The sequence below is a fragment of the Microbacterium sp. Leaf161 genome (assembly GCF_001423645.1).
Taxonomy (GTDB): Bacteria; Actinomycetota; Actinomycetes; order Actinomycetales; family Microbacteriaceae; genus Microbacterium; species Microbacterium forte.
Window position 1 is genome coordinate 1,680,690 of the sequence record NZ_LMOW01000001.1, and the last position, 115,343, is coordinate 1,796,032.

97 protein-coding genes and 2 pseudogenes (2 of these 99 cut by a window edge) are annotated in these 115,343 nt (G+C 68.8%); 68 read left to right on the plus strand and 31 right to left on the minus strand.

From position 1 onward, the window contains the following. Window positions 1-135 carry the 5' portion of a DUF1266 domain-containing protein gene (locus ASF87_RS08250; protein ID WP_056375450.1) on the minus strand. 681 nt of this gene lie to the left of the window's left edge, so only the first 135 of its 816 coding nucleotides appear in the window; the start codon lies at window positions 133-135; the stop codon falls past the left edge of the window. A 117-nt stretch (window positions 136-252) separates the two neighbouring features. Between ASF87_RS08250 and ASF87_RS08255 the strand changes: the two genes are divergently transcribed. Beyond that, on the plus strand, window positions 253-918 hold the full coding sequence (locus ASF87_RS08255) for a TetR/AcrR family transcriptional regulator (RefSeq protein WP_082508803.1): 666 nt from the start codon (window positions 253-255) through the stop codon (window positions 916-918). A gap of 34 nt (window positions 919-952) precedes the next feature. Here ASF87_RS08255 and ASF87_RS08260 read toward each other — a convergent pair whose 3' ends face one another. Next, window positions 953-1,609 carry a GntR family transcriptional regulator gene (locus ASF87_RS08260; RefSeq protein WP_056375451.1) on the minus strand — a complete coding sequence of 219 codons (657 nt, stop codon included), beginning with the start codon at window positions 1,607-1,609 and terminating at the stop codon, window positions 953-955. 174 nt (window positions 1,610-1,783) lie between these two features. On the opposite strand from ASF87_RS08260, the gene ASF87_RS08265 reads away from it, so the two are divergent. The 5 genes from ASF87_RS08265 to ASF87_RS08285 are packed head-to-tail and all read left to right on the plus strand — an operon-like array spanning window position 1,784 to window position 7,930. Beyond that, a complete protein-coding gene (locus ASF87_RS08265) occupies window positions 1,784-3,061 on the plus strand; it encodes an NRAMP family divalent metal transporter (RefSeq protein WP_056375452.1) in 1,278 nt (425 codons plus the stop codon). A gap of 4 nt (window positions 3,062-3,065) precedes the next feature. Beyond that, a complete protein-coding gene (locus tag ASF87_RS08270; protein WP_056375453.1) occupies window positions 3,066-3,830 on the plus strand; it encodes a LamB/YcsF family protein in 765 nt (254 codons plus the stop codon). A gap of 1 nt (window position 3,831) precedes the next feature. Further along, a complete protein-coding gene (locus ASF87_RS08275; protein WP_056375454.1) occupies window positions 3,832-4,632 on the plus strand; it encodes a putative hydro-lyase in 801 nt (266 codons plus the stop codon). Then, entirely contained in the window at window positions 4,632-6,221 is a 1,590-nt protein-coding gene (locus ASF87_RS08280; protein ID WP_056375455.1) for a 5-oxoprolinase/urea amidolyase family protein, read from the plus strand. Before ASF87_RS08275 ends, ASF87_RS08280 begins: the two co-directional genes overlap by 1 nt. Continuing rightward, window positions 6,218-7,930 (plus strand): acetyl/propionyl/methylcrotonyl-CoA carboxylase subunit alpha, encoded by a 1,713-nt coding sequence (locus ASF87_RS08285; protein ID WP_056375456.1) that lies wholly within the window; start codon window positions 6,218-6,220, stop codon window positions 7,928-7,930. The genes ASF87_RS08280 and ASF87_RS08285 overlap by 4 nt, the downstream gene beginning before the upstream one ends. Window positions 7,931-8,028: 98 nt before the next feature. On the opposite strand, the gene ASF87_RS08290 is transcribed toward ASF87_RS08285, so the two are convergent. Continuing rightward, entirely contained in the window at window positions 8,029-9,384 is a 1,356-nt protein-coding gene (locus ASF87_RS08290; protein ID WP_056375457.1) for a uracil-xanthine permease family protein, read from the minus strand. A 78-nt stretch (window positions 9,385-9,462) separates the two neighbouring features. Beyond that, the gene (locus tag ASF87_RS08295) at window positions 9,463-10,341 is read right to left on the minus strand and encodes a phosphoribosylaminoimidazolesuccinocarboxamide synthase (RefSeq protein WP_056375458.1); all 879 of its coding nucleotides are present in this window, start codon (window positions 10,339-10,341) and stop codon (window positions 9,463-9,465) included. Window positions 10,342-10,438: 97 nt separating this feature from the next. Between ASF87_RS08295 and ASF87_RS08300 the strand changes: the two genes are divergently transcribed. From ASF87_RS08300 to ASF87_RS08330, 7 genes are all read left to right on the plus strand, one after another. After that, window positions 10,439-10,654 carry a DUF2945 domain-containing protein gene (locus ASF87_RS08300; protein ID WP_056375459.1) on the plus strand — a complete coding sequence of 72 codons (216 nt, stop codon included), beginning with the start codon at window positions 10,439-10,441 and terminating at the stop codon, window positions 10,652-10,654. A 52-nt stretch (window positions 10,655-10,706) separates the two neighbouring features. Then, window positions 10,707-11,255 carry a GNAT family N-acetyltransferase gene (locus ASF87_RS08305; protein WP_056375460.1) on the plus strand — a complete coding sequence of 183 codons (549 nt, stop codon included), beginning with the start codon at window positions 10,707-10,709 and terminating at the stop codon, window positions 11,253-11,255. A gap of 79 nt (window positions 11,256-11,334) precedes the next feature. Continuing rightward, a complete protein-coding gene (locus tag ASF87_RS08310; protein ID WP_200933716.1) occupies window positions 11,335-11,961 on the plus strand; it encodes a PadR family transcriptional regulator in 627 nt (208 codons plus the stop codon). After that, complete coding sequence (locus ASF87_RS08315) at window positions 11,958-13,535, plus strand: DHA2 family efflux MFS transporter permease subunit (protein WP_042538021.1); 1,578 nt, start codon at window positions 11,958-11,960, stop codon at window positions 13,533-13,535. The genes ASF87_RS08310 and ASF87_RS08315 overlap by 4 nt, the downstream gene beginning before the upstream one ends. A gap of 89 nt (window positions 13,536-13,624) precedes the next feature. Then, window positions 13,625-14,155 (plus strand): GNAT family N-acetyltransferase, encoded by a 531-nt coding sequence (locus ASF87_RS08320; protein WP_056375461.1) that lies wholly within the window; start codon window positions 13,625-13,627, stop codon window positions 14,153-14,155. Between the two features lie 120 nt (window positions 14,156-14,275). Then, window positions 14,276-15,754: an amino acid ABC transporter substrate-binding protein/permease gene (locus ASF87_RS08325; RefSeq protein WP_056375462.1), complete on the plus strand. Its 1,479-nt coding sequence runs from the start codon at window positions 14,276-14,278 to the stop codon at window positions 15,752-15,754. Next, the gene (locus ASF87_RS08330) at window positions 15,751-16,479 is read left to right on the plus strand and encodes an amino acid ABC transporter ATP-binding protein (RefSeq protein WP_042538015.1); all 729 of its coding nucleotides are present in this window, start codon (window positions 15,751-15,753) and stop codon (window positions 16,477-16,479) included. Before ASF87_RS08325 ends, ASF87_RS08330 begins: the two co-directional genes overlap by 4 nt. 60 nt (window positions 16,480-16,539) lie before the next feature. Here the strand turns inward: ASF87_RS08330 and ASF87_RS08335 are convergent, their stop codons facing one another. From ASF87_RS08335 to ASF87_RS08350, 4 genes are all read right to left on the minus strand, one after another. Further along, a complete protein-coding gene (locus ASF87_RS08335; protein ID WP_056375463.1) occupies window positions 16,540-17,862 on the minus strand; it encodes an MFS transporter in 1,323 nt (440 codons plus the stop codon). Further along, a complete protein-coding gene (locus tag ASF87_RS08340; RefSeq protein ID WP_056375464.1) occupies window positions 17,859-18,326 on the minus strand; it encodes a winged helix-turn-helix transcriptional regulator in 468 nt (155 codons plus the stop codon). The genes ASF87_RS08335 and ASF87_RS08340 overlap by 4 nt, the downstream gene beginning before the upstream one ends. Window positions 18,327-18,424: 98 nt before the next feature. Beyond that, a complete protein-coding gene (gene purD, locus ASF87_RS08345) occupies window positions 18,425-19,702 on the minus strand; it encodes a phosphoribosylamine--glycine ligase (protein WP_056375465.1) in 1,278 nt (425 codons plus the stop codon). Between the two features lie 47 nt (window positions 19,703-19,749). Beyond that, window positions 19,750-20,430: an NUDIX hydrolase gene (locus tag ASF87_RS08350; RefSeq protein WP_056375466.1), complete on the minus strand. Its 681-nt coding sequence runs from the start codon at window positions 20,428-20,430 to the stop codon at window positions 19,750-19,752. A 64-nt stretch (window positions 20,431-20,494) separates the two neighbouring features. Here ASF87_RS08350 and ASF87_RS08355 point away from each other — a divergent pair, with 64 nt between their 5' ends. Further along, complete coding sequence (locus ASF87_RS08355; RefSeq protein WP_042538320.1) at window positions 20,495-20,866, plus strand: sterol carrier family protein; 372 nt, start codon at window positions 20,495-20,497, stop codon at window positions 20,864-20,866. 124 nt (window positions 20,867-20,990) lie between these two features. Then, window positions 20,991-21,305: a hypothetical protein gene (locus ASF87_RS08360; protein ID WP_056375467.1), complete on the plus strand. Its 315-nt coding sequence runs from the start codon at window positions 20,991-20,993 to the stop codon at window positions 21,303-21,305. Between the two features lie 25 nt (window positions 21,306-21,330). Here ASF87_RS08360 and ASF87_RS08365 read toward each other — a convergent pair whose 3' ends face one another. Next, window positions 21,331-21,963 (minus strand): hypothetical protein, encoded by a 633-nt coding sequence (locus ASF87_RS08365; protein WP_056375468.1) that lies wholly within the window; start codon window positions 21,961-21,963, stop codon window positions 21,331-21,333. A gap of 62 nt (window positions 21,964-22,025) precedes the next feature. On the opposite strand from ASF87_RS08365, the gene purM reads away from it, so the two are divergent. Genes purM through ASF87_RS08380 form a run of 3 tightly spaced genes read left to right on the plus strand, consistent with a single transcriptional unit; the run spans window position 22,026 to window position 25,939 of the window. Continuing rightward, on the plus strand, window positions 22,026-23,156 hold the full coding sequence (gene purM, locus ASF87_RS08370) for a phosphoribosylformylglycinamidine cyclo-ligase (protein ID WP_042538000.1): 1,131 nt from the start codon (window positions 22,026-22,028) through the stop codon (window positions 23,154-23,156). A 6-nt stretch (window positions 23,157-23,162) separates the two neighbouring features. Beyond that, window positions 23,163-24,635 (plus strand): amidophosphoribosyltransferase, encoded by a 1,473-nt coding sequence (purF, locus tag ASF87_RS08375; RefSeq protein WP_056375469.1) that lies wholly within the window; start codon window positions 23,163-23,165, stop codon window positions 24,633-24,635. Then, window positions 24,608-25,939: an MFS transporter gene (locus tag ASF87_RS08380; protein ID WP_228385640.1), complete on the plus strand. Its 1,332-nt coding sequence runs from the start codon at window positions 24,608-24,610 to the stop codon at window positions 25,937-25,939. The genes purF and ASF87_RS08380 overlap by 28 nt, the downstream gene beginning before the upstream one ends. 42 nt (window positions 25,940-25,981) lie before the next feature. On the opposite strand, the gene ASF87_RS08385 is transcribed toward ASF87_RS08380, so the two are convergent. Together ASF87_RS08385 and ASF87_RS08390 are read right to left on the minus strand one after the other, a co-directional pair. Next, window positions 25,982-26,803 carry an MOSC domain-containing protein gene (locus tag ASF87_RS08385; RefSeq protein WP_056375470.1) on the minus strand — a complete coding sequence of 274 codons (822 nt, stop codon included), beginning with the start codon at window positions 26,801-26,803 and terminating at the stop codon, window positions 25,982-25,984. Window positions 26,804-26,936: 133 nt separating this feature from the next. Next, window positions 26,937-27,125, minus strand: a complete 189-nt coding sequence (locus ASF87_RS08390) for a DUF3073 domain-containing protein (protein ID WP_042537993.1) — start codon at window positions 27,123-27,125, stop codon at window positions 26,937-26,939. Between the two features lie 149 nt (window positions 27,126-27,274). Here ASF87_RS08390 and ASF87_RS08395 point away from each other — a divergent pair, with 149 nt between their 5' ends. Then, window positions 27,275-27,817 carry a universal stress protein gene (locus ASF87_RS08395; protein WP_056375471.1) on the plus strand — a complete coding sequence of 181 codons (543 nt, stop codon included), beginning with the start codon at window positions 27,275-27,277 and terminating at the stop codon, window positions 27,815-27,817. 158 nt (window positions 27,818-27,975) lie between these two features. On the opposite strand, the gene ASF87_RS08400 is transcribed toward ASF87_RS08395, so the two are convergent. The 3 genes from ASF87_RS08400 to ASF87_RS08410 form a co-directional block, all read right to left on the minus strand. Continuing rightward, complete coding sequence (locus ASF87_RS08400) at window positions 27,976-28,602, minus strand: PadR family transcriptional regulator (RefSeq protein ID WP_056375472.1); 627 nt, start codon at window positions 28,600-28,602, stop codon at window positions 27,976-27,978. Next, window positions 28,599-29,441: a DUF4097 family beta strand repeat-containing protein gene (locus ASF87_RS08405; RefSeq protein ID WP_056375473.1), complete on the minus strand. Its 843-nt coding sequence runs from the start codon at window positions 29,439-29,441 to the stop codon at window positions 28,599-28,601. Before ASF87_RS08405 ends, ASF87_RS08400 begins: the two co-directional genes overlap by 4 nt. Before the next feature lie 202 nt (window positions 29,442-29,643). Then, window positions 29,644-32,130, minus strand: coding sequence for a glycogen/starch/alpha-glucan phosphorylase (locus ASF87_RS08410; protein WP_056375474.1), 2,487 nt, complete (start codon window positions 32,128-32,130; stop codon window positions 29,644-29,646). A gap of 140 nt (window positions 32,131-32,270) precedes the next feature. Between ASF87_RS08410 and ASF87_RS08415 the strand changes: the two genes are divergently transcribed. From ASF87_RS08415 to ASF87_RS08425, 3 genes are all read left to right on the plus strand, one after another. Beyond that, on the plus strand, window positions 32,271-33,059 hold the full coding sequence (locus tag ASF87_RS08415) for a MerR family transcriptional regulator (protein WP_056375475.1): 789 nt from the start codon (window positions 32,271-32,273) through the stop codon (window positions 33,057-33,059). 247 nt (window positions 33,060-33,306) lie between these two features. Further along, a complete protein-coding gene (locus tag ASF87_RS08420) occupies window positions 33,307-33,681 on the plus strand; it encodes a hypothetical protein (protein WP_056375476.1) in 375 nt (124 codons plus the stop codon). Window positions 33,682-33,685: 4 nt separating this feature from the next. Next, window positions 33,686-34,510 carry a nitroreductase family protein gene (locus ASF87_RS08425; protein ID WP_056375477.1) on the plus strand — a complete coding sequence of 275 codons (825 nt, stop codon included), beginning with the start codon at window positions 33,686-33,688 and terminating at the stop codon, window positions 34,508-34,510. Between the two features lie 3 nt (window positions 34,511-34,513). Here the strand turns inward: ASF87_RS08425 and ASF87_RS08430 are convergent, their stop codons facing one another. Then, complete coding sequence (locus ASF87_RS08430) at window positions 34,514-36,043, minus strand: FAD-dependent oxidoreductase (RefSeq protein ID WP_056376422.1); 1,530 nt, start codon at window positions 36,041-36,043, stop codon at window positions 34,514-34,516. A gap of 86 nt (window positions 36,044-36,129) precedes the next feature. On the opposite strand from ASF87_RS08430, the gene ASF87_RS08435 reads away from it, so the two are divergent. From ASF87_RS08435 to ASF87_RS08475, 9 genes are all read left to right on the plus strand, one after another. Further along, a complete protein-coding gene (locus ASF87_RS08435; protein ID WP_056375478.1) occupies window positions 36,130-36,522 on the plus strand; it encodes a fluoride efflux transporter FluC in 393 nt (130 codons plus the stop codon). Further along, the gene (locus ASF87_RS08440; protein ID WP_056375479.1) at window positions 36,519-36,878 is read left to right on the plus strand and encodes a fluoride efflux transporter FluC; all 360 of its coding nucleotides are present in this window, start codon (window positions 36,519-36,521) and stop codon (window positions 36,876-36,878) included. Before ASF87_RS08435 ends, ASF87_RS08440 begins: the two co-directional genes overlap by 4 nt. 154 nt (window positions 36,879-37,032) lie before the next feature. Beyond that, window positions 37,033-38,304 (plus strand): ABC transporter substrate-binding protein, encoded by a 1,272-nt coding sequence (locus ASF87_RS08445; protein WP_056375480.1) that lies wholly within the window; start codon window positions 37,033-37,035, stop codon window positions 38,302-38,304. Window positions 38,305-38,310: 6 nt separating this feature from the next. After that, complete coding sequence (locus ASF87_RS08450) at window positions 38,311-39,270, plus strand: carbohydrate ABC transporter permease (protein ID WP_056375481.1); 960 nt, start codon at window positions 38,311-38,313, stop codon at window positions 39,268-39,270. After that, window positions 39,263-40,156, plus strand: coding sequence for a carbohydrate ABC transporter permease (locus ASF87_RS08455; protein ID WP_197065957.1), 894 nt, complete (start codon window positions 39,263-39,265; stop codon window positions 40,154-40,156). The genes ASF87_RS08450 and ASF87_RS08455 overlap by 8 nt, the downstream gene beginning before the upstream one ends. Before the next feature lie 3 nt (window positions 40,157-40,159). After that, window positions 40,160-41,224, plus strand: coding sequence for a LacI family DNA-binding transcriptional regulator (locus tag ASF87_RS08460; RefSeq protein ID WP_056375482.1), 1,065 nt, complete (start codon window positions 40,160-40,162; stop codon window positions 41,222-41,224). A 43-nt stretch (window positions 41,225-41,267) separates the two neighbouring features. Continuing rightward, a complete protein-coding gene (locus tag ASF87_RS08465) occupies window positions 41,268-42,437 on the plus strand; it encodes a Gfo/Idh/MocA family protein (protein WP_042537964.1) in 1,170 nt (389 codons plus the stop codon). Between the two features lie 117 nt (window positions 42,438-42,554). Continuing rightward, window positions 42,555-43,145: a TetR/AcrR family transcriptional regulator gene (locus ASF87_RS08470; RefSeq protein ID WP_056375483.1), complete on the plus strand. Its 591-nt coding sequence runs from the start codon at window positions 42,555-42,557 to the stop codon at window positions 43,143-43,145. A 21-nt stretch (window positions 43,146-43,166) separates the two neighbouring features. Next, window positions 43,167-46,388, plus strand: a complete 3,222-nt coding sequence (locus tag ASF87_RS08475; protein WP_056375484.1) for an efflux RND transporter permease subunit — start codon at window positions 43,167-43,169, stop codon at window positions 46,386-46,388. Between the two features lie 121 nt (window positions 46,389-46,509). Here the strand turns inward: ASF87_RS08475 and ASF87_RS08480 are convergent, their stop codons facing one another. Next, complete coding sequence (locus ASF87_RS08480; RefSeq protein ID WP_056375485.1) at window positions 46,510-47,406, minus strand: aldose 1-epimerase family protein; 897 nt, start codon at window positions 47,404-47,406, stop codon at window positions 46,510-46,512. A gap of 293 nt (window positions 47,407-47,699) precedes the next feature. Here ASF87_RS08480 and ASF87_RS08485 point away from each other — a divergent pair, with 293 nt between their 5' ends. Then, window positions 47,700-49,985 (plus strand): DEAD/DEAH box helicase, encoded by a 2,286-nt coding sequence (locus ASF87_RS08485; RefSeq protein WP_056376423.1) that lies wholly within the window; start codon window positions 47,700-47,702, stop codon window positions 49,983-49,985. 373 nt (window positions 49,986-50,358) lie between these two features. Here the strand turns inward: ASF87_RS08485 and ASF87_RS08490 are convergent, their stop codons facing one another. Both ASF87_RS08490 and ASF87_RS08495 read right to left on the minus strand, forming a co-directional pair. Beyond that, window positions 50,359-50,898, minus strand: a complete 540-nt coding sequence (locus ASF87_RS08490; protein ID WP_056375486.1) for a YaeQ family protein — start codon at window positions 50,896-50,898, stop codon at window positions 50,359-50,361. A gap of 52 nt (window positions 50,899-50,950) precedes the next feature. Then, entirely contained in the window at window positions 50,951-52,012 is a 1,062-nt protein-coding gene (locus ASF87_RS08495) for an Rv2578c family radical SAM protein (RefSeq protein ID WP_056375487.1), read from the minus strand. 83 nt (window positions 52,013-52,095) lie between these two features. Here ASF87_RS08495 and ASF87_RS08500 point away from each other — a divergent pair, with 83 nt between their 5' ends. Both ASF87_RS08500 and ASF87_RS08505 read left to right on the plus strand, forming a co-directional pair. Further along, entirely contained in the window at window positions 52,096-53,031 is a 936-nt protein-coding gene (locus tag ASF87_RS08500; RefSeq protein WP_056375488.1) for a M15 family metallopeptidase, read from the plus strand. A 163-nt stretch (window positions 53,032-53,194) separates the two neighbouring features. Beyond that, complete coding sequence (locus ASF87_RS08505) at window positions 53,195-54,358, plus strand: acyl-CoA dehydrogenase family protein (RefSeq protein WP_056375489.1); 1,164 nt, start codon at window positions 53,195-53,197, stop codon at window positions 54,356-54,358. A gap of 223 nt (window positions 54,359-54,581) precedes the next feature. Here the strand turns inward: ASF87_RS08505 and ASF87_RS08510 are convergent, their stop codons facing one another. The 5 genes from ASF87_RS08510 to ASF87_RS08530 all read right to left on the minus strand — a co-directional run bounded on the left by ASF87_RS08510 (window position 54,582) and on the right by ASF87_RS08530 (window position 59,418). Beyond that, window positions 54,582-55,157, minus strand: a complete 576-nt coding sequence (locus ASF87_RS08510) for an ECF transporter S component (RefSeq protein ID WP_056375490.1) — start codon at window positions 55,155-55,157, stop codon at window positions 54,582-54,584. Window positions 55,158-55,285: 128 nt separating this feature from the next. Beyond that, window positions 55,286-56,161, minus strand: coding sequence for a siderophore-interacting protein (locus ASF87_RS08515; protein WP_056375491.1), 876 nt, complete (start codon window positions 56,159-56,161; stop codon window positions 55,286-55,288). Between the two features lie 11 nt (window positions 56,162-56,172). Further along, a complete protein-coding gene (locus ASF87_RS08520) occupies window positions 56,173-56,991 on the minus strand; it encodes an energy-coupling factor transporter transmembrane component T (RefSeq protein WP_056375492.1) in 819 nt (272 codons plus the stop codon). Continuing rightward, the gene (locus ASF87_RS08525) at window positions 56,988-58,784 is read right to left on the minus strand and encodes an ABC transporter ATP-binding protein (RefSeq protein ID WP_056375493.1); all 1,797 of its coding nucleotides are present in this window, start codon (window positions 58,782-58,784) and stop codon (window positions 56,988-56,990) included. The genes ASF87_RS08520 and ASF87_RS08525 overlap by 4 nt, the downstream gene beginning before the upstream one ends. Before the next feature lie 91 nt (window positions 58,785-58,875). Further along, window positions 58,876-59,418: an ECF transporter S component gene (locus ASF87_RS08530; protein WP_042537937.1), complete on the minus strand. Its 543-nt coding sequence runs from the start codon at window positions 59,416-59,418 to the stop codon at window positions 58,876-58,878. A 166-nt stretch (window positions 59,419-59,584) separates the two neighbouring features. Between ASF87_RS08530 and ASF87_RS08535 the strand changes: the two genes are divergently transcribed. Next, window positions 59,585-62,617, plus strand: a complete 3,033-nt coding sequence (locus ASF87_RS08535) for a S8 family peptidase (RefSeq protein WP_056375494.1) — start codon at window positions 59,585-59,587, stop codon at window positions 62,615-62,617. 59 nt (window positions 62,618-62,676) lie between these two features. Here ASF87_RS08535 and ASF87_RS08540 read toward each other — a convergent pair whose 3' ends face one another. Further along, complete coding sequence (locus tag ASF87_RS08540; RefSeq protein ID WP_056375495.1) at window positions 62,677-63,639, minus strand: pirin family protein; 963 nt, start codon at window positions 63,637-63,639, stop codon at window positions 62,677-62,679. Between the two features lie 64 nt (window positions 63,640-63,703). On the opposite strand from ASF87_RS08540, the gene ASF87_RS08545 reads away from it, so the two are divergent. Continuing rightward, the gene (locus ASF87_RS08545; protein ID WP_042537935.1) at window positions 63,704-64,081 is read left to right on the plus strand and encodes a hypothetical protein; all 378 of its coding nucleotides are present in this window, start codon (window positions 63,704-63,706) and stop codon (window positions 64,079-64,081) included. A gap of 84 nt (window positions 64,082-64,165) precedes the next feature. Here ASF87_RS08545 and ASF87_RS08550 read toward each other — a convergent pair whose 3' ends face one another. Continuing rightward, complete coding sequence (locus tag ASF87_RS08550) at window positions 64,166-64,483, minus strand: GNAT family N-acetyltransferase (protein ID WP_056375496.1); 318 nt, start codon at window positions 64,481-64,483, stop codon at window positions 64,166-64,168. A gap of 91 nt (window positions 64,484-64,574) precedes the next feature. Between ASF87_RS08550 and recQ the strand changes: the two genes are divergently transcribed. Then, the gene (gene recQ / locus ASF87_RS08555) at window positions 64,575-66,650 is read left to right on the plus strand and encodes a DNA helicase RecQ (RefSeq protein ID WP_056375497.1); all 2,076 of its coding nucleotides are present in this window, start codon (window positions 64,575-64,577) and stop codon (window positions 66,648-66,650) included. 35 nt (window positions 66,651-66,685) lie between these two features. On the opposite strand, the gene ASF87_RS08560 is transcribed toward recQ, so the two are convergent. Continuing rightward, window positions 66,686-67,969, minus strand: coding sequence for a TetR/AcrR family transcriptional regulator (locus ASF87_RS08560; protein WP_056375498.1), 1,284 nt, complete (start codon window positions 67,967-67,969; stop codon window positions 66,686-66,688). Between the two features lie 134 nt (window positions 67,970-68,103). Between ASF87_RS08560 and ASF87_RS08565 the strand changes: the two genes are divergently transcribed. The 5 genes from ASF87_RS08565 (at window position 68,104) to ASF87_RS08590 (ending at window position 81,704) form a co-directional block, all read left to right on the plus strand. Continuing rightward, a complete protein-coding gene (locus ASF87_RS08565; protein ID WP_056375499.1) occupies window positions 68,104-69,402 on the plus strand; it encodes an MFS transporter in 1,299 nt (432 codons plus the stop codon). Between the two features lie 2 nt (window positions 69,403-69,404). Further along, complete coding sequence (locus ASF87_RS08570) at window positions 69,405-71,165, plus strand: glycoside hydrolase family 3 protein (RefSeq protein WP_157550026.1); 1,761 nt, start codon at window positions 69,405-69,407, stop codon at window positions 71,163-71,165. A gap of 6,262 nt (window positions 71,166-77,427) precedes the next feature. Continuing rightward, complete coding sequence (locus ASF87_RS08580) at window positions 77,428-78,243, plus strand: DUF5819 family protein (RefSeq protein ID WP_042537925.1); 816 nt, start codon at window positions 77,428-77,430, stop codon at window positions 78,241-78,243. Then, window positions 78,240-79,484, plus strand: a complete 1,245-nt coding sequence (locus tag ASF87_RS08585; RefSeq protein WP_056375502.1) for an HTTM domain-containing protein — start codon at window positions 78,240-78,242, stop codon at window positions 79,482-79,484. The genes ASF87_RS08580 and ASF87_RS08585 overlap by 4 nt, the downstream gene beginning before the upstream one ends. A gap of 150 nt (window positions 79,485-79,634) precedes the next feature. Next, complete coding sequence (locus ASF87_RS08590) at window positions 79,635-81,704, plus strand: acyl-CoA dehydrogenase family protein (RefSeq protein WP_056375503.1); 2,070 nt, start codon at window positions 79,635-79,637, stop codon at window positions 81,702-81,704. Between the two features lie 93 nt (window positions 81,705-81,797). Here the strand turns inward: ASF87_RS08590 and ASF87_RS08595 are convergent, their stop codons facing one another. Continuing rightward, on the minus strand, window positions 81,798-82,859 hold the full coding sequence (locus ASF87_RS08595) for a DUF3824 domain-containing protein (protein WP_056375504.1): 1,062 nt from the start codon (window positions 82,857-82,859) through the stop codon (window positions 81,798-81,800). A 113-nt stretch (window positions 82,860-82,972) separates the two neighbouring features. Here ASF87_RS08595 and ASF87_RS08600 point away from each other — a divergent pair, with 113 nt between their 5' ends. Next, a complete protein-coding gene (locus tag ASF87_RS08600) occupies window positions 82,973-84,019 on the plus strand; it encodes an NAD(P)-dependent alcohol dehydrogenase (RefSeq protein WP_056375505.1) in 1,047 nt (348 codons plus the stop codon). A gap of 134 nt (window positions 84,020-84,153) precedes the next feature. Here ASF87_RS08600 and ASF87_RS17700 read toward each other — a convergent pair whose 3' ends face one another. Further along, window positions 84,154-84,555 (minus strand): hypothetical protein, encoded by a 402-nt coding sequence (locus tag ASF87_RS17700; protein WP_157550027.1) that lies wholly within the window; start codon window positions 84,553-84,555, stop codon window positions 84,154-84,156. A gap of 165 nt (window positions 84,556-84,720) precedes the next feature. On the opposite strand from ASF87_RS17700, the gene ASF87_RS08605 reads away from it, so the two are divergent. From ASF87_RS08605 to ASF87_RS17705, 19 genes and pseudogenes are all read left to right on the plus strand, one after another. Continuing rightward, complete coding sequence (locus ASF87_RS08605; RefSeq protein WP_056375506.1) at window positions 84,721-85,110, plus strand: hypothetical protein; 390 nt, start codon at window positions 84,721-84,723, stop codon at window positions 85,108-85,110. A 38-nt stretch (window positions 85,111-85,148) separates the two neighbouring features. Further along, window positions 85,149-85,616: pseudogene (locus ASF87_RS18150) on the plus strand (DUF222 domain-containing protein); the annotation flags it as partial. A gap of 52 nt (window positions 85,617-85,668) precedes the next feature. Beyond that, window positions 85,669-85,899: a hypothetical protein gene (locus ASF87_RS18035; RefSeq protein ID WP_235558907.1), complete on the plus strand. Its 231-nt coding sequence runs from the start codon at window positions 85,669-85,671 to the stop codon at window positions 85,897-85,899. 8 nt (window positions 85,900-85,907) lie between these two features. Continuing rightward, a pseudogene (locus tag ASF87_RS18040) lies at window positions 85,908-86,564 on the plus strand (HNH endonuclease signature motif containing protein); the annotation flags it as partial. A gap of 285 nt (window positions 86,565-86,849) precedes the next feature. Then, window positions 86,850-87,539 (plus strand): GntR family transcriptional regulator, encoded by a 690-nt coding sequence (locus tag ASF87_RS08615; protein WP_052493029.1) that lies wholly within the window; start codon window positions 86,850-86,852, stop codon window positions 87,537-87,539. A 64-nt stretch (window positions 87,540-87,603) separates the two neighbouring features. After that, on the plus strand, window positions 87,604-88,170 hold the full coding sequence (locus ASF87_RS08620; protein ID WP_042542223.1) for a DNA-3-methyladenine glycosylase I: 567 nt from the start codon (window positions 87,604-87,606) through the stop codon (window positions 88,168-88,170). A 133-nt stretch (window positions 88,171-88,303) separates the two neighbouring features. Continuing rightward, window positions 88,304-89,434: a serine/threonine-protein kinase gene (locus ASF87_RS08625; RefSeq protein ID WP_228385641.1), complete on the plus strand. Its 1,131-nt coding sequence runs from the start codon at window positions 88,304-88,306 to the stop codon at window positions 89,432-89,434. Then, on the plus strand, window positions 89,434-95,415 hold the full coding sequence (locus ASF87_RS08630; RefSeq protein ID WP_056375508.1) for an Ig-like domain-containing protein: 5,982 nt from the start codon (window positions 89,434-89,436) through the stop codon (window positions 95,413-95,415). Before ASF87_RS08625 ends, ASF87_RS08630 begins: the two co-directional genes overlap by 1 nt. 99 nt (window positions 95,416-95,514) lie before the next feature. Beyond that, window positions 95,515-96,480: an AAA family ATPase gene (locus tag ASF87_RS08635; RefSeq protein WP_042542259.1), complete on the plus strand. Its 966-nt coding sequence runs from the start codon at window positions 95,515-95,517 to the stop codon at window positions 96,478-96,480. Continuing rightward, the gene (locus ASF87_RS08640) at window positions 96,477-97,847 is read left to right on the plus strand and encodes a DUF58 domain-containing protein (RefSeq protein ID WP_042542225.1); all 1,371 of its coding nucleotides are present in this window, start codon (window positions 96,477-96,479) and stop codon (window positions 97,845-97,847) included. The genes ASF87_RS08635 and ASF87_RS08640 overlap by 4 nt, the downstream gene beginning before the upstream one ends. Then, complete coding sequence (locus tag ASF87_RS08645; RefSeq protein ID WP_056375509.1) at window positions 97,844-100,396, plus strand: transglutaminase domain-containing protein; 2,553 nt, start codon at window positions 97,844-97,846, stop codon at window positions 100,394-100,396. Before ASF87_RS08640 ends, ASF87_RS08645 begins: the two co-directional genes overlap by 4 nt. Beyond that, window positions 100,393-102,222: a DUF5684 domain-containing protein gene (locus ASF87_RS08650; RefSeq protein ID WP_056375510.1), complete on the plus strand. Its 1,830-nt coding sequence runs from the start codon at window positions 100,393-100,395 to the stop codon at window positions 102,220-102,222. The genes ASF87_RS08645 and ASF87_RS08650 overlap by 4 nt, the downstream gene beginning before the upstream one ends. Continuing rightward, window positions 102,219-103,049, plus strand: a complete 831-nt coding sequence (locus tag ASF87_RS08655) for a PP2C family protein-serine/threonine phosphatase (RefSeq protein WP_056375511.1) — start codon at window positions 102,219-102,221, stop codon at window positions 103,047-103,049. The genes ASF87_RS08650 and ASF87_RS08655 overlap by 4 nt, the downstream gene beginning before the upstream one ends. After that, entirely contained in the window at window positions 103,046-103,819 is a 774-nt protein-coding gene (locus ASF87_RS08660) for a hypothetical protein (RefSeq protein WP_056375512.1), read from the plus strand. Before ASF87_RS08655 ends, ASF87_RS08660 begins: the two co-directional genes overlap by 4 nt. Before the next feature lie 85 nt (window positions 103,820-103,904). Further along, window positions 103,905-104,195 (plus strand): WXG100 family type VII secretion target, encoded by a 291-nt coding sequence (locus ASF87_RS08665; protein WP_056375513.1) that lies wholly within the window; start codon window positions 103,905-103,907, stop codon window positions 104,193-104,195. A gap of 43 nt (window positions 104,196-104,238) precedes the next feature. Then, a complete protein-coding gene (locus tag ASF87_RS08670) occupies window positions 104,239-104,874 on the plus strand; it encodes a hypothetical protein (protein WP_056375514.1) in 636 nt (211 codons plus the stop codon). Between the two features lie 40 nt (window positions 104,875-104,914). Further along, window positions 104,915-105,217, plus strand: coding sequence for a hypothetical protein (locus tag ASF87_RS08675; protein ID WP_056375515.1), 303 nt, complete (start codon window positions 104,915-104,917; stop codon window positions 105,215-105,217). A gap of 66 nt (window positions 105,218-105,283) precedes the next feature. After that, the gene (locus ASF87_RS08680; protein ID WP_056375516.1) at window positions 105,284-106,105 is read left to right on the plus strand and encodes a hypothetical protein; all 822 of its coding nucleotides are present in this window, start codon (window positions 105,284-105,286) and stop codon (window positions 106,103-106,105) included. Between the two features lie 351 nt (window positions 106,106-106,456). Beyond that, complete coding sequence (locus ASF87_RS17705) at window positions 106,457-106,627, plus strand: hypothetical protein (RefSeq protein ID WP_157550029.1); 171 nt, start codon at window positions 106,457-106,459, stop codon at window positions 106,625-106,627. Window positions 106,628-106,696: 69 nt separating this feature from the next. On the opposite strand, the gene ASF87_RS08685 is transcribed toward ASF87_RS17705, so the two are convergent. From ASF87_RS08685 to eccD, 3 genes are read right to left on the minus strand one after another with little or no spacing between them, the layout of a single operon-like run. Beyond that, window positions 106,697-108,037: a S8 family serine peptidase gene (locus tag ASF87_RS08685; protein WP_056375517.1), complete on the minus strand. Its 1,341-nt coding sequence runs from the start codon at window positions 108,035-108,037 to the stop codon at window positions 106,697-106,699. Beyond that, window positions 108,037-109,389: a type VII secretion protein EccB gene (gene eccB / locus ASF87_RS08690; RefSeq protein WP_056375518.1), complete on the minus strand. Its 1,353-nt coding sequence runs from the start codon at window positions 109,387-109,389 to the stop codon at window positions 108,037-108,039. The genes ASF87_RS08685 and eccB overlap by 1 nt, the downstream gene beginning before the upstream one ends. 3 nt (window positions 109,390-109,392) lie before the next feature. Then, window positions 109,393-110,724 (minus strand): type VII secretion integral membrane protein EccD, encoded by a 1,332-nt coding sequence (gene eccD / locus ASF87_RS08695; RefSeq protein ID WP_056375519.1) that lies wholly within the window; start codon window positions 110,722-110,724, stop codon window positions 109,393-109,395. A gap of 288 nt (window positions 110,725-111,012) precedes the next feature. Between eccD and ASF87_RS08700 the strand changes: the two genes are divergently transcribed. The 6 genes from ASF87_RS08700 to ASF87_RS17710 form a co-directional block, all read left to right on the plus strand. Then, window positions 111,013-111,327, plus strand: a complete 315-nt coding sequence (locus ASF87_RS08700) for a WXG100 family type VII secretion target (protein ID WP_042542236.1) — start codon at window positions 111,013-111,015, stop codon at window positions 111,325-111,327. A 41-nt stretch (window positions 111,328-111,368) separates the two neighbouring features. After that, window positions 111,369-111,650, plus strand: a complete 282-nt coding sequence (locus tag ASF87_RS08705; protein WP_079113895.1) for a WXG100 family type VII secretion target — start codon at window positions 111,369-111,371, stop codon at window positions 111,648-111,650. Window positions 111,651-111,776: 126 nt separating this feature from the next. Then, window positions 111,777-112,202: a hypothetical protein gene (locus tag ASF87_RS08710; RefSeq protein WP_056375520.1), complete on the plus strand. Its 426-nt coding sequence runs from the start codon at window positions 111,777-111,779 to the stop codon at window positions 112,200-112,202. Next, the gene (locus tag ASF87_RS08715; protein WP_056375521.1) at window positions 112,202-113,572 is read left to right on the plus strand and encodes a S8 family peptidase; all 1,371 of its coding nucleotides are present in this window, start codon (window positions 112,202-112,204) and stop codon (window positions 113,570-113,572) included. The genes ASF87_RS08710 and ASF87_RS08715 overlap by 1 nt, the downstream gene beginning before the upstream one ends. After that, complete coding sequence (locus tag ASF87_RS08720; protein WP_157550030.1) at window positions 113,565-115,025, plus strand: WXG100 family type VII secretion target; 1,461 nt, start codon at window positions 113,565-113,567, stop codon at window positions 115,023-115,025. Before ASF87_RS08715 ends, ASF87_RS08720 begins: the two co-directional genes overlap by 8 nt. 115 nt (window positions 115,026-115,140) lie before the next feature. Continuing rightward, window positions 115,141-115,343: the 5' portion of a hypothetical protein gene (locus tag ASF87_RS17710; protein WP_056375523.1), read on the plus strand. The gene runs 1,162 nt beyond the window's last position; the window shows 203 of its 1,365 coding nt (coding positions 1-203); it begins with the start codon at window positions 115,141-115,143; the stop codon falls past the right edge of the window.

The following is a 115,343-nucleotide window of genomic DNA, read 5'->3' on the forward strand; positions in this document are numbered from 1 at the left end:
GTTCCACGGACCGGACGGCAGGCTGCTGATCTGCAGCAGTCCCAGGGCGATCTCGTTCGCCTCGGTGTCGTCCGTGGAGAACTGCTCGGATGGCGCGAGCCTCTGGGGTCGCATGAACCATCCTGTCGTGCTCATCACACTCCTGAGGGTGAGGCCTGGCGTCGCTCATAGCTTGAACAGCTATTCAGTCGCTAATATATAGCGTCCGGGGGGAGAAATCGAAGTCGTCCGATGCTGGGGAGCGGGACACGAATGGCACGTTCAGACGAACACAACCGGGCGGCGCGTGAACGATCCCGCGAAGCCATCCTGCGGGCAGCGGTCGATCTGTTCGCCGAGCGTGGCGTCTCGGGCGCGAGCATCGCTGAGATCACGCGGCGAGCCGGAGTGGCTCAGGGCCTCGCGAACTATCACTTCGGGAACAAGGAGCGGCTGATCGCTGCAGTGCTCGACCGCTGGTTCGAGACGCTGTTCGGGATCCCCCAAGCCGAGGGGTCGGCCGACGACCGTCTCGCCGGCATCATCGACGGCGCCCTCACCGCCACGGGCTACGCCCTTCCGGTGCAGCGAGCGGTCTTCGCGATGCAGCAGCAGCCGACCACCCACCGCCTGTATGCGGAGGCCGAAGAGCGGCACGCCGAGCAGGCGAGGGCGTCGGAGGACATCGTTCGCGGGATCTTCCGCGAGCGCGGCGCCGCCGACCCGGCGCTCGAGGAGATCATGCTGCGCAGCACCCTCGAGGGCATCTTCATGAAGTACGCCGTCTACGGCGACACGTATCCTCTCGAAGACGCTCGCCGCTGGATGCACCGGCTCTACGGGCTCCCCGAGCCGCAGGCGCCGCTTCCTCTCCAGCTCGCCCCGCGGGACCCCGACGCGAGGACCAGAGCGTCCGGCGCGCTGCGCGCAGAGGAATGACCCCGGCACCGACATCGATCGGCGAGGGTCGGGATCAGCCCAGCTGCATCCGGGCGAACGCACCGAGCACGACGCGTTCCGACTGCACGAGGTAGCGCTCGAGCTCGGCCGCGCCTTCCTGCGCGCCCTGCGTGAGGAAGGTGTCGAGCACGGCGCGGTTCTTGCGCACGAACGGCTCGTGGAGCGATCGCGGATCGTCGATCTTCAGGAACGCCAGCCGCAGCTCGGCCGCCAGGTCGCGATATGTGCGGGCCAGGCGGGGGCTGTCGGCGAGATCGACCAGGGCGACGTGAAATGCCATGTTGGCGCTGCCCACCTCGCGCCAGGCGCCCGCGTCGTCGTGGACGGCATCCCGGGCGGCCTCCTCAGCGGCGAGCACCGCCTGCTGCATCCGCTGCACCGAGGGGTGCTCGGGCTCGGAGTGCAGGAGCGCCGTGCACTCGATGACGCGGCGTGCTCGGTAGATGTCGATGACGTCGGCTATCGAGGGCGACGCGACGGAGACGCCCCGGTGCGGCACGTGCTCGAGAAGACCCTGCTCGGAGAGCGCGCGGAACGCCTCTCGCAGCGTGTTGCGCGCGACGCCGAAGTGCTCGGCGAGGGAAGATTCCGACAGCCGCGAACCGGGGGCGAAGGCGCCGTCGATGATCTGCTGACGGAGCGCATCGGCGAGCATGCCCTGCTGGTTCATGCCTTCATCGTAGGCGGCGGACGCGGCGGATCGTTCGAGGAGGCGACCGCGGCAACACGCGAACGCAACTCGGTCGTAGCACAGCCGAAACAAAGTTGTTGAACAATATTGCTCGATCCGTTCTACACTGGGTGTCACTCGACACCCACCAACGACGATGGGAAATCCCCCGCAATGTCAGAGAACACCGCAGCCCCGCTGTCCGCAGAAGACGAAGTCCGCCTCGCCGGAGCCAAGAGGCGGGCAGGCCGCAGCGCCGTGATCGGCGCGATCTTCCTGATGGCCACCAGCGCCATCGGCCCCGGATTCATCACCCAGACGGCCACGTTCACCGCGACGATGGGGGCCGCCTTCGCGTTCGCGATCCTCATCTCGATCCTCATCGACATCGCAGTGCAGCTGAACGTCTGGCGCATGATCACCTCATCGGGCAAGCGCGCCGGAGAGCTCGCCAACAGCGCCATCCCGTTCTCCGGACACCTGATCGCCGTGCTCGTCGTGATCGGCGGACTGGCCTTCAACATCGGCAACATCGCGGGTGGCGGACTGGGCCTCAACGCCCTGCTCGGCATCGATCCCAAGCTCGGCGGCGCACTCACCGCGGCCCTCGCGATCATCATCTTCCTCGTCAAGAAGGCGGGCCCGGTGATGGACGTCGTGCTGATCGTGCTCGGCGTGGGCATGATCGTGATGACCGTGATCGTCGCCGTGATCGCCCAGCCGCCGATCGGCGAGGCCCTGCGACAGACGTTCGTGCCCGACGAACTGAACTTCGCCACGATCACCACGATCGTCGGCGGAACGGTCGGCGGATACATCACCTACTCGGGCGCCCACCGCTACCTCGACTCCGGACACACCGGTCCGGAGCAGGCCGGCCCGGTGATGCGCGCCGCGGCGAACGGCATCCTCGTCACGGGCGTCATGCGCTACGTGCTGTTCCTCGCGATCCTCGGTGTGGTCGCCTCGGGCGTCTCGCTCGACCTGTCGAGCCAGGCCGCGAACCCCGCAGGGCAGGCCTTCGGCGCCGTGCTCGGCGATGCGGGGCTGCGCATCTTCGGCGCGATCTTCTGGGCCGCGGCCATCAGCTCGGTGATCGGCGCGGCGTACACGTCGGCGACCTTCCTCTCGACCTTCACGAAGAAGCTCAGGGGCGGCTGGCCGCTGCAGCTGGCCACCGTCGCCTTCATCGTCGTGTCGCTGATCGTCTACGTGTCGATCGGCACGGCTCCGGCCGCGATCCTCGTGTTCGTCGGCGGCTTCAACGGCCTCATCCTCCCGATCGGACTCACGGTCTTCATGTACATCGGCTGGTTCCGCCGTGATCTGCTCGGCTCGAAGAAGTACCCGATGTGGCTGCTCATCGCTGGCACGCTCGTGACGCTGCTCACCTGGTACATGGGCATCGTCTCGGTCGGCCCCATCTTCGCCTTCCTCGGAACCGGAGCGTGACCCCATGGCATCCATCGACCTGAACTCCGACCTCGGCGAGAACGTCCCCGACCGCGTGGTCAGCGACGACGAGAGCATGCTCGACCTCGTGACGAGCGCGAACGTGGCGTGCGGCTTCCACGCGGGCAGCCCCGAGGGCATCCGTGAGACCCTCGCGAGCGCGGTGGCCGGAGGCGTCGTGATCGGCGCGCACCCCGGCTACCGCGACTACGAGAACTTCGGCCGCACGAAGGTCGACATCGATTCGGCCACGCTGCAGGCGCATGTCGAGTATCAGCTCGGGGCGCTGATCGGTCTCGCCGCCGCGGTCGGCGGAAAGGTCGCCTACGTCAAGCCGCACGGAGCGCTGTACAACACGATCGCCCGCGACGAGCGGCAGTCACAGGACGTGGTGGCGGCCATCCGCGCGATCGATCCGAGCCTCGTGCTGCTGGGCCTGGCCGGTGGCGTCGTGCTCGACGTCGCCGAACGCGCGGGGCTGCAGACTGCGGCAGAGGCCTTCGCCGATCGGGCGTATCAGCCCGACGGACAGCTCGTCTCGCGCACCGAGCCCGGGTCTGTGCTGCATGATCCCGCGGCGGTCGCCGAGCGCATGGTGCGCCTGGCCGGCGAGGGAGTGATCCGCGCGATCGACGGCACCGACGTCCCTGTCAGCGCGCAGTCGATCTGCGTGCACGGAGACAGTCCTGGTTCGGTGGCCATGGCGGCAGAGACGAAGCGGATGCTGCAGGACGCGGGCATCACGATCGCACCGTTCGCGGGCGTCTGACATGACCGTCCTCGCCACCTCAGCCCAGCTCGCCGATGCGCGTGCGGCCCGAGCCGCCATCCGGGACGGGCACGCCGAGCCGACCAGTGGGGTCGCGGTCGGGCTGACACAGGCCAATCTCATCTCCGTGCCCGCGGACTGGGCCTTCGAGACCCTGCTCTTCGCACAGCGCAACCCGAAGCCGTGCCCCGTGCTCGAGGTCATCGAGCAGGGAGAGGTGGAGTCACGGCTCGCGCCGGGCAGCGACATCCGCACGGACATCGGCCGGTATCGCATCTGGCGCGACGGCGAACTGGCCGAAGAGGTCACCGACGCGACGGCGGCCTGGGCGGAGCATCCGGACCTCGTCTCGTTCCTCATCGGATGCAGCTTCACGTTCGAGTCCGGACTCGTCGAGGCCGGCATCCCGATCCGTCATCAGGAGCTCGGTCGCAATGTGCCGATGTACCGCACCTCGGTGCCCTGCGCACCGGCGGGTCGCCTGAGTGGCGAGATGGTCGTGTCTATGCGCCCGATCGCGGCGGATCGAGTGGCGGATGCCGTGCAGATCTCCGGCCGAACCCCCGCTGTGCACGGTGCTCCGGTGCACATCGGAGATCCGGCATCCCTCGGAGTGGTCGACCTGGCGCGGCCCGACTTCGGAGATGCCCCCGAGGTGCGCGACGGTGAAGTACCGGTGTTCTGGGCCTGCGGCGTCACCCCGCAGGCCGCGATCATGGCCTCGAAGCCGCCGTTCGCCATCACCCACGCACCGGGGTACATGTTCATCACCGACGTGCCGGATGCCGAGTACCTCGTCTGATGCGCATCCTCACCGCATCCGATCACGCCCTTCTCGTCGAGGCGGCCGACCTCGACGAGGCGATGCGCCTGAACCTCGCCTGGGACGGAGTGCGCGGTGTGGTCGAGCGCATCCCCGGCGCTCGCACCGTGCTCGTGCGCTTCGATCCGCTCGTCGTCTCGGCCGGCGATCTCGCAGAGGCGCTCGCGGCGACGGACATCGACACCGCTCACCTGCCGGTCACCGGCGAGGTCACGGTGCCGGTGCGGTACGACGGCGAAGACCTCGACGAGGCCGCAGCCCTGCTGGGCGTGTCGGCGGCAGAGCTCGTGAACCGTCATCTCGGTGCCGATTGGAAGGTGGCCTTCTCGGGCTTCGCTCCCGGTTTCGGCTATGTGGTGAGCAGCGATCCTCTGTTCGACGTGCCGCGCCGTTCGTCGCCCCGCACGCGTGTGCCCTCAGGGTCCGTGGCGCTCGCCGGGCAGTTCACCGGGGTGTACCCGCGTGAGAGTCCCGGTGGGTGGCAGCTCATCGGTCGCACGGATGCCCTGATGTGGGACATCGACCGCGACCCGCCTGCGCTGCTGTCGCCGGGTACGACCGTGCGGTTCGAACGTGTGCGCGAGCAGGTCGTGACGTCGGGCGCCGCAGATGAACGGGCCGACGAGCGAGGTGTCGCCGATCGACCCGCCGTCGCAGGTGCGCCGGACCCGGGTTCTCCCATGCCGGCCGCCGTCGAGATCGTGCGGCCGTCACTGCAGCTGCTGGTGCAGGATGCCGGTCGCCCGGGTTTCGCGGCGCTCGGCGTCTCGGCGTCAGGCGTCGCCGATCGTCGTGCGATGCGAGACGCGAACCGTGCGGTGGGCAACGAGACCGGTGCCGCCGTGCTCGAGAGCGTTGGGGGCGCGGTGCTGCGCTTCCGGGGCGCCGGGGTCGCCGCCGTCGCGGGTGCCGTCGGCTCCCTCGAACTGATCGATGACGGTGGCGTGGCGCGTCAGATCGCCCATGGCGTGCCCTTCGCCACCGTCGACGGTGACGAGCTCACTCTCGGGCACCCCGCGAGCGGGCTGCGCTACGTCATCGCCGTCCGCGGCGGTGTGGCGGCGGAACCGGCGCTGGACAGCCGCGCGAGCGACACCCTCGCCGGTCTCGGCCCGGCAGCGCTCGCCGCAGGCGACGTGCTCCGTGTCGGCGATCGCGCACCGCATCCCGTCGAGCCCGATGCGATGCCGCGGGCGCTCCCCGCACCCGGCGAGCTGGTCGAGCTCGAGATCACTCTCGGTCCTCGCGACGACTGGTTCACTGCGGCAGCGCTCGCCACGCTCACCGCCCAGGAGTGGACTGCGACCCCGCGCTCGGATCGGGTCGGCATCAGGCTCGAGGGAGCCGTGCCCCTGGAACGGTCGGTCGGCGGTGAGCTGCCCAGCGAGGGCGCCGTCACCGGGGCGATCCAGGTGCCTCCGGACGGCCAGCCCGTGCTGTTCCTGCCCGACCACCCGCTCACCGGCGGCTATCCGATCATCGGCGCCCTCACCGACTGCAGCCTCGACCTCGCCGGCCAGCTGCCGCCCGGTGCACGCGTCCGATTCATCGTCAAGGAGACCTCATGACCAAGGTGCTGATCGCGAATCGCGGAGAGATCGCCGTGCGCGTCATCCGCGCCTGCGCCGAAGCCGGATACACGTCGATCGCGGTCTACGCCGACCAGGACGCCGATGCCCTGCACGTGCGACTCGCTGATGAGGCGCTGGGTCTGGGGGGAGACACCGCTGCGGCCACGTACCTCTCCATCGATGCGCTGCTCGCTGCGGCGCGGAAGAGCGGGGCGGATGCCGTGCACCCCGGATACGGATTCCTCTCGGAGAGCGCGGAGTTCGCGCGAGCCGTGGAAGGCGCAGGGCTCGTCTGGATCGGACCCTCGCCCGACAGCATCGACGCGCTCGGTGACAAGATGACCGCGCGCCGGATCGCGCAGCGCGTCGGAGCACCGTTGGCGGCCGGAACCGACCAGCCCCTCGCCGGCCCTGCGGAGGCCGTGTCCTTCGCCGAGCAGCACGGGCTTCCGATCGCCATCAAGGCGGCATTCGGCGGTGGCGGGCGAGGCCTGAAGGTGGTGCGAGAGCTGTCGGAGGTCGCCGACGCCTTCGACGCCGCGACCCGGGAGGCCATCGCCGCCTTCGGCCGCGGCGAGTGCTTCGTCGAGCGGTTCCTCGAGAGCCCGCGTCACATCGAGGTGCAGGTGCTCGGCGACGGACTCGGCGGCATCGTGGTCGTCGGCGACCGGGACTGTTCCATGCAGCGACGCAATCAGAAGCTCATCGAGGAGGCCCCGGCGCCGGGGCTGTCGAGTGACCAGCGCACGCGATTCCACGACGCGGCCAGGGCGATCTGCGCCGAGGTGCAGTACCGCGGTGCGGGAACCGTCGAGTTCCTGCTCGCCGCAGACGGCACGATCTCCTTCCTCGAGGTGAACACCCGCCTGCAGGTGGAGCACCCGGTCACCGAAGAGGTCACCGGCACGGATCTCGTGCGCGAGCAGTTCCGCATCGCGTTCGGAGAGGGCATCTCGTTCACCGAGACCCCGACGCCGACAGGGCACGCCTTCGAGTTCCGCATCAACGCGGAAGACCCTGGTCGCGGGTTCCTGCCGAGTCCCGGTCGTGTGGAGTCGCTGCGGATCCCCGGCGGACCCGGTGTGCGCTGGGACAGCGGGATCGAGGCGGGCGATGCTGTTCAGCCGGCGTTCGACTCGATGATCGCGAAGCTCATCGTGCACGCCGACAGCCGTGATGCGGCACTGGTGCGGGCACGACGGGCGCTGCGCGAGCTCATGGTCGAGGGGCCGGCCACCGTCATCCCGTTCGATCTGCTCGCGCTCGACGACGCGGCGTTCGCCACCGACACCTTCGCGGTGCACACGCAGTGGATCGAGAGCACGTTGCTGCCGAGGCTCGAGCCTCAGCTGCGCCCGGCTCCCGCCCCGGATGCCGCACTCCAGCGCTTCCCCGTCGAGATCGACGGACGTCGGGTCGTGCTCGGGCTGCCGATCGCCCTGCTCGCGGGACTCGGCGGGCTGGCGGATTCCGGGCCCGCGCCCTCCGCATCCGACCCGGCCGAACTGCGCTCGCCGGCGCCCGGCACACTCGTGCGCTGGCTCGCTGATGACGGCGCGCACGTCGCCGAGGGCGATCCGGTCGCCGTGCTCGACGCGATGAAGATGGAGACCACGGTCGCCGCTCATCGCGCCGGCGTCCTGTCGCACCGCGCCGAGCTCTCAGCGGCGATCGCGCCGGAGGGAATCATCGCCGTGATCGCCTGAGCGCGATCGCCGCCTGATCGCGATCGCCGCCGCACGCGAAGATCCCGGACGCCGCAGCTGCAGCATCCGGGATCTTCGGGTTCGCGGGTCGAGCGTGGTTATGCGGGGTCACCGCCCAGAGGACCCACGGCCTCGAGCGGCCTCGGGTCGTCGGCACCGGTCTTGCGCGCGCGAGCGATGGCGTTGCCCACGTGATAGATCAGGAGAGCTGCGACCGTGCCGAGCACGATGCCGCCGAACGCGAAGTCGCCGAGCTGCATCGAGAACCCGGCGATGCCGATCACGAGTGACACCGCAGCGGTGTACTGGTTCACCGGACGCGAGAAGTCGACCCTGCTGTCGACCCAGATCTTGATGCCGATGATGCCGATCAGGCCGTAGAGCGCGGTGGTCGCACCGCCGAGCACGCCGGCGGGGATCGAGTTGAACACCTCGCCGACCTTGGGCGAGAACGCCAGCAGGATCGCGAAGAGGCCGGCGACCCAGTAGACGGCGGTCGAGTAGACGCGGGTCGCGGCCATGACGCCGATGTTCTCGCCGTACGTCGTCGTGCCCGACCCGCCGAAGCCGCCGGCGATCGTCGTGGCGACGCCGTCTGCGATGAGAGCGCGACCGGTGTGCTTGTTGATCGCGGGGTCTTCGGTCATCGTGGCGACACCGCGCACGTGGCCGACGTTCTCGGCGACGAGCACCAGCACGACCGGAAGGAACATCGCGATGGTCGACCAGGTGCCGGGCGCGACGAAGTCGGGGAGCTGGAACTCGGGCAGGCCCACCCACGGTGCGTCGGCGATGAGCTCTGCGGGCGTCTTGCCACCGCGCAGCGCGTTGGGGACCTCGAACGAGCCGGTGAAGGCGGCGTAGATGAAGCCCACCGCGACGCCGAGGAAGATAGAGATGCGACCGAGGAATCCACGGAAGAGCACCGCGAACAGGATGATCGCGACGAGCGTGATGGTCGCGGTCACGGGGTCGAGCTGGAAGTTGCTCCACGCGGTGGGGGCGAGGTTGAAGCCGATGAGCGCGACGATCGCGCCAGCGACCACCGGAGGCATCAGCGCGTCGACCCAGCGCAGGCCGGCGAACTGCACCACCAGACCCACGACGGTGAGCAGGATGCCGACCGCCACGACTCCCGCCAGGGCGGATCCGGTGCCACCGGCGGCGACCGCGGCGGTGATCGGCGCGATGAACGCGAACGATGAGCCGAGGTAGCTGGGCAGCTGGTTCTTGGTGATCAGCAGGAAGATGAGGGTGCCGAGACCGCTGAACAGCAGCGTGGTCGAGACCGGGAAGCCGGTCAGCGTCGGCACCAGGAAGGTGGCGCCGAACATCGCGACGACGTGCTGGGCGCCGATCGCGATCGTGGCCGGCCAGTTCAGGCGCTCTTCGGGCTTGACGACGGCGCCGGGCTCGACCGTGCGGCCGTTTCCGTGGGTCTTCCACAGGGGCATGCGGGCTCCTCAGGATCGGGGGGAGTGGGAGTGCTGGAGCAACACTACCGATTCCTGAGTGTTCCCTGGGTGCGCGCGTCAGGCCCCGAGGCGCTCGATCAGCTCGCGGTAGCGCGCGGCGGTGCGCTCCACGATGTCCTCGGGAAGCACGGGCGGCTCGCCCTGCTTGTCCCAGTTCGAGGCCAGCCAGTCGCGCACGATCTGCTTGTCGAAGCTCGCCATGCGCTCGCTCGGGGTCGCACCGGTGCGCCAGGCCTCGGCATCCCAGTAGCGCGACGAGTCGCTCGTCAGCACCTCGTCGGCCAGGTGCAGCACGCCGTCGGCATCCGTCCCGAACTCGAACTTGGTGTCGGCGAGGATCAGACCTTTCTCCTCGGCGATCGCAGCGGCCCGCGTGTAGAGGGCGAGTGAGACGTCGCGCAGCTCGGCCGCGCGGTCGGCGCCGACGAGCTCGACGGTCTGCTCGAAGGTGATGTTCTCGTCGTGCTCGCCCATCGGCGCCTTGTAGGCCGGTGTGAACAGCGGCTCGGGCAGGCGGTCGCCGTTCTCCAGACCGGCGGGCAGCGGGATGCCGCACACGGTGCCGCTCTCGGTGTATTCGGCCCAGCCGGAGCCGGTGATGTAGCCGCGCACGACGCACTCGACCGGCAGCATCTCGAGCGACTGCGCGAGCATGGCCCGGTCGGCGACGCTCGCCGGGATGTCGCCCTCGGCGAGGTGGTTCGGAACGTCGCTCAGCTGGCTGAACCACCAGCGGCTCAGGCGCGTCAGCAGCGCACCCTTCTCGGGGATGCCCGGCGAGAGCACGGAGTCGAACGCGCTCACGCGGTCGGAGGCGACCACGAGGATGCGGGTGTCGGCGGCGTCATCCGAGGCGTAGAGGTCGCGGACCTTGCCCGAGTAGATGTGGCGCCAGCCGGGGATGGTCTGCGCATTGCTGTCCGAAGGAGTGCTCACCCGCCCATTATCCCGGTAGACGGCGCCGGTGTCGTGTCAAGGGCTGGTGCGAACGGCGCGGCATCGGCGACGCTCGAATCGACGGAGCGGAGCAGTCATGACGAAGGACCTGTCTACGGGTGACCGGGTGAGCTGGAACACGCCCCAAGGACGAACGCACGGCACGGTCGAGGAGAAGCGGACGAAGGACTTCCGCTTCGCCGGACAGAGCTTCACGGCTTCGGACGATGAGCCGGCGTACATCGTGAAGTCCGAGAAGAGCGGCGAGAAGGCCGCGCACAAGGGCTCGGCGCTGCGGAGGCTGGGCAGCTGAGCGACCCCGGAGGGCGGCGCCCGGTGTCTGCGGGGGTGCCTAGCCTGGACTCGTGACCGACGACACCTTGACCCCACGCCTGCGCCTGTCGCGCCCCGTCGCCGCCGACCTCGACGAGGTCTTCGCGATCCAGAGCGATCCGCGGGTGTGGACGCACTATCCGAGCCTGCGTCACACCGACCCCGAGACGACGATCCGGATGATGGAGCGGTGGGAGCGCAGCTGGTCGGATGCCGGTCTCGGATCGTGGGTCGCCCGTCTGCGCGACACCGGAGAGGTCGTCGGCAACGGCGGGTGCACCCTGCTGGGCGGAGCAGTGTGGAACATCGGCTATCGCATCGCCGGGGACCATCACGGTCAGGGGCTGGCGACCGAGCTGGCGCAGGCCGGAGTCGAGAGAGCGAGGGTGATCGCGCCGGATCGGCCCGTGATCGCCTACCTCGTCGAGCACAACCATGCCTCTGCTCGCGTCGCCGGGAAGCTGGGACTCGACCTCGTGCATCGTGCGCCCGACGCGGGCAACCCCGACCCGGGGGTGGTTCGACTCGTGTACGCGGATCGGCCGCTCACGCCGGAACAGCTCGCGGCCGCCATGGCGTAGATCGGCCGCAGTCGGCATCCGTCTTGTCGACCGGCCTGAAGGAGCGTATAGTCCACATGGACTATTTGAGGTGGAACACGTGTCGAAGGAACCTGTGGAGCGATTGACCCCGATGGGGGTGATGGTGCTCGCGCTGCTGCGCGAGGGCGACATGCACCCCTATGAGATGGTGCGTCTGATGCGCGCTCGCCGCGACGAGCGTCTGCTCGCCGTCACCAACGGGACGCTCTATCACACGGTCGGTCGTCTCCAGCGTGGCGGACTCATCGACGAAGTGGGCACCGATCGAGAGGGCAACCGCCCCGAGCGCACCACCTACACGCTCACGGATGCCGGTCGTGACGCGCTCATCGGCTGGCTCCGCCGCGAGCTGTCGATCATCGACCGCCCCGCCGAGTTCCGGATCGCACTCGCGGAAGCGCACAACCTCGAGCGCCCCGACGTCGTCGACTGCCTCCGCATCCGTCGCGTCGCACTCGCGGAAGGGCATGCTCTGCACCGCGACGGACTGACCGGCGCCCGCCGCAAGGGCGCCCCCGAGCAGGTGCTCGTCGAATTCGAGCGTCAGGAGGTGCTGCTCGACGCCGAGCTGCGCTGGCTCGACTCGCTCCTCGATCGTCTCGAGGCCGAGGCGTTCCCCTGGGGGCCCACGGCTTTCGAGAACACCGACCGCTACCTCGCTCAGCGAAAGGCTGCACAGCAATGACCGACTCTCCCTCGACGGGACGCACGCCCGTGGCATCCTCGTCATCCGGTCCCTCGACCGGCACCTTCGCGGCGGGCCACCGTCCCGCCAGCCCGTGGCCCGCCCTGTGGGCGCTGGTCATCGGCTTCTTCATGATCCTCGTCGACACGACGATCGTCTCGGTGGCGAACCCGGCGATCAAGGCCGCCCTCGACCCCACCACGAACAACCTCGACAACGTGGTGTGGGTCACCAGCGCCTACCTGCTCGCATACGCCGTGCCGCTGCTGATCACCGGACGCCTCGGCGACCGTTTCGGTCCCAAGAACATCTACCTCATCGGCCTCGCGATCTTTACGCTCGCATCGCTCTGGTGCGGACTCTCGGGCTCGCTCGAGATGCTCATCGCGGCGCGCGCCGTGCAGGGGCTCGGCGCCGCCTTCATGACGCCGCAGACCATGGCAGTGATCACCCGCACGTTCCCGCCCGAGCGCCGCGGTGCGGCCATGGGCCTGTGGGGTGCGACCGCCGGTGTCGCCACGCTCGTCGGACCCCTCGTCGGCGGACTGCTCGTCGACGGCTTCGGCTGGGAATGGATCTTCTTCGTGAACATCCCCGTCGGCATCGTCGCCTTCGTGCTCGCCTGGCGGCTCGTGCCCAAGCTGCAGACGAGTCCGCACCGCTTCGACGTCCTCGGTGTCATCCTGAGCGCGGTCGCGCTGTTCCTCATCGTCTTCGGTCTTCAGGAAGGCGAGAAGTTCGACTGGGGTGTGATCTGGGGCCCGATCTCGGTGTGGAGCCTGATCATCACCGGCCTCATCGTGCTCGGGCTGTTCATCGTGCAGCAGGCGCGCACGCGCAGTGAGGCCCTCGTGCCGCTCGCCCTCTTCCGCGACCGCAACTTCTCGGGCGCGAACGTCGCCATAGCCGCGGTCGGGTTCACGGTGACGAGCATGTCGCTGCCGATGATGTTCTTCCTGCAGACCGCTCGCGGGCTCACCCCGACCGAGGCCGCTCTGCTGCTCATCCCGATGGCCGTGCTCTCGGGCGTGCTCGCTCCGTTCGCGGGCAAGCTGCTCGACCGCGTCGACCCGCGCATCATCCTGATCCCGGGTCTCCTCTGCGTCGTCGTCGCCCTCGTCTGGTACTCGACGCTGATCAACATGGGCACCGAGATCTGGATGTTCCTGCTGCCGTCGGCGCTCATGGGCATCGGCAACGCGGGCATGTGGGGGCCGCTCGCGACCACCGCGACCCGCAAGCTGCCGCCGCGCCAGGCGGGCGCAGGCGCGGGCATCTACAACACGACCCGGACCATCGGATCGGTGATCGGCTCGGCATCCATCGCCACGTTCATGCAGTCTCGTCTCGAGGCGAACCTGCCCGGTCTCGCGGATGCCCCGTCGGGCATCAGCGGCGGCGGCTCGCTGCCGCCCGAGGTCGCCGAGGGGTTCGCCGCAGGCATGTCGCAGGCGATCCTGCTTCCCGCGTGCGTGATGGTCGTCGCCCTCGTCGCCTCGCTGTTCCTCGGACGCTACGACAGGGCGGATGCTGCAGCGTCGGCTCCCACGGAGGCGCCCGCGCCTGCGGCGTGACCCACTCCTGCCTGCGAGCCGGGCCTTCCGCACACGCGTGGGGAATGCCCGGTTTGCGGCCGGGAACCCCCCTGTGATGTCATCGGGCGATGACGATCGAGCTCACGAGGCCCACCTCCGACCTGTTCGACTCCTGGGCGGCGGCCGTCGCCGAATTCGGCGACGGTCATGTCGACGGTTCGGGTCTGCAGGCACCCGTCACCCCGGATCTCGCGACGCTCGAGGCCCTGATCGAGAAGTCGACGCTGCTCGCCGACACCACGGCCGAACTGCCCGACGACGCCGTGCACAACGATCTGTACTGGATCGTCGACGACGGCGAGGTCGTCGGTTTCCTCTCCTTCCGGCACGAGTTGAACGAATGGCTCCGTGAGGCGGGCGGCCACATCGGCTACTCGGTGCGCGCCTCTCGCCGCCGACAGGGCTACGCCTCTGCGGCGCTGCGTCTCGGGCTCGAACGTGCTCGCGAGATCGGCCTCGAGCGCGTGCTCGTCACCTGCGACGACGACAACGTCGGCTCGTATCGCACGATCGAGGGTGCCGGAGGCGTGCTGCAGGACGTCAGCGACCAGTCGGCGCGGGGGCACGCGATGCTCCGCCGATACTGGATCACCCTCTAGAGGCGAGCGCGCGGACCGCCCTCGGATCACGGCGACACGCCGTCGCCGGTTAGGGTGGATGGTCGACGACCATCCCGGTGGCAGCATCCTGTCGCCCATCCGATCCGAGGAGCACCCGTCGTGATCCCACATCCCTCTCCTGCTTCCGCGCGCCTGCGCGCGTTCGGACGCACCGTCGGGGCGATGGCGCTCACGGCGTTCATCGCGGCCGGTGCGCTGCTCGGCGGCGCGTCCGCGGCCACCGCGGCCGACGACTCCGAGACCTATGTCATCGGCACCGACACGACGTTCGCGCCGTTCGAGTTCACCTCTCCCGAGGGCGAGCTCGTCGGTATCGACATGGATCTGCTGCGCGCGATCGCAGACGACCAGGGCTTCGAGGTCGAGATCCGTCAGCTCGGATTCGACGCCGCGGTGCAGGCTCTGCAGGCCAACCAGGTCGACGCCGTCATGGCGGGCATGTCGATCACGGAAGAGCGCGAGAAGACGTTCGACTTCAGCGAGCCGTACTTCACCAGCGGCATCCAGCTCGGAGTGCTCGAGTCGAGCGACATCCAGTCGCTCGACGACCTCGACGGAGAAGCGGTGGCGGTCAAGACCGGCACCCAGGGGCAGACGTTCGCCGAGGAGAACCAGGACGAATTCGGCTTCCGCATCACGCCGTACCAGGACACGACCGACATGGTGGATGCCGTCAAGGCCGGCCAGGCCGTCGGCTACTTCGAGGACTTCCCGGTGCTCGCCTACGGCATCCAGCAGGGGTCCGGCTTCCGCCTGATCGGCGAGCCGGAGCTCGGCGGCGAATACGGATTCGCGGTCAACAAGGGCCAGAACCCCGAACTCGTCGAGATGTTCAACGCGGGTCTCGAGAACCTCAAGGCCTCGGGGGAGTACGACGAGATCGTCGACAGCTACCTCGCAGGCGGCGAGGAGAGCACGCAGGCGACCGACATCTTCTCCGTGGCGGTGAAGTACTGGCCCGCTCTGATGGAGGGCCTGTGGCTCACGATCCTCGCGACGCTGGTCGCGATCGTGGCGGCGTTCATCCTCGGGCTCATCTTCGGCTTCGGCCGGGTGTCGGCCTTCGCGCCGTTCCGCTGGGTGGCCACCGCGTACGTCTACGTGTTCCGCGGCACCCCGATCCTGGTGCAGGCGTTCTTCGTGTTCTTCGCCATCCCGCAGCTGTTCCCCGGGCTCACGTTCAACCCGTTCGTCGCGGGCGCCATCACGCTCTCGTTGAACACCGGTGCGTACATGACCGAGATCATCCGCGGCGGCATCCAGGCCGTCGACCCCGGTCAGTCCGAGGCGTCGCGTTCGCTGGGCCTCGGGCACTGGAAGACCATGCAGAAGGTCGTGCTGCCGCAGGCGTTCCGCATCATGATCCCGTCGTTCGTGAACCAGGGCATCATCACCCTCAAGGACACCTCGCTGATCAGCGTGATCGGGCTCGCCGAGCTCACGTTCGTGTCGCGCCAGATCATCGCCTCGACGTACCTGTCGGCCCAGGTGCTGACCATCGTCGCCATCATCTACTTCGTCGTGATCACGCTTCTCACGCTGCTCGCGAACCGCCTGGAGAGGAAGTTCAACGCATGAGCAAGATCGAGGTCAGAGACCTGCACAAGTCGTTCGGCGACAACCACGTGCTCAAGGGCATCGACCTGACGGTCGAAGACGGCGAGGTCATCGCGGTCATCGGTCCGTCCGGGTCGGGAAAGTCCACCCTGCTGCGCTGCCTCAACAAGCTCGAGGAGCCGACGTCGGGTCATGTCATCGTCGACGGCGTCGACCTGACCGACAAGAGCGTGAAGCTCGACGAGGTGCGCCAGCGCATCGGCATGGTGTTCCAGCACTTCAACCTGTTCCCGCACATGACCGTGCTCGAGAACATCACTCTCGCGCCGGTCGAGCTCGGCAAGCTGTCGAAGGCCGAGGCGAAGGAGCGGGCGCTCGCTCTGCTCGATCGCGTGGGCCTGGCCGAGAAGGCGGATGCCAAGCCGGCATCGCTCTCGGGCGGTCAGAAGCAGCGCGTGGCGATCGCCCGCGCGCTGGCGATGGACCCCGAGATCATGCTCTTCGATGAGGCCACCAGCGCGCTCGACCCCGAGATGGTCGGCGAGGTGCTGCAGGTGATCCGCGACCTGGCCTCCGGTGGCATGACGATGGTGCTCGTGACGCACGAGATGGGCTTCGCCCGCGAGGTCTCGGGCCGCACGGTGTTCATGGACGGCGGAGTCGTCGTCGAAGAGGCACCGCCCGCCGAGCTGTTCGGCGCTCCGAAGAACGAGCGCCTGAAGGACTTCCTCTCGAAGGTCCTCTGAGCGTCTTCCGGTGTCGAAGGCCCCACCCGATTCCGGGTGGGGGCCTTCGTCGTCGGGCGATCAGGGCGACGTGACCGCGGCCGGATGCCGGCGGATCGTGGCGCTCACCAGCGCGGCGACGGCGCAGAGGCCGGCGGCGGCGAACCAGGCGACGGTGTACTGGCCCGTGTGGTCGCGCACCATGCCCGCGAGGAACGAGGCGATGCCGGCGCCGATCTGGTGCGAGGCGAACACCCAGCCGAACACGAGCGGACCCCGATCGCCGAAGACCTCACGGCACAGTGCGATGGTCGGCGGAACCGTCGCCACCCAGTCGAGGCCGTAGATCACGATGAACACGACGATGCTCGGCTGCACCTCGGCCGACAGCAGGCTCGGCAGGAACAGCAGGCTCACGCCGCGCAGCGCGTAGTACGCGGCCAACAGGATGCGAGGGTTCACCCGGTCGGTCAGCCAGCCCGAGAACACCGTGCCGGCGATGTCGAAGATCCCGACCACGGCGAGCAGCCCGGCTGCGGTCGTCGTCGGCATCCCGTGGTCGTGGGCGCTGGGGATGAAGTGGGTGCCGATCAGGCCGTTGGTCGTGGCGCCGCAGATCGCGAATCCGATCGCGAGCGCCCAGAACGTCTTGGTGCGCGCGGCGTCGCGGAGCGTGGTGATCGCGAGTCGAGCGGCTCCCCACGCGCTGCCCTTCGGTCGTGCGGTCACGGTGACGGGTCCGCTGTCGCCGTAGCGGTTGACGCCGAGATCGCTCGGACGGTTGCGCACGAAGATCCAGACCAGGGGGACGACCGCGAGCGCACCCCCGGCGATGATCAGCGATGCCCCTCGCCAGCCGATGTCCTCGGCCGCCGCGGCGATCACCGGCAGGAAGATCAGCTGCCCGGTGGCGCTTCCGGCCGTGAGCACGCCCGAGACCAGGCCGCGCCTGGTCGCGAACCAGGTGTCGGTGATCGTGGCCGCGAACACCAGCGCCATCGACCCGGTGCCGAGTCCGATGAGCACGCCCCAGGTCAGAATGAGCTGCGCCGGGGTGGCGACGAAGACGCTCAGCGCAGCACCCGCTCCGATCACGAACAGAGCGGTCACGGTGACGGCGCGGATGCCGAAGCGCTGCATGAGGGCGGCGGCGAACGGTGCTGTGAGGCCGAACAGCAGCAGGTTGACCGTGACGGCGAGCGAGAGCTCGGCCGTGGTCCAGCCGAACTCGTCCTGCAGAGGCAGCATCAGCACCCCTGGTGCAGCACGGAACCCGGCGGCTCCGATCAGTGCGATCAGCGCGACGAGTGCGACGATCCATGCGGGATGGATGCGGCGCTGCGGCATCGCGGGCGGCGTGGGTGTCGGCAGGTCGGTCGGCTCCTCGACCGATTCGGCGGTCATGCGGCGGTGCCTGATGCGAGCGCGAACGGCTCGCCGCCCATGCTGCGACGCGACCACCGGGTGGTGTCTGCGTCGAGCGGGGCGGCGCAGGTCGTGCACCAGTCTGCGGAGGCCGCGAGCTCGCCGCAGCGCCCGCAGCTGACGGTCAGACCCCAGGGGGCGTCGGGATCGGTGATGCGCGTGAATCGCGCGTAGGCATGGAGGATCGGGAGGGTCTCTCGGCCGACCTCCGTCAGGAGATACCCCCGTTCGTCGTCGCGCCGCACGAGGCCCGCCTCGGTCATCGAGGCGAGGCGCCGGGCGAGCACGGAGTCGGCGGCTCCCGTGGCATCGCGCAGCTCATCGAAGCGGGTGCGACCCGAGAACAGCTCGCGCAGGATCAGAAGCACCCACGGGTCGGCGAGCACATCGGCGGAGCGGGCGATCGGACACGTGGCTGTCGACCAGTCGGAGCGGAGCGGCATCCAGTCACTTTCTTGAAGAAAGTTGTCGGTGTCAAGAGTCCGCGTCCGGAATGGCGGAGTACCTGCGCGAGTCGGCAGGAAAACGACGAAGGGGCGAGCTACTCCGCGACGCGGGCCGCGATGTCGGTGCGGAAGTGCGAACCCTCGAGAGTGATGCGGCCGATGGCCTCGTATGCCCGGTCGCGCGCGGTGCGGAAGTCCGATGCCACAGCGACGACGTTCAGCACGCGCCCACCGGTGGCGATCAGCGAGCCGCCGGGTGCATCGGGGCTCGCGGTCGCGGCATGCACGAGACGCACGCCCTCGACGGCCGCGGCGTCGGTCAGGCCTTCGATCGGGCGACCGGTCTGCGGAGCCTCGGGGTATCCCTCGCTGGCCAGGACGACGGTGATCGCGACATCGTCGCTGAAGACCGGCTCGGGCTGGTCTTCGAGAGTGCCGGATGCCGCGGCGAACAGCAGCTCCGACAGCGGCGTCACGAGACGAGGCAGCACGATCTGGGTCTCGGGGTCGCCGAAGCGGGCGTTGAACTCGATCACGCGCACACCGGCGGGAGTCAGGATGAGCCCGGCGTAGAGCAGGCCGATGAACGGGGTGCCCTCCTCGTCGAGCTGACGGATCACGGGCAGGGCGACATCTCGGGTGACCTCTTCGACGAAGGCCTGCTCGCTGCCGAACTGGTCGGCCAGCCACGGCAGCGGCGAGTATGCGCCCATGCCCCCGGTGTTGGGACCTGCGTCGCCGTCGAGCGCGCGCTTGAAGTCCTGCGCGGGGCTGAGCGCCCGCACGGTGTCGCCGTCGCTCAGGAAGAACAGCGAGACCTCGGGGCCCGAGAGGAACTCCTCGATGAGCACGGGGCCCGAGGGCAGATAGTGCTCGGCGTGCGCGAGCGCCTCGGCACGGTCGGACGTCACGATGACGCCCTTGCCTGCCGCCAGTCCATCGGCCTTCACCACATGGGGGGCTCCGAGGTCGTCGAACGCGGCCTCGACCTGGGCGGTCGTGGTGGCTCGCACTGCTCGTCCGGTGGGCACGCCGGCCGCATCCATGATCCGCTTGGCGAACGACTTTGATCCCTCGAGCTGCGCCGCAGCCTTGCCGGGGCCGAACACGGGAATCCCGTGCGCGCGCAGCACATCGGCGACACCGGCGACCAGCGGGGCCTCCGGGCCGACCACCACGAGGTCGACGGCGTGCTCGTTGGCGAAGGAGGTCACCGCGGCGCCGTCGAGCACGTCGAGGGTGACGGGCGTCGCGTCCTGCGCGATTCCGGCGTTGCCGGGGGCGACGAAGATCTCGTGCTCCGCGGTCTCTGCTCGCAGGGCGAGGATGATCGCGTGCTCACGGGCACCGGAACCGAGGACGAGAATCTTCACCCGTCCAGACTACCGAGGCGGACGCGCGCGTTTCGGCGGGTTGCGGCTCAGAGCTCGACCGGGCGCTCCGCCGACGGGTCCCACGGCATGGTCCAGCCTGCGGCGTCGAACAGCGCATCGAGCACCATCGCCGTGAAACCCCACACGATCGTGCCGTCGACGTCGAACGCCGGCCCCTTCCAGGTGCGACCCATGCGGTGAATGGTCGATGTGAACCGCGTCTTCGGGTCGAGCAGCTGTGCCACGGGCACACGGAACACGTCGACCGTCTCGGCGTGATCCACGGCCGCGACGCGCGATGGCGAACGCCACCAGCCGAGCACGGGGGTGACCATGTGGTTGCTCGCGGCGAGCGGGATCTCGGCAAGAGTGGCGAGGATCTCGACGCCGGCCGGGTCGAGACCGGTCTCCTCTTCGGCCTCGCGCAGGGCGGTGGCGACGGCATCCGCATCCGCATCCTCGGCCCGGCCGCCGGGGAACGACACCTGACCGGGGTGCGACGACAGCGTGGCCGCTCGGCGCTGCAGCAGCACGTCGAGGTCGGCGGCCATGGTCGTGGCGTCGGTCTGAGCCGGGGTGCTGTCGAGCTTGCCGAACAGCACGAGCACGGACGCCGGATGCGCGTTGCCGTCGACCGGTGGCACAGGCCTCGTCCAGCCCTCACTGCGCTTCGCCGCGGCGAGCAGCTCGGCTCTCGCGCCGTGCAGGGTGTCGGGATTCTGGCTCATCGCCTCGAGCCTATGCCTGCGAAGAGCCTCCAGGGCAGTGCTGCGCTCGGCGTACCCTGTTCCCATGCCCTCCAGGAAGATCGACATCATCGATGGCCGCGCGGCGCTCGATGAGGTCAGGAGAGCGGATGCCGCGGGCGAGAAGCCGCAGCGCACCCCGCTCGCCACTGCCGTGCGCTATCTGCTGCAGCTGCTCGACGAGAAGGCCCCGGGCAACAGCGTCGAGGTGCGAGTGCCGCCGTTCGGCGCCGTGCAGGTGATCCAGGGCCCTCGGCATACGCGCGGAACCCCGCCGAACGTCGTCGAGATGGACCCGGCGACCTGGATCGCCGTCGCCACGGGCACGGAGCACTGGGCGGATGCCGCGGGCTCGGGCCGGGTGAGCGCATCGGGCACCCGCGCGGACCTCTCGGACGTCCTGCCGCTGCGTCCCTGACCCGCAGCACTCGCAGCACCCCGAGCGCCCGCAGGGCCCTCAGGTCGAGGGCCCCACCAGAGCGACGTCGAGATGCTCGGAAGACGGGGGAGCGGCCCACAGGCAACGGTGGGAGAATGGATGCATGTCCTCCCACGATTCCTCCCAGACGGTCGAGGCGACCGTCCGCCGCGTGCCGCGCTTCGGCGTGTTCATGGGCATCGGCGTCGTGCTCGGCATCATCGCCGCCGGCATCCTGACGATGATGGGCGGTTACGAACCCTCCGACGCGGTCGGCGTCGTCTACCCGCCAGGGCAGGTGTTCGGGTTCCTTCTGCTGTGGACGGTGCCGATCGGCTTCGCCCTCGCGAGCATCGTCGCGCTGATCCTCGAGCGGCTCGCCCGCCGCCACGATCACGTCGTCACGGTCGAGCACGAGACGATCATCGAGAACGACTGACCCGGTCGGTGCGCAGCAGGCCGCGTCAGGCCAGCTCTGCGATGATCGGCCGGATCGCCGCGTCGAACGACACGACGTCGCGGCGCAGCCCGTCGGTCACCGCGACCGTGAGAGCGCCGATCCACCAGATCCCCCGCTGCGAGAACGGCAGCACCTGTACATTGAGTTCGAACGAATGCGCTCGGCGCCCGATCTCGCGCTCGAACTCGGCGATCGCGCTCGCATAGGCACGGTACGCCTCGCCGCCGATGTTGCCGTTGCCCGACCGGCTCGCCATCGAGCTGCGGATCGACGCGACGTAGCGATCGTGCGCGACGCGCGCGAAGTGCATCGCCGACTCCGCGTGCGGCACGATCGCGTCGGCGAGCTGCTCGGCACCGGTCGCAGGCAGGGCCACGAGCGTGTCGAAGCCGTCGACGAGCTCGAGCGGCACGCCGGAGGGGTGCGCCCGAGGTTCGACCGTCATGTCCCAGAAGTCGCGCCACTGCTTCTCGAGCTCGGGCGTCACCTCCACGGCATCCGGCGCTCTGACGGGCAGATCGCGCAGGCTCGGCAGGTCTTCGGGGGCCCGGATGCCGAGGGATTGACGCAGCGCGAGCGCGACGAGCACCGGAACGCTCGCATCCTCGCGGATCAACCACTGCGGCTTGTCGGCCATGGCCCCATCGTAGGAGATCGCGGGCGGGGAGAGGAGGGCCCCGCGGGCGGTAGGCTGGAGGTGTGGCTGCCTCCCCCACCAATCCCTATTCCGAAGCCGGCGTCGATACCGCTGCAGGCGATCTCGCCGTCGAGCTGATGAAGTCTTCCGTGCGCGCTACGCACGGCCCTGAAGTGCTCGGCGGTGTCGGCGGCTTCGCCGGACTGTTCGACGCGAGCGCGCTGCGCGACTTCCGTCGCCCGCTGCTCGCGACCAGCACAGACGGCGTCGGCACGAAGGTCGCCATCGCGCAGGCCATCGACAAGCACGACACGATCGGCCAGGACCTCGTCGGCATGGTGGTCGACGACATCGTCGTGGTGGGCGCGAAGCCGCTCTTCATGACCGACTACATCGCCTGCGGCAAGGTCTTCCCGCAGCGCATCGCCGACATCGTGCGCGGCATCGCCGAGGCGTGCACCGCCACCGGCACCGCGCTCATCGGCGGCGAGACCGCAGAGCACCCCGGGCTCCTCGGCCCGCGCGACTACGACGTGGCAGGCGCCGCGACCGGAGTCGTCGAGGCCGACGGCATCCTGGGGGCCGACCGCGTGCAGGACGGCGACGTCGTGCTCGCCGTCGAGTCCAGCGGACTGCACTCCAACGGCTACTCGCTCGTGCGCCACATCGTCACGAACGCCGGAATCGGCTACGGCGACAACGCCGCCGACTTCGGCAAGACCTGGGGTGAGGCTCTTCTCGAGCCGACGCGCCTCTACACGCTTCCGCTGCTTCGTCTGATCGAGCAGCTCGGCGGCGCGACGGGCGCGGGCGGAGTTCACTCGCTCAGCCACGTCACCGGCGGCGGCATCGCGGCCAACCTCGCCCGTGTGCTCCCGCAGGGCAGCTGGGCCGAGGTCGACCGCAGCACGTGGTCGCCGAGCCCGGTCTTCCGCGTGCTCAGTGACATCGCGGGGTCGACGCTGGAATCCGCCGAGGGCACCTGGAACCTCGGCATCGGATTCCTCGCGATCGTCGCGGCCGACAAGAAGGATGCCGCCATCGCGGCGCTCGCGGCAGACGGCATGCCCGCGTGGCAGGTCGGAACCGTGGGCTTCGGCGCGCGTCCGGCAGGAGAGTTCGAACAGGGCGCCAAGGGCGTCGACGGTGGAGCAGTGCGCCTGGTCGGCGCCTATGCGGACGGAGCGAAGTAAGAGCCCATGTGCGGCATCGTCGGAATGGTGGGCTCTGCCCCGGTCAATCAGGACATCTACGACGCACTCCTGCTGCTGCAGCACCGCGGCCAGGATGCGACGGGAATCGCGACAGCTGAGGCGAACGGCGTCATGCACAACGCCAAGGCGCAGGGCATGGTCCGCGAGGCGTTCCGCACCCGCGACATGCGCGGGCTCCTCGGGAACGTCGGGCTCGGTCACGTGCGCTATGCGACCAAGGGCACGGCGTCGAACGAAGAGGAGATGCAGCCGTTCTACGTGAACGCGCCGTACGGCATCATCCTCATCCACAACGGCAACCTGACGAACACGCGCGAGCTCACGGCCGACATGGCCCAGCGCGACCGCCGTCACCTCAACTCCTCGAGCGACACCGAGCTGCTGCTCAACGTGCTCGCCGGCGAACTGCAGAACACGACGTCGACGGTCGACCTCGACGCCGAGCGGGTGTTCGAGGCCGTCGAGCGCACGCATGAGCGCATCGAGGGGGCCTATGCCGTCATCGCCGTGATCGCGGGCTACGGTCTGCTCGCGTTCCGCGACCCGTTCGGCATCCGTCCCCTCATCCTCGGTCGTCGCCCCTCGACCGTCCCTGGCGCGGAAGGCCGCGACGAATGGGTCGTCGCGAGCGAGTCGCTCGTGCTCGAGAACGCCGACTACGAGGTGGTCCGCGAGGTCGAGCCCGGCGAGGCGATCTTCATCACCAACGAGGGCGAACTGCACAGCAGGCAGTGCGCCAAGGATCCCGTGCTCGCGCCGTGCGCGTTCGAGTACGTCTACCTCGCTCGTCCCGACTCGGTCATGAACGGCGTCTCCGTCTACGAGTCGCGTCTGCGCATGGGCGACAAGCTCGCCGACACGATCGCCAAGCACGTGCCGATGAACAAGATCGACGTCGTCATGCCGATCCCCGATTCGTCTCGCCCCGCGGCCATGGAGGTCGCCCGCAAGCTGGGCATCGAGTACCGCGAGGGCTTCTACAAGAACCGCTATGTCGGCCGCACCTTCATCATGCCCGGCCAGGCCGTGCGCAAGAAGAGCGTGCGTCAGAAGCTGAACGCGATGTCGACCGAGTTCCAGGGCAAGAACGTCCTGCTGATCGACGACTCGATCGTGCGGGGCACGACGTCGAAGGAGATCATCCAGATGGCGCGGGATGCCGGTGCCACCTCGGTGACGTTCGCGTCCGCGGCGCCGCCCGTGCGGTACCCGCACGTCTACGGCATCAACATGCCGTCGCGCCATGAGCTGATCGCGCACGGGAGGACGATCCCCGAGATCGCCACCGAGCTGGGCTGCGACCACCTGGTCTACCAGGAGGTCGAAGACCTCAAGGCCGCGATCACCGAGGGCTCCGTGCTGAGCGATCTCGACATGAGCTGCTTCGACGGCCGGTACGTCACCGGCACGGTCTCCGACGAGTACCTCGCGTGGGTGGAGGGGTCGCAGACCTCGTGACCTCGGGTGCGCAGCCGCTCTGGCGTGGTCGCGCCCTCGCGCTGATCGGCATCGTGCTGGTCGCCTTCTCGTTGCGCTCGGCAGTGGCATCCCTGTCACCGGTGCTCGACCACGTCGCCGAGGACTTCGCGGTCTCGTCGGTCGTCGTGGGTCTGATCGGTGCCGCGCCGCCCGTGTGCTTCGCCGTCTTCGGTCTGCTCACTCCGCTGTTCGAGCGCCGGTTCGGGCTCGAGCGCGTGGCCGTGGTCGCGATCGCGCTGATCGCGACCGGGCTGCTGCTGCGCAGCCTCGCCGTCGACTCGACGTCGCTGCTCGCCGCGACGACCGTGGTGTTCGCGGGTGTCGGCTCGGGCAATGTGCTGCTGCCGCCTCTGGTGAAGAAGTACTTCCCCGATCGACTCGGTCTGATGATGACCGTGTACTCGACCACCATGGCCGTGTCGACGTTCGTGCCGCCGCTGGTCGCGGTGCCGCTCGCCGACTCGGCGGGGTGGCGGGTCTCGCTGGGCCTGTGGGGCGTGTTCGCCGCGATCGCTCTGGTGCCGTGGGTGGCGATGCTGGTCACGAGTCGAGCGGATGCCGTCGCCGCCGCGCAGACGCGCGTCGATCCCGCCTCGACCGAGGTCGAGCGCGACGGGTACGACGCGGCATCCGTGGCGACCGGCCCGATCGCGACGACGCCCGCGAACCCCCGGGTCTTCGGTCGGCTGTGGCGGTTGCCGATGGCATGGTCCATCGCGCTGGTGTTCGCGGCGTCGTCGACGCTGGCCTACGTCTCCTTCGCCTGGCTGCCCTCGATCATGATCGACGTGGGTGGGGTGACGCCGGCGAACGCGGGGCTGCTGCTCTCACTGTTCGGTCTGATGGGTCTGCCGTGCTCCCTGCTCGTGCCCATCCTCATCGTCCGGTTCCAGGCCACGCGCCCCGTGTTCGTCATCTCGATCGCCTGCGGCCTCATCGGACTCCTCGGATTCATCTTCCTCCCGACGGTGGCCCTGCCGATCTGGGTCGTGTTCTTCGGTCTCGCACCAGGGCTGTTCCCGCTCGCTCTCGTGCTGCTCAGCATCCGCGCGCGCACGCCGGAGAGCGCCGTGGCGCTCAGCGGGTTCGTGCAGAGCATCGGATACGCCGTCGCCGCGGTGTTCCCGCTGCTGATCGGTCTGCTGCACGACATGACCGACAGCTGGCAGATCCCGCTCTGGCTTCTCGTCGGCGTTCTGATCGCGGTGATCCCCGCCGGGTGGATCGCGGGTCGTCGTCGCACGATCGAAGAGGACTGGGAGCGCCGGCACGGTCGCTGGTGACTCGCGGCGAGGTCAGGGCACCGGTGCGACCTCAGCGTGCCCTCAGTGGGCCCGCACCTCGTCGCCGACGCTGATGGTGCCGCCGGCCCACTCGGCCGATCCGTCGGCCGCGGCACGCGGCGGAAGCAGCAGCCTGCCGAGCGTCGGCTCATCCTGTCCGAGGTCGTTCGTGAGGGTCTTGAGCACCTTCGCGTCACGGGCTCCGGTGTCGGGATTGGCGTGTGTCGCCAGGCACCGAACGATCGGGCCCGCTGTGCGGAACAACACCCGACCGATGCTCAGCTCACCCGTCCAGTCGAGCTCGGACCACGGGGCGACGTCATCGACGACGACGTTCGAGCGGAATCGCCGGTCATCGATGCCGAAGCCGAGGGCGTCGCTGAGCGCGTCGACGCTGCCGCGACTGTGCACCGAGACGTATCCGCGAGCGCGGTCCTGGAACCTCGACGTCACACCGTCGCCCACCAGCACGAGCGGCAGTCGTCCTGGGCGTCGGATGCGCCGGCCCTCCGCGCTCGCGAGCACGAACTCGGTCACGGCATCCGCGAGCTCCACACGGCCGGCGTCATCGAGTCCCGCCTCGACGAGCACTGCTCCGGCGTGCTCGATCCGCACGCGCTGCCGAGCATCGTCGTAGTCGGTGCGCAGTGCCGCGAGCCCGGGGAAGTCCTGCAGCGAGAGGCCCTTCGCCTTCGGCCAGTGGTCGAGGCCGTCGTGGTGCTCCGGGGCCGTCGCGTCGGCGAAGCGGAACGCCAGCACGCGATCGCCCGCGATCCGGCCGTCGGCTTGCACGGTCAGCGAATCGACGGATTCGGGAGTGAAGCCCTTGATCGGGTGACGGAAGAGCGAGACGACACGAGCCATGAGGAGATCCTCTCAGGCTGTTAGGGGTCCGTCCGTCACCGACAGGACGTCGGCAGCGACGGGTTCCGGCATTCCGGGCACGACGAAACCCCCGTGCATCGCACGGGGGAGTCGACGACGATCGAATCGGCGGTCAAGCCTTTTCGAGTTCGTCCTCGTCTTCGTCTGCATACTCGTCGGCCCACTTGTCGACATATGCGTCTTCAGCGTCGCTCGGGTGCGCGAGTTCGCGCTCGAGCGCCGAGTAGTTCACCGACGGACTGAACGACTTCAGTTCGCGGGCGATCTTGGTGTGTTTCGCCTTTTGACGGCCACGGCCCATGCCTGAGACCCCCTCACGAGTTAAGCTGCGGGCAACCATCTGCCCGAGTCATTCACGACACCGGCTGAGGGCCGGTAAGAGTAGCATTCAGAATAGCACGCGGCCAGACCGCACTGGCCCGTTGGCAGCTGGTGAAGGGAGCGATCCTCATGACCGACAACACCTCGACGCCCACCGACGAGGCCGCACAGAACGCGACACTGCAGAAGGCCGTGATCGTCGGAATGCAGCCGGGGCAGCCCACGCGGGTGATCGAAGAAGCAGCGCGGTTCGCGCGGCTCCTCCGGGTGCCTCTCGTGGTGGCCCACGTCGACGTCACCCGCTTCGTCACCTACGAAGATCCCGATGGCTACGTGCACTCGGCGCCCATCGACATCAACATCGACGCCGGAGCAGCCGAGTTCGAGGCCGTGCAGGCCGAAGCCACTGCGGCGCTCGACGGCACAGGCCTGACGTGGACGGCCCGCCAGCTCGTCGGCGACCCTGCCCTCGCCATCAAGCAGCTCGCCACCAAGCTCGACGCCCAGCTGATCGTCGTCGGCACGCGCAAGCGTGGCATCGGCGAGTCGATCCGCGAGTTCTTCACGGGATCCGTCGCCGCCCGCCTCGCGCATCGCCAGCACAGGCCCGTGCTCGTCGTGCCCCTGCAGGACCCGGTTCCCGACACTCAGCCCGAGATCTGGACCGAATAGGTCTCGTCCGACCCCTTCCGGTTCGGATGGCTGGTCGATCTCCGCACGGCTGGCGTCTTCCCGGACGGCCCCTGACCGGCAAGACGCCAGCCCACCGCACGACAGAAGCCCCTCTCGTCGAGTGACGGGAGGGGCTTCGGACGTGCGTCGGGGTGAGGTCAGCGCCCGAGCGACGCCAGAGCGGTCGTGATTCCTCGGGCCGCGGCATCCAGCCCGTCCTCCAGCTGCGTGACGACGGATGCCGGCAGGGTGCCGCCCTTCGCCACGTGGGTGCGGAGGTCGGTGCGCACCCGTGCGCGGAAGGCGTTGATGGCGGCATCCGCTCGGTGCAGCTCCTCGCGACTGACGATGCGCTCGTCGTCGCCCGCGGTGCGCGGGCGGGACTTGGATGCGGCGCGGTCGTCCTTCTCAGCCGTCGCCAGGTCTGCGCGAAGGCTCTTCATGGCCTCCTTGACGCTCTGACGCACCTCGTTGGCGATCAGTCGCACCGAGTCGGTGAGACCCGCCTCGATGCCGGCGAGGTCGCCCTCGCGTGACGCGAGCTCGGCGCGTCCGGCATCCGTGATCGCGTAGATCGTGGTGCGGCCGTCGACGGTCTTGCTGACCAGACCCTCCTCCTCGAGCTTCGCGAGCCGCGGATAGATGGTGCCGGCGCTGGGCGTGTAGGTGCCACCCGTGCGATCGGTCAGAGCCTGGATGATGCCGTAGCCATGCTGGGGCGCCTCGGCGAGCAGCGAGAGCAGGTAGAGCCTGAGATCGCCGTGGGAGAACACTGCGGGACTCATGCTTCCTCCCACTCGGGGTCGTTCTCGATCGAGCTGGGCGTGCGGCGAAGCACGGTGACGCCGCCCGAGACGGAGTTCGCGCGCAGGTCGACGAAGCGACCGGCCAGCTCGCCGGTCGAGCCGGTGTAGTTGTTGAGTCCGGAGGAGCCGCGCTCGACGCCGTCGATCAGCAGTCGGCCGCTCAGCGAGCGCACGACGTAGTTCGCGGCGAGCGACTCGTCGAGGCGCACGGTGGTGCCGCCGGAGACAGAGTTGATGTTGATGGCGTTCACGTCGCCGGCGGCGTCGACCAGCGTCGACCCCGAGACGATGTCGACGGTGGCGCGGCGGATGGTGCCGGTGACGGCGACATCTCCTGAGACGCTGTTCGCATTGATCGAGCCGGTGAGGCCGCGCACCTGCACGTCGCCGGACACCGAGTTGACCGTGAGGTCGCCGATGAGTGTGTCGACGATGAGGTCACCCGAGACGGTGTTGAGGCGGGCGTCGTTGCGGATGCCCGAGACGAGTGCTCCGGCGCTGACGACGCCGAGGTTCAGGGCGATCGAGCGGGGCACGGCCACGCTGACCTCGGCCTTGGGGCCGCCGGAGCCGAAGTTGCGGAAAACCTCGAGGAAGTTGTCCCAGCCGAGCTGCGGGTGGTCGATCTCGACCTCGCCGTCGTTCGCCTCGATGCGGAGGTCTTTGGTCGTGACACCGTGCACCTCGATGCGGATGCCGGGTTCGTCGTGCGCGATGACATCGACCTGACCGCCGACCAGACCGATCTTCAGTCGGGTGACGTTCTCGATGTCGATGACGCGTTCTTCGCCGGGGGCGATGAGCCACTTCTCGGTCATGTCTGCTTCTCCTGGTTCGAGGGAACACGATATATCGTGTGTGGCAACAATAACACGATATATCTCGATCTTGTCAAGGGTGTCTTCGGTCGCGGGCCGTCTGCAGGATCCGGGCACGTTGGCAGGACGGTTCGGGGGAGATGGTCCTGCAGACGTGCGTCGGTCCTGCAAACGGTTCTGGTGGGGTGCGGAAACGGCGACCTCAGACGAGAGGCGGAGTGTGCCAGATGCGGTCGATGTAGTCGCGGATCGAGCGGTCGGACGAGAAGAACCCGGTGCGGGCGACGTTGAGGATGGCTGAGCGGGTCCAGGAATCCTGGTCGGCGTACGCGGCGTCCACTCGTTCTTGTGCCGAGATGTACGACGCATAGTCGGCGAGCACCATGAAGCGGTCTTCGTAGAGCAGGTTCGAGACCACGGGTTCGAACACCGAACGGTCGCCGCGTGAGAAGGCGCCGGATGCGATCAGGTCGATCGCTCGGCGCAGCTGCTCGTCGGCCTGGTAGAAGTCCTGGGGGCGGTAACCGCGAGCCGAGAGGTCGGAGACCTCGGGCTCGCTCATGCCGAAGAGATAGAAGTTGTCGTCGCCGACGAGCTCGCGGATCTCGACGTTGGCCCCGTCATCCGTGCCGATGGTGAGCGCGCCGTTCAGCGCGAACTTCATGTTGCCGGTGCCAGACGCCTCCTTGCCGGCGAGCGAGATCTGCTCCGACAGGTCGGCGGCGGGGATCACGCGTTCGGCCAGAGTCACGTTGTAGTTCGGCGGGAAGACGACCTTCAGCCTGCCCTCTAGTCGCGGGTCGGTGTTCACCACCTCGCCCACGGCGTTGATCAGGTGGATGATGCGCTTCGCCATCGCGTATCCGGGCGCGGCCTTCGCGCCGAAGATCGCCGTTCGCGGCACGACGTCAGCCACGGCGATGCGCCCCGAGATCACGCCCTCGTAGGTGGTGACGATGTGCAGCACCTTCAGCAGCTGGCGCTTGTACTCGTGCAGACGCTTGACCATGACGTCGAGCATGTGGCCGTCGCTGATCTCGACGCCGTCCCGTTCGCGCAGCACCTCGCTCAGGCGGCGCTTGTTCGCGGCCTTCACCGCGGCGAAGGCGGTGCGGAACTCGGCATCCTCGGCGAACGGCTCGAGCTCATGCAGCCGTTCGAGGTCGGTGGTCCAGCCGTCGCCGATCGCGGCGGTGACGAGCGAAGAGAGTTCCGGGTTGGCGAGGCGCAGGAAGCGCCGAGGCGTCACCCCGTTCGTGACGTTCGTGAACTTGTCGGGGAAGAACGCGTCGAAGTCGCTGAGCACCTTCTCGCGAAGCAGCTGCGAGTGCAGCTCGGCGACGCCGTTGACCTTCGCTCCGGCGACGGTCGCGAGGTACGCCATGCGCACCGAGCGCACCGGATGCTCGGCGATGATCGACATGTTGCGCACGAGCATCTCGTCGTCGCCGAAGCGCTCGCGCACCGCCACGAGGAACTCGTCGTTGATGCGGTAGATGATCTCGAGATGGCGCGGCAGCAGTCGGCCCAGCAGCTCGACCGGCCAGACTTCGAGGGCCTCGGGAAGCAGAGTGTGGCAGGTGTACGCGAAGCACTGCTGTGTGATCGCCCACGCGGCATCCCATTCGAGGTGCTTCTCGTCGATGAGCACGCGCATGAACTCGGGCACCGCGATCACGGGGTGGGTGTCGTTGAGCTGGAAGATCACCCGCTCGGGCAGGTTCGCCAGGTCGAAGCCGTCGGCGAGCATGTTGTCGAGGAAGTCGTGGATGGATGCCGCGACGAAGAAGTACTGCTGCTGCAGTCGCAGCTCCTTGCCCTGCGGAGTGGAATCTTCGGGGTAGAGCACCTTCGAGATGTTCTCGGCGAAGGTCTGTGCTCGCACGGCCTCTTCGTAGTCGCCCGAGTTGAAGATGCGCAGGTCGAAGGCGCTCGTGGCGACCGCGCTCCACAGGCGGAGGGTGTTGACGCGCCCGTTCTGGAATCCGGGGACCATGTAGTTGTAGGGCACGGCCTGCACGTTCCACGCGGGGATCCATCGGCTGCGGGTGACGCCCTCGTCGTCGTATTTCTCCGTGTGGCCGCCGAACGCGATCGTCTGCGCGTCTTCGGGGCGCGCGAACTCCCACGGTGAGCCGAGTGCGAGCCAGGCGTCGGGCTGCTCGACCTGCTGGCCGTCGACGAACGTCTGACGGAAGATCCCGTACTCGTAGCGGATGCCATAGCCGATGCTCGGCACCGCCATCGTGGCGAGCGAGTCGATGAAGCAGGCGGCGAGGCGCCCGAGTCCGCCGTTGCCGAGACCCGGCTCGACCTCGTGCGCGCGCAGCTCGTCGAGCGAGACGCCGCACGACGCCAGGGCTTCGCCGGCGACCTCGGTGAGGTCGGCCGCGAGCAGGTTGTTGTCGAGCTGACGGCCCAGCAGGTACTCGGCCGAGAGGTAGCAGACGCCCTTCGCCTGCACCTCCTTCTGGTGCCGCACGTCTTCGAGCCAGCGTGCCATCAGGTAATCGCGCACGGTGTGCGCGAGCGCGAGATAGCGGTCATTCGCGCTGGATGCCGACAGCGCGACACCGCGATCGAAGTTGAGGTTGTGCAGGAAGCGCTCGACGAACTCATCCGCAGTGCTCGGCGGAGCGATCACGGGAGCGAGGGCGAGCGGATGCAGAGGGGAGTGTGATTCGGGCACGAGACGACCGTAGCGAGCGACGAGCCGATTCGTGTGACGCGCGGATGAAGAATATCGGTTCGACCTGCTGCTTGACCTTGACGCAGCGTCAACTTCTACCGTGGAGTCATCGAAGAACGGATCCACGGAAGGAGGACGCGATGACAGGTCGTGATTGGTCGATCCAGGAGATCGCCCGACTCGCGGGCACCACCAGCAGAACGCTGCGTCACTATGACGACGTCGGCCTGCTGCCGCCGTCGCGCATCGCGCACAACGGCTATCGCCACTACGACGAGGCCGCGCTCGTGCGCCTGCAGCGCATCCTGCTGCTGCGTGAGCTCGGGCTCGGTCTGCCGCAGATCGCCGAGGTGCTGAACCCGGTGAATGCGCGGCAGAGCGAGGAGTCCGCTCTCGAGACACACCTCGCGCTGCTGCGCGAGGAGCAGAACCGGCTGGCGCGGCAGATCGCGTCGGTCGAGAACACCATCAACGCACTGAAAGGAGGTGAAGAACTCATGGCAGAGAACATGTTCGACGGTTTCGACCACACCCAGTACAAGGAGGAGGTCGAAGAGCGCTGGGGTCGCAAGACCTACGCCGACAGCGACCGGTGGTGGCGCGGGATGACCGACGCCGAGCGCGCCGACTGGCAGCAGCGTGTGTCCGACCTCGGTCGCGACTGGATCGCCGCCGCGGAGAGCGGCATCGACCCGGCATCCGCCGAGGCCCAGGATGTCGCTCGTCGCCACGTCGAGTGGCTCACCGGCATCCCGGGCACCCCCGCGGCCGTGCCGGGCGGTGACGTGAAGGGATACGTCATCGGGCTCGGCGAGATGTACGTCGCAGATCCGCGCTTCGGCGCGAACTACGCGACATCCGCCGGTGGCACGCAGGGAGCGGAGTTCGTCCGCGACGCGCTCCGCATCTACGCGGAGGGCAACCTGTAGCCGGCATCCGCGTCCGTCAGCCGCTGCTGCGGGGTCAATAACGCATCCGAAACGCCCGTTTCAGGTGCGTTTTTGACCCCGCACGGTGCGAGAGGTATAGGGGCGGGGCGTTTCGTCTCGCTCGGCTTCGCCGTGCTCGCTCAACGACCGGGGGCTTCGCTCGCTCGACGAGCAGGCCGCTTTGCACAGATCGAGACACCAGGGCAAGGCCGAGAGCGGATGCCGGTGCGGGGCGTAGGGTCGGGTCATGGGCCACCGCCGCAGACGCACCGACGCCGCGCCGCTCTTCGCCGCGGCGGCCGTCGCCTACACCGCGAACGTCGCCCTCGGGTCGGCGGTCGCCGCCAAGGTCGTCGACACGAGCAACTTCCGCTGGCTGCACCACGCGATATACATCGCCACCTGCGTGGCCGCCGCCACTGCCGTCTCGTCCGCGATCTGGGGCCGGCCGAAGCATGCGAGTCGACGCGCCGCACTGGCTCTCGCGCCCGCCGCCGCTCCGCTCGCCGCCATCCCCTACCTAGGCACGCACAGCCGACGGCATCCGCTCGTCGCGCTCGCCGCAGCGCCCTTCATCGTCGCGGGCCTCGTGTGCTCGCGCCTCGCCACCGACCGGAAGTGAACGCATGGAACTGCTCGACGCCATCCGCCGCCGCAAGACCACGAACGGGCCGTTCCTGCCCGACCCGGTGTCGGAGGAGCATCAGCGCATCCTGCTCGAGGCGGCCGGCCGCGCACCCTCGCAGCTGAACAGTCAGCCGTGGCGGTTCGTGGTCATCGAGAACCGCGAGACGATCGACAGGATCGCGCGCATCTCGGGCGAGAGCATGACCGAGGCGATGTCGAACGGCACGTTCTTCGAGCGCTACAAGCCGTACTTCCGCTTCAGCCAGGCTGAGATGGAGGAGAAGCGCAGCGGGATGCTGTTCGACAAGCTCCCCGCGGCTCTTCGCCCGTTCACGAGCCAGGTGTTCACCAAGCGCGGCCAGAAGCTGATGAACACCTTCGGGGTGCCCAAGACCCTGGGTGAGGAGAACCACAAGCTCGTCGCCGGATCGCCGCTGCTGCTCGGCGTGATGCTCGATCGCAGCGAGTACCGGCCGGGCCAGCTGTCGTCGTTCTACTCGGTGTTCAGCATGGGCGCCGCGATGGAGAACGTCTGGCTCACCACGGTCGAGCTCGGCATGGGCATCCAGTTCATCTCCTTCCCGATGGAGGTCCCTGGTCGCTGGGACGAGATCGTGAAGCTGCTGCGCGTGCCAGATGACCTCGAGCTCATGGCGGTCTACCGCCTCGGCTATCTGCCACCCGAGCAGCATCGCCCGGCGATCGACTGGTCGAGCCACCAGCGCAAGCTCGCCTCGCAGTACGTGTTCCGCGAGAGCTGCGACCAGCCGCAGCAGGGGTGGGACGCGCCGCCGCCGGGTGCGGGCGCCCCGCCGACGAGCTGAGCGTCAGCCCCCGCTCTGGCGGGGGAGGACCTTCAGATCCTGCAGCGCCGGGCCCTCGATGCGGGTGCCGTCGGCGGCGAACCGCGAGGCGTGCAGCGGGCAGTCCCAGGTGCACTCGGCATCGTTCCAGTCGAGCACGCCGCCGAGGTGCGGGCAGACCGCCGAGACCGCGCGGGTGACTCCATCGACCGTCGAGATTCCGACCGGGCGTCCGCTGCGGGTGGCGACCACGCCCTCGCCCTCCGCCGGCTTCGGAACCGGCACGGGGTTGCGCTCGGCCTCGACCCATCCGCTCGTCGCGGCGGCCGCGACCTTCGCTCCTTCTGCGGCTCCTCGGGCGAGATCGGCCGGCACCGTCAGCCTCGTGCCGAGCTTGACCATCCACGACGGCCGATCGTGCCAGTTGGCGCCGAGGATCTCTGCGGTCAGACGCAGAGCAGCGGCCGGCGCGTTCGACAGCCCCCATTTGGCATAGCCGGTCGCGAAGCGAATTCTGCCGAATCCTCGTGGCATCGCACCCACGAACGGGATCTGGTTGTGCGACTCGTAGTCCTGCGCCGACCAGCGGTGTGTCTCCTCGGCATCCGGAAAGTGCTGCTTGGTCCAGTCGATCAGATCGTCGACCGCGGCGGCCTCGCTGTCGGAGCGCCCGACCGGATGCCCGTTGCCGCCGACGATGAGCTGCGCCGTGCCGCCGGGGCCGTCGGCGGGCGATACCGGACGGATCGACCGGCTGGGGGAGTCGAGCGAGATGAACGTCGACTCCGGCACGTCGCCTGCGACGCGGAACGAGACGCAGTACGACCGGAAGGCGCGCATCTTCGCGAAGTACAGCCCGCGGTCGAGGATCGGATAGCCCGTCGCGATCACGATGTGCTCGGCGAACATCGGTCCGACCGAGGTCTCGACACGCGGTTCGGGAAGGACGTGGGTGGCGGTGACCCGGGTTCCCGTGTGCAGGGTGCCGCCGGTCGCGAGCAGCTCTTCGGCGAGCGCCTGCGTCACGAGGGCAGGGTCGATGGTCACCTGGTCGTCGAGTGCGACGGCGCTGACGACGGGGAATGCCGCCTCCGAGAGCTCCTCCCGAGTGAGCATCCTGGTCGCGAGGCCCGCTTCGCGCGCCGCCTCGTGCACCGCGCGCACCGAGTCGACGCCGTTCGGATCCTGCGCGTAGGAGTGGTCGGCTCGCCGCTCGTACGAGACGCCTGCGTGGTCGGCGAAGCCGACCAGCCAGTCCATGCCCTCGCGGTTGCCTTCGACGTACGCCTGCACGAGGGAAGCGGAGTGGTGCCTGCGGATCTCGGCGAGCCGCTTGCCCTGCAGCAGGGTGAGCTTGCCGGTGTTGCCGCCGGTCGCCAGCTCGGCGACCTCCCCCGCCTCGATCACCGCCACGTCGAGCCCCGCGCGCGTGAGCATGACTGCGGTGGTGAGGCCGGTGAGGCCCGCACCGACGATGATCACGTCGTGCCGTGCGCCGGGATCGAACGGTGTGCCGATGGGCGGGGTCCGGTCGAGCTTCCACAGTGGCTTCATGGCGTCAGTCTTCGCCTCGACGCCGCGCAACCACACCCGGTTGACAATCAGCGGATGCGTTGCCATGACGCGGCTAGAGTTGTCGCGTGACTCTCGGCAGCCTCCTCCTCGTCTTCGCGGGAGGCAGCATCGGCACGGCGGCGCGGCTCGGGGTCGCGCTCTGGATTCCGGATGCCGGAGGCTTCCCGGTCGCCACCCTCGCGGTCAACGTGCTCGGGGCGCTGCTGATCGGCATCCTCGCCGCTCGGCTGCCGCAGACCACGGGCCTGCGGGTGTTCCTCGGCACCGGTGTGCTCGGCGGCTTCACGACCTACAGCGCGTTCATGACCGGTGCGGTGGAACTCTGGGCGGATGCTCCGCTGCTCGCCTTCGTCTACGCCGCGGCCAGTCTCGTTCTCGGCCTTGCCGCGGCCGCGGCGGGGCTGCGTCTCGGCCGACCTCGTCCGTCTGCCCGCCTCGACGGAGCAGCAGCCGCATGAGCCCGCTGCTGTTCATCGGAGCCGCACTCGCCGGAGGCGTGGGCGCAGCGCTGCGCCATCTCGTCGACCTCGGTGTCGCGAGGGTCGCGGGTCGGCGCTTCCCGTGGGGGATACTCCTCGTGAACCTCAGCGGGTCTTTCGCATTGGGCGTCATCACCACGGCGCTTCCTGACGGCGCCTTCCTGCTCGGAGCCGGTCTGCTCGGGGGATACACCACGTTCAGCACGGCGATGCTCGACACGGTCGCGCTGTGGCGCGACGGCGAGCGAACGGCATCCGCGTTCAATGCCGTGGGGATGCTGCTGCTCGGTCTGCTCGCGGCAGGGCTGGGGATCGCGCTCGGCTCGATGCTCTGACGACGACGCGGGTCTGCCCGCCTCGCAGTGAGATTCATGCTTGACCCCATCGTCCGCACCGGGCTAGTCTCCTTGCTAATCGTTTAACTGCTAATCGTTTAACACAAGAATTCGATGCAGCGACGATCCCCTGCACCCGTCGAAGGAGACACCGATGCCCCGCACTTCCCCCCGCGCCCTCGGCGCCCTCGCCGCCTCTGCGGCAGCCGTCCTCGCGCTCAGCGCCTGCTCGTCGTCGGCCGGGGGCGAGAGCTCGTCCGGCGGCGATGTCACCCTCAGCTACGCCATCTGGGACGAGAACCAGAAGCCCGCCATGGAGGACATCGCCGCGGCGTTCGAGAAGGAGAACCCGAACGTCACGATCGACATCCAGGTGACGCCCTACAAGGAGTACTTCACCAAGCTCCAGACCGCGGCGACCGGCGGATCCGCGGCCGACGTGTTCTGGATGAACGGCCCGAACTTCCAGCTCTACGCCTCGAACGGCCAGCTCGCGCCGCTGGACGATGCGGGGGTGGATGCCGCCGACTACCCGCAGGGGCTCATCGACCTCTACACCTTCGACGGAAAGCTCTACGGCGCTCCCAAGGACTTCGACACCGTCGCCCTCTGGTACAACAAGGAGCTCTTCGACGCGGCCGGCGTCGAGTACCCGAGTGCAGGCTGGACCTGGGATGACTTCACCGCGGCGGCCGCCGCGCTGACCGACCCCGCCACGGGGCAGTTCGGTGTCGCAGCCAGCCAGTACGGGCAGGAGAACTTCTACAACTCGATCGCCCAGGCAGGTGGCGAGGTCATCTCGGCAGACGGAACCGAGAGCGGCTACGGCTCGCCCGAGGCGCTCGCCGGCATCGAGCTGTGGACCGACCTCATCGAGGCCGGTTCCTCGCCGACAGCGCAGCAGATGACCGACACCAACCCCGAGGACTTCTTCCTCTCGGGCAAGGTCGCCATGTTCCAGAACGGTTCGTGGGCCGCCATCGCCTACGGAGACAACGCCGACATCGCCGACAAGGTCGACGTGGCGCCGCTGCCCGAGGGCCCCGACGGCAACCAGAGCGTGATCCACGGCGTGGGCAACGTCGCCAACGCGAAGAGCCCGCACGTGGCTGAGGCCAAGGCATTCGCGGCCTTCGCCAGCGGCGAGGAGGCCGCCGAGATCCAGGCGAAGACCGGCACGGTGATCCCCGCATTCAACGGCACCCAGCAGGGGTGGGTCGACGCACTGCCGCAGTACGACCTGCAGGTCTACATCGACGCGCTCGATTCCGCGGTGCCCTACCCGGTCTCGAAGAACACGTCCGCGTGGACCAGCATCGAGAGCGAGGTGCTCTCGCAGGTGTGGTCGGGCGCCGTCGCCCCCGCAGAGGGCCTGAAGGACCTGGCCGAGCAGATGCAGACCGCGCTGGATGCCGAGCAGGAGTAACCGGACATGACCGTCGTCGCGTCACCCACGCGCGCCCAGGCAGAGCGGATGCCGGAGGCCTCGAGCCCTGGCATCCGCCGCCGGCGACGCAATCCCGGTGCCTCACCGTGGTGGGCTCTGGTCTTCCTCGGGCCGACCGCACTCGGCATCGCCGTCTTCTACCTGTGGCCGACGGTGCGCACGCTCATCATCTCGTTCACGAAGTCCGGCCCCTTCGGCGGCGCCGAATGGGTGGGGATGGAGAACTACGCCCGCCTGTTCCAGGACCCCGAGCTGATCGGCGCCCTGCGCAACACCGCCCTCTACACGTTCATCGCGCTCATCGGCATCCCGCTCGCCGTGGGTATCGCCGCACTGCTCAACACAGCCGGGCTCAAGGGGCGCAGCGCCTACCGCACGCTCTACTTCATCCCGGTCGTGACGATGCCCGCCGCGATCGCGCTGGTGTGGCGCATGATCTACAACGGCGACTACGGCGTGCTCAACGCAGCTCTCGGCGGGCTCGGCATCGAGGGTCGCAGCTGGCTCACCGACCCGAACACCGCCCTCGTCGCCATCGCGGTCGTCGGCATCTGGGCGGGTCTCGGCACCAACATCGTCATCTTCCTCGCCGGCCTCCAGGGCATTCCCGACACGATCATGGAGGCGGCCGACCTCGACGGTGCGGGACCGGTGCGCAAGTTCTTCTCCATCACCATCCCGCTGCTGTCGCCGTCGATCTTCTTCGTCAGTGTCATCAGCGTGATCGGCGCGCTGCAGGTGTTCGACCTCATCTACATGATGCTCGGCCGCAGCAACCCGGCCATGCCCAACACCCGCACGGTCGTCTACCTGTTCTACGAAGCGGGGTTCCTCGACAACGACCGGGGGTACGCCGCCGCCATCGCCTTCCTGCTGCTCGTGATCATCCTCGTGCTCACGGTCGTCCAGTTCCGTCTGCAGAAGAAGTGGGTGCACTATGAGTGACGTCTCGCTCGACACGCGTGCCATCGTCGGCGCTCCGACCGGTCGCTCGGCCGCCCGTCCCGGAAAGCCTCGCAACAGGGGGCTCTGGATCGTCCACGTCGTGCTCCTCGTCGGCGCGATCCTCATGGTCTTCCCGTTCATCTGGCAGCTGCTGACCTCGTTCAAGACGCTGTCCGACTCGGTGCAGGTGCCGCCGAGCCTGCTGCCGCGCGAGTGGGTGTTCACGAACTTCGGCGAGGTCTTCGAGTCGATGCCCTTCGCGCAGATGTTCGCCAACTCGGTGCTGCTCACTGTGGGGCGCACGGTCGGGCAGGTCGTGCTGTGCACGATGGCCGGCTATGCCTTCGCCCGCATCCCTTTCCCCGGCCGCAACGCCCTGTTCGTGGTCTTCCTGTCGGTGCTGATGGTCCCCTCGCAGCTGTACCTGCTGCCGCAGTACGAGATCATCCAGGCGCTCGGGTGGCTGAACACTCTGCAGGCGCTGATCGTGCCCGGCATCTTCAGTGCATTCGGCACGTTCCTGATGCGCCAGTTCTTCATGTCGATGCCCGCGGAACTCGAGGAGGCGGCCCGCATCGACGGAGCGAATCCGTGGCAGACCTTCTGGCGGATCATGGTTCCGCTCGCGAAGCCTGGCATCATCGCTCTCGTGGTGTTCACTGTGCTGTGGTCCTGGAACGATCTGCTCTGGCCGTTGATCGTGACGACCGACCCCGCCAAGATGCCGCTGTCGGTCGGGCTCTCGCAGCTCGTCGGCATCCACGGCACCGACTACCCGGTGCTGATGGCAGGAGCGCTGCTCGCGACCCTGCCGATGCTGGTCACCTTCATGATCCTGCAGCGGCAGTTCATCCAGGGCATCGCCTTCAGCGGATCGAAGGGCTGACCCATGGCAGAGCGCAGGCAGCAGTCGGCGACCGCACGGCGGCCGACCCTGAAGATGGTCGCAGAGCGCGCAGGCGTCTCGACGGCCACGGTGTCGTACGTGTTCTCGGGGCGCTCTGGCGCGGCATCGGGGGCGGGCGTCGCCGAGGCCACCGCGGCCAGGGTGCTCGCTGCGGCCGACGAGCTCAACTATCGACCGAACATCGCCGCGCGGACGATCCGCACCGGGCGCAGCGGCATGGTGCAGCTCTCGCTGCACATGCTGAGTGACCCGTGGTCGCTCGCGGTGGCCGACGCCGTGAACGCCGAGGCGAACAGGCACGGTCTCACGACGCTCATCCTCGCCGACGGCGACTGGCATGCGGCCCTGGACAGGGTCGAGAGCGACGTCGCCTATCTCGACGGCGTCGGGATCGACGAGGATGCCGAGCGCAAGCTCGCCGACCTCGTGCAGCGCGGGCAGCGGCTCGTCGTGTTCTCGGAGCACCTCGAACCCGCGGGCTTCGACGTCGTGCGGTCGGATGCGATCCCGGGGTGCGAGCTCGCGATGGAGCACCTGCTCGAGCGGCACACGGCGATCGGGTGTCTCGCCGCCGAGGGCGCAGTGCGCCTCGCGCCGACGCAAGTCACCCGATACACGCCGTACCTCGAGAAGATGGCCGGTGCCGGCCTCGAGGTCGATCCGGACTGGACCGTCACATACACCGAGGGGCAGGCCAGCGCGTTCGCGGCGGCCGTGCAGCTGCTGTCGAAGGACGACCGGCCTTCTGCGATCTACGCGACCACCGACTTCGCGGCCATCGCGGCGATCAACGCGGCGCACATGCTCGGGCTCCGCGTGCCGCACGACGTCGCCGTGATCGGCGTCGGCAACACCCCTGACGCGCAGCTCGTCGCCCCCACGCTGACCACGGTCGGCCCGACCGACTTCTACGACAGGCAGGCGCGCATCATCATCGACCGCGCGCTCGCCGCAGACGATTCTCCCGGGCAGCTGCACGAGTTCGCCTGGTCGCTGTTCCCCGGGGCGTCGACCGACCTCGACGCCCCCTCCTCTCACTCGCGCTGACGCCGCCGTCTGCGCGCACATCTCTACTCCCAGAAGGACCACCGTGGATCTCACCATCGGAATCATCGGCTTCGGCGCGCGCGCCACACTGCGCGAGGAGGTGCACCGCCCCGGCCAGGGGTCGCGCATCACCGCGGTCTGCGACCCGTCGGAGCGCGCCCGCGACGACGCTCGACGCCTCCTTCCGGATGCTCTCATCACCGACTCGCTCGACGAGCTGCTCACCTCGGGTGTCGATGCTGTGATGGTGCTGACGCCGGATGACACGCATGCGGCGCTCAGCATCCGGGCCCTCGAAGCGGGCGTCGCGGTGTTCTGCGAGAAGCCGCTCGCGATCGACCTCGCCGACGCCGACGCGATGCTCGAGACCGCTCGCCGAACGGGCAGCCGCCTCTACATCGGCCACAACATGCGGCACATGCCGGTGATCACGCTGATGCGCGGACTCATCCAGGACGGCCGGATCGGTGACGTCAAGGCCGTGTGGGTGCGCCACTTCGTCGGGCACGGAGGCGACTACTACTTCAAGGACTGGCACGCCGACCGCCGCCGGACCACAGGTCTTCTTCTGCAGAAGGGGGCGCACGACATCGACATCATCCACTGGCTGGCGGGTGCCTACACCGAGCAGGTCGCCGCGATGGGCGAGCTCAGCGTCTACGGCGACATCACCGACCGGCGGGATCGCACGGGCGAGCGCATGCCCGACTGGTTCAGCGTCGACAACTGGCCGCCCACGTCGCTCACCGGGCTCAACCCGGTGATCGACGTCGAGGACATCTCGATGGTCAACATGCGGCTGTCCGGTGGCATCCTCGCCTCGTACCAGCAGTGCCACTTCACACCCGACTACTGGCGCAACTACACGGTGATCGGCACCGAGGGGCGCATCGAGAACGTCGGCGACACCGCCGGCAGCGAGGTCAGGTTGTGGAACCGCCGTCACCGCGGTGCGGCCGACGCCGACGAGACGTTCCTCGTCCCCGAGTCGGAGGGTGCAGGGCACGACGGGGCGGACGCGCTGCTCGTCGCCGAGTTCCTGCGCTTCGTGCGCGACGGAGGAGCCACCGAGACCTCGCCGGTGGCCGCGCGCGAAGCGGTGGCGGCCGGAATCCTCGCCACCGAGTCGCTGCGCGGCGACGGCTCGGCGATCACGGTCCCTCAACTGGACGAAGACCTCGTCGCCTACTTCGAGCGCGGCCAGGTCGAGTAGGCGGCGCGAGCGGCAGCTGTCGCACCAGCGGCGCCCTGAGCGAACCCCCAGGTTCGGAATGCAGAATGTACAAAAGTACATGTACGCCCGTACAGGGGTGATCGCTGGGGGTCCGGAATGAGCGATGGCACGCGCCGCCGCCGCGACCCTGAAGCGCGCCGTCGCGAGATCGTCACCGCGGCCGCCGAGCTGATCGTCGAGATCGGCGTCGACGCTCTCACCCACCGCAAGGTCGCCGCGCGCGCCGGGGTTCCACTCGGCTCGACGACCCAGTACTTCGCCACCCTCGACGACCTGCGCGAGGCGGCGATCGGGGCGTTGGCCGTCGAGATCGAGGCGCGCATCGACGCGACCCGGCGAGCCGTGATCATCGAGGGAGTGACGCCCGAGGGGATCGCCCGCCTGGTGCGCCGAGGGCTCGACGACGCGCGTGCGGTGCAGGCCGACCGTGCCGTCGTCACCGCGGCCGTGCACGACCCGCGCGTCCGACAGTTCGCCCGGCTCTGGTCCGACGAGATCGTCGGCTTCATCGCCCCCGTTCACGGAGTGGACAGGGCCAGGGCCGCAGCCGTCTTCATCGACGGCGTACTCTGGCACTCTCAGATCCACGACGAGCCGCTCGACGAAGAGCTCATCCGCGACGCCCTCGCCGGGATCCTCACTCCTCAGGCGTCCACCTCAGCATCCACCGCCGCAGCATCCGCCTGATCAGCAGAGAGAGAACCCGCCTTGTCGAACCTCGCCGTCCTGAGCCTCAAGAACCGCGCACTGATCGCGTTGATCACGATCGTCGCCGCCGTGTTCGGCGGGCTCGCTCTGACGAACCTCAAGCAGGAGCTCATCCCGTCGCTCGAGCTGCCCAACCTGATGGTCATGACGACCTACCCCGGTGCCTCGCCCGAGGTCGTCGAGAACGACGTCTCGACGCCCATCGAGTCGGCGATCCAGGGTGTTCCGGGCCTCGAAGGCACCACTGCCACCAGCACGACGAACGCCTCGATCGTGCAGGCGACGTTCGCCTACGGAACGAACCTCGCGACGGCGGAGCAGAAGATCCAGCAGGCGATCAACCGCATCTCGGGTCAGCTTCCCGAAGACGTGAGCCCGCAGGTGCTGACGGTGTCGATCGACGACTTCCCGGTGATCCAGGTCGCCGTGACCGGCTTCGAGGATGCCGAGAACGCGCAGGCGGAGCTCCAGAACGTCGCGATCCCCGAGCTCGAGGACGTCGACGGCGTCAACGCCGCGGAGATCATCGGCGGCGTCGGCCAGCGCATCACGATCACGCCCGACGTCGCGAAGCTCGCGGCGGTCGGTCAGAGCACGCAGGCCATCACCACGGCGCTGCAGCAGAACGGCACGCTGTTCCCCGGCGGTGACATCACCGAGAACGGTCAGACGCTCACCGTGCAGACCGGTGCGAAGATCACGTCTGTCGATGAACTGGCGGCGCTGCCGCTCGTCGGCACGAGCGAGACGATCGGCGATGTCGCCACCGTCGTGCAGGAGACCGACCCCGTCTCGTCGATCTCGCGCGTCGACGGCAAGGACGCCCTGTCGATCTCGATCACCAAGCTGCCGGCGGCGAACACCGTCGAGGTGTCGCAGGGGGTCATCGCCGCGCTCGACACGCTCGAAGAGGCGTTCCCCGACGCGAAGTTCACGATCATCTTCGACCAGGCGCCCTTCATCCAGCAGTCCATCGAGACCCTCGCCACAGAGGGCCTGCTCGGACTCGTCTTCGCCGTGATCGTCATCCTCGTGTTCCTGATGTCGATCCGCTCGACGCTGGTCACGGCGATCTCCATCCCGACCAGCGTGCTGATCACCTTCATCGGTCTGCAGGCGTTCGGGTACTCGCTGAACATCCTCACCCTCGGCGCGCTCACGATCGCGATCGGCCGCGTGGTCGACGACTCGATCGTCGTGATCGAGAACATCAAGAGGCACTACGTCGGCGACGCCGACAAGGGAGACGCGATCCGGCTGGCCGTGCGCGAGGTGGCGATGGCCGTCACCTCGTCGACCATCACCACGGTCGCCGTGTTCCTGCCGATCGTGTTCGTCGGCGACATGGTCGGCGAGCTGTTCCGACCGTTCGCCATGACGGTGTCGATCGCGATGGTCGCCTCACTGTTGGTGTCGCTGACCATCGTGCCGGTGCTCGCCTACTGGTTCCTCCGCCCGGGAAAGCCGCTGCTCGACGAGAACGGCGTGCAGATCGACCCGGAAGACCCCGATGCGCCGCCGACGCGGCTCCAGAAGGCATACCGCCCGATCCTCGGGTGGACGCTGAAGCACTCCGGGCTGACCGTGATCCTCGCGGTCGTCGTGCTCGGCGCGACGCTCGCCGCCGCACCGCTGATGAAGATCAACTTCCTCAGCGACTCGGGCCAGAACACCATGACCGTCACGCAGGACCTCGGTCCGACCGCGAGCCTCGAGACCAAGTCGGAGGCGGCGATCGCCGTCGAGGACGCGCTGCTCGACATCGACGGCATCACCCACGTGCAGGCCTCGATCGGCTCGAGCGGATCCGCTCTGCGCGACGCGTTCTCCGGCGGAGCCGGCGTGACCTACTCGGTGCTCACCGACGCGGATGCCGACCAGGAGAAGCTCCGCGCCGATGTGCAGGATGCCATCGAGGGACTCACCGACGTCGGAGAGGTGTCGGTCGCCGCGTCTGCCGGACTCGGCTCGAGCGACATCGAGATCACGGTCTCGGCATCCGACTCCGAAGACCTGCAGACCGCGACGACCGCCGTCATCGACGAGCTCGACGGTCGAGACGGCATCGGACAGGTCACCGACAACCTCGCCGCAGCGCTGCCCTACCTCGCCGTGGTCGTCGACCGCGACGCCGCGGCGCAGCGCGGACTGTCCGAAGTGGCCGTCGGATCGATCGTCTCGAACACGATGCGCCCGGAGCAGGTCGGAACCGTCGAGATCGACGACACCGCGCTGACGGTCTACCTCGCGGCGTCCGAGCCGCCGACCACCGCGCAGGCCCTGCGCGAGCTGGCCGTCCCGAGCGCGACCGGTGTGGTGCAGCTGCAGGACATCGCCACCGTCGAGGAGCGCAACGGAGCGACCTCGATCACCACCGAGCAGGGACGCCGCACCGCCACGATCACGGTGCCCCCGGCATCCGACAACCTCGCCGTGGCGACCCAGTCGGTCACCGAGGCGCTCGCCGCGGTCGACCTGCCTGACGGTGCATCGGCCGAGGTCGGCGGCGTCGCCTCGCAGCAGGCCGACTCGTTCTCGCAGCTCGGACTCGCGATGCTCGCCGCGATCCTGATCGTCTACGTCGTCATGGTCGCGACCTTCAAATCGCTGCGGCAGCCGCTGCTGCTGCTCGTGTCGGTGCCGTTCGCGGCGACGGGCGCCATCCTGCTGCAGATCGTGACGGGCGTGCCGCTCGGCGTCGCGTCGCTGATCGGTGTGCTGATGCTCATCGGCATCGTGGTGACGAACGCGATCGTGCTCATCGACCTCGTGAACCAGTACCGGGAGAAGGGGCTGTCGACCATCGATGCCGTGAAGGCCGGTGGCGAGAAGCGTCTGCGACCCATTCTCATGACAGCGCTCGCGACGATCCTCGCGCTGACCCCGATGGCGCTCGGCATCACGGGTCATGGCGGCTTCATCTCGCAGCCGCTCGCGATCGTGGTGATCGGCGGACTCCTCTCGTCGACCGTGCTCACGCTGATCGTGCTGCCGACGCTCTACAACCTCGTGGAGGGTGCGAAAGAGCGACGCCGGGCCCGTAAGGCGGGTTCGGGTGACGACGGGTCTGCGCCGACGAAGGATGCCGAGCCGTCGGACGGGCCCGTGCCTGCCGATGGCCTGGCGCTCGCGGGTGCCTCCAGCGGAGGTGCCGCTCCGTCCTCGGAGTGGCCGCACGCGAACCAGCTGACGCGGCGCGAGCTTCGCGAGCGCGGCGAGTAGCCGCATCCGCCGTCCACGATTCAGCACGACTGAGCTCGATGCCCGCCCGGAAGCGTTTCCGGGCGGGCATCGGCGCGTTTCTTGCTGAGTTGTGAACCGGGGCGGTCGAGGTCAGTCGAGTTCAGTCGAGCGTGATGCCCCATTCGAGGGTCCAGGTCTCACCGGGATTCAGGCGGCGCAGGCCGACTCCGCTGTTCAGTGCATCGGCCGGCGCGGTCATGGGCTCGATCGCGACGGCGAGGGACTGCCCCGGATACTTGTCGGTCGTGTAGACCTGCACGACGTCGAATGCCGCACCCTGCCAGAGGGTGAGTCGACGCCCGTCGGGTGCGGTGAGTGAGTGACGAACGAGTCCGTCGGCGTCGCGCTCGAGGTCGGTGAACCCGGTGTCGAGAGTGATGTCGCCGAGGCGCACGCCGTCGCGAAGCGCCCCCTCGGCCGGGCGCGTGCCCACGGGCAGCATGCGCTCGTCGGTGTCGATGGCAGTCTGCGCCGGAACCCGCAGCACGAGGTCATGGGGATCCACGTCGCCGATCGTGAGGAACGGGTGCGTGCCGAGCGCGACCGGTGCTTCGGTGGCAGAGCGGTTGGTCAGCGCGTGCGTCACGTCGATCCCGTCGGCGCGCAGCACGTAGGTGACACTCGTCTCGATCAGATACGGGTAGCCCGTCTGCGGGAAGATCGTCGCGCTCAGCGTCGTCGCCGACGCGGAATCCGCGATGTCGTAGGCCGCGAAACGCAGCAGGCCGTGACTCGCGTTGCCGAACTTCGGCTCGGTGATCGCCAGCTGCCGCTCGGTGCCCTCGTCGTTCCAGAGTCCGTCCCTGACCCGGTTCGGCCAGGGCGCGAGCACCACGCCGGAGCAGGAGGGGGTGGGCGAGTCGAGCGGATACGGAGCGATCAGATCGACAGCGCCGATGCGGAGGGAGCGGAGCGAGGCGCCGACCTGCGCGATCTGAGCGCTGACGTCGCCGAGCTGGAGGTGCACCTGTGTGCCGGTGGGGGATGCGGAGTTCACTCCGCAATCGTATGGCGACCCGCATCCGCCATGGGGCAGGGGAGTCTTTCAGGTGCGACCGCTACACTTGATGCGTCGGCTTCGGACACCCGCGCAGTGCGCGGACGTTTTTGTGTAAGAAGTGTGAGTCCAGGGGCCGATGGTGAGCGTCGCTCGACGCTAATCAACCATCACATGAATGGCCCCGGCCGCTGACAGTCCGGAAACCCCGCGTGGTCGCATCCCACCGCGCGCAGGGTACCGCGCGTGTGCGCGGCGCCGTTCTCGTGGCGAGAACTCAGAAGGACACCCTCATGCCCAAGAACAAGAAGCCCCGCGGCGGACGCCCCTCGGCCAACTTCGAGCCGCGTTACGGCGCGAACAAGACGTCGTTCCACGACCGCCACAACGGTGGCCGTGACGGCGCGCGCGACACCCGCGATTCGCGTGATGCACGCGGTGGACGTGCGGATGCCGGTGAGCGGCGCACTCCCGCGGCCGGATACGACCGTCGTCCCGGCAGCCGCAGCGTCGGCCACCGCGGCTACCGCCCGGCCGAAGAGGGCGCCGCACCCAAGCAGCGCTGGTCGTCGCAGGAGCGTGCGGGTCGCGACGAGTCGCGCGGCATCCGCAACCGTGCCGAGTCGGGTCGCCGTGAGGCACCGCACAGCCGTGACGACCGTCCGCGCTACAACGACCGCTCCTCCGCGGGCTTCGACCGTCCGCGCCGCGATGACCGCGGCGGACAGCGTCCGACCGGTCCCGGCACGTACCGTGATGAGCGCGGCGGCCATCGTGACGAGCGTCCGCGCCGTGACGACCGCGGTGCCGGCACGCAGCGCCAGGGCTTCCGCGATGGCGATCACCGCGACGGCGGACGTCCGGGTCGCGACGACCGCCGTGACCAGCGTTCCGGTGGCTTCCGCGACGATCGCGGTGGACAGCGCTTCAACCGTGACGACCGCCCTGCCCGCTCGGGCGACCGCACCGAGCGTCCGCGCTTCGACCGCGCAGCATCCGAGCGTCCCCGCTTCGACCGTGACGACCGTCCTCGTCGCGACGACCGTGGCGCAGGCCCGCGTCGTGATGACCGTGGCGGTGCCGAGCGTTCTGAGCGCTCCTACGACGCCGACCGTGCACGTCGTGCCTTCGACCGTGACCGCACTCAGCGTTCGATCGAGGGTGGCCGCGACGAGCGTTCGCGTCCCTCGACCGGTGGCGCGTACCGCACCGATCGTCCCCGCCCGCTGACGTCGGACACCCGCGGACGGCCGTCGCGCAACGAGCGCCCCAGCCGCAACGACTGGAACGCCACATCGAGTGCGGCCCCCGCCAAGAAGTTCGAGCCGACCGACGACGTCGTGCACGAGCGCCTCGAGGCGAAGTCCGCGGCGGCCGTCGAGGTCGACGGTGTGACCTTCGGCGACCTCGGTCTCGGATCCAACATCGTCGAGACCCTCGCCGGCATGGGCGCGGCGACGCCGTTCCCGATCCAGGCGGCCAGCATCCCGGCAGTGCTCAAGGGTCGCGATGTCCTCGCCCGCGGTCGCACCGGCTCGGGAAAGACCATCGCGTTCGGTGCTCCGCTCGTCGAGCGTGTGCTGCAGTCGCAGGCGGGCAAGCGCCGCGAATTCGGCCGCAAGCCCCGCGCGATCATCCTCGCTCCGACGCGCGAGCTCGCGCTGCAGATCGACGGCACGATCCAGCCGATCGCCCGCAGCGTCGGCCTCTTCACCACGCAGATCTACGGTGGTGTGCCCCAGGGCCGCCAGGTGGGCGCGCTGAAGAAGGGCGTCGACATCGTCATCGGCACACCCGGTCGCATCGAGGACCTGATCAACCAGGGCAAGCTCGACCTCTCGGACTGCCGGATCGCCGTTCTCGACGAGGCCGACCACATGTGCGAGCTCGGATTCGTCGAGCCCGTGCAGCGCATCCTGCGTCACACGGCCGACGGCAGCCAGAAGCTCCTCTTCTCGGCCACGCTCGACCGTGAGGTCGCGGCCCTCGTCGACGAGTTCCTCGTCGACCCGGCCGTCTACGAGGTCGCAGGTGAAGATCAGGAATCGAGCACCATCGAGCACCGCGTGCTCGTCATCGAGCACCGCGACAAGGCCGACATCCTCACGTCGCTGGTCGACCGCGCGGGCAAGACCCTCGTCTTCGCCCGCACCCGTGCGTATGCCGACATGCTCGCCGAGCAGTTCGACGACGCCGGCATCCCCGCGGTCTCGCTGCACGGTGACCTCAACCAGGCCAAGCGCACGCGCAACCTCGAGCGTCTGACGTCGGGCCGCGTGAACGTGCTCGTCGCCACCGACGTCGCCGCCCGCGGCATCCACGTCGACGACATCGATCTGGTCGTCCAGGCTGACGCACCCGACGAGTACAAGACGTACCTGCACCGTTCGGGCCGCACCGGTCGCGCCGGTCGCTCGGGCCGCGTCGTCACGCTGATCACGCGTCAGCGTCAGCGTCGCATGACCGAGCTGCTGCAGCGCGCCGAGATCGACGCTCCGTTCGAGAACGCTCGTCTGAACGACGACCTGATCGAGGAGATCGCCGGTCGCATGCCGACCGCGTCAGACCTCACGGCCTGATCCGCCGCCGACGAAGGCCCTGTCCCCGCATCCGCGGGGGGCGGGGCCTTCGTCATGTTCGTCCGGTTCGCCGGGGCTGTGTGCGTCGCCACATCGGCGGCACGGGGCATGGGCCCCACCCTCTTCGGCGCGTGTGATCTGCTTCGGAAGGGGTGGTCTCCTTCGGCGCGTGTGATCTGCTTCGGAAGGGGTGGTCTCCTTCGGCGCGCGTGATCTGCTTCGGCGCGCGTGATCTGCTTGGCGCGCGTGATCTGCTTCGGCGCGTGGGGGCGACGTCTTCGGGAGGAGATCTGCGCCTCGGGAGGACTCATCGGTCGGAATCCTCCGCCCGAAGCGCAGTCCTCCGCCCGAAACGCAGTCCTCCGCCCTGCGCTCAGCCGAGCTCGTGCTCGTGGATCGCTGTCGTCAACGTCGTGCCGTTGAGGTCGAGGTAGAGCACCTGCTCGGTGACGGTGAGCGTCATGGTGTTGCGGCGCTCGATGAGCGGTGCGGCGGAGTCGATGAACCCCGCATCGAAGCTGAAGACCCGGATGTCCTCCGAGCGGTGGATGCGCTTGTCTGCCCAGGGGGCCATGACCTTCGCGGGATCGCGATGCGTGTAGACGACGGTGCGCTCTGCCAGTCGGCTGCCGTAGTGCAGACGCTCGGCATCGGGCGCTCCGATCTCGATCCAGGCCGTGATCTGGCCGGTGAGGTCGCGGACGAGGACGGCCGGCTCGTCGGTCTGCGAGATCCCGCCGCCGAATGCGATGCCTTCTGCGAACTCGAGTCCGTAAGCGAGCACGCGGGTGAGCATGTACGCATCGGTCTCCGACGGATGCCGTGCCGCACGCAGCGAGAAGTCGTCGTACACACCGCGATCCATGTCGGCCAGTTGGACTTCGAACGTGTGCATGGTGGAGCCGATAGCCATAACGTCCGAGCTTACGCGCCCGGGGCGTTGGCCGCCGACGCGTCCTGTTCCCTCAGAACAGCATCGGCTGCGCAGGGGCAGGCGACGGGGTGAACGCCGGCGCCGGGCGCCCGTGCGGCGCGGACCCCCGGATACCGCGCACCGGGTAGTCGTCTTCGTGCTGGCCGTCGAGGCCGTGCAGCCTGATGAGCGGCCGCGCCCGCTTGGCGAGCCATTGGCGATAGCCCTTGGGTGCCTCGGCCGAGACGCCCGGATACAGCCCCCGGTACGACGAGACCAGGTCGGGACGGAACTCGCCGAGCCACTGCATGAACCAGGGCTTCACACCGGCGCGCAGGTGGAGAGCGCCATAGATGACGCGATTCGCTCCCGCCTCCTTGATGCGTCGCAGCGCTGTGTCGATCGCCTCGACGGAGTCCGTCATGTGGGGCATGATCGGCATCAGGAACACGGTCACCCTGAAGCCCGCATCCCGGAGCGCTCGCACCGTGTCGAGCCGAGCCTGCGTCGTCGGGGTGCCCGGTTCGATCGCCTTCTGCAGCTCGTCGTCGTACATCGCGATCGACATCTGGATGTCGACGGGCACCCGCTGGGCCGCGTTCACCAGCAATGGGATGTCTCGCCGGATCAGCGTTCCCTTGGTGAGTATCGACATCGGGGTGCCCGACGCGGCGAGGGCGTCGATGATCCCCGGCATCAGCTTGTACCGGCCCTCGGCGCGCTGATACGGGTCGGTGTTCGTCCCCAGAGCGACGGTCTCGTGCTCCCAGCTGCCTTTGCGCAGCTCTCTCTCCAGCACTTCGACGACGTTCACCTTCACGACGATCTGAGAGTCGAAGTCCGAGCCGCCATCGAGATCGAGGTACTCGTGGGTGCCCCGAGCGAAGCAGTACACACATGCATGACTGCATCCGCGATACGGGTTGATGGTCCAGGCGAACGGCATGCGCGATGCGCCGGGAACATGGTTGAGCGCGGACTTCGACAGCACCTCATGGAACGTCATGCCCGCGAAGTCGGGAGTGGTCACCGTGCGGAGCACCCCTGTGCGCGCCTCGAGGCCGGGCAGGGCGGCGTCATCGACGTCGCCGAGTTTCTGCCCTTGCCACCGCATGCCGATAATTCGAACATACTTACGATGGAACGTCAACCCGGGGTGGGATTTCTGTTCGATCGGACTTAAGGGACAATGGAAGCATGTTCTTCCCGCCGCAGCCTCAGCATGCGGCACAGCGCTCTCCGATCCGCGGACCCGCCTTGCCCATCGGTCTTGCGGTGACGGCGATCGGCGTCCTGCTGTCGGTCGCGGGCGCGCCCATCGCCGCATCCGCGCCCGCGGAGATGGCGATGCCGGAGCCGCTGGTGGTGCAGGAGGTGCCGGCGGTCGAGGTCGGTGCGACCACCGCGGCCGATCCGTGTTCGGAGCCGAGTGTGCTCGAGGCGATAGCGGTCGCCGACGATTCGGCGATCATCGCCGGCTTCGGCGGCGGCGAGAGCTTCCGGGCCGCCGTCGTCGCAGGCAACGCGCCCTGCATCGCGCTCGACGACCCCGCTCATGTCTGGGTGGTCGTGAATAAGGCGCGTCCCCTCGCTCCGCTCTCTTTCGCGCCTTCGTCCCTCGCCGACCTTCCGCTGCAGATGACGACTCGCTCGGGGCAGGCCCGCACAGACGTCGCCGCGGCAGTCGGAGAGATGGCCGATGCCGCCGCCGCCGAGGGAGCGGGCCGCATCGGCGCGAACAACGGCTACCGGTCATACGACCTGCAGGTCGCGACCCACGCATCGCATGTGCGCAACAGCGGCCAGGCGGGGGCGGATGCCTCGTCGGCGCGTGCCGGGCACAGCGAGCATCAGACCGGGCTCGCACTCGATCTCGTGGCCTGCGACTCGTCGTGCGGAGCCATCGAGTCGTTCGGGGCGACCGTGCAGGGCGAGTGGATCGCGGCGAACGCCTGGGAATACGGCTTCATCGTCCGATACGAGCAGATCGGTTCGGGGATCACCGGGTACAAGCCGGAGCCGTGGCATCTGCGCTACCTCGGACGCGAGCTCGCGGCCGCCTACCATCAGGGCGGATATCACACGCTGGAGGAGTTCTTCGGGCTCCCCGCCGCTCCCGATTACACCCACTGACCGCGTCTCGCGCATGTCCGGATCGGCCCGATTGCGGCATCCGACAATCGCGGTACCCAGTCCCACGGATTGTGGGATGCATTCTCACAACGGGCTGTCGTGGTGTCGGTGACCCGGCATAGAATCGCCGGAGCAAAGACGCACGAACGTTCAGGAGGACGCAATGGAACGCGACATCTACGAAGAGGATCACGAGGCATTCCGCGACCTCGTCAAGGACTTCGTCAAGCGCCACGTGAGCCACGAGGCGATCGAGCGGTGGGATGCCGCGGGTGAGATCGACCGGGCGACCATGCTGGCGGCGGGCGAGGCGGGCCTGATCGGACTGTCCGTGCCCGAGGAGTTCGGCGGAGCCGGGATGCTGCAGGACTACCGATTCCGCACGGTCGTGATGGAGGAGGTCATCGCCTCCGGCGCGGGTTCGCTGGCCGGCGCCTTCGGCATCCAGGACGATCTGGCTGTTCCGTACCTCGTGCACATGGGCACGCAGGAGCAGAAGGAGAAGTGGCTGCCCCGCATGGCCACCGGCGAGGTTCTGGGCGCGCTCGCCATGACCGACCCCGGCGCCGGCTCCGACCTGCGCGGCATCAAGACCAACGCCAAGAAGGTCGACGGCGGCTACATCCTCAACGGCGCCAAGACGTTCATCTCCTCCGGCTCGACGGCCGACGTCGTCGTGACCTTCGTCAAGACCGGCGAGGGCAACCGTCCCGACGCGTTCAGCCTGCTGCTCGTCGAGAAGGGCATGGAGGGCTTCGACCAGGGCAAGAAGCTCAGCAAGATGGGCTTCCACGGCTGGGACACGGCTGAGCTCAGCTTCACCGACGTGTTCATCCCCGACGAGAACCTCATCAGCGGCAAGGAGGGGCAGGGCTTCATCCAGCTGATGCTCAACCTGCCGCTCGAGCGCCTCTCGATCGGCGTCGCCGCGGCCGCGGCCGCTCAGGCCGCCCTCGACTGGACCGTCGCCTACACGAAGGACCGCGAGGCGTTCGGCGAGCGCATCGCCGACTTCCAGAACACCCGTTTCCGGCTCGCCGACATGGCGGCGACCACCGACGCGATGTGGGCGTACATCGATCGCGCACTGCTCGCCTACAAGAACAGCACGCTCAGCGCCGAGGACGCCGCGAAGGTCAAGTTCTGGGCGACCGAGCGCGAGTGGGAGGTGCTCGACATGGGCGTGCAGCTGCACGGAGGCTACGGCTACATCATGGAGTACCCGATCGCCCGGGCCTTCACCGATGCCCGCGTGCACCGCATCTACGGCGGCACGAACGAGATCATGCGCGACCTCGTCGGTCGTCAGATCGTCGGCAAGCGCTGACGCATCGAAGATTCGAAGGGCCCCGGATGTCGGCATCCGGGGCCCTTTCTCGTGGTGCCGGGTCCACCCCGAGTCGGCTCGTGGGCGAGTGGATCGGCTTCGCTCCGCACATATTCCGCGGGCAGGAGCGACGCACCGGAACCGGATGCCGGAGCGCGGCTCGCCGCGAGTCGGCATCCGAAGCTGTGTCCGGACGACAGGCACCTGACGGGTCCTGCCCCGGTCAGCGCGGCAGCCGTGCTCCCACGCCGGCCTTCCGCAGCCGGTCGGCGATCAGGATGCCGAGGGCAGTCGCCCCGAGGCAGCTGGCGAGGGTCACGGCGAAGAACGTGACCTGCAGGGGCAGCTCGAAGCTGCCGAGGTTGAACGACGTCCAGGCGAGCACCGGGTAGACGATGCCGACGATCGCGGCGCCGAGGTAGTGCAACCAGGTTCCCCAGTAGCGCCAGAGCACGAAGAGGAACGGCAGCTCGGTGAACGCCGCCCACCACAGGTTGGTGGCGACGCTGCTGAAGCCGTATCCCGAGAACGGGACGATGACGAGTCCGGCCAGCAGGCCCACCAGCAGACCGACGAGAGGGCGGCGCAGCAGACGCAGGGCGATGACCGAGGGGAGCAGCCAGAGTCCGGCGAGCCCGACGCTGACGAAGGGGAGACCGGGGAAGAGGATCGTCGAGATCCAGTTCGCCGGCGCGAGCAGCGCTCCACCGGCGACACCGAGCGCGGCACATGTCAGGAGGATCGCCGTCGGGAACCGGAAGCGCGAGCGTCCGCCACCGGTGGGTGGTCGATTCTGCATCCCAGAAGGCGATTTCGGATGCGTTTCTGACCGCTCACCACCGTGGGAGGCCGAATCCGCGTAGGGGTTCGAGCCCGCGGCATCCGCTCCGGGCATGCCATCCGCTCCGGTCATGCCATCCGCGCCGCTCATGCGAGGGGCTCCGCTGCCGCTTCGCGGGCTGCCTTCGACGTCGGCGACGCAGCGCCGATCTTCCAGTACCCGCAGAAGCTGACGTCGTTCTTGTCTACGCCGCGCTCGCCCACGAGGTGCTTGCGCGCACCGGATGCGAGCGACTGCTCGCCCGCCGCGTAGGCGTGGAACGGCGCGTCGGGGAGCGTCAGCTCGCGCAGTCGAGCCAGAGCGAAAGACCCGGGGTCGAACTCGTGCGGGCGCACGAGCCAGACCAGGTCGACACCGGCCGGATGCGGGAAGTCGAGCGCGTCCTCCTCGGACGGCACCTCGATGATCGCCGTGCCCGTGGCGTGCGCGGGCAGCGACGCGCAGATCGAGGCGATCGCCGGCAGCGCCGTCTCGTCGCCGATCAGCACGACGCGGTCCGTTCCGCGCTGCGGGTTGAACGTCAGTCCCTCGTCGATGATCAGCACGTGCTCGCCGGGCGCACAGGTCTCCGCCCATCGCGAGGCGGGGCCGGCCGTGCCGTCGGCCGCAGACCCGTGCAGCACGAAGTCGACGTCGATCTCGGCGCCCGACTCCGTCGTCGCCGGTCGGTGTGCGCGCACGCTGTAGTTGCGCATGACGGGGCGTTCGCCGTCGGGGATGCGCAGGAACTTGAGATACCCGAACATCTTGTTCGCCTTCGCGGGCACCCGGTCGAGGCCCGCGTCGCCGCCGATCGGCAGGAACAGGCGGAACCACTGGTCGAATCCCATCGGATGGAACTTCTCGATCTCGCCTCCCCCGAGGGTGACTCTCATCCAGTGCTCGGAGAGGCGCTGGGTGCGCAGCACGCTGAGGTGGATGAGCTCGGACGATTCGGGCTTGACCAGTTTGCTGTATGCCATGCGGGCGCCTTTCAGGGCAGCTGCCAGGGGAAGAAGAGCACGAAGATCGCGGCGGATGCGGTGATCGACGCGATGATGAAGACGGTGTCGCGGGTGCGGAACGGCACGAGATGACGCTCGGTGCGTGTCGGGTGGGCGCCGAAGGCGCGGGAGTCCATGGCGAGAGCGACGCGCTCGGCGTGGCGGATCGCTCCGGCGAGCAGCGGCACGATGTAGCCCCAGCCTCGGGCGATGCGTGCGAACGGACCGCTGCCGCCGTGATGACCGCGCACCCGATGCGCGGCACGGATCACCGCGAGCTCGTGGCCGAAGCGCGGCACGAAGCGGAAGGCGGCGAGGGCCGTGTAGCCGATCCGGTAGGGCACGCGCAGCTGCTGCACGCTGGCGCGCACGAGGTCGGGGCCGGTGGTGGTCAGGCCGCCGACGAGGGCCAGGGCGACGATCGCACCGAGTCGGAGGGCGGTGGCGAAACCGATCTCAAGAGCGCCTCGGTACAGCGTCCACTCGCCGATCTGCAGCGCGGCACGGGTGTCGTCGACGAGCGACGCATCGACCCACAGCGAGAACCCGACGCCGATCGCGAGCATGCCGATCGGCAGCGCGACGAACAGCAGCGCGGCCGTGTGCCAGGTCACGCGGGAACCCGCGACGATCAGTGCGAGAGACAGCACCAGGAAGACGGCGGGTGTGGCGAGGTCGCGCACGAAGATCAGCAGCACCATGGCCGGGGCGACTCCGGCGACCTTCGCCAGCGGGTTGAGCGCATAGAGGAACTGGCGCGGAGAGGATGCCGAGACGGCGGCGTACGGGTCGAAGACGTGCGCGCTCATGCGATCGCCTGCCCCGCTTCGGCCAGCACGCGCTGCAGCGCCGGGAGCCGGAGCCCCGCCTCGACGAACGGCGCCTCATCGCGGAAGAGCTCGTCGGTGCGATCGGCGGCGTGCACTCGACCGTCCTTGAGGATGACGGTGTGCGACGTGTGCTCGGCGACGAGCTGGAGGTCGTGGGTCACGATGACGATCGTCGTTCCCTCAGCGCGCAGATCGCGCAGCAGCGCGAGGAGCTCGGAGGCCCGCGCGCGATCCTGACCGAAGGTCGGCTCGTCGAGCGCCAGCACCTGCGGACGGGTGATGAGAGCGGTGCCGACCGAGAGGCGTCGCTTCTCTCCGCCCGACAGCAGGAACGGGTGCACGTCGGCTTTGGCTTCGAGTCCGAAGCGGGCGAGCATGGCATCGACGCGCTCGCGCGTCTCGGCATCCGGGGTGTGCCGCAGCCGAAGCCCGTGTGCCAGCTCGTCGAACACCGTGTGGGCGATGAACTGGTGCTCGGGATTCTGGAACACGAATCCGATGCGGCTCGCGAGCTCACGCGGCGACGCCGAGCCGGGGTCGATGCCGTCGACCGTCACCTGGCGCTTCGGCGGCGGCACGACTCCGGCCAGCGCCTGCAGCAGGGTGGTCTTGCCTGCGCCGTTGGTGCCGATGATCGCGGTGAGGGTTCCCGGCTCGATGTCGAGATCGATGCCGTGCAGGATCTCGGTGCGGTGGCGGCGCACGGTGAGACCGCGGGCGCTGATGATCGGTGCGGTGTCGCCGGTCTCGGTCGTCCAGCCGCGACCTGCGTCCGTCTGCAGGACCGTGGCACGAACGTCGGGCGAAACAGCGTCGTCTGGTCCTGCATCCGTGCCTCGGTCCTGCAGACGGTTCGGGCGGGAGGCGGCGGACGAGGCCGCGCCCGGGCTCTGCAGGTGGTTCACCCGCGTCACCCGCGTCATGGTCAGCGCCGCGGCGAGCTCGGAGGGGGTGAGGGGGAGTTCGTCGAAGTGTGCCCCCGCATCCTGCATCCGCAGTGCAGCCAGAGTCGCACCCGGCAACCAGACCCCCATGGCCATGAGCTCGGGGGCGTGCGTGCGGATGGTCTCGGCCGCCGGGCCGTCGAACGCCACGCGTCCGGCACGGTCGAGCACGATCGTGCGGGTGACGAAGCCCATCGCCGCGTCGAGGTTGTGCTCGACGAGCAGGATGGCCCGATCGCCGGCGGCGACCACATCGGTCAGTGCGGCATAGACATCGTCGATGCCCTGCGGGTCGAGGTTCGCGGTCGGCTCGTCGAGCACGATCAGGGGCGACCCCATGGCCAGTGCGCACGCGATCGCGAGGCGCTGACGCCCGCCGCCCGACAGCCGGTCGGGGTTCTCGTCCCGTCGCTCCCACAGGCCGACGCGACCGAGAGCGTCCGCTGTCCTGGCGTGCACCTCGTCGAGGGGGAGCAGCAGATTCTCGGGTCCGAACGCGACCTCGTCATAGACGGTGCCGGTGACGATCTGCGCATCCGGGTCTTGGAAGACCATCGCGACGTGGGTGCTCAACGACGCGGTGTCGGCTTCGACCGTGCTGACGCCGCCGGCGTCGACCGCGCCCGTCATGGTCGCCGGCACGGCATGCGGGACGAGCCCGTTGAGTGCGAGCGTGAGCGTCGACTTGCCCGAACCGGAGGGGCCGAGGAGCAGCACGACCTCACCGGTGCCGATGTCGAACGTGACGTCGTGGGGCGAGGGGCGCACCGCACCGGCGTGGGTGATCGAGAGGTCACGCACGCTGAGAAGGGGCGCGGATGAGCGCACGGCATAACCCCGGTTTCGGCGGATCGGTACCGTTCTAACTTAGCTGAGCCTTACCTGAATCGCCACGCGCCGGATCAGCCGCGATCGACGCTCAGCGCCGGGCCACGCCTGCCCGGCTCAGGGCGCCGCCGATCGCCAACCCCACGGCCGTCCAGGCGATGGGGCCGAGCACCGAGATCACGAGATAGGCGATCTGCGCCCATGGCGGCAGCACGGCCAGGTGAGCGGCGAAGAACACCACGACCGCCACGATGACCCCGATGACCCCGGCCGAGATGAAGAAGCGCCACGCCCCCCACGAGCGGTACCGCGTGAGTGCGGCGATGCCCTCCTGGATCGCGCCGAACAGCAGCGCGGTGCCGATGAAGCGCAGCGTCCAGGCCGGGTTGAAGGCGCTCGAGATGAGCGCGGCGATGACGTGCGTGACGAGTGCGACCAGGGGGCGGCGCAGCACCTCCTGGGCGATGATGCCCGGAAGGACGTGCGAGCCGAGGACGAGGCCGTAGAGGAATGCCGGGCCCGCGAGAACAGGGAGCGTGATCCAGCCGGCGATCCCTCCGAGGAGGCCCGTGGCGACGCCGATCGCGGCGCAGACCAGCAGCACGCGGGTCGTCAGGACGGGGGAGGATGCCACTCGTCCAGCCTACTGTCGACCATCGGCGACACGGCTGGCCGTTCGTCCAGGAATAATCACCGACTCTGGTGTGTGGACGGAAGCCCGGCGTAGCTTGAACGGCGGTGCGGCAACGCAGTCGCACCGTGATCATCGGGAGAAGCGCATGGGTCGAACACCCCTCCGGATGGCAGCGGCCACAACCCTGGCAACGCTGTTCATCGCATCGACGGCAACCGCAGGCTACGCAAGCACGGAGGAGGTGAACCACCCCACTCCGGTCGAAGGCACGCCCGGTCACTACATCGTCGTGCTGAAGTCCGATCCACTCGCGAGCTACACCGGCGACGTCAACGGCCTCAAGGCGACGAAGCCGGCCGAGGGCGAGCAGCTCGAGAGGCAGTCGCAGGATTCGCAGCGCTATGTCGAGCATCTCGAGTCCGAGCAGCAGACGATAGCGCAAGAGGTCGGGGTCACCCCGGAGAACACCTACCAGGTGGTGCTCAACGGCTTCAGCGCCGAGCTGTCGGGAGAGCAGGTCGACAAGCTCCGTGCGTCGAAGGACGTCTACGGCGTCTACCCCGACTTCATCCGTCACCCCGACGCGCAGACCTCGACGGACTTCCTCGGTCTCGGCGACGACAAGAAGGGCCGCGGCGGCGTCTGGCAGCAGACCGGCGGTGTCGACAAGGCCGGCGAGGGCGTGGTCGTGGGTGTCATCGACACCGGCATCGCCCCCGAGCACCCGTCGTTCGAGGGCAAGAACCTCAAGAAGCAGCCCAAGAAGGACAAGCGCCACAAGGGGAATCAGCCGTACACCGACGGCACCTACGTCTACTTCGACAAGTCCGACGGCGGTCAGTTCCAGGGAACGATGGTCGAGGCCCAGGAATGGGACAAGGGCGACTACTCGTCGAAGCTCATCGGCGCCCAGTACTTCTACACCGGCGCCGAGGCGGCAGGATTCGACTTCCAGTACGACTACCTCTCGCCGCGTGACGGCGACGGTCACGGTTCGCACACCGCGAGCACGGCGGCCGGCAACTTCGGTGTGAAGGCCTCGATCGAGGACGTCGACTTCGGCAGGATCTCGGGGGTCGCACCCGGTGCCAAGGTCGCGGCCTACAAGGCCTGCTACGTCGGACCCGACGAGGCGGTCACGACCGACGACATCTGTGCGGGCAGCGACCTGATCGCCGCGATCGACCAGGCCGTCGCCGACGGGGTCGACGTGATCAACTACTCGATCGGCGGTGGAGCGGCGTCGACCGTGCTCGCGCCGGAGGACATCGCGTTCTTCAACGCCGCCGCCGCGGGCGTCTTCGTGGCGACCAGTGCGGGCAACGACGGCCCCGACCCGGTCACGGCCGATCACGCGTCTCCGTGGTACACCACGGTCGCAGCCTCGACGATCCCCACGTGGGAGGGCACCGTGCAGTTCGACGGCTTCTCCCAGGCCGGTGCGTCGGTGAGCGTGCCCTTCGGCACGACGGTCACCGGCCCGTCGATCTACGCGGGCGATGCGCCGGCTGCAGGTCAGGCCGCCGCCGATGCCGCGCTGTGCCTCCCCGGCACGCTCGACGTCGCGAAGGTCACCGGTCACATCGTGGTCTGCGACCGAGGCGGCAACGCTCGCGCCGAGAAGTCGCAGGTCGTGAAGGATGCCGGTGGCATGGGTGTCGTGCTCGTCAACGTGCCCGGTGCCGCCGACTCGCTCGACAACGACTTCCATGCCGTGCCGACCGTGCACCTCGCCTCGGTGCATCGCGCAGCGGTGCTCGCCTACGTGCAGGGCGGCGTCGACCGTCCGATCACGCTCGTGGGTGAGAACACGACCGGAGTGGTGACGCCCGTGCCGCAGATCGCCGGATTCTCGAGCCGCGGCCCGATGCTGGCAGACGGCAGCGACATCATGAAGCCCGACATCGCCGCCCCGGGCGTCGCGATCCTCGCGGCCACGCAGAACGCTCCCGGAGAGGCGCCGACGTTCGGCATCCTGTCCGGCACGTCGATGGCCTCTCCGCACATCGCCGGTCTCGCGGCGCTCTATCTCGGCGAGCGGCCGAACGCCAAGCCCGCCGAGATCAAGTCCGCGATGATGACCACCGCATACGACACGGTGAACCCCGACGGCTCTGCCAACAAGGACCCGTTCCAGCAGGGCGCGGGTCAGGTCGACCCGAAGCGCTACTTCAACCCGGGTCTGCTCTATCTGAACGACGTGCCCGACTGGGTGGCGTTCCTCGAGGGCAAGGGCCTGGCCGACTTCCCCGGCGAGCCGATCGATGGCAGCGACCTGAACGTCGCGTCGTTCTCGATCGGATCGCTCGCCAGCGCGCAGACGGTCACTCGCACGGTCACCGCCACGGAGAAGGGCACGTTCACGGCATCCGTCGATCTGCCCGGCGTGAACGTGACGGTGGAGCCGTCGACGCTGAAGTTCGACAAGCCGGGCCAGACCGCGACCTATACGGTCACGTTCGACAACCAGAGCGCACCGGTCGAGCAGTGGGCGACCGGATCGCTCACCTGGACGAGCAAGAAGAACACGGTGCGGTCGCCGATCGCGGTGTTCCCCGTCACGGCGGATGCTCCGGCCGAGGTCGAGGGCACGGGAGTCGACGGTTCGACCACGGTCGACATCACTCCCGGCGTCGACGGCGCTCTCGCGCTCGGGGTGTCGGGTCTGACCCCGTTCACGCTGCTGGAGGACCCGGACGGCCGGGTCGTCGGCCACTCGGGTGACGAGGCATCGGGAGACGCGAACAAGGACGTGTCGTGGATCGTCGACGTGCCGGAGGGCACGACGCTCTCGCGCTTCGACCTCGACTCGTCGGATGACACGGGCAGCGACCTCGACCTCACGGTCTATCGGGTCGTGAGCCCCGACGACCTGCGCTACTACGAGCGCTGGCAGTCGGCCACGGGGTCGGCCGACGAGCGGGTGACGCTTCCTGCACCGACGGCCGGCACCTACCTGGTGGTCGCGAACGTCTACTCGACCTCGGCGCCGATGACGTGGGACATGACCTACGCCACCGTGCAGCCCGAGGGTGAGGGGGCGTTCACGGCGACCCCGAACCCGATCGAGGCCGTGCGCGGCCAGGCGACGAGCTACGAGCTCAGCTGGACCGGCCTCACCGCCGGCACCCGCTATCTCGGACTCGTGCAATACGGTGAGTCCGCCGTGCGCACGATCGTGACGGTCGACGCGCAGTAGCAGTCACAGGCGACGCCCCGTGCTCTTCGGAGCGCGGGGCGTCGTCATGCGCTGTGGAGTCAGATCTTCCGACCGCGGGGCATGAGCCGCACGTCGGGCAGGGGAGGTGCGGGGATGCGCACGTCGTGCCCCTCGACGACGCCGAAGCGAGCGGATGCCGCCTCCCACTCGGTACGCGCCTCGACGATCTCGTCGTGATCACGTCCGGCGAAGTTCCACCACATGACGATCTCGTCGGCGAACGGCTCGCCTCCGATGAGGAAGAGCAAGGCACCCTGCACGCTCGTCACCTCGACGGCACCGCGCGAGTCGCCCAGGTAGAGCATCTCGTTCCGGGTCATCCCGTGCGTCGCCACGTCTGCATCTCCCTCGACGAGCATGAGGGCGTGCTCCCATTCGGGGCGCAGCGGTAGCCGGACGCGGGTGCCGGCCGGCACCACGATCTCGGCGCCGACGATGGGTGTGTGCACGGTGGCCGGTGAGGTGACGCCGGCGAACTCACCGAGAACCACGGTGGCCGTGGCCGACGAGCCCTCGTCGGCCCGAAGCGAGACCTGAGGGAGATCGGTGTGGCGCTCGAAGCCGCCCGCTCCCTGGCGTGCGCCGTCGGGCAGGACCACCCAGAACTGCAGGGCGTCGAGGGGGATGGGCTCATCGCCGATCGAGTACTCGGAGTGCGAGATGCCGTTGCCGGCGGTCATCAGGTTGAGCTGCCCGCGTCGCAGGTCGGCGTCGCTGCCGAGCGAGTCGCGGTGACGGATCTCTCCGACCAGCGGCCAGGTGACCGTCTGCAATCCGATGTGGGGGTGCGGCTCGACCCGCATGCGGGTGTCGGCCGGTCCGAACCGGTCGAGGAAGCACCAGGCCCCGATCGTCGGCAGGTTGCGGTGCGGCAGAATACGCAGCACACTCATGCCGCGCACCCCGCCGAGAGGCACCTCGCGCGGTTCGAGGACGATGCGACGTTCGCCGATCCGTGCTTCGCCGTGGACGTCACCGGATGGGGTCGCGATATCGGTCATCCGATTCTCCTTCGCTCAGGGGCGTCTGCGCACCGGCACTCCGGTGGACTCCTAGGCTCGCCCCATGATGTCTCGACGTTCTCCCATTATCCTGCTCGCCCTCGGTGCCTCGGCGGTGGTGCTGTCGGGTTGCGCCTCAGGGGGCGATGCCGGGTTCTGCGGTCCACTCCATGACGAGCATGAGGCGGCGGCGGTCGCGTTCGTCGCGCTGGTCCCGGGGATGAACACGGAGGCGGACGTGCAGACGCGGCTCAGCCTCGTCGAGGAGCTCGAGCCGACCCCGGAGCTCGCCGATGACCTGACGGCCTGGACCGACTACCTCACGGTGGGTGCGGAATCGATCGATGACGACCCCACCGCGGTCATCGAGGCGTACGACGACAACGCCAAAGCATCAGGAGAAGCCCTGTTCGAGTACTACATGGGCACCTGTCTGCAGTAGTCGAGCCCTGGAGTCAGGCCATTCCCGCCAGGCCATTCCCGCCAGGTCATTCCCGCCAGGCCATTCGCCCAGGTCCGAATCCGGTCAGGCCTCGACCGGTGCGGTGCCGGGGCGCTTCGGCCAGCGGATCTCGGCGCCGGCGATCTCGTGCGTCGTCAGGTACTTCGCGATGTACGGGCACAGCGGCACGATCGCATCGCCGGAGGCGGCGGCATCCGTCAGCGCCCTCTCGGCGAGGATGCCGGCGAGACCCTGCCCCTGGAATGCGGGGTCGATCTCGGTGTGGATGAAGCGGATCGCGCCGGGGCGCAGATCGAACTCGGCGTAGCCGGCGAGCGTGCCGTCCGAGCGGATCTCGTAGCGGGATTCTGCGTCGTCGCGGGTGACGGTGATGTCGGTCATCGGGATCTCCTTCAGGCGTCTGCGTCCAACCTACGCCCGTGGAGTTGTGGAGGGGCGGGCCGAGGTCGGCGGGGGTCGTTACGCTGGAGGGATGCCGCAGACTCCCCGTGACCCGTACGAGGATCTGCCGTACGCAGACGAGCCCTGGGACGGCGCAGGGTGGGAGCCCTCCGAGCCGCCGGAGCCCATGGACTGGGAGCCGCAGGGCGCCGGGTTCGAGCCTCCGCTCGACTGGGGCCCCGGTCCCGTGACGCCCGTGACGACGAAGGCCGGGCGGTCGGCGTCCCGCCCGACGGCATCCTCCGCACCGTCCTCTGCGGCATCCGCTCCCGCGGTGCGGCACGCCACCCCCAGTCGGTATCCATCGGCGGCCGAGGCGCTGCACACGGTCTTCGGCTACGACGAGTTCCGCGGCGACCAGGCCGCGATCGTCGATCAGGTCATCGGCGGCGGCGACGCGGTCGTGCTCATGCCGACCGGCGGCGGAAAGAGCGTGACCTATCAGGTTCCCGCTCTCGTGCGCGAGGGCACGGGTCTCGTGATCAGCCCGCTCATCGCCCTCATGCACGATCAGGTCGACGCCCTGCGGGCCAACGGCGTCAACGCTGCGTATCTCAACTCCACGCAGGGGATCGACGAGAGGCGCGAGGTCGAACGGGCGTACGTCGCCGGTGAGCTCGACCTCATCTACGTCGCCCCCGAGCGGCTGTCGTCGCCGCAGACCACGGCGCTGCTGCAGCGAGGCACGCTCAGCGTGATCGCGATCGACGAGGCGCACTGCGTGTCGCAGTGGGGCCACGACTTCCGCCCCGACTACCTCGCGCTCGGCGACCTCGGCGAGCGGTTCCCCGGGGTTCCGCGCATGGCGCTCACCGCGACCGCCACCCGTGCGACGCATAAAGAGCTCACCGAGCGACTCAGGCTCGACACGGCGAAGCACTACGTCGCCAGCTTCGATCGGCCGAACATCCAGTACCGCATCGTGCCCAAGGTCGATCCGCGCAAGCAGCTGGTCTCGTTCATCCGCGCGCAGCCGGAGGGCTCGGTGGGCATCGTCTATGCGCTGAGCCGCAAGTCGGTCGAGCAGACGGCGGCGTATCTCGCGGCGCAGGGTTTCGACGCCCTGCCGTACCACGCGGGCCTTCCCGCCGAGGTGCGGGCGAAGAACCAGTCGCGGTTCCTGCGCGAAGACGGTGTGGTGATGGTCGCGACGATCGCCTTCGGCATGGGCATCGACAAGCCAGACGTGCGCTTCGTCGCCCACATCGACCTGCCGAAGTCCGTCGAAGGGTACTACCAGGAGACCGGGCGTGCGGGCCGCGACGGCGAACCGTCGATCGCGTGGATGGCCTACGGGCTCGGCGACGTGGTGCAGCAGCGGCGCATGATCGATCAGAGCCCGGGCGACCGCACCTTCAAGATGCGCATGGGGCAGCACCTCGACGCGATGCTCGCGCTGTGCGAGACGGTCGAGTGCCGTCGACAGAATCTGCTCGGCTACTTCGGACAGGAGTCCCAGCCCTGCGGCAACTGCGACACCTGCCTCGAGACGACCGAGACCTTCGACGGGCTCGTCCCCGCGCAGAAGCTGCTCTCGACGATCGTTCGCCTCAAGCGCGAGCGCAACCAGTCGTTCGGAGCCGGTCATCTGATCGACATCCTGCGCGGGGCCTCGACCGAGCGCATCCGCCAGCAGGGCCACGAGAAGCTCGCGACCTACGGCATCGGCGCCGACCTCTCGGATCAGGACTGGCGCAGCGTTGTCCGTCAGCTGCTCGCGCGCGGCATCATCGTGGCGCAGGGCGACTACGGCACGCTCGCGCCCGGCGAGCAGTCGGTCGGCGTGCTGAAGGGCGAGACGCCTGTGCCGCTGCGCAAGGACACGATCGGGCGACCGGCGTCTTCACCGCGGGCCCGCAAGGCGAGTGCGGCGGATGCTCTCGACGCCGGCGACCGTCCGCTGTTCGAGGCGCTGCGTGCGTGGCGTGCCGAGACCGCGCGGGAGCAGGGGGTTCCCGCCTACATCGTCTTCGGCGATGCCACGCTGCGCGCTCTGGCCGAGCACCGGCCGGCCTCGCTCGCCGACCTCGACGGCATCACCGGCATCGGCGCCAAGAAGCGCGACGCCTACGGCGAGGGCGTGCTCGCGGTGATCGCCGCGGCCTGACGCCGTCTGAGGCCTCCGGCAGGACGTCGCACGCGTCAGCGCAGCGGAAGAACGTCGTCGAGATGGGCGCGCAGGTGGGCGGTGATGTCGACCGCGTCCCTGTCGTACAGCCATTGATACTGCAGCCCGTCCCACATCGCGACGAGCCAGACGGCCTCGTGCTCGGGGTCGCGATGCTCCGACAGGTCCCCGTCGACCTGCGCGAGCCGGAAGAGCTCGGCGAAGTAGCCGATGACCTCCTCGAAGCGCTCGGCGAAGTAGTCGTGGGCGGGGTGCGTCGCGGGAACGGCCTCGCACGACAGCACCGCATACACCTCGATCAGGCCCGGCTCGTCGAGTGCGCTGACGCGCGCGCCGGTGGGGAGATCACGCAGTGCGGCCCCGGCTCGTTCGGGATGCTCGTCCTCGCTGCGCTCCTGAATGGCGCGGTCGCGCTCGGTGAGCACGGCGCTCAGCAGCAGCTCCTTCGAGGGATAGTGGTGCAGGAGCGTCGACTTCGACACCCCGACAGCCTTGGCGATGTCGCTGAGGCTCGTGTCGCCGTATCCTCCCCGCGAGAACAGACGCATCGCGTCCGCGAGGATCTGCGCCCGACGGCGTCGACCGACTGCGTAACCGGGCTCGTTGTCGCCAGCGCCCTCGACGAGCGCCGCCGACATGACGGGCAACGGACCCGCGGCCGCGTCTGCGGGTGCGGGCTGAGCGGGGTCGCGCCAACCGACGGGCAGCGCCCACAGCGATTCGCGCTCCTCGAGCATCTGCACGACGTCGACGCGGTCTGGAAGGTACTGCGAGATCAGCTGCAGCCCGTCCCAGCCGGCCATGTGACGGGTGGTCTCGTCTGACACATCCCGGCCGGCGTCGATGGTGCCGTGCAGCGCCGCGTCCTCGAGCACCTCCGAGCTCAGCTCACGCAGACGGGCGTATCGCTGTCGCATCCGCTCGTGGGCCGGATGCTCGGGGGCCGACGCCTCGCCCGTGAGTGCCGCGAAGAGCCCCAGGTAACCCGGGGTGCGCGCGTTGCGCCGTGCGACGTCGGCGAAGATCAGCTCTCCCGAGTCCGATGCCGCCCCGACCAGATCGAACGCCCTCTCGTTCTCCTCCTCGAATCCGGCGACGACTTCGGCGAGCAGGTCGTCCTTCGAGGCGAAGTGGCCGAGGAGGCCGGGATGGCTCACGGATGCCGCGGCGGCGATGTCGCGCAGGGACGTCGAGCGGTACCCGTTCGAGATGAACAACTCGCGGGCGGCGTCCACGATCCGCTGGCGCGTGGCCGCGGCGCGCGCCTGACGCGAGCCTGTCGTCGTCGCTGTCGTCATCGCTCCCCCTTCCCCCTCATTCTCTCTCATTACCAGTCGGTAGACATTCACTTACCAAACGGTCGAGATTCGTGTATCGTCTTCCTCACGTCCGGTCGCAGATGACCGACGAACCTTGCCCGAAAGGATCCCCCGTGACAGAGCTGTCATCGGCCGCGACTGCGGCTGCCGTCGGTACCACCGGCTTCAAAGTCCCCGGCACCACGCCGCTGAAGACGCCCCGCGGATATACGCCCGGACTCGCCGCCGTGAACTTCGGCGTCTACCTGGCGCTTCTCACCCCCGTGATGGTGTCTATGGCGTTCAAGATCCAGCGCCTCGACCCCACGAACACCGAGGCGAGCCTCGGCCTCGTGATGGGCGTCGGCGCTGCATTCGCGCTCATCGCGAACCCGCTGGTGGGGCGTCTCTCCGACCGCACGACCTCGAAATGGGGCATGCGCCGCCCCTGGATCCTCGGCGGAGCGATCGTCGGTCTCGGCGGCTTCGCGATCATCGGCGCCGCGACCTCGGTGCTCGTCGTGCTGCTGGCCTGGTGCCTCGTGCAGGCGTCGATGAACGCGGTGCTCGCTGCAGCCAACGCCACGCTGCCCGACCAGGTGCCGGTCTCGAGCCGCGGCAAGGTCTCGGGCATCATCGGCATCACGACACCCATCGGCATCCTCGCCGGCAGCTTCATCGTGAACTTCCTCCCCGGTGACTTCGAGCGATTCTTCGTCCCCGGTGCGATCGCGCTGATCCTGGTCGTCGTCTTCGTGCTCACCCTGAAGGATCGTCGTCTCACCGAGAAGCCGGCCACACGCTTCACTGTCGGCACGTTCTTCGGCTCGTTCGTGTTCAACCCCCGCAAGCACCCGGACTTCGGCTGGACCTGGCTGACCAAGTTCTTCGTGATGTTCGGCTACGCGGGCATCGCCACGTTCCTTCCGCTCTACCTCGTCAACAGGTTCGAGCTCGACGAGCAGGGGGCGGTCGGCACGATCCTCATCGCGAACCTCGCATCGATGGCCGCCATGGCCATCTCCGCTCCGCTCGGAGGGTTCCTGTCCGACAAGATCGGCAAGCGCCGACCGTTCGTCGCGATCGCCGGAGTGATCATGGTCGTCGGTCTCGTGATCCTGGCCCTGGCGCCCTCGATCCCGGTCGTCATCGTCGCGCAGGCCATCATCGGGCTGGGTGCCGGCTCATTCCTCTCGGTCGACCTCGCCCTCGCCACCGAGGTGCTGCCGAACCCCGATGATGTCGCCAAGGACCTCGGCGTGCTGAACATCGCGAACGCGCTTCCGCAGTCGATCGCTCCCGCCATCGCGCCGAGCATCATCGCGCTCGGCGCCGCGACCCCGCTCGGTGGATACACCACCTGGTATCTGTTCGGGGCGCTCGTCGCGCTCGCCGGCGCCGTTCTCGTCTTCCGCATCAAGGGAGTCAAGTGACCATGACGAACATCGATGTCATCACCGCACGACCATGGCTCGACACGAGCCTGACGATCGATGAGCGCGTGCAGCTGCTCCTCGATGAGATGACCGTCGTAGAGAAGGCCGGGCTGTTCTTCCACACGATGATCGCGATCGGCGACCTCGACGAGGCGAATCCGATCTTCGGCACTCCGAGCGCGCGCGAGTTCGTCGAGGTCAAGAACATGACCCACTTCAATCTGCTCGGCGCCGCGCCCACCGGTCGCGAGATCGCGGCGTGGCAGAACGAGCTGCAGCGGCTCGCCGCATCGACGAGGCTCGGCATCCCGGTCACTCTGTCGACCGACCCGCGGCATTCGTTCAGCGAGAACCCCGGGGCATCGATCCTCGCAGGGCCGTTCTCGCAGTGGCCGGAGACGCTCGGTCTCGCAGCTACTCGAGACCCTGAGCTCGTCGAGCGGTTCGCCGATATCGCTCGCCAGGAATATACGGCGGTCGGTCTTCGCGTGGCGCTCCACCCGCAGGTCGATCTCGCCACCGAACCTCGGTGGGCCCGGCAGACCGCCACCTTCGGAGAGGACCCGGAGCTGACGGGCATTCTCGGAGCGGCATATATCCGCGGGTTCCAAGGAGAGTCCTTCGGCCCAGGGTCCGTCTCGACCATGACGAAGCACTTCCCCGGTGGCGGCCCGCAGCTCGACGGCGAGGATCCGCACTTCCCCTACGGCCGCGAGCAGGTCTACCCGGGCGGCGAGTTCGAGCTGCACCTCAAGCCCTTCGAAGACGCCCTCGCCGCGGGCACCCGACAGATGATGCCGTACTACGGCATGCCGGTCGGCACCGAGTACGAGGAGGTCGGCTTCGGCTTCAACAGGTCGGTCATCACGGGGCTGCTGCGCGAGCGGTTCGGGTTCGACGGGCTCGTCTGCACCGACTGGGGGCTGATCAACGATGCCGAGATCTTCGGGCAGCCGTTCCCCGCCCGCGCATGGGGTGTCGAAGACCTGACGCCGCGCGAGCGGATGCTCAAGGTGCTGGATGCCGGTGTCGATCAGTTCGGTGGAGAGGACTGCCCAGAACTGCTGCTGGAGCTCATCGCCGACGGCTCTGTGTCGGAAGACAGGCTCGATGTCTCGGCCTCAAGGATCCTGCGCGAGAAGTTCGAGCTCGGGCTCTTCGAGGCCCCGTTCGTCGACGAGGATGCGGCTGATGAGATCGTCGGACGCGCCGAGTTCCGTGCCGCCGGAGAGGCAGCGCAACGCGCCTCCGTCACGGTGCTGACGAACGACGGCTCGCTGCCGTTCGCCACCGGGCTCAAGCTCTATGTCGAAGGGATCGACGCCGAGGTCGCCGCGGCCTACGGCGAGGTCGTCCCGACTCCGGACGAGGCCGATCTCGCGATCGTCCGCCTGCAGGCGCCCTTCGAGCAGCGCGACACCACCTTCGAGAACTTCTTCCATGCGGGCTCGCTCGAGTTCCCCGACGAGGTGCTCGATCACGTCCGTGCGATTGCGGGTGCCGTGCCGACCGTGGTCGACGTGCTCGCCGATCGTCCGCCGATCCTCCAGCCGATCACGGATGCCGCGGCTGCCGTCACCGTCAACTGGGGCGTCTCCGCGGCAGCGCTGCTCGACGTGCTGAGTGGCGTCGCCAGCGCGCAGGGCAGGCTGCCGTTCGACCTGCCGAGGTCGATGGCGGCGGTCGTCGCCTCGCGTCCGGACGTGCCCTTCGACACCGCAGATCCGCTCTTCCGATTCGGTCACGGGCTCACGCTCTAGCACTCGCCCGCCCCTCTGAGACCGCCCCGCAGGCATCGACCTGCGGGGCGGTCTTCGTCGTTCCGAGGGCTCGCGGCTGCGTGCTGTCGGGATGACCTTTCGTCCGTCGAAACGTGAGGGGCGTGATCAACCTGCCGATCGGTTGCGTTCAGACGTGCACAAACGTCTCGTTATATGACGTTGAGCGAATGAAGTCTGGACGTTCACTGGACTTAACATTCGAAATCCCGCAATACTGTCTGGACATGCGCTCGGTCGGCACCTGTCGACGCCTGGGGAGGGCCTTGTGACGCGGAACATCTGCATCACGGGAGAGGCGAATGAGAATCATCGAGGGGAAGACTCTGCGGCGACGCAGAGCGATCGGGGGAGGCATCGCCGGCGTCACCGTCGGAGCGGTGGTCCTCGCGGGTGCGTTGGTGCCGACAGCGGCGAACGCGCTCGACGACGCGAATCCGAACGATCCGTCGGTAGCGCAGGGGCAGATCGTCCAGTTGCCCGCCGATCTGCTCGGCGGACTCGACATCGCCGCGCTCGGTCACACGATCACCAGCAACCCCGCCGCGGCGGGGCCGGAGCTCGGCGGTCTCGATCTGGCACTGCTCGAGGCGCTCAGCATCGACGTCGGCACGCTCAACGTGCCGCTGCTGACCGACGGCACGACGCCCGGACTGCTGCAGCTCGGCGATCTGGGAGGCGCGCAGAGCTTCAGCTCCTCGCCGACCCAGACGCAGTCGATCGCATCGGCGGGCGCCATCACCTCCGGTGGTGCGATCGACGCCGGGGCCATCGACGGAAGCGTGAACCCGGGAACCCTCGAGCTGACAGACCTCTTCGACCAGCTGAACGTCGCCGGTCTCACCGATGCGGTCCTCGACGAGGCGTCGATCGGCATCGGAGCCCTCGCATCGCGAGCCGAGTCAACCACGGGCGTGGCCGCCTCGGAGTACCGCGTCGCGGGCCTGAACCTCGATCTGCACAGCAACCTGGTCGCGGGTCTCGCGACCACACTGGGCTCGGCCATCCAGGGCACGGTGACCCCCGTGAGCGACCTCACCGGTCCCGGTGGAGCACTCACGGGTCTCGTCACGACGCTCGTGAACACGATCAACGCGATTCCGGACGTGCCCCTCGTCGCCGCCTTCGAGGCGACAGGTGGAACGGTCGAGATCGCCGGTATCGACACGGTCGGCGACACCGTCGTCGCCGAGCTGCTCACCGAGCCGCTCGAGAACACCACCGGCTCGGTGCTCGTCGATCTGACGGACGGGACGATCTCTGTCGATCTCGCCCAGATCCTCGTCGAGACGGGTGCCGGCGCCGATCTCAACTCGCTCCCGGCGAACACCCCGGTGCTGTCCGGAGACACGATCGCAGCGATCCAGCAGGGCGTCACCTCGGCGCTCACCGGAACGCATCCGAACAGCCTCAACGGCAAGGTCTCCACGATCCTCGACTCCACTCTGGACTCGCTCGCAGTGACGGTCACGGTCGGGGTGGATCTCACCAACCCGCTCACCGGTCTCGACCTGCTGTCAGGCGATGTGACGGTCGCCGGCAGCCTGGCCCAGTTCGCGGGCACGGCCACACCGGTGCCCGCCGTCACCACCGACATCTCCCTCGCGGGGCTCAACATCGGGTTGCTGCTGAATCCGGTGGTGAGCGCTGTCACGACGGCGGTCGCCACGACGACCGGACCGCTGGTGAATACGGCCCTGACCAGCGTCATCCCGCTCGTCCAGCCGGCCCTCGCTGCGGTGACCGGCCCTGTGCTCTCGACGCTCGACCCCGTGCTGCAGGGCGTTCTGTCGCAGGTCGCGACCATCACGATCAACGAGCAGTCAGAGCCCGGAGACATCCCGGGTGACAGCTTCACCGTGCGAGCACTCGCGATCGATCTGCTGCCGGCCGTGGGCGGAGGAGTCGAACTCGACTTCGCATCGTCGACGGTGAAGGCGGCGGTCGCCGCGGTCGCCGCGATCGACGCGGCCGACACTGTTCAGGCGGGCACGAGCCTTCCTGTCACGGGTTCCGGCTGGCCGGCGAACACCGATGTCTCGGTGCAGGTCACGAGCGCAGGGGGCACGCCGGTCAATGACCCGGTGACCCTGACGACCGATGGGTCGGGCAATCTCACCGGGGGCGTCTTCATCCCCGCGTCGACACCGCCCGGCACCGGATACATCGTGACGGCCACGGACGGCACCAGCACCGCGACGGACACCACCGAGGTCACGGCCGCTGCCGCGATCGACGCCGCACCTGCAGTGCAGGACGGCACGAACCTCGGCATCTCGGGAACGAACTGGCCGGGAAGCACCCAGATCTCGCTGCAGCTGACCGCGCCCGGTGGCGGCGCGAACGTCGGCGGCCCCGAGCTCGTCACCACCGACCCGTCTGGCGCGTTCACCTTCGATTACCCGGTGCCGGCCGGCACCCCTGCGGGAACCGGCTACACGGTCACCGCGACGGCCGGCACGCAGACGGCGACGGACACGACCGAGGTCACGAATGCTCCGGTCGCGTCGATCGATGCGGCCGCGGTCGTTCAGGCCGGGACCGATCTCGCCGTCTCCGGCGCCAACTGGCCGGCGAACACCGAGATCTCGGTGCAGCTGACCGCCCCTGGCGGAGACGCGGATGTCGGTGGCCCTGAAACAGTCACCACGAACGGCGACGGCGAGTTCACCCTCGCATATCCGGTGCCCGCCTCGGCGGTGCCGGGAACGGCGTACACGGTCACCGCGACCGACGGAACCGACACGGCGATCGACACGACCGAGGTGACGGCCGCTGCTGTGGTCGACGCCCCGGCGACGGTGCAGGCAGGCACGAGCCTTCCCCTCACCGGTGCGAACTGGCCGGCGAACACCGTCATCGAGGTGCAGCTCACCGACCCCGACGGCGGTGACGTGGGCGGTCCCGAGACGGTCACGACCGACGGAGACGGCGGGTTCACGCTGAACTACCCGGTTCCCGCATCGGCCACACCGGGCACGGGCTACACGGTCACCGCGACCGTGGGCGCACAGACGGCGACCGACACGACCGAGGTGACCGCTGCTGCAGCGGTCGATGCCGCGGCGACGGTGCAGGCAGGCTCGAGCCTTCCCGTCACCGGCACCGGCTGGCCTGCGAACACCGAGGTCTCGGTGGTGCTGACGGCACCGGGTGGCGGAACGACCGTCGGCGCTCCTGCGACGGTCACGACCGATGCGTCCGGCGGGTTCACGCTGAACTACCCGGTTCCCGCTTCGGCGGCTCCGGGTGCGGGCTACACGGTCACCGCGACGGTCGGCGCCCAGACGGCGACGGACACGACGGCTGTGACCGCGGCGGCGACCGTCGACGCGGCGGCAACCGTCGAGGCGGGCACCGACCTCGCCGTCTCCGGCGCCGACTGGCCGGCCGATACCGAGGTCACCGTGCAGTTGACCGCACCGGGTGGCGCGCTCATCGGCACACCCCAGACGGTGACGACCGGCGCTCTCGGTGGCTTCGCGATCGACTATCCGGTGCCGGCGGGAACCCCCGCAGGCACGGGCTACACGGTCACTGCGAGCGTGGGCGACCAGACGGCGACCGACACGACCGAGGTGACGGCGGCTCCTGTCGTCGTCGACGCGGCCGCATCGGTCCCGGCCGGCACCAACCTCGCCGTCACCGGCTCCGGCTGGCCCGTGAACTCCACGGTGTCCCTGCAGCTCACCGCCCCCGGTGGTGGAGCGGACGTCGGAGGTCCCGTGACTGCGACCACCGACGAGTTCGGTGCGTTCACGGAGAACTATCCGGTCCCGGCAGATGCCGAACCCGCTGCGGGATACCTGCTCACCGCCACATCCGGTGCGTTCAGCGACACGGACACCACCGAGGTGACCGCTGGCGACCCGGGCGACGTCAACACCAACGCGGCCGCATCGGCGTCGGCTTCGGCTGACGCCACTGCAGGCGGCGACCCGTCGGCTCAGGCGGCGGCGGAGGCCGCAGCTCTCGCCGACGCGACGTCGGCTGCATCGGCGGCGGCGACATCTGACGCCACCTCGGCGGCAGAGGCTGCGGCGACGCCCGACGCATCGTCGACGGCGACCACCGATGTCACCTCGACGGCCAACGCCTCGGCGGCTGTGGCTGCGCAGGCGGCGGCGCAGGCCGACGCGTCGGACGACGTGAACGCGGATGCATCGACAGCGGCGGAGTCGAACTCCGCGGCCTCGTCGGAGTCGGCGGCGACGACGGACGCCTCGACCGACGCCTCTTCCGAGGCCTCGGCGAACACGAACGCGGCGGCTTCGGCATCCGCTTCGGCGAATGCCGACGCCTCGACCGACGCGATCGCAGAAGCATCTGCACAGGCTGCGGCCTTCGCGGATGCCACTGCAGAGGGGTCGGCCGCGGCTGACCCGGCTGCCGAGGCTGCGGCGGAATCGGCGGCGACGGCGACGTCGTCGACGGCCGCAACGGCTGACGCGACCTCGGAGGCGAACGCCGGAGCGGCGATCGCGGCTCAGGCCGCGGCGCTGGCCGACGCGACGACCGACACCGCGGCTGAGGCCTCGGCCACGTCGGACGCGTCGACGAGCGCGGCATCGAACGCGAGTGCGGCGGCGATCGCCAACGCCTCGACCGACGCCTCCTCCGACGCGGTCGCCACGGCTGACGCGTCTGCGGCGGCGGATCCGACGGCTGAAGCCGACACCAACGCCTCGGCATCTGCGGCGGCATCTGCTCAGGCGGATGACGACAGCAACGCTGCNGACGCGTCTGCGGCGGCGGATCCGACGGCTGAAGCCGACACCAACGCCTCGGCATCTGCGGCGGCATCTGCTCAGGCGGATGACGACAGCAACGCTGCTGCTCAGGCGGCGGCGGTCGCTGCGGCGCTGGCCGACGCGACGAGCTCCGCTTCGGCGGCGGCTGACGTGACGGCTGATGCGGCGGCGTCGGCGGCGGCCACGGACGACGCGTCCACGGATGCCTCGGCCACGGCCACGACGGATGCGAACGCATCTGCTGCTGCGGCTGCTCAGGCGGCGGCGCAGAACGACGCGACCTCGACGAGTGCGGCTGACGCCTCGGCCTCGGCGGATGCCGACCCGAACGCGTCGGCGGCCGCGGCTGCCAACGCCACCTCGTCGGCCACGGCCTCGGCGACGGCTGCTGCTGATGCCTCCGCCACGGCTGACGCGTCTGCGGCGGCGGATCCGACGGCTGAAGCCGACACCAACGCCTCGGCATCTGCGGCGGCATCTGCTCAGGCGGATGACGACAGCAACGCTGCTGCCACGGCTGACGCGTCTGCGGCGGCGGATCCGACGGCTGAAGCCGACACCAACGCCTCGGCATCTGCGGCGGCATCTGCTCAGGCGGATGACGACAGCAACGCTGCGGCTCAGGCGGCGGCGGTCGCTGCGGCACTGGCTGACGCGACGAGCTCCGCTTCGGCGGCGGCTGACGTGACGGCTGATGCGGCGGCGTCGGCGGCGGCCACGGACGACGCATCCACGGATGCCTCGACCACGGCCACCACGGACGCCAACGCGTCTGCCGCTGCTGCTGCGGCGGCTCAGGCGACGGCGCAGAACGATGCGACCTCGACGAGTGCGGCTGACGCCTCGGCCTCGGCCGATGCCGACCCGAACGCGTCGGCGGCCGCGGCTGCCAATGCCTCATCGTCGGCCACGGCGTCTGCGACGGCTGCTGCTGATGCCTCCGCCGAGGCCGCTGCCGAGGCATCCGCCTCGGCGACGGCTGAAGCCTCGGCCTCTGCGGATGCGGATGCGGATGCAGACCCGACCGGCAAGATCGCCATCACGATCAAGGACCCGGTTCTGGAGCGCGGCGAGAAGCAGACGGCGGTCGGCACCGGGTTCAAGCCCGGCGAATCCGTCACCGGAGTGATGACCTCCGAGCCGATCGCACTGGGGACCAAGGTCGCCGATGCGCAGGGCACGGTCACCTTCACCTGGACCATCCCGTCGAGCACCGACCTCGGAACCCACGCGGTGACCCTGACCGGAGCGACCTCCGGCAGCGTCTCGGCCTCGTTCCAGGTCGTGGCCACAGGCCTCGCCACCACCGGTGGTGAAGTCCAGGGCGGGTGGATCGCGCTGGCGGCTCTGCTGCTGATGCTCGGGCTCGGGATGACGAGGGTCGCGCGTTCCAGACGGCCGCTCGCCCAGACGGAGTAACGCAGTGCAGGAACGCTGAGAGGTCGGGGCCGTCGCTGCGGCGGCCCCGGCCCTCAGCGGTGAGAAGGATGTGGATGAGCACGATGACTGAGACCTCACCGGAAGTGCAGGATGCGGCGACTGCCGTGGCCGCCCCGCGACCGCGCCCGACCTGGTGGGTGAAGCTCATCGCATTCGCCGCCTGTCTGCTGACCCTGTGGCATGTGGGTGCGTCGTTCCTCTGGATCGCACCGTATTCGGCACTGCGAGAGATCCCCACTCAGGAGGTGCTGGCCGGGTACATGCTGCCCATGTTCGGTCAGTCGTGGAGCGTCTTCGCTCCCGAGCCGATCAACGGCGACTACCACTTCAACGTCCGCGCCGTTATAGAGAAGGACGGCCAGGAGATCGAGACCGGGTGGGTGAGCGCCACCGACGTCGAGCTCTCGATGATCCGCTACAACCTGTTCCCGCCTCGCGCCGGCATCCAGTCGAGTGAGGTCGCGAGCGGTCAGATGAACGCGTTCAACAAGCTGGACGACGATCAGAAGGCCGTCGTGGGACTCGACTTCACCGAGGAGGGCTGGGAGGAGTGGATGGTGCGCTCCTTCGATGAGCTCGAGGGCGAGAAGCCGTCGACCGAGGCGTACATGGCCGAGGAGCACCTGTCGACCGCCTACGCCACTCAGGTGGCCTATGCGATCTGGGGCGCCGATGCAGTCGTCCAGGTCCAGTACCGCGTGAGCCGCCAGAACGTCGTCCCCTACGCCGATCGCAACGATCCGAGCGCGCAGCGTCCCGATCCCACGTTCTCGACCACCGGGTGGCGACTGCCTATAGAAGAGGAAGGGCAGAGTCGCGAGAACTTCGCCGACACCTTCCGCGCCCAGTTCGAGAGGATCCAGCCGTGAGCGCGCCGATCAAGACCGCGCCCAAGGGCGACGCGAAGAAGAAGAAGAAGGATGCCGGGTCTCAAACCGCCAGGTCGACGCTCACCGCGCCTCCGCCGGCATCCGCACCTCCGGCGCCTGCTCCGTCTGTCTCGCCTGCTCCTTCTCCCTCTCCGACATCACAGCCGCAGCTGCAGCCGCCCCGTTCATTCGTGACGCGTCTGCTGAGCTTCGTCTCATCGATGATCGGCGGGCTGTGGTCGATGGTCCTCTCGGCGATCGACCGGATCTCTGCGTTCGTGGGGGACTGGCTCTTCAACGGCAAGAAGGCCCTCTACGGCCTGGCGGTCACCCGCATCCTCTTCGGCATCACGGCGATCGGCCTGCTCGCGTCGAACTTCGGCACTCGTCTCTATACGTTCGGCTCGGGGTCGGCGTGGAACGGCGAGCTCGCCGAACCCGTCAGCGAGTTCCCGAAGATCTGGATCTTCAGCGCGTTCCATGCGGCGATGGGCAATGACGTCCTCTATACCGCTCTCTATCTGCTGCTCGGCGTGCTGGCCGTGCTGTTCGTGCTGGGCTGGCGCTTCCGGATCGTCCTGCCGGTGTTCTTCTGCCTCTGGGTGGGGTTCATCGAAGCCAACGACATGGTGGGCGACCAGGGCGACAACATGTTCCGCATCGCCCTGCTGCTGCTGTTCTTCGCAGACCCCGCCGCTCGGTGGTCGCTCGACGCCAGACGACGTGCGAAGAACGGCGAGTGGTTCGCTCCGGGGAGCCAACCGGCTCTTCTGGGCACCGTCTTCCACAATCTGGCCCTCGTGGCGCTCACCGCCCAGGTGTGCTTCGTCTACGCCTCCGGCGCTCTGTACAAAGCCGGCGGTGCGCCCTGGGAAGAGGGCTACGCGGTGTACAACCCGCTGCAGACCGCCCGGTTCGGCACGTGGCCGGTTCTGAGCGACCTCGTCACGACGTGGGGGCCGATGGTCGTCGCCGCGACCTGGGGATCGATCATCCTGCAGGTGGCGTTCCCACTGATGCTGCTCACGCGGCCGACGCGTCTCATCGGCCTCGTCGGCATCCTCTCGTTCCACATCGGCATCGGCGTGCTGATGGGATTGCCCTGGTTCTCGCTCACGATGATCGCGATCGACTCGATCTTCATCCGTGATCGGACCTGGGCGCGTCTGAGCTCCGGCACGAGACGGCGGTGGGAGCAGGCGCAGACGGCCCCGCCCCGGCCGTCAGGCGTGGAGGCCTGAAGTCGCGGTCTCGCGCGGACTGTGGTCTGACGACAATCCGTCGGGGCGATGTGCCCGCAGGTAGTTGGAGGATGCGTACACAGCAGTTCGCTCCTGGTTGTGGCACACCTACCATGGGCGTATCACTACTTCCCTCTGAGAGGAACGCTCATGGTCGACGCCGCCGTCCGTCCGAAGACGACTCGCCCCCACACCGACAACGCGGACGCGAACCTGCGGATCGACGTCGCTCGGGTCACCGACCTGCTGATGGGCACGTGGGCCGACACCCGCCGTGAAGCGCGCGAGATGATCAAGGACTCGGCGTTCTGGCGCAAGGACGAACTGGGCAAGGACGAGCACCGCGAGCGCGTGCTCAGCCAGTTGCACCTGCTCGTCGACAACAAGGCCGTGCACCGCGCGTTCCCGAAGTCGCTGGGCGGCGAAGAGAACAACGGCGGGAACATCGCCGGCTTCGAGGAGCTCGTCGTCGCCGATCCGAGCCTGCAGATCAAATCGGGTGTGCAATGGGGGCTGTTCGGCTCGGCGATCCTGCAGCTGGGCACGACCGAGCACCACGAGAAGTGGCTGCCGGGAGTCATGGACCTCTCGATCCCCGGCGCCTTCGCGATGACCGAGATCGGGCACGGGTCAGATGTCGCCGCAGTCGGCACGACCGCGACGTACGACCCCGCGACGGAGGAGTTCGTCATCAACACGCCGTTCCGCGGCGCGACGAAGGAGTACCTCGGCAACGCCGCACTGCACGGCGTCGCGGCGACGGTGTTCGCCCAGCTGATCACGAACGGCGTCAACCACGGGGTGCACTGCTTCTACGTGCCGCTGCGCGGCGATGACGGCATCGACCTGCCGGGCATCGGACGAGAGGACGACGGCCTCAAGGGCGGACTGAACGGCATCGACAACGGCCGTCTGAGCTTCGACCACGTGCGCGTCCCCCGCACCAACCTGCTCAACAAGTACGGCGACGTCGCGGTCGACGGCGCGTACTCGAGCGCGATCGACAGCCCCGGCCGTCGCTTCTTCACGATGCTCGGCACACTCGTGCAGGGTCGGGTCTCGCTCGACGGCGCTGCCTGCTGGGCGTCCGCTCTCGGGCTCAAGATCGCGATCACATATGCCACGCAGCGCCGTCAGTTCGACGGGGCAGACGGGCAGGAGGTCGTGCTCCTCGACTACGGCAAGCACCAGCGACGCCTCTTCCCGCGGCTTGCGACGACGTATGCGCAGATCTTCGCGCACGACGAGTTCCTGCAGAAGTTCGACGGGGTGTTCTCGGGTCGCACCGATACCCCCGACGACCGCGAGGATCTCGAGACCCTGGCCGCGGCACTCAAGCCGCTGTCGACCTGGCACGCGCTCGACACACTGCAGGAGGCGCGAGAGGCCTGCGGCGGCGCCGGCTTCATGTTCGAGAACCGCCTCGTGGGTCTTCGGGCCGACCTCGACATCTACGTCACGTTCGAGGGCGACAACAACGTGCTGCTTCAGCTCGTCGGCAAGCGGCTGCTGACCGACTACGCCAAGCAGTTCACCGGCAAGGATGCTGCGGCTCTGGCCAAGTTCGCCGTCGGGATGACCGCGGGCAAGCTCTTCCACGGTGCCGGCCTGCGTCAGTTCGGCCAGTCGGTCGTCGACCTCGGGCAGGTCTCGCGTTCTGTCGAGAACGGCCTGCGCGAAGAGCAGCAGCACCTGCTGCTCGCCGAGCGCGTGCAGCAGATGGTCGCCGACATCGCCGGTCGTCTGCGCCCAGCGGGCAAGGACAAGGTGCTCGGCGCGAAGCTGTTCAACGAGAACCAGGCCGAGCTGATCGAGGCGGCCCGCGCACACGGCGAGCTGCTGCAGTGGGAGGCGTTCACCGATGCCGTCCACCGAGTCGATGACGCTGACACGAAGAAGGTTCTCACCTGGCTGCGCGACCTCTTCGGCCTGCAGCTCATCGAGAAGCACCTCGCGTGGCACCTCATCAACGGTCGACTCTCGACGCAGCGCGCCGCTGCGGTCTCGCGGTACATCGACCGCTTGTGCGCCCGGCTTCGCCCATACGCCCTCGACCTGGTCGATGCGTTCGGATACGAGCCCGAGCACGTCCGAGCGCCCATCGCGTCCGGTGCTGAGCGAGAGCGCCAGGACGAGGCCCGCGAGTACTACGCGACGCTCGCAGCATCCGGCGATGCACCTGTGCTGGAGAAGACGCTGAAGAAGAACGCCAAGCGCTGACGCGGCTTTCGCAGAGCAGGGAACCGGCCGGAATCGTGGGATTCCGGCCGGTTCCCTCCTGTTTGAGCCGCCGTCGTGCGGAGGCTCGGTGAGTTACGGGCCGGGCTGCGGCGGGTACGGCGCAGAGAGCGGCTGCTGACCGGGGACCGGCGGGTACGGATGCTGCATCGGCGCTGGTGGGTGCTGCGCCTGTGGATATTGCGCGTGTGGATACTGCGCGTGTGGGTATTGCGCGTGCACCGTGGTGTCGGGTGTCGTCGCTCCGTTCGCGCCGCTCGCTCCGTTCGCTCCGTTCGCTCCGGCCGATCCGGCCGATCGCGCGTGAGCGACGACGCGCAGCAGCACCGCTGTGAAGGTCAGATAGATGAGTCCGGCCGCGGCTCCTCCGCCGTACAGAAGGAGGCTCGGCGCGACGGTGTTCATCCCTCGCGGCAGCTCGAAGAGAGCAGGCATAACGGCATCGCGGGCCACGACGAGCAGGATGCTGCCGACGAGGAGCACGAGAGCGGGAACGACGAGGGCGAACCGCGACCAGCGGGTCACGGTGATGCCGGCGATCACGAGCAGAGCCCCGACGACGACCGCGAAGCCGGGGCCGGGGCGCACGTCGAACTGGAACCGCTGCAGGGCGAACAGCGTGCCCTCGGCGATTCCCCAGGTGATCGACCAGGCGCCCGCAGCGAGCAGCAGCGGGGCGACGAACAGGCCGACCACGCCGAGCGCCGCACCCTTCGGTCGAGGATCGCGGCGGACGAGGGCGAGCACCAGACCCATCGCCCCGAGCGCGGCGAGCACCACGAGAGGAAGGCCGTACACGAAGCCGTCGACCCACTCCCTGGGTGCGATGCCATAGAGCCAGGACAGGGTCACGGGAAAGACAGCGACGATCAGCGGCACGATGCTGAAGATGCCGATGACGATCAGGCCGGCCGAACTCCACACACCGGTGAGGACGACGAGGATGAGCAGCGCGAGACCGAGGATCTGCAGCAGCAGAGGTCCGGTCAGCGACGCGAGGTCGCCATCGCTGGCGTACGCGAAGAACGTGAGGATCATGGTCTGTCCGCCGACAGACAGCAGAATCAGGGCGATGGGCGTGAGCACGAGAGCGATCACGCTGGTGATCAGTCGGGCGGTCAAGGTCGAGCGGTGCATGGGACTTCCCCTCCGGAGTCGTAGCCCCAACGTATCGATCACACAGGGGTGGCGCACAGGGCGCCGCGGGTAGTGTCGATCTGGCCCACCCGAACCGACCCGAGGAGTCCGAGATGACCCGTGTCAACGCCTACGCCGCACCCAGCGAAGCCGCACCGCTCGAGAAGACCGCCATCGAGCGCCGCGAACTCGGCCCGAACGACATCCTGATCGACATTGCATTCGCCGGAATCTGCCACTCCGACATCCACACCGTGCGCGGTGACTGGGGTCCGCAGAGCTACCCGCTCGCACCGGGCCACGAGATCGCCGGCACTGTCGCCGCCGTCGGGGCCGACGTCACGAAGCACTCCGTGGGTGACCGCGTCGGGGTCGGATGTCTCGTGAACTCGTGCGGAGAGTGCCGCAACTGCCAGCGCGGCGACGAGCAGTTCTGCTCCAACGGCGCTGTCTTCACGTACGGCAGCGTCGATCGCGACGGCACCGTCACGCAGGGCGGATACTCCGAGCAGGTCGTCGTGACCGAGTCGTTCGCCGTGCGCATCCCCGATGCCCTCGGACTCGACGTCGCAGCACCCCTTCTCTGCGCGGGGATCACCACGTACTCCCCGCTGCGGCACTGGAACGTCGGGCCCGGCACGCGGGTGGCGGTCGTCGGGCTCGGCGGACTCGGCCACATGGGCGTGCAGATCGCCCACGCGCTCGGCGCCGAGGTGACGGTGCTCTCGCAGACCCTCAGCAAGAAGGACGACGGGCTTCGCCTCGGGGCAGACCACTATTACGCGACGAGCGATCCCGAGACGTTCCGCTCGCTGCGCGGATCATTCGACGTCATCCTCAACACCGTCAGCGCTGTCGTCGACCTCCGTGCCTACCTCGGTCTGCTGGATGTGGGTGGGTCGATGGTCTGCGTAGGAGCCCCCGCAGAACCGCTCTCGGTCAACGTCTCGTCGTTGATCGGCGGACGGCGGTCGCTCGCAGGATCGAACATCGGCGGCATCGCCGAGACCCAGGAGATGCTCAACTTCTGCGCCGAGCACGGCATCGCCTCCGAGATCGAGGTCATCTCGGCCGCGCAGATCAACGAGGCTTACGAGCGCGTGCTCGCCTCGGATGTTCGCTACCGCTTCGTGATCGACGCCGCGACCTTCGCGGACTGACGGTCGGAGAGAAGCCCCGGGGTGTTGTACCCCGGGGCTTCTTGCTGTCTCTGGGCGTTCTTCCCCGGGGCGTTCATCTCCGGGGTCTCCTTCCCGCGGGCGCGTGCTCCGAGGGTGTTGTTCCCGGTTCTCGTCTACCGCGTTCTCTCGTTCTCTCGTTCTCTCGTTCTCTCTTCTCCTTCTCTCTTCTCCTTCTCTCTTGTCCTTCTCCTGCGCTTCCCTTTCCTCTTCTCTTCTCTTCTCTCTTCTCTTCTCTCTTCTCTTCTCTCTTCTCTTCTCTCTTCTCTTCTCTCTTCTCCTTCTCTCTCTCCTCCGTCTTCTCTTCTCTCTTCTCCTTCTCTCTCTCCTCCGTCTTCTCTTCTCCTTCTGTCCTCTCTGCTCCTCTGCTCTTCTCTCCCCGTCGTCAGGGCGTTTCCCCCTCCGGGGATCCGTTCTCGCCGGGTGTTCGCTTCCTGCCCGGCGCTCTCCTCGTCGTCGGAGTGCTCTCTTCCTCTGGGCGCTCTCTCTTCGAGTCGTCTCTCCATGTCCATTTCCACGCGTCTCTCCGTCGCCGTTCTTTTTCGCTCTCGCGCCGCTCCCGTGGCTGTGGTGTGCCCGACGTCGGTGCACTGTATTGGGAGATCGGAATATGGCGTTGATCTGGGGTAAATGCGGGCGGATTCAGGTCTCGAATGTCGGCGGTCCCCGGTTGACTAGGGGGTATGAACAGCGCTGCGGAGCTTCTGGATCGGGTCATCGCCGACCTGGATGCGGTGCTGTCCGATGACGGGCTGGCGGGGTTGTCGGATGCGGAGCGGGTCGCGGTGTTGCAGGGGACGGGGGCGGTGTTCCGACGTGCCGAGGCGGTGATCGTGGAGACGATCGCGACGGCCGACATGGGCGACTTTCCGCATTCGGCGGGTTGTCGGGGGCTGAATGAGCTGCTACAGCGGACGGTGGGTGTGGATGTGCGGGGTGCGACCCGGGTCGACAGGGTGGTCGATCTGGTGCGGCGGCCGCTGAGTCTGGCGGGGGAGAGGATGCCGGCGCGGTGGGCGGAGATGCGACTACCCGGGTCGACAGGGTGGTCGATCTGGTGCGGCGGCCGCTGAGTCTGGCGGGGGAGAGGATGCCGGCGCGGTGGGCGGAGATGCGACTGGCGCTGTTGGACGGGGTGGTCGGGGTCGCGGGGTTTCTGGCGGCGACGGCGCCGATCGAGAAGGTGTGGGATCGGCTCACGGTCGATCAGCGGTTGGCGGCGGACGTCGCGTTGGCGGGGTGCGCCCGCGGTCACGGCCTCGACACGGGCCCCGGCGAGGACCCGGATGCTGATGAGGTCGCAGATGCTGATGAGGGTGCGGCCGGTCCGTCACCGACGGCGCAGGATCTGAAGGCTCTCGCGGAGGATCTCGCGTCGATGTTCGATCCGGATGGTGAGGAACCGAAAGACGAGGACGCTCGGCGTCGGCGGGGGATCACGATCGGCCGGTTGAAGGACGGCATGCACGCGATCCGCGGCTACCTGACCCCGGATGCCGCCGCCCAGCTGCAGCTCATCCTGGACGCGATCCTCAACCCCAGGGGTGACGGGCCGCCGATGCCCGGGGTGTTCTTCGCCCCGAGTGACGCCTCCGATGCCGACGAAGATTCTCCCGATACCGACTCTTCACATGCTGATGCTGGTGCTGGTGCTGGTGCTGGTGCTGGTGCTGGTGCTGGTGCTGGTGCTGGTGCTGGTGCTGGTGCTGGTGCTGGTGCTGGTGCTGGTGCTGGTTCTGGTTCTGGCGTCGACGCTGACGCCGATAGGGGGCGCGATCCGGAGGAGACCGATCCGTTCAACTCCGATCCGCGGTGTGTGCTCGATGACCGCACCGCGGCGCAAAAGCGCCACGATGCTCTGACCGCAGCGCTCGGGATCGCTGCCCGGCACAAGGACATGCCCACCCTCGGCGGTGCCTCACCGGTTCTCGTCGTGACCGTCGACGCGACAGATCTCGCCACCCACGCCGCTCAGACCACCGGCGCTGCCTTCGGGCGTGCTGCTGTCGGGGGTGCTGCTTTCGGGAGTGCCGGCGCCGGAGGCGCCGCGTTCGGAGCGAGCGGCAATGGCGGGTGGGCGACGATCCCCGGATCCGGTGCCCACGTCCCCGTCCCTGTCGCGGCGCAGGTCGCCTGCAGCGGGGCGATACAGCGCGTGCTCATGGACGAGGGGCGGATCATCGGGATCACGACCACGGACCGGGTGTTCACTGTGCATCAACGTCGGGCGATCATCGCCCGGGACAAGGAGTGCCTGATCCCCGGATGCCATGTGCCCGCCTCATGGTGTGAGATCCACCACGTCACCGAGCATGCCAGGGGCGGCCCGACGCATACCGATAACGGTGTGCCGTTGTGCTGGTGGCACCACCGCTCCCTCGGCACCTCGGGGTGGGAGATCCGGATGGACGAGGGTCTTCCGCAGGTGCGCGGACCGGCATGGTGGGACCCCGCACAGCACTGGCGCACCCCACGACTCAGCCTGCCGTCACCCGCTCGAGTGCGCCGCACCTCACTTCGCGTCTGAGCACGCCCGGAACCCATCGGTTGACGCGCGCCGCCACGTGGAAATCCTCCCTCGCGTGACACTCATCATCACGTGACTGGCACCACTGCGTGGCACCCACTACTGAGCGTCGAGCACCAGGCACTGATCGCCGCACAGCGACCACTGGTTATCGGCTCTCCACATTCGTATCTGACGTCACACGGCGTCCTAGGGGCGAGCCCGGCGGGTTGGCTGGTGGCTGTCACAGCGCATCCGTCACCTTCCCCCTCCACCGGTGTTCGGCACCATGAGAAAGGCAAGACCATGCCCACGGGCTCCCTCGAGGAACAGCTGAGGCCGCAGCTTCTCAGCGGTCTTGCCTACGAGCGACTGCTGGCCGAGATCGTGAGCGGCCGTCTTCCTCCCGGGCAGCGGCTGCGTCTCGACCTGCTCGCCCATGCCTGGGCCGTGTCGCGCACCCCGGTGCGCGAGGCTCTGCAGAGACTGGTCGACATGCGATTCGTGCAGGTGTCGCCGAGCGCAGGGACCCGCGTCGCAGAATGGTCGTCCGTCGACATGGTCGAGCGCGCTCACGTCGTCGGTCGCCTGATCGTCGAGAAGACGTGCAGCGGCCCGCCCGTGCCGATGCGCGAACAGGCTCCTCGGTTCGCCGAAGGCGCCTGTGAACTGCTCGGATACCTCGAACTCGCCGAACACCTCATCTCGCGGGAACTCGGCCGCCTCGGCACGAGGATCGTCCGCGATCACATCGACCCCCTCCGGCTGTTCGTGGACTCGCAGACCGCGAGTCGTCACGGCGTGGACCTCGACGCGGATCGCACTTCGCGCCGCGACCTCCTTTCGGGCGCCCTCGACGCCATCGAGCGACAGGAGCCCGTCGCGGCCCTTGAAGCACTCGACGCGTTCTCGGCATCCTTCATCGACGCGCTCGGATCCGGAACCGCGCGAACCGCCGCTCAGCCGCAACCCCAGACCCCGGACATCTTCTTCTGAGGGCATGCGAGCGCCGGCGCAGCGATCCGTCCCGGGTGTCCGTGGCGACGGCTAGCGTGGACACATGACGTCACTGATCGCCGGCCCCGACCGACGCGAGCGATGCGGCTGGGTTGGCGACGACCCGGAATACCGCCGGTATCACGACGAAGAGTGGGGCACGCCCCTGCATGGGGATCGGGCGCTGTTCGAGAAGATGGCGCTCGAGGGTTTCCAGGCGGGGCTCTCGTGGATCACCATCCTCCGCAAGCGCCCCCGATTCCGCGAGGTCTTCGCCGGATTCGTCCCTGAGCTGGTCGCCGAGTTCGATGAGTCCGACGTGGAGCGCCTCATGGCGGATGCGGGGATCATCCGCAATCGGGCGAAGATCGAGGCCACGATCGGCAACGCGCGTATCGTCCGCTCGATGGCAGAGGGCGAGCTCGATGAGCTGATGTGGTCGTTCGCGCCGGCGCCCGGCATCCGCCCCGCGTCCTTCGCAGATGTTCCGGCGGTGACGCCGGAGTCGACGGCGATGAGCAAAGAGCTGCGCCGTCGAGGCTTCAGGTTCGTCGGTCCGACCACCATGTACGCCCTGATGCAGTCGGCCGGCATGGTCGACGACCACGTGGTGGGATGCTGGCGCGCCTGACCAGCAGCATCGGCCCAGACCGCCTTCGAGATCATCCATGCCCTCGATATACTCGTTGATCGGGGGGATCGTCCAGCGCAGCGCGCAGGGCGAATGCAGAGCGCGGTCTCCCATCCGACCGTGAGGAGCATGGGTGGCCACGCGCATGGCATCGACACCGCCGACGCTGGCGGGGTACAGCTATGTGCGCCCGCTGGGCTCCGGTGGGTTCGCCGACGTCTTCCTGTATGAACAGGACATGCCGCGTCGCGTCGCCGCTGTGAAGGTGCTGCTGGCGGATGCGGTGAACCGCGAGGTGCTGCGCACCTTCAACGTCGAGGCCGACATCTCCGCGAGGCTCAGCGCACACCCCTCGATCGTGACGATCTATCAGGCGTCGATCTCTGCCGACGGCCGTCCGTACTTCGCCATGGAGTACTGCCCCGACACCATGAGCGCTCGCTACAAGAAGGCGCCATTGGCGCTCGCGGACGTGCTCGACACCGGGGTGCGTATCGCCGGTGCGCTCGAGACGGTGCACCGGGCGGGGCTCCTGCATCGCGACATCAAGCCGTCGAACGTGCTCATCAACTCCCTCGGGGCTCCCGTGCTCGCCGACTTCGGCATCGCCGCAGCCGTGATCGACGAGGGCGACGGAGAGACGATCGCGATGTCGGTGCCGTGGAGCTCGCCCGAAGTGCTGCAGGAGCGCGTCTCCGGGTCGGTGCCGAGCGAGATCTGGAGCCTCGGCGCCACCCTGTACACGCTGCTCGCCGGAAGGAGCCCGTTCGAGAGGGCGGACCGCGGCTCCAATTCACGCGATCAGCTCACCGATCGGATCATCAAGGCGCGTTACACGGCGGTGCCCGTCGACGGCATCCCCCCGATCATCGACGAGATCTTCGCGACCGCGATGCACCGTGATCCCGCCAAGAGGTTCGCGAGCATGGCCGACTTCGCCGAACGACTCCGCTGGGCGCAGTACGAGCTCGGACTGCACCCGACGGCGTTCGAGGCGGCATCCGCCGAGTGGGCCGCCGCGGCTCCCGTCAGCTTCTCGGACGCCACGGCCCGTGGCCCGGTGATCACGACGGTCGCACCCGACTCGCGACGTGCCGAGCGTGCCGCACGGCAGCAGGCGATGCCGCGCGATCGCGACGACCTGCCCGCAGCGCGTGCGAAGACCCGCTCCCCACTCGTCGCCGGTGTCATCGGCGCGCTGATCGGAGCCGCTGTGCTCGCCGCAGTCGGTCTCGGCGCCCTCCACCTCACCGGGGTTCTGTGATGGCGATCGGCGATCGCGCGCGTGCGGAGGCGAACCCCCGATCGCGGGGACGCCTGATCACGGCGATCTCCGGCATCGCCGCTCTGGCGGTGGTGCTCACCCTCGCCATCACCGCGCAGGGCTACCAGTCGCAGGAGGTGCCCCGGCTCGAGTCGTCGGTCTGGGTCATGCGCGACAGCGGTCAGTACGCACGCGTCAACACCGAGCTCGCCGAGATCGACACAGTGCGCAACGTCGACGACCCGGAGGCGGTCTGGCAGAACGGCTCCGCGGCCGTGGTCTATGCGCAGGGCAACAGGCAGCGGTGGGACGTCGACCCTGCGAGCCCCGCCGATCTGCTCTCCGACTCGTCGGAGGAGGGCACGCCGATCGCTTCCGAGCCGACGCCGGCGGGCACGCGGGAGATCCTCTCCGCCGGGGCCTACGTGGCCTATCGCACCGACACCGGTCAGGTGTCGGTGACCACGCTCGACGCCGGCGCGGCCACCGCTCTCGTCGACCCGTTCGCGGGCGTCGAGGTCGAAGAGGGCGAAGATCCTCCGACATACACGGCGGATGCGATCGGACTGTCGCCCGAAGGACTGCTGGTGCTCTATTCCTCGGACGAGGGCGCGATCCGGCGGTTCGACATCGACGAGCACAGCTTCCTCGGCGATCCCGAGTCCGTCTCCGCAGCTCCGGATGCCGCCGAGGGTCTGACCGTCACGGTCGTGGGAGACCGCTGGGCGATGCTCCAGACGGGCACCGGCGAGCTGTGGCTCCAGGGGCGCGACGAGCCGATCGAGCTCGATGTCGCCGAAGATGCGCGCCTGCAGGAGGGCGCCGACTCCGGCGAGGTCGTGGTGATCGCCGACTCCGACGGCCTCGTGTCGGTCGACCTCGCCTCGGGTGAGCCCGAGCGCGTCGCGGAGGCGTCGGGCGTCCCGGCCACTCCGGTCGTCGTGGCAGGCGAGACCTACGCGGCCTGGCTCGACACCGGTGCGGGAACCCTGTGGGCGGATGGCGAGACCGTTCCGCTGCGCGTTCCGGACGAGGCCCTCGACTCGTCGACGATCGAACCGGTGTTCCAGGAGAACGGCGATCGCGCGGTGCTGAGCGAGATCGGCACCGGACTCATCTGGACGGCCCCCGACGGCGTCCTCATCCCGCTCGAGCAGTGGGCGATCGAAGACGATACCGAGCAGCAGGAGGGCACGATCATCGTCGAGGACGTGGCCGAGCAGATGCCGCCCGTCGCCGTCGACGACGCGTTCGGCGTGCGCGCGGGTGAACAGGTGATCCTGCCGGTGCTGCTCAACGACCACGATCCGAACAAGAAGGACGTGCTGTCGATCGACCCCGACTCGGTGTCGGGCGGACTCGGCGATCCCGCGTTCGGCGACCTGACTCTCGTCGCCAACGGGCAGTCGCTCGTCGTCAATGTCACGGCGGGTTCGGGGCAGGCCAGCTTCACCTATGCGGTCACCGACGGTGCCGCCGTGTCGTCGCCGGCGACAGTGACGCTGACCGTCGTCGACGAGGACGCCAACTCCGCGCCCGTGTGGTGCGGGGTCGACGCGTGCCAGCAGGAGTGGCCGACACCGCAGCTCCTTCCCGGTGGCAGCACCGTCGTCTCTGCGCTGTCGGGCTGGGTCGACCCCGAGGGCGACCCGTTCGTGCTCAGCGATGCCTACGAGACCGACTCCTCGTCGCCCGTCATGGTCGTGCCCATGGCAGACGGACGGGTGGCCATCCGCCACACCGACCCCAACGCCGCCGATGCGGTGATCTCGGTCACCGTCGTCGTCGAGGATGTGCACGGTGCGACGGCCGAGAAGACCCTCGATGTCCAGGTCACCGGCAGCCCGGCCCTGGTCGCCTCGCCCGTGGCGCTGACCGCCCGAGTCGGAGAGCTGCAGTCGGTCCGCATCTCCGACCACCTGTCCGGAGGATCCGGCTCGTACCGTCTGGTCGACGCCGTGCAGACCGCCGCGACCGCTCAGGGCCTCGAGGTCAACCCCAACGCGGCGTCGGGCACCGTCGAGATGACGGTGGCCGAACCCGGTCAGTACGTCGTGACCTACACCGCCCAGGACGTCTCGACCCAGGCGGAGCAGTCGGCGGTCATCCGCATCACGGCCGTCGACGGATCCGCAGGCCTCGCGATGGCACCTCTGACCGCGTTCGTGCGCGAAGGCGAGGACACGACCGTCGATGTGCTCCGTGCCGTGCAGAACACCAGTGGGCGAGTGCTCATGCTGGCGGATGCCGTGAGCTCGACGCCTCAGCTCGGCGTGCGTGTGGTCGGCAACGAGAGCATCCGCGTCAACGGCACCACGGAGGACGGCGAGCCCGGGGTGATCGGCAAGGCCACCGTGACGGTCGCCGACGGAACCGGAGCCGCGGTGCAGGGAACGGTCACGGTCTTCCTCACTCCGCCGTCGACCGTCACCCGCCCGATCGTGTTCCCCGATGCGATCACCGTCCGTGCCGGTTCACTCACGCGCATCAACGTCGCGGCGAACGACGTGGCCCCGCGCGGTGAACCCCTGGTCGTGCTCCCCGAGGTGACCGGCTCAGGTGAGTCCGGCGAGCTCGTCTTCGCCGATCGCAACGCGCTGCGATACCTCGCACCCACGACGCCGGGCACCTACCGCCTCACGTACTCGGTGTCGCTCGAGCGCAATCCTGCTCTCTCCGACAACGGCGTCGCGACGGTCACGGTCGTTCCTCCGGGCACGAACCGCGCGCCGACACCCTCGACACTGACAGGTCGGGTCCTCAGCGGTCAGACGGTGTCGCTGCCGGTGCCTGCGACCGGCATGGACAGCGACGGCGACCGCGTGGTCCTCGCGGGCATCGACCAGCCCCAGAAGGGCTATGGCACGGCGACGATCTCGGCCGACGGAGACGCGATCGTCTACCGGGCACCGGCGGCCGGCGTCGACGGCGGTCAGGTGACGTTCCGCTACACGGTGCGCGACCCTCAGGGCGAGCAGGGGACAGGCGTGGTCCGCGTCGGCGTGCTCGACGCCGACATCGACGACGCGGCTCCCGTGACCTTCAGCGACTACGTGCGGGTCGAGGCAGGATCGACCACTCCGATCGTGCTGGACCCGCGTCTCAACGACCTCGACCCGGCGCAGAGCGAGCTCGAGATCACCGAACTCGTGCCCAACGCGCCTCCGGTCAAGGGCAACCCGCTGTACGACCGCCTGAATGCGCTGATCGACTCGGACACCTCTCTCGAAGACGGCCGCGTCGTTCTCCGGGCGGGAGACACGGCAGGCACGAACTCCTACTTCTACACCGTCAAGTCCTCGCGCACGTCGAGCACGTCGCAGGGGCTCATCGTGGTCACCGTGACCGACGGCGCGGTCGCCGATCAGCCGAGCGTCGCCGACACCGTGCTCACCGCGCGCGACCGGGAAGACCTCCCGGAGCGGGGCATCGACGTCGTGACCGACCGTGTGAGCTGGCCGTCAGGCGATGCCTCCTCGCTCACGCTGAGTCTGTGGGGTGACCAGCCCGGATTCACGGTGCAGGGCGACCGCATCGTGGGCGCGGCGCCGGAAGACGGCGCGCTGGTGCCGTTCCAGCTCAAGGGCAAGGGGTCGGGAGGCAGAGACGTGGTCGCCTACGGGTTCCTGCGCATTCCCGCCTTCGACGACATGCAGGTGCAGCTGAAGCCCGGCACGACCCCCGTCGTGGTCGACGAGGACGCGTCTGTCTCGTTCGATGCGGCCGACTATGTCGATCTGATCGCCTCGGATGCCGTCGAGGTGGGCTCCGGCCAGTTCAGCGCCCAGCGCGCGGCGGCGTCGTGCTCAGCCGAGGGCTCGGGCGAGGTGACCTACCGAGCCGGCCGGGAAGCGCCCTGGTCGGACACCTGCCTCGTTCAGGTGCGGCTGCAGGGGCAGGAGCGCTGGTCGTTCATCGATGTGCCGATCAGCATCCGCCCTGCGGAGCCACAGCTGCTGCTGTCGTCGATCTCGCACACGATCGCTCCCGGAACCACCGAGACGGTCGACATGTACTCGAACATGGCCGCCTGGGAGGGCGGCCGCGAGGGGGACGCCGGATCGCTCGAGTACCGGATCGTGTATTCGGGATCGGCCTTCATCGTCACGCGCACCGGTTCTCAACTGACCATCGAAGCGCGAGCGGACGCCAGACCGGGCAACACCGAGAACGTGAGCGTCACCGTGCCGCAGTACGGTGAGCCGTCGGCATCCGTCCGCCTGGTCGTCGGCGCGGCGCCGCCCGATGCGCCGCGGGGCGCGACCTTCACGACGCAGTGCATCGTCACGAACCCGAGCTGCACGATCGATGTCGTCGACGTCGCGGGGGAGTACGATCCGTTCGCGGGCAAGCCCGGATCGGGGCTCCGACTGATGTCGCTCGGCGGGGGCTCACCGTGCGATGTCGCATCGGTCTCGACCTCGGGGAGCACGTCCATCACTGCGACCTGGCCCGGCGGAGGGCAGGCGCCCGGGGGCCAGTGCATCATCCCGTTCATCGTGTCGGATGCGCAGGGACGCACCGGCACCGGAACCCTCACCCTCGATCTGCAGGGCTTCCCGCAAGCGCCCGCCAGCGTGACGACCGTCGGATTCACACGCTCGACCGTGGTGCTGGACGTGCCGCTCGGCGAAGCGGGGCGCGCGCACCCCGGCGTCACCGGTGTGACGATCCTGCAGGACGGCTCCCCGGCGAACGCGTCATGCAGCCCGGCGGGAGGCGTCTACCGCTGCACGGTGAACGGGCTCGTCAACGGAGCGCCGCATGTCTTCACCGCAGCGGCCGTCAACGCGGTCGGAACATCCGCGGCCACGTCACCGCACACCAGCTGGGCGTATGCCGCCCCCGAGGTGTCGAACGCGACGGCTACGCCCGTCTACCGCCCAGGAAACACCGAACGCGGACGCGGCATCGTCGAACTCGCGATCGCCGCGTCGGACGACTCGCTGTCCTTCCGCGTCGAGGAGACCGGCCAGGTCATCAACCGCACGGGTGCGACGACATCGGCCGAGATCGCGCTGTCGCCGGGCCCGCAGAACATCACGATCGTGCCGATCAGCCAGTTCCAACCGCCGACGGGCGACGGCGGCAATGAGGGCGGTGCCTTCCGCACGTCGGTGACGGCTGCGGGAACCGTCTACTTCGACCCCGCGGGCACGCAGGCGAAAGCGACCTCCAACACGTCGATCGACGTCTCCGGAGTCGCTGCGCAGCCCAACGGCAGCGCCCTCGGAATCGACGTCGTCTACCTTGCGTGGCGCTCGGGCGATGCGAGCTGCAGCGCCGACGGAAACGGGCGGCTGCAGATCTCGGGTGCAGAGGCACAGTCGTCGTCTCCCACGCTCACCAGACTCGCCGAGTACTCCACGTACAACGTCAAGGCCTGTGCCTCGAACGGGTTCGGCGTGGCCGAGTCGAACACCACGCAGGTCTTCACCTTCACGTTCGTCGAGAGCCCGAACGGCAACAGGAGCTACACTGTGGCCACTCAGCCGTCGTTCCAGGACGGCCGCTATTCCTATGGCCTGGAATCGGCGCCCGACATCGGAGCGAAGGACGGCTTCGTCCCGCAGTACAACATGTACGGGCAGTGGCGGGAGAACTTCGAGCTGAACTCCGACGCGTCGCCGCTACCGGTCAGCGCGCGCTCGTGCCACTCGGTCCTGACCCAGTTCTGCTCGGATCCCGTGGAGATCACGGCGAGGACCGTGCCGACGACGGTGGTCGTGCAGTTCCAGCAGTGCGCGCCCGCGAACCCGGATGACGCATTCGCCGTCAGCCCCGCGGCGCGCGGTTCGTACGAGCGCACCTTCACGCCGAGGATCGTCGACGGCGTCTCCATGGTCGAGGTGAAGATCACCTGGACGGGAGCCTTCGCTGCGCTCAAGTCGATCACCCACCGCGCCCAGCTGTGTACGCAGCCGGAGCAGCCTGACCCGGTCGAACCGCCCGGCCCCGTTCCGACCGACCCCACGGGATGAGCGTACCCACATGCTGAGTCCCCATTCCCCACCGCCCTGCACCGCGCAGGTGCCCGAGACGAATACGGTTGCCCTATGCCTGCTCCCTCCGTTGCTCCCGTGACCATCGCTCCCGAACAGGCCTCCTGGTTCGCGGAGACGTTCTCGATCCTCGCCGCCAATGTCGAACAGGCGATCCTCGGCAAGCGGCATGTCATCGAGCTGGCGCTCGCCGCGGCCGTCAGCGGCGGGCATGTGCTGCTCGAGGACTTCCCCGGCACCGGCAAGACGGCCCTCGCCCGAGCCATCGCCCAGACCGTCACGGGCACGAGCACGCGCATCCAGTTCACCCCCGACCTGCTTCCGGGCGATGTGACAGGCATCACCGTCTACGACCAGAAGGAAGGGGCGTTCGAGTTCCATGCCGGCCCCGTCTTCGCGAACATCGTGCTCGCAGACGAGATCAACCGCGCGAGCCCGAAGACGCAGTCGGCGCTGCTGGAGGTCATGGAAGAGGGCACGGTCACGGTCGACGGCGTCACGCGTCCTGTTCCTTCGCCCTTCCTCGTCATGGCGACGCAGAACCCGATCGAGCAGGGCGGCACCTACCGCCTGCCCGAGGCGCAGCTCGACCGCTTCATGATCAAGACGTCGATCGGCTACCCCGACGAGGCCGCGACCATGCGCATCCTCCAGGGCGCCGCACAGCCGAAGCATGTGCTCGACGGCATCGTCGGCACCGACACCATCCTCACGATGGCCGAGATGACGCGCGGCGTGTACGTGAATCCGCTGGTGTCCGACTACATCATGCGCATCGTCGATGCGACGCGTCGCGCCTCCGAGGTGCGTCTCGGCGCCAGTGTGCGAGGTGCGATCGCGCTCTCGCGCCTCGTGATGACGTGGGCGGCGAAGAACGGCCGCACGTTCGCCACCCCCGATGACGTCCGAGAGCTCGCGGTCGTGGCACTCGCCCACCGCCTCGTGCTCGAACCGGAGGCCGAATTCGACGGCGTCACCGCGGTCGCCGTGGTGGGGCAGATCCTGCTCGACGTCGAACCGCCGCGCGAGAACGGCACTGCGTGAGTTTCAGCACCGAGTCCCGTCTGACGCGCACCACGGCGGGCACCAGCACGTCGACGCGTACGTCGACGGTCACGCGATACGACCGCACACGACGAGGGCCCGTCCGCGGCGCCGTCTTCGGTGTCCGTCGCGCCGCTCGCACGACGCGTCGCGCGGCCCGCACGGCTGTCGCGTGGGTGCGCGAGACGGTCACGTCGGCCGGGATGCTGGTCGTCGTGGCGCTCGTGCTCTGCATCGCCGCCGGACTGCTCTTCGGGTGGGTCGAGGCATGGGCGGTGGCGGCGATCGCGCTGGTGCTGCTGATCGCGTGCGTCCCCTTCATCCTGGGGACCCACGACTACCGCATCGAGTTGACGCTCGACCGCGATCGCGTGGTCGCGGGTGCCGAGATCGGCGCGACGCTCGATGTGCGCAACAACAGCGAGCGTCTCTCGCTGCCGGGTATCGTCGACGTACCCGTGGGGGAGGGGCTCGTCGAAGCACACGTTCCACTGCTGCGCCCCGCCGCCCATCACCGCGAGCAGCTCACGATCGCCGCGCACCGCCGCGGAGTCATCGACGTCGGACCCATGACCATCACCCGGGGTGACCCGATCGGCATCCTCCGACGCGAGCTGCGGTGGCCCGACGTCCAGCGCATCCATGTGCACCCTGTCACGGTTCCTCTGCCCAGCACGAGCGCGGGTCTGATCCGCGATCTCGAGGGAACGCCGAGCTCGACGCTGGTCGATGCCGACCTGTCGTTCCACGCGGTGCGCGAATACGTGGTGGGTGACTCGCAGCGGCACGTGCACTGGAAGTCGACCGCGAAGACCGGAAAGCTCATGGTGCGCCAGTACGAGGAGTCGCGTCATGCCCGCATCGCGATCATCCTCGACCTCGACACCGAGTCGTACGAGAGCGACGACGAGTTCGAGAACACGGTCAGCGCTGCCGCATCCCTCGCGCTGCAGGGTGTGCGTGACGGCCGCGACGTGCTCTTCTCGGTGAGCAACGAGATCCCCGAGCACAGCCGTGCCGAGGTGCTGTCGATCCGCACACTTCCCACTGTCACGCCCAAGGCGCTGCTCGACGCGACGTCGACCATCGACCCTGCCGACCGCGTGATGCGCCTCGAGGCGGTCGCCGCACTCACCGCGCAGTCCTACCCCGACCTGTCGATCGGGTTCCTGATGACGGGCTCGCGCATGCCGCTCGAGCGACTGCGTCATGCCGCGGTCAAGCTGCCGGCGGCGGTCGAGGCGGTCGCGGTGCGCAGCGAGCTGGGCGAGCAGCCCACGATGCGCACGGCACGCGAGCTCGCGGTGATGACCCTGGGCGCGCTGGGCGATCTTCCGCAGATGCTGGCTCGGGGAGCGCTGCGATGAGCGCGGCAGGCCCCCAGCGCTGGGTCGCAGGGTCGCGACGCTCGTTCGCTCTCTCGGCCCTGACGGTCTGGGCTCTCGGATACGTGCTGGTCGGCGTCGGCCTCGCGACGGCGGCCGCGTGGCCGGTCTACGAAGCCCCGCGCGCTCTGGCGGTCGGCCTGATCGGCGGACTGCTCGGCATGGCCGTCGCCGTGCTGACGCGGGTGCTCCGGTGGGGCATGCTGATCGGTTCTCTCGCGGCGGCCGGCACCTATCTGGTCGTTTCGGTTCCGCTCGCGATCCCGTCGGCACTCTCGTCGATCCCTGCTTTCCTCGGCGGACTCCGGGATGCCGTGCTCGGGATCGCACTCGGGTGGAAGCAGATGCTGACGCTGAACCCGCCGCTCGGCGAGTATCAGGCGGTGTTGATCCCGTTCCTCGTCGTGATGCTGTTCGGCACGTTCATCGCGACCCTGCTCGTGCTCGAGGGCGGTCGTCGCGCCACGATCGCGGTTCCCGTCGTGACCGCGATGAGCGTCTTCGGCATCGCCTTCGGGGTGAGCGGCACGACGGCTTCCGTCTCTGTGCTGGGCGTGGCGCTTCCGGCGCCGCGGGAATGGCTGATCGGCGTCGCGCTCTTCGTGATCTCTCTCGTCTGGCTGGTCGGTCGCTCCCGGCTGCAGCGTGCGCAGGCGCTGCGCACCGTCGCCGCGGCGAACATCTCGCGTCGGGCGACGCCTGTGTGGCTGACCATCCGGCGTCATCTGCTGTCGGCGGGGCTCGCCGTGGTCGCCCTGGTCGCCGGGTTCGCGGTCGCACCCGCAGCGGCCGGGTGGAGCGACCGCTCGGTTCTGCGCGACGAGGTCGAGCCCATGGTCGTCGTGCAGCAGCAGGCGAGCCCGCTCAGCGCCTACCGCTCGTGGTTCGCCGGCAGCACTCTCGACGACACTGTCGTGCAGATGGAGGGCGACCCCGGTGCGATCGAGCGCCTCAGGCTCGTCACCCTCGACTCGTACGACGGCGAGGACTTCCACATCGCACCCGAGGACCGGTTCAGCAGATTGCCCCGCACTGCGATGCCGGGCGCCGGTCGTATGTCGCTCGAGATCACGATCGGCGACGCGTACCGCGGCATCTGGGTGCCGTCGCCCGCGGGTCTCGCCGAGGCGCCCGACTTCACCGGCTCGCGGGCGGATGCGCTCGCCGACGGCTTCCATGTGAACTCCGGCGGCGACACCGCGATCACCGTGGCAGAGGCGCCAGGCGGCGGAGAAGGGCTCGTCCCCGGTGACCGCTACACCGTGCTCGTGGACGCCCCCGGTGCCCCCGGCGAGGTCGCTGCGCTTCAGGGCTCCGCCTCGAACCTCGACACAGACCTGTATCCCGCGCTCACCGAGTGGGCCGAGATGCAGGAGCAGCCTCGCACGGGAGCCGGATACCTCGAGATCATCGATCGTCTGCGTTCGCGCGGCTACCTCAGCCATGCGCTCATCGACGACGACGCCGCGACGGGGTGGATCGCGTCGCTCGAGGAGTCCGAGGGATACGCGTTCGCGCCGAGCTATGCGGGGCACTCCGCCGCCCGCATCGAGGAGCTGTTCACCGACATGGTCGAGCAGGAGCGAAGGGCGGGGTCTGACGCCGCACCCGAGCTGCTCGTGTCCGCCGTCGGCGACGACGAGCAGTTCTCCGTGGCGGCTGCACTGCTCGCCGAGCACTGGGGTCTCGAGTCCCGAGTCGTGATCGGGGCACGGCTCGCGGCGGCAGAAGAGGTTCCCGGCATTCCGGCCTGCACCGACACCTGCACCGGCGCGAACATGAGCGCCTGGGTCGAGGTCAGGGGGTCCGGTGGAGAGTGGATGCCGGTCGACACGACGCCGCAGTATGCGATGCTGCCGAGCTCGATCACCGAGGGCGAGCAGCTGCCGGAGCACCCGACCGTGCCCGAGCAGCCGCGGTCGGAGGCGCTCGACCCGCCTCAGGCGCAGAGCGATTCGAACAACGACGCACCCCCGCTCGAGGCGCCGCAGTCGGAGGTGCTCGCCTTCCTGCTGCCGATCCTCAGGGCCGTGGGACTCAGCCTGCTCGCTCTCGCGCTGCTCGCTCTGCCGTTCCTGGTGCTGTTGTTCGCCAAGAGGCAGCGCGCCCGAACCCGCCGCACGGCGGAAGACCCCGAGGTGCGGCTGGCCGGAGCCTGGGAGGAGCTGGTCGACGTGTACGCCGATCACGACGTGGCGATGGACGCCGAGGGCACCCGAACCCAGCGCGCGCTGTCGACCGACCGCGAGGCTGCTGACCGCCTGGCGGTGCTCGTCGATCGCGCGGTCTTCGCCGAGCATCCTCCGACGAACGACGATGCGAGCGCCGCCTGGGCGATCGTGGATGCCGAGCGGGCTGAGCTGGCAGCATCCGGCAAGTGGTGGCACCGCATCGTCAGGCGTGTGCGGCCGACGTCGTTCATCGGACGCATGCGGGCTGCGAGCGGTGGAGGTTACGCCGGAGCCAGGCCCGCTCTCGCTACGCTCGGATTGACCGGGTCGTTCGGCGACCGGAAGAAGGGGAACTCATGATCGCGCCCGTGGATAGCGGCTACGTGACGATGCTCGCCATCGTGGGCGGTGTCGGCGTGCTCGTCGGCCTCGCCGTCTACGTCTGGTACGCCTTGGCGCTGTCGCGTCTGTTCCCGCGCATCGACGGCGAGGGGTGGAAGGGCTGGGTGCCCGTCCTCAACGAGGCCGAGATCCTGGCGCGAGGCGGAGTTCCTGCGTGGTCGGTGGTCTTCTACTTCATCCCGATCGTGCAGCTGTACGGCATCTACCTCAAGGTCGTCGCGACCCACCGCATCAATCGGAGGTTCGGCAGGGGCGCCGGAATGACGGTGCTCGCCATCCTGCTGCCTCCGGTCTGGGCGACCATCCTCGCCTGGGGCACCCCGCCGCACCCCGAGGGCGAACGACTGGCCGCGCTGCAGCCTGGTCCTCGCCGCAACGCGCAGCCCGCTGCCGCGCCCGCCAGGGATGCGTCGGGGTACACGATCCCGTCGCTGGCTCCGCACACTCCGAGTCAGCCGGATGCCCCCGCGCTCGTGTTCCCCGACTACGCCGCGCCGACCCGTGCGAACGCGCCGTCTGACGCGCACGCCGGCGCCGTCGCGCCCGACGCACCCTCGGATGCCGACTCCGTCGCTCCCTCTGCGTGGGGAGCACCGCCGCAGAGACCGCAGTCGCCGGTCGGGCCCCCGCCGGTTCCCGGGGCGGCGCCTGTTCCCGGGGCTGCGCCCGTTCCCGGGGCTGCGCCCGCTCCTGGAGCGCCACCCGTTCCCGTCGCCGGGCAGCCCCCGGCTGCCGGTGCGCCCGCTGCGTCGTTCGCGCCGCCCCAGCCGCCCGCTCCTGCTTACGGGCAGCAGCCTCCCGCTCCTGCCTATGAGCAGCAGCCGCCCGCTCCTGCCCGCGGGCAGCAGCCTCCTGCTCCGCAGCCTCCTGCTCCTGCGCCTGTAGCAGCACCTGCACCGCAGCCCCCTGCGCCTGCGACTCCTGCCGATCCGCACCCGACGACCGGGATCATGGCAGCAATGGGCGGCGACCCCGGTGCCGCGGGCACGCCGCAGCCCCCTGCGTCTCCTGCACCCGCCCCTGGCGACATCGCGGTGCAGCCGCCGGCGCCGCCCGCGCCCGCATCCACGCCCGCATCCTCGCCTGCGGCCCCGTTCGAGACGTCGGGAGAGCACGCGCCTTCTTCGCAGCCCGTCGGAGAACCGCAGCGCGCGGTCCGACCCGCGCCGCCGTCGTTCCGCGACGGCGGGCACTCGGCCGAACAACCGCAGATGCCGACGATCCGTCCGGTTCCGTACTCCGCCGCAGACGTCCCGGCCGCCGCAGACGTCCCGATCGCAGGGGCGCCGCCCGCGCCCGCCGCTGATGCGCCTGCCGTGCCTGCCCCGCAGTCTCAGGGGATGCCGTCGGGTGGGATCGCGGCGGATGTCGACAAGACGGTCGTCACCCCGCGCCCGACGGACGACGTCGTCGTCGACGACCTCGACGCGACGGTCGTCGTCGCCCGCAGGCGCGGTGTGCGTCGCTCGCTGGTGCTCGACGACGGACGCAAGTTCTCGTTGTCGGGCGCGAGCGTCGTGATCGGACGCAACCCGATCGGCGAGCCGGGCGAGCAGCGGCTCGCGATCTCCGACACCACCCGCACGCTGTCGAAGACGCACGCTCGCCTCGTCGTGCACGACGACGAGTGGCGCCTCACCGATCTACACGCCACGAACGGCGTCGTCGTGGTCGAGGAGAACGGCACCGAGACGCTGCTCGATCCGGGCGAGAGCGTCACCGGCAACGGCCGATTCATCCTCGGCGAAGTGGGAATGCACGTGATGGCGGAGCGCGACTCGTGACGGTCTCGTCGGTGGTGCTGAACGTCGCGTCCTTGACCGACACGGGACTCAAACGCGCCGCGAACGAGGACTCCTTGCTCGTGGCCTCCCCGGTCTTCCTCGTCGCAGACGGCATGGGCGGGCATGAGGCCGGCGACCGAGCGAGCGCTGCGGTGGTCGATGCGTTCGAGCCTCTTCGCGGGTCGGTGATCGAGGTCGCCGACATCGGCGACGCGCTGAGCCGAGCCTCGGCCGTCGTCGACGACATCTCCGCCGAGCACAAGCGCGGGGCGGGCACCACCGTGACGGGTGTCGCACTCGTCGACCACGAAGGCGCACCGCACTGGCTCGTCTTCAACGTCGGCGACTCTCGCGTCTACCGGCACCACGCCAACGAGCTGACCCAGCTGACGATCGATCATTCGCTGGGGCAGGAGTTGGTGGATGCCGGTGAGCTCCGCGCAGAGGATCTCTCGTCGTTCTCGCAGCGCAACGTCATCACCAGGGCGATCGGGGCGCCGGACAGCACGGCCGACAGCTGGCTGCTGCCGGTGGTCGACGGTGAGCGGCTGCTGCTCTGCTCAGACGGCCTCAGCGGCGAGGTGAGCGACGAAGCGATCCGAGCCACCCTGACCATGAACGGGAGACCCGAGTCGGCCGCTGCGGCTCTCGTGAGCCGGGCGCTCAAGGCGGGCGGTCGCGACAACGTGTCGGTCGTCGTGATCGACGTGGTCTCGGGAGGAGCGCGCACGCGTCCGGACGACAGCACGGCCGGTCGCGAGGCCGCATCCGCCTCTCTCACCGACTCGAGCCTCGAGGGCACGACGATCCCGGTCCGCGCCAGATGACCGACGACGAGTCCGAGGTCGGCGAGACCGTCATGCTCACCCGTCGCGATCGGCGCCGGGGCGGGGTGGTCGTCGGTTCGCCAGCAGCGCCGAGCGAATCGGAGGCGGCTGTCGCGGACGGCGCAGCGGAGACCCACGATTCCACCGCGGCCGACGATTCTGAAGCGCCGGGCGACGTCGATGAGGCGACCGTCGTCGTCGACCGCCATCCGATCGCCGTCGACGAACCAGCCGATGCTCTCGGGGAACCAGCCGATGCTCTCGGGGAACCGGTCGATCCTCTCGAGGAGGCGACCGTCGTCGTCGACCGGAGCCCGTCGAGGTCCGATTCGAGGTCCGATGTGCCGGACGGTGCTCGCGACGGGGAACGGGAGCAGGAGCTCCCCGATGAGCCGACCGTGCTCGTCTCCCGGACTCCGCGCCGTGTGCGCAGGAAGCGATCGGAACGGCCCGAACAGGGCGACGCCGTCGTGGATCCCGCCCCCGTCACCGATCCGGTCACCGATCCCAGTGCCGCAGCCGTCTCGTTCGAGGCGCCGACCGATGCTCCGGAGCCGGCGATCTACCGACCGCGTCCCGCGCCACTGGGCCCTTCCGCGCCGCCCGTGGTGATCGGCGCCGCCGCGCCCACCCGCGCGGTGGACCCGGAGCTGCCTTCGGTCACGAAGCAGGGACTGCGCTGGAGCGTGACCACCCTCCTCGCGTTCGCAGCGGCCTGTGTCGTCTCGGCCGCCGGACTGGTGGCGCTGGGCTTCGTCGTCTTCGCCTGAGCGACGGCGTCGGGGAAGACTCGTGCTTGGCACGATGCTTGCCCATGTCGTAGTGTCGCAGTGAGTCTTTGAGGGGGGATCTCGAATGTCAGAGCGGATCATGGTCACGCAGGCCGGCATGGACCAGCTGATCGACCAGCTGCGGGATGCGGTGCAGCACTTCACCCAGCTTCTCGAGACTCTCGATCAAGAGGTCTCCACGTTGCGCGGTCGATGGACCGGTGAGGCCTCCGACGCCTACGACCGCGCCCAGCGCGAATGGACGGCCAAGCTGACGGCGCTCAACGAACTGCTCGCCGAGCACCGGCACACGACCGTGCGCGCCCAGGAGATCTTCCAGGACGCGAGGCGCAAGAACGAGGCCCTCTGGTCCTGAGGCCCTCGGCTTCCCGCACGTCACGATCATTTGGAGTCATGCCATGTCCTGGAATCCCTACGCTTCGACGACTGAGAGTGCGGGAGACGCAGACGATTCCCACGCCGGAGTCGATGACACTGAGACGGTCACCGTCACGCTGCACGACGACGGCGACCTGAACGAGCTCACGATCGTCGACGACTGGCGGTCGAGGATCGATCCCGAGTCGCTCGCGGGCGCGGTGTTCACCGCGTACAGCCGCGCAGAGCGTGCGCGACTCGATGATGAGCGGGAGCGTGCGCGCCTCGACGCGGAGCGAACCGGCGGTGCGGAAACGCCCGGTGCTCCGGTCTCGTCGGTTCCCGACATCCCCGCCGAGCTCCTGATCGAGGTCACACGGGAACAGGCCGACTACGTCGCGACGTTCGACGAGTCCCTGCGTCAGCATCGACCGCTGACCAGTGCGGACGGCAACGTGACGGTCACCGCCGTCGGGGGCTCGCTCGGCGACGTCGCGTTCGACTCGACCTGGCTGCGCTTCGCGGTCGGGCGCGACATCGCCGAGACCGCGCGGCCGCTGGTCGCTCAGGCGATCCGCACCGGTGCCGAGATCGAGCAGGACATGCGGCAGAGGTTCCCCGCCGTGACCGAGTTCAAGCGCCTCCGAGCGCTCAAGGCCGCAGCACGCAGGTCGTGACTGCCGTGACAGATCCGATCTGCAGAATGAGGGGCAAGCGATGACAGACCTGGATACCGATGCAGTCGTCGGCGATCTTCGACTGGACGCCACGCGCTGGGACAACGTCTCGGGCGAGTTCAGTCGCGCCGTCACGATGATGTCGGAAGGCGCGACGCTGCCGTTCATGTCCTTCGACGGCATCACTCACGGACTGGGGGCCACGACGGCGTACAACGATGTGCTGGAGCGTCTGCGGACCCTTCTCGAGGGCGGTGTGGCGGAGACCGCGAGGATCGCGGAGGCACTTCGAGGCACCGCGACGAACATCGAGACGGCCGACCAGGACGCCAGCGGTGGGTGACCGGGGAGTGGGCCCCGTGCGGCGGAGCATCAAAGGTCATCGGTACTCGACGGAGGGTATGTAGCAGTGGGGATTCCAACCAGTCAGGCCGACTTCGACGCAGGAGTCGAGGAGATCACGCCGAAGATCGGCGAGGTCGAGACGAAGATCGACGAGTGCCAGGCGAAGGTCAGGGACATCGACTGGCCGTCGGGGTGGGAACGCCTCGGGCAGGGCCTGATAACGGCACTGTTCCCGATCGCCGGCTTCTACTTCGGAGCCAAAGACATCGAGCGACTCATCGCCGATCAGCCAGCCGTGCAGGCGATGCTCGAGCAGGCCGCAGAAGGGGCGGCCGATATCGCAGAAGAGGTCGCGCAGCTGCTCAGCCCCGGCAACCCCTTCGCGCTGAAGATGATGGCGAACGAGTGGGACAACATCAACACGGTGCTCACGGGCGTCGTCGGCAGCCTGGGCGACGACAAGTTCTATGCGACGGCCAGCTGGCAGGACGGCATGGGGCGCTACTACGCGAACGTGCCGGCGGGTCAGCGCGCCGCACTCGAGGGACTCGTCCCGCACGTCGAGAACATGCGGACGTACCTTCGCGAGCATTCCGACAACATCATCCGGCTGTGGTGGGACCTCTATGAGGAGGTCGTCTCGTTCGTGATCGACGCGATCCCGCTCGCATCGAAGTTCATCTCCGCGAACCCGATCAAGTGGCTCGACATGGCCGAGCCGATCGCGGACTGCATCGCGCGGGTTCTGGAGGCAGTCCAGAACATCGTCTCCCTGATCTTCGAGTTCGGCATGGCCTCCAACAGCAACCTCGAGAGCTTCCGCGCGAGCGCGTCGAACACGGCGGGCACCGACTTCGGCAAGTGGCCCGTCGCCCGGCTGTCCTGAGCGATGGGGCGTCCTCTCGCTCGCGGCCACCGGGTGCTCGTTCGGAGCGTCGCAGGGCGATCCGGGGGCGCAGGTCGTCACCGAGTTCTTCGATCGGCTCATCGACGGTGACGCCGTCGGAGCGGGCGCCCTTCTCGGCGACCCCTCTGTCGTGAGCCCGGCAGCGCTGGACGACGACGTCTACTCCGCGGCCGTGCGGCCCGTCGAGGCTCGGGTCACTGCGGTGACGGGGTCGTCGTCCGAGGCGTCCGTCTCGGTCGAGTATCGTCTCGACGGCGAATCCGAACCTCGCGACATCACAGTGACGACGACGACCCTGCGTTCGAGGGTGCGGTCGATGGGAACTCCGTCGTGTGGCGTCAGGAGGAACCGCTGGAGCTCGTCGCAGGAGACGAGGTGCGAGCGGGGGCTCCGCTCACTGTGAGCTTCACACGGACGAGTGGCCCACAGGAGGTCACCGTCGATGTCGACGCGACGGTGCAGCGCGACGAGTCCGGCGTTGTCGCCGCCGTGTTCGACTGAGTCGTGTTCGATATCGTTGAGCGCGGCTACGACAGCGTGGTGTTCGACTGAGGGTGCGAGCAGCCCGCGTCAGTCCCACGCCTCTTTACCGCTGCCCGGCCCGGGCACGTTGAGCAGCCCGCCCTCACGTTCGATCTCCAACGGATCCACGGCAGGCTGCTCTCTGCGGCGGCGCAGCACGATGAGGATGCCGAGCACACCGAGCAGGGTCGCTCCGCCGATGGTCGTGAAGAGCGCGGCCTCACGGGTGAGCAGGAACGGCGATGCGCCGTGGTCGGGATTCACGGCGGCGGCAGGCGGGCGCGCCGCGCTCTCGCTGGTGTCGAAGTAGGGGCTCACCGGCCCTCGGGTCGTCTCGTCCGGGAGCAGCTCGATGGCCGCGAACGGCTGGATGAATCCCCATCCGTTGACGTCGTCACGGTTGTCGGCGTCGTCTCGCAGGGCCGTGGCGGTGAGCCGGTACGCCCATCCGGCCGGTGGATCCTCGGGGTGCGCTTCGGCCACCAGAGCCGCGGCCGCGCTGGCGTATCCGGTCGCGAAACTCGATGCGGGGGCGTCGGCGGCGAAGATGCAGTCTCCACCGCCCAGCGCCGCGCTCAGCACATTCATTCCGGGAGCCGTCACGCCGACCTGCGGGCCGTGGATCGATGCATCGTTCGCGCGGCCGCTGGCGTCGGCGGCGCTGACTCCGAGCACCTGCTCATACCCTGCGGGGTAGCGAGCGCCGTCTTTCGCATCGGGGTCCGATGCCCTGTTGCCGCCGCTCGCCACGACCAGGGCTCCGACGGCTGACGCATGCTCCACCGCCGCACGGAGGTCGGGGGAGTCGGTCTCCTGCGAGATCGAGACGTTGATGATGTCGGCGCCGTTGTCGGCCGCCCAGTGGATGCCGTCCGCGATGCGCTGCGACGTCGGTCCGAAGCCCTTGTCCTTGTCCTGCTGCTGGTTGCTGCGGAACACCCGCACCGAGAGCAGACGGGCGTCCGGCGCGAGCCCGACGACCCCGGAACCGTCGACCGGCTGTGCCGCGATCTGGCCGGCGATCGCGGTGCCGTGCCCGGTGGTGTCACTCAGACCATCGGCGCGCTCGCCGTCGCCGACGAGATCCACACCGCCGATCACGACTCCGGCGAGATGCGGATTTCCCGCATCGATGCCCGAGTCGACGACGGCGACGACGACTCCTCTGCCTGTGGCGACGCGGTTGGCGTCTTCGGCGCCGAGCAGAGCGAGGGCCGGCGGGGCCTCGGGTGTGAACACCCTGGTGCCCGGGGTGCAGGCCTCTCCGGCAGTGGCTGCAGCCACGGTCGAGCCGAGTGTGGCCGCCGATGCCGGCGCGCTCGTCAAGACGGCGCCGAGTGCGATCGCGCCCACCAGGAGGGCGGGAAGGGCGGTTCTGCGTCGACGCATCACTTCGTCCCTGAGCCGGGCGACTCTCTGGCGGCTTCGGAGGTCAGCGCAGGGCCGGCGGCGAAGAACTCGATCCACGCGTCTGACACACGCCCGACGTCGTCGGGGGAGTAGCCGAGCTGAGCGATGGGGCCGCTCGCTGCGTCCTCCGCGCTCTGCTCCGCGGCGGCACCGGGGATCGCGAACGCGGTGCCTGATTCGTCGATGAGCACGGCCAGGGCCGCCGCGTCGTCAGACGCTCCACTCACTTCGACGAGGGCTCCGCCGCCGACCGAGACGTCGACGCCGGAGCGGTCTTCCGGCAGCTCGGTCGTGGTCGCTCCGAGCACGGTGCGAGCATCGTCGGTGACCATCGCGCACGGCGTCTCGCCCGCCGCGAGCGTCGTCAGCGGGAGAGTCGGCCAGTCCTCACCGCCGATGAACGGACGTGTCTCCACGTCTGCGATCTCCGCGGGAGACACCTCCTGCTCGGCGCCGGCCTCCTGCCCGCTGCCGAGAAGGTAGAGCTGGTAGGCGAGCGGGCTGAGGCGAGCGATCTCGCCGGTCGCGAGCGCCACATAGCGCTCCTCCTCGGGGCTGCCCTGCGTGTGCACGATCGTCCCCGCCGTCAGATCGGTGCCGGGAACCGAAGCTCCCATCGCGTTGAGACTGATCGGCTCGAGATCCTCGCCCGACTCGAAGAGGTTGAGCCAACGCCCGTCGACCTCGAGGATGTCGGCGGTGCCGAGTCCGACGGCGCGGAGCACGGCGTTGGCATCGTCCGACGGAACGGCGTATCGGAGACCGTCGGCGATCACGAACAGCTCGTCGCCGCGCTGGACGACGGCGCCGGTCCCGGTGGAGATCTCGGCGATCGGCGTGCTCGACAGCGAGACAGACGCACCCGCGGTGTCGTCGATGCAGGCCGTCCACGACGAGTTGATCAGGGCGCTCGGGGCCGGCAGGTCGTCCGGTGCGCCGAGGATGCCGATCGAGGGGCCGACCGGGATGCCGTCGAGTGCGGCCTGATCCGTGCGCACGACCTTGAACTCGCCGGCAGGGATCAGCAGTCGTGCGCTCGCCGTGTTGATCACCGGGTACAGCGTTCCCTCGACCGAGACGTAGCGCGCCCCGGTGTCGGTGGCGACGATCAGACGGTTGTTCTGCCAGTCGCCCGGGAGTCCAGGCTGCATGATCCCCCAGAACACCCCGACGAGGATGACGCCGATCGTGAGCGCGACTCCGGCGACGACCGCGCGCAGCGGCTTCGCGGGGTCGAGCTCCTTGCCCCCGGGGGCTCCACCGGTGAACGCCGAGAGCAGTCGTCGCCTGCTGAAGCCCTGGGCCTCGATCAGATCCTTCTTGGTCGCCATGGGTCAGACGAGCCCGGCCGTCGTGACGCCGAGCGGCAGCAGCAGCGCGAGGGCGATGACCTCGACCGTGTCGCCGAGCCTCGTGAGCCGCAGACGCGCCTTCGGCGTCAGCAGCGTGAGCCCGACCAGGATCACGGTGGCGACGACGAGGATGAGGAGCATCCAGGTGCGGACGTCGGGCAGGGCCAGTGCCACCGTGACACCGGTGACCGCGAGCCCGATCGCGCCGATCGCCATCAGCACGAGCACGCCGAGGCGGGCGTAGATCTGCCGAGACTGGAACATCATCCCGACGAACGCGAGCACGCACAGCAGGGCGCCGAAGACGCCGCTCGCAGCGACCAACGGCGTCGCCGTCAGGGCCGCGAGGCCCAGCGCTGCACGGAGTGCGATCAGGGTGCGCGTCCCTGCCGCTGCGCGACGCTTGACCTCGTCCGCGTCGATCGGCTCCGGCGCCGCGAACATGTCGGCATCGCTCTGCGGCGAGATGACCCGGATGCGCGTGGAGCTGAGCGCGAGCCACGGGATGCCGTTCGCGAGCAGCGCGGTGGTCGCGAGCATGATCGCGTAGGGCGCGAGTGCGTCGCCGAAGATCGCGGCCGTGGTCGCGGTGATGCCGATCGAGGCGCCGAGTGCGATGGGCACGAGATGGATCTCGGGCTTCTCCTGGGTCACGGCGAGGCCGAGGCCGCCGACGATGACGAGGCCCAGTCCCATCGCGGCGAGCGGCCAGCCCCAGATGCTCTGCACCGGAACGGCGAGGTAGCCCGCGAGTCCGCCGTAGGCCGCGGCGGTGAGTCCGAGCGCGTGCCCGGCTTCGGGCTGACGGAGGCGCATGAGCACGGCGGCCGCGACGCTGAGCACGATCGCCCCCGACGCCGCGATGATCGCGGGCAGAAGGGAGGTGGGCGGGGTCGCGACGAGCAGGAGCGCGCAGAGGGCGAGGAAGGTGAGGCTGACGAAGAGCGCGGTGCGCGAACTGTCTGTCGGCGTCCAGGAGCCGTGCTGCTCGGCCGTGGCGTCGATCACCGCTTCGACGACGTCGTCGTATACACGCGGCTCCTGCATCAGGCCGCCCCGCACGAGCGTCAGCAGCTCCCCGTCGTGCACGCCCTGCGCTGCGGCTCCGCGTGCGGGGTCGAGGGGTGTGCCGTCGGCTCGCTGCAGCGAGTAGCCGCCATGGGTGAGCGTCGGGTCGAGCACGCCGAGACTCCGAGCGAAGCCGGGGATGATCTCGACGAGCGGGATCTGCGATGGCACGCCGACATCAAGCCGGCGGTCGTCGCTGACGACGGAAAGCCGCAGCACGGTGCCTGCCGTTGCGCTCTGAGTCATGGAACGATGCCCCCTCCATGGTGTGCAACCGAGCGGGAGGAGACCCGTGGCTGCGCATTCCGCCTTTCACCCTAGTTGAGGCGTGCGGCAACGCGTAGTCGCGAGGCGGGACGATTTCTCCATCGACCGCACGAATGCTGTGCGGATACAGCTGGTGTTATGGCGCATCCCGCCGATGTGATCTAGCCTGGCTCCTGAAACGAATCGTGGGGGGTTGTTTCGAAGTCGTCCCAACACAGGGATGCGCTCCCCCGCACGTGTGTCCGTGAGGACCGGAGGGAGTGAGTTATGGCTGATGTCATCTCCGCAGAAGAAGGGGCTCTGCGCCGCGGAGCCCAGGCGGTGCGGGAGACCAAGTCCGGGATCGACCAGCAGACCAAGAAGGTCCGCAGCGAGATCGAGCAGCTGCGCGGCTTCTGGACGGGTGCGGCTGCCGCATCGTTCACGACGCTGATGTCCCGCTGGGACGAGCAGGCTCGTCAGCTGAACGAGGTCCTCGTGACGCTCGAGGATGCCCTCGCAGGCACCGAGCGCGACCAGGCCGCAACCGAAGAAGCTCACCAGCAGACCATCTCGGGCCTCGGCTCGATGATGGGTTCCTGAGCGACGACCACAGAGATTTCAAGGAGAACATGATGCAGTCGATGTCAGTTCGCCCGGAGCAGGTCAACGCTCTGGCAGCGCAGATCCGCAGCGGGTCGCAGGGTATCCGTTCAGAGCTCGACCGTCTCGAGTCCGAGGTCGGCAAGCTGCGTGCGGCGTGGGATGGTTCCGCGCAGCAGGCCTACGACCAGGCTCAGGCCAAGTGGAACCGTTCGCTGAGTGAGATGCAGCAGCTTCTCACGCAGATCGCGGGCAAGACCGAGGAGATCTCGGGCCAGTACGTCCAGACCGACAAGTCGGCCGCCGGGCGCTTCGGAGCCTGATCTCCGGCGCGGGCCCGACGCAGAGATGCGCCGGGCCCGCGCCGTCTGCTGTGCTGTTCGGCGATCGAGTCGGAGGGCGCAGCAGATGTCACGGGAATCGCCGTAGTCAACAGGGAGGGGTTGTCGATGGCCATCGCATTCGACTTCGAGCAGATCTTCGCCGAGCTGAAACGCATCGAGCGCGACATGCAGCAGTTCCCTGCCGCATCCGAGGTGGCCGTGTCTGAGGGCGGGTCATCGCAGGCCACCGCCGAGTTCCGGGTAGCCGTCACTCAGGTCGCCCAGGGCATGGGTGCCGTCACGGAGAACTCGATCGCCGCCCTCAACGACGCCAACCAGGCGATCCGACAGGCGGTCACGGAGATCGCAGAGCAGGATGCCGCGCTCGCGGATGAGGCGAAACTGATCCTGACCCTGCTCGACTCCGCCGGCCAGCAGACGCCGGCAGGCCAGCAGACGCCGGCCGGGCAGCAGACGCCGGTCGGGCAGCAGACGCCGGTCGGCGGGCAGACGGATGCCGCCGCCGAGGAGCCTGAGGAGATGGACTACTGATGACCCGAGTGCGGCGGTCGATCGCTGCAGTGATCGGCGTGGTCGCGCTGAGCATCGTGGTCGCGGTCCCGGCTGCCGCCGCCACAGACGCGTCGGAAGGCGGGCTCTGGTATTTCACTCGAGGCAAGGTGCAGGCGGCGATCGATGCGGGTTTCGACGGGTCCGGAGTCACGATCGCTGTGGTCGACACGCAGGTGAATCCTGACGCGCCGGGCCTCCGAGGGGCTGACCTCGAGGTGCGCGAGGAGTCGTACTGCTTCGATGCCTCCGGTGAGAGGTACGACGCGGTGTCGTCCGATTACATCGCTGCGAACCATGGCACGAATGTCGCATCGATGATCCTGGGCACGGGTGAAGCCGTCGGTGGGACGCCCATCAAGGGCGTGGCGCCCGGAGCGAAGGTGCTCTATTACAACTCGATGGTCACGTCGACGGCGCCCCAGGGCAACGACGTCGATTCCACGTGCCTCCAGGAGAACGGCGAGTTGATCGGCGACGGCGACACCCGGGAAGAGAGGAACCTCGCGTCGGGCCTGGCTCAGGCGATCTCGGATGCGGTGGATGACGGCGCCGACATCATCTCCGTCTCTCTGGGGGGTCTCGTCGACGCGTCGTATGCGGTGGCCAAGGCGCACGCGGCCGGTGTGGTCGTGCTCGGCTCTCTCCCGAACGTCGGCGGAGTGGGCGACTGGCCGTCGAGCTACAACGGGGTGATCGCGGTTCAGGCGTTCGGTCCTGACGGGCAGATCCAGTACTCGACGTACGACCCGGCGCTCGCAGAGCCGTCGCCCAATCTGAGCGACGACGTGATCATCGCATCGCCCGGACTCGACGTCATCGCGCAGGGGACCGCTGAATCCTGGGACGCACAGCAGTTGCGGTCCGGCACGTCGTTCGCTGCCCCGATCGCCGCGGGCTTCCTGGCTGTGGTGAAGCAGAAATATCCGGATGCCACCTCGAATCAGCTCATCCAGAGCCTGATCCACAACACGGGCACCAAGGGCGAACACGAGCCGAAGTGGGACAACAGCGGTGGGTACGGAGCGATCTCGCTCACGGGGATGCTCGCGGTCGACCCGACCAAGTATCCGGATGTGAATCCGCTCTTCGACGCGGAGAACGAGGACGCTCTTCCCAATCAGGCCACCGTGGACGAGGAAGCCCGGTCGCTCGAGGCGGAAGCCACCTCGCAGCCGACGAGCGACCCGGCCGGCGGGGCGTCGTCGGAGGGCGTCGACGCGATGCCGTTCCTGGTCGGCGGGGGAGTCGTGATCGCGATTCTCGTCATCGGCGGCGTGGTGCTCGCCGTGGTCCTGACGAGATCGTCTCGGCGACAGACGACACAACAAGGGGGAGACCATCGTGAGTAATCAAGGGGCAGGGCCCTACGAGACCGAGCTCGAACGGATCCGGGGGCTCGAGGACTGGCGGATTCCGAAGGCGGCGTCGTTGCGGACGGCACTCACGACGCTGGACCGCGCATTGGGCACTGTGCTCGAGTCGGCGGCGTGGGAGGGAAGCTCGGCAGAGGCTGCGCGGAGCGCGCTGGCTCGGCTGCAGCAGAACTTCCGGATGATCGAGACGTACGTGGGGCATCTCACCGACACGATCGAACACGCGAACACCTACCGCCGCAACGCCGCGGCCGCGGAGCTCCCGTCAGCCACCGTCGATCCGTTCTGGGCGAACGCGGCCAAGGTGGGATCGGTCGTCGTGCATCCGGTGCTCGGCCCGCTCGCCGCCGACAAGGCCCTCGATGTGATCGGCGGGTTCCTCGGCAACCAGCGTGAGGAGGAAGCGAAGAAGATCGTCGAGCAGATCGAGCGGGACCTCTCGCCGTCGGCGAAGTCGCTCACAAAGGCATCCTCGACGTTGGCGGATTTCGATCCGCGCGTCGCAGTACCCACCCCGCCTGAGAAGCCGGTCAACCCAGGGACGGGCATCGATGGTCCGCAGATCAGCTATCCCGGAGGAGGGTCGTCGCCTTCGGGTCCCGGGGCCGGCGGCGGCGGGCAGCAGCCCTCGACGCCGACGTTCCCGTCGCATCCCGGCGGCGGGGGTGGGAGCGGCGGCCTCAACCCCGGCGGCTGGGAGCCGACGTATCCCGGCGGCTGGGAGCCGACATACCCCGGCGGTGGCGAGCCGACGTATCCCGGCGGCTGGGAGCCGACCTATCCCGGTGGGGTGGAAGGCGTCGACCCCGACGGCTCGGGCAGCGGAGACGGCGACCCTTCGGTCGATCACCCCGGCGGCGGGGTGCTCCCCGGGGCGCCCATCGGCACGGGTGGTGGCGGTTACCCCGGTGGGGCCGGCGGACCTGGTTCTGGTGCGTCCCCGGGCGGTTCGCTTCCTGGGGCGTTCCTGCCCGGTGGCGGTGGCGGCCTGGGTGGCATCGTCGGAGGGGGTGCGGGAGCGGCGGCGATCGCCGCCAGCTCGAAGATCGCCAGTGTCGGCAGCATGGGAGGAATCGGCGGCTCGGCATCCGGCGCAGGGCTCAAGTCCGGCGGCGGGCTCCTCGGCAACTCCGCGTCCGGCGCTGCCGGCGGAACGGCCGCGGGCGGCACTGCTCGCGGTGGCGTCGGTGGTGTGGGTGGCGCGGGCGGCCCCGGTTCTGCGTCGGGCTCGGCCGGTGCCGGTTCGTCCGGTGCGGCCAGTGGTCGCCCCGGCATGGGCATGATGGGCGCCGGCGGAGCCGATGAGGAAGACAAGGCGAAGCGCTCCGGACTCGGAGGCCCGATCGCCCCCAAGCTCGAAGATGAAGAGGAGCGTGGTCCGCGTGCGAAGAGCGCGCAGGCCGGCTCCCGTGACGAGCACACAGACTGATCCACGGGGCGGCGGAGAGCGTGGGCGGCGGATGCCGTGCACGCCCTCGGCATCTGGGTGATCAGTGGTCGGATGGGCCGCGGCGAGAGCCGCACACGGTCGATAGGGTTCAGGTATGTCAGTCGAAACGGTAGAGCGGCGTCGGATCGTTCTTCAGAGCGAGGATCGTCGATTCGATCTCTCGCTTCCGTTCGACGAGACCCTCGACGACGCACTCATCCTCAGCGGACTGTCCACGGCGGATCGATTCGTGACGATCGGTCCCGGCGGGTTCGAGATCCCCGGGGACACCGAGTGCGAAGACCTCGTCGATGGCGG

Coding starts and splice junctions, on each gene's coding strand:
- ASF87_RS08255 (WP_082508803.1), top strand. CDS start 253: ATGGCACGTTCAGACGAACACAACCGGGCGGCGCGTGAACGATCCCGC.
- ASF87_RS08260 (WP_056375451.1), bottom strand. CDS start 1,609: ATGAACCAGCAGGGCATGCTCGCCGATGCGCTCCGTCAGCAGATCATC.
- ASF87_RS08265 (WP_056375452.1), top strand. CDS start 1,784: ATGTCAGAGAACACCGCAGCCCCGCTGTCCGCAGAAGACGAAGTCCGC.
- ASF87_RS08270 (WP_056375453.1), top strand. CDS start 3,066: ATGGCATCCATCGACCTGAACTCCGACCTCGGCGAGAACGTCCCCGAC.
- ASF87_RS08275 (WP_056375454.1), top strand. CDS start 3,832: ATGACCGTCCTCGCCACCTCAGCCCAGCTCGCCGATGCGCGTGCGGCC.
- ASF87_RS08280 (WP_056375455.1), top strand. CDS start 4,632: ATGCGCATCCTCACCGCATCCGATCACGCCCTTCTCGTCGAGGCGGCC.
- ASF87_RS08285 (WP_056375456.1), top strand. CDS start 6,218: ATGACCAAGGTGCTGATCGCGAATCGCGGAGAGATCGCCGTGCGCGTC.
- ASF87_RS08290 (WP_056375457.1), bottom strand. CDS start 9,384: ATGCCCCTGTGGAAGACCCACGGAAACGGCCGCACGGTCGAGCCCGGC.
- ASF87_RS08300 (WP_056375459.1), top strand. CDS start 10,439: ATGACGAAGGACCTGTCTACGGGTGACCGGGTGAGCTGGAACACGCCC.
- ASF87_RS08315 (WP_042538021.1), top strand. CDS start 11,958: ATGACCGACTCTCCCTCGACGGGACGCACGCCCGTGGCATCCTCGTCA.
- ASF87_RS08320 (WP_056375461.1), top strand. CDS start 13,625: ATGACGATCGAGCTCACGAGGCCCACCTCCGACCTGTTCGACTCCTGG.
- ASF87_RS08330 (WP_042538015.1), top strand. CDS start 15,751: ATGAGCAAGATCGAGGTCAGAGACCTGCACAAGTCGTTCGGCGACAAC.
- ASF87_RS08335 (WP_056375463.1), bottom strand. CDS start 17,862: ATGACCGCCGAATCGGTCGAGGAGCCGACCGACCTGCCGACACCCACG.
- ASF87_RS08340 (WP_056375464.1), bottom strand. CDS start 18,326: ATGCCGCTCCGCTCCGACTGGTCGACAGCCACGTGTCCGATCGCCCGC.
- ASF87_RS08350 (WP_056375466.1), bottom strand. CDS start 20,430: ATGAGCCAGAATCCCGACACCCTGCACGGCGCGAGAGCCGAGCTGCTC.
- ASF87_RS08355 (WP_042538320.1), top strand. CDS start 20,495: ATGCCCTCCAGGAAGATCGACATCATCGATGGCCGCGCGGCGCTCGAT.
- ASF87_RS08360 (WP_056375467.1), top strand. CDS start 20,991: ATGTCCTCCCACGATTCCTCCCAGACGGTCGAGGCGACCGTCCGCCGC.
- ASF87_RS08365 (WP_056375468.1), bottom strand. CDS start 21,963: ATGGCCGACAAGCCGCAGTGGTTGATCCGCGAGGATGCGAGCGTTCCG.
- purF (WP_056375469.1), top strand. CDS start 23,163: ATGTGCGGCATCGTCGGAATGGTGGGCTCTGCCCCGGTCAATCAGGAC.
- ASF87_RS08385 (WP_056375470.1), bottom strand. CDS start 26,803: ATGGCTCGTGTCGTCTCGCTCTTCCGTCACCCGATCAAGGGCTTCACT.
- ASF87_RS08390 (WP_042537993.1), bottom strand. CDS start 27,125: ATGGGCCGTGGCCGTCAAAAGGCGAAACACACCAAGATCGCCCGCGAA.
- ASF87_RS08395 (WP_056375471.1), top strand. CDS start 27,275: ATGACCGACAACACCTCGACGCCCACCGACGAGGCCGCACAGAACGCG.
- ASF87_RS08400 (WP_056375472.1), bottom strand. CDS start 28,602: ATGAGTCCCGCAGTGTTCTCCCACGGCGATCTCAGGCTCTACCTGCTC.
- ASF87_RS08405 (WP_056375473.1), bottom strand. CDS start 29,441: ATGACCGAGAAGTGGCTCATCGCCCCCGGCGAAGAACGCGTCATCGAC.
- ASF87_RS08415 (WP_056375475.1), top strand. CDS start 32,271: ATGACAGGTCGTGATTGGTCGATCCAGGAGATCGCCCGACTCGCGGGC.
- ASF87_RS08420 (WP_056375476.1), top strand. CDS start 33,307: ATGGGCCACCGCCGCAGACGCACCGACGCCGCGCCGCTCTTCGCCGCG.
- ASF87_RS08425 (WP_056375477.1), top strand. CDS start 33,686: ATGGAACTGCTCGACGCCATCCGCCGCCGCAAGACCACGAACGGGCCG.
- ASF87_RS08430 (WP_056376422.1), bottom strand. CDS start 36,043: ATGAAGCCACTGTGGAAGCTCGACCGGACCCCGCCCATCGGCACACCG.
- ASF87_RS08440 (WP_056375479.1), top strand. CDS start 36,519: ATGAGCCCGCTGCTGTTCATCGGAGCCGCACTCGCCGGAGGCGTGGGC.
- ASF87_RS08445 (WP_056375480.1), top strand. CDS start 37,033: ATGCCCCGCACTTCCCCCCGCGCCCTCGGCGCCCTCGCCGCCTCTGCG.
- ASF87_RS08450 (WP_056375481.1), top strand. CDS start 38,311: ATGACCGTCGTCGCGTCACCCACGCGCGCCCAGGCAGAGCGGATGCCG.
- ASF87_RS08455 (WP_197065957.1), top strand. CDS start 39,263: ATGAGTGACGTCTCGCTCGACACGCGTGCCATCGTCGGCGCTCCGACC.
- ASF87_RS08460 (WP_056375482.1), top strand. CDS start 40,160: ATGGCAGAGCGCAGGCAGCAGTCGGCGACCGCACGGCGGCCGACCCTG.
- ASF87_RS08470 (WP_056375483.1), top strand. CDS start 42,555: ATGAGCGATGGCACGCGCCGCCGCCGCGACCCTGAAGCGCGCCGTCGC.
- ASF87_RS08485 (WP_056376423.1), top strand. CDS start 47,700: ATGCCCAAGAACAAGAAGCCCCGCGGCGGACGCCCCTCGGCCAACTTC.
- ASF87_RS08490 (WP_056375486.1), bottom strand. CDS start 50,898: ATGGCTATCGGCTCCACCATGCACACGTTCGAAGTCCAACTGGCCGAC.
- ASF87_RS08495 (WP_056375487.1), bottom strand. CDS start 52,012: ATGCGGTGGCAAGGGCAGAAACTCGGCGACGTCGATGACGCCGCCCTG.
- ASF87_RS08500 (WP_056375488.1), top strand. CDS start 52,096: ATGTTCTTCCCGCCGCAGCCTCAGCATGCGGCACAGCGCTCTCCGATC.
- ASF87_RS08505 (WP_056375489.1), top strand. CDS start 53,195: ATGGAACGCGACATCTACGAAGAGGATCACGAGGCATTCCGCGACCTC.
- ASF87_RS08510 (WP_056375490.1), bottom strand. CDS start 55,157: ATGCAGAATCGACCACCCACCGGTGGCGGACGCTCGCGCTTCCGGTTC.
- ASF87_RS08515 (WP_056375491.1), bottom strand. CDS start 56,161: ATGGCATACAGCAAACTGGTCAAGCCCGAATCGTCCGAGCTCATCCAC.
- ASF87_RS08520 (WP_056375492.1), bottom strand. CDS start 56,991: ATGAGCGCGCACGTCTTCGACCCGTACGCCGCCGTCTCGGCATCCTCT.
- ASF87_RS08535 (WP_056375494.1), top strand. CDS start 59,585: ATGGCAGCGGCCACAACCCTGGCAACGCTGTTCATCGCATCGACGGCA.
- ASF87_RS08540 (WP_056375495.1), bottom strand. CDS start 63,639: ATGACCGATATCGCGACCCCATCCGGTGACGTCCACGGCGAAGCACGG.
- ASF87_RS08545 (WP_042537935.1), top strand. CDS start 63,704: ATGATGTCTCGACGTTCTCCCATTATCCTGCTCGCCCTCGGTGCCTCG.
- ASF87_RS08550 (WP_056375496.1), bottom strand. CDS start 64,483: ATGACCGACATCACCGTCACCCGCGACGACGCAGAATCCCGCTACGAG.
- recQ (WP_056375497.1), top strand. CDS start 64,575: ATGCCGCAGACTCCCCGTGACCCGTACGAGGATCTGCCGTACGCAGAC.
- ASF87_RS08560 (WP_056375498.1), bottom strand. CDS start 67,969: ATGACGACAGCGACGACGACAGGCTCGCGTCAGGCGCGCGCCGCGGCC.
- ASF87_RS08570 (WP_157550026.1), top strand. CDS start 69,405: ATGACGAACATCGATGTCATCACCGCACGACCATGGCTCGACACGAGC.
- ASF87_RS08580 (WP_042537925.1), top strand. CDS start 77,428: ATGAGCACGATGACTGAGACCTCACCGGAAGTGCAGGATGCGGCGACT.
- ASF87_RS08590 (WP_056375503.1), top strand. CDS start 79,635: ATGGTCGACGCCGCCGTCCGTCCGAAGACGACTCGCCCCCACACCGAC.
- ASF87_RS08595 (WP_056375504.1), bottom strand. CDS start 82,859: ATGCACCGCTCGACCTTGACCGCCCGACTGATCACCAGCGTGATCGCT.
- ASF87_RS08600 (WP_056375505.1), top strand. CDS start 82,973: ATGACCCGTGTCAACGCCTACGCCGCACCCAGCGAAGCCGCACCGCTC.
- ASF87_RS08605 (WP_056375506.1), top strand. CDS start 84,721: ATGAACAGCGCTGCGGAGCTTCTGGATCGGGTCATCGCCGACCTGGAT.
- ASF87_RS18035 (WP_235558907.1), top strand. CDS start 85,669: ATGCTGATGCTGGTGCTGGTGCTGGTGCTGGTGCTGGTGCTGGTGCTG.
- ASF87_RS08615 (WP_052493029.1), top strand. CDS start 86,850: ATGCCCACGGGCTCCCTCGAGGAACAGCTGAGGCCGCAGCTTCTCAGC.
- ASF87_RS08620 (WP_042542223.1), top strand. CDS start 87,604: ATGACGTCACTGATCGCCGGCCCCGACCGACGCGAGCGATGCGGCTGG.
- ASF87_RS08630 (WP_056375508.1), top strand. CDS start 89,434: ATGGCGATCGGCGATCGCGCGCGTGCGGAGGCGAACCCCCGATCGCGG.
- ASF87_RS08645 (WP_056375509.1), top strand. CDS start 97,844: ATGAGCGCGGCAGGCCCCCAGCGCTGGGTCGCAGGGTCGCGACGCTCG.
- ASF87_RS08650 (WP_056375510.1), top strand. CDS start 100,393: ATGATCGCGCCCGTGGATAGCGGCTACGTGACGATGCTCGCCATCGTG.
- ASF87_RS08660 (WP_056375512.1), top strand. CDS start 103,046: ATGACCGACGACGAGTCCGAGGTCGGCGAGACCGTCATGCTCACCCGT.
- ASF87_RS08665 (WP_056375513.1), top strand. CDS start 103,905: ATGTCAGAGCGGATCATGGTCACGCAGGCCGGCATGGACCAGCTGATC.
- ASF87_RS08670 (WP_056375514.1), top strand. CDS start 104,239: ATGTCCTGGAATCCCTACGCTTCGACGACTGAGAGTGCGGGAGACGCA.
- ASF87_RS08675 (WP_056375515.1), top strand. CDS start 104,915: ATGACAGACCTGGATACCGATGCAGTCGTCGGCGATCTTCGACTGGAC.
- ASF87_RS08685 (WP_056375517.1), bottom strand. CDS start 108,037: ATGCGTCGACGCAGAACCGCCCTTCCCGCCCTCCTGGTGGGCGCGATC.
- eccB (WP_056375518.1), bottom strand. CDS start 109,389: ATGGCGACCAAGAAGGATCTGATCGAGGCCCAGGGCTTCAGCAGGCGA.
- eccD (WP_056375519.1), bottom strand. CDS start 110,724: ATGACTCAGAGCGCAACGGCAGGCACCGTGCTGCGGCTTTCCGTCGTC.
- ASF87_RS08700 (WP_042542236.1), top strand. CDS start 111,013: ATGGCTGATGTCATCTCCGCAGAAGAAGGGGCTCTGCGCCGCGGAGCC.
- ASF87_RS08705 (WP_079113895.1), top strand. CDS start 111,369: ATGTCAGTTCGCCCGGAGCAGGTCAACGCTCTGGCAGCGCAGATCCGC.
- ASF87_RS08710 (WP_056375520.1), top strand. CDS start 111,777: ATGGCCATCGCATTCGACTTCGAGCAGATCTTCGCCGAGCTGAAACGC.
- ASF87_RS08715 (WP_056375521.1), top strand. CDS start 112,202: ATGACCCGAGTGCGGCGGTCGATCGCTGCAGTGATCGGCGTGGTCGCG.